The organism is Sulfurospirillum diekertiae, from assembly GCF_011769985.2.
Taxonomy (GTDB): Bacteria; Campylobacterota; Campylobacteria; order Campylobacterales; family Sulfurospirillaceae; genus Sulfurospirillum; species Sulfurospirillum diekertiae.
The window spans coordinates 1-113,884 of sequence record NZ_CP039734.2; the positions used below are offsets into that span (position 1 = coordinate 1).

The window sequence follows — 113,884 nt, forward strand, 5'->3', positions numbered from 1 at the left end:
TTGTTAGCAGATACCGTCATAGAACTTTTAAAAGGAGAAATCGCTTCTTTAGAATATGATCGCTATATTAAACAACTAAAATTCCATGAAAAGGCCTCTAATTCGGATCAAATGGTCTTTCTTGCCCCTAATATTTTGATTGCTAATTGGGTTAGAACCAAATATGCCGATAAAATTGCCCATCTCTTTGAACTCAAAACAGGTAAAAAGCCTGAAATCAAAATTGTTCTTAAAGAACATCTTAAAACAACGAAAGTAAAAACAACCCCTATCGAAATAATCGATGCCATTAAAAATACTAAAAACACCATTTTAAATCCATCCTACACCTTTGATAGCTTTGTGGTAGGAAGTTCAAACCAATATGCTTATACGGCTGCTAAATCCATTGCTGAAAAACCAGGTGTGATGTACAATCCTGTTTTTATTTATGGACCTACAGGACTTGGTAAAACACACCTTATTCATGCTATTGGTAATTATGCTCAAGCAAAAGGTAAAATTGTCATTTACGCTACGATTGAACAGTTCATGAATGACTTTACCTACAATCTTCGAAACCAATCCATGGACAGATTTCGTGAAAAATACCGTAATTGCGATGTTTTACTTATTGATGATACCCAATTTTTATCCAACAAAATTCAAACACAAGAAGAGTTTTTTCACACCTTTAATGAACTCCATTCTGCGGGTAAGCAGATTGTCTTAACGTCTGATAAACCACCTAAAATGATTAATGGCTTAGAAGATCGTTTAAAAAGCCGTTTTGAATGGGGTTTGATTGCCGATATTGGCTTACCAGAATTAGAAACCAAAATTGCCATTATCAAAAAGAAGTGTGAACTAGATGGTATTAATCTTAACAGTGATATTGTCAATTACATTGCAGCCAACATGGGCGATAATATTCGTGAAATTGAAAGTGCTATTATTAACCTCAATGCCTATGCATCACTGATGCGTCAAGAAATTACCCTTGATTTTGCAAAAAATGTTATGCGCGAACAGATTAAAGAACGTCGTGAAAATATTAGCCTTGAAGATATTATTCAAATTATTGCAAAAGATCTCAATATTAAGCCTAGCGAAATTAAATCAACCAAACGTAGTAAAAACATTGTAGAAGCTAGACGTATTGGTATCTATTTGGCACGGACACTCACACCAAACTCAATGCCATCTTTAGCAACCTATTTTGGAATGAAAGATCATACAGCGGTTTCACACAATATTAAAAAGATTAATGAACTGATTGAAACGAATGAGTCCTTCAAACTCAAAGTTGAAGATCTTAAAAATAAGATTTTAACAAAGCAGATATAAAAAGTTTTGATGGTAAACGTGACGAGATGTGAAAAACTCACACCAAATCTTTCACGCAAATAGTCCCTAGTTTGAGGTATAATGTGGATGTTTTCACAAATTCATCCCAATCTACTACTTCAGCTATTTTAAATTAAATAATAAAAGGAGAGTCTATGAAAGTTTCGATCAAAAAAAGTATTTTAGAAAACATGCTACTTAACATACAACCCTATTTAGAAAAAAAAGATTTAAGTCAAATCACATCACATGTTTTACTTATAGCTGAAGAAACTCAATTTACACTAAAAGCAACTGATTATGAAATCGGTCTTAGTTACCATACTCCTGAAATAAAAATTAGTGTTGCAGGTAATGCAACCGCTAATGGTAAAAAACTTTTGGATATCATCAAAGGTTTAAAAGATGACGAAGTTATTTTAGAAACAATCAATGATTACCTCTACATCAAACAGAATAGCTCCAAATTTAAACTTCCAATGCTAAGCCCTAGTGATTTTCCTCCTTTCCCTGAAATTGATTCTAAACCTAAATTTGACATCAATAGCAATACCCTTGTTCGCTCTATCAAAAAGATAGCTCCTGCTATTGATAGTAATAATCCTAAATTTGAGCTCAACGGATCATTAATTGATATTAAAGACAATAGCATCAGTTTAGTTGCAACCGATACGAAACGTCTTGCCATTATGAAAATCGAACAACCAACAGAACATGATTTTTCATTGATTATTCCTAAAAAAGCTATCGGTGAAATTCAAAAACTTTTTTTTGATAATATTGAAATTTTTTATGATGAAAATACACTCATTGCAAGTTCAGCCCATTTTACATTTTTTACAAAACTCATCAACGGAAAATTTCCTGATTATCAACGCATTATTCCAAAAAATAAAAACTATCGAATTTTACTTAACCGTGAATCTATGGTGGAATCTATTAAACAAATTTCTATTATTTCCCCTGAAATTAAAATCACTTTTAAACCTGATAAAATTGTCTTTGAAAGTTTAAATGATGATAACATTGAAGCAAAAACAGAAATTGATTTTAAAACAGGACTTGAGAGTGATATTTACCTTGCAGTTAACAGTCGTTATATTTTAGATTTTTTATCTAATATCGAAAATAGTAACTTTACCCTAGGTTTCAATGATAGTGGCCTTCCATTCACTTTAGAAAGTGATAATTTTACGACCATTGTTATGCCAATTATGATTTAAAAAATTAAGCACACAGTGCGTGAGCTTACGCTTTTGTAAACTCAGCGCTAGCGTAGCTTTTAGAGCTTTGCTTTAAAAGCGTATCAAAGAATTAAAAATAGGAAGTGGAGAAAATATGAGTACTTACGGTGCAGACAATATTAAAGTTTTAAAAGGCCTTGAAGCAGTACGAAAGCGTCCAGGTATGTATATTGGTGATACCAACATTAATGGTCTTCATCACCTTATTTATGAAGTGGTTGATAACTCTATTGATGAAGCAATGGCAGGCTATTGTGATCTGATTAAAGTGGAACTTACACGTGAAGGTTCATGTATCGTTATTGATAATGGTCGTGGTATTCCCGTTGGTTGGCATGAGGGTGAAAATATGTCAGCGGCGACGGTTGTTTTAACCGTACTTCATGCAGGTGGAAAGTTTGATAAAGATACCTATAAAGTGAGTGGAGGTTTGCACGGTGTTGGTGTTTCGGTTGTAAATGCTCTCTCATCTAAACTTATCGCTACGATTAAACGTGAAGGAAATGAGCATCGTCAAGAATTTGCATGTGGTATTCCTCAAACACCATTAGGTGTGGTTAAAACAACCAATCGTACGGGTACAATGATTGAGTTTTGGCCTGATGGTACTATTTTTGAAACAACAGAATTTCAATTTGAAATTTTGGCAACACGTTTCCGAGAGCTTGCTTATCTTAACCCAAAAATTCGAATTGAACTTAAAGATCAAAGAGATGGACGTGCTGAAGTGTACCACTTTGAAGGTGGTATTAAACAGTTTGTAATGGATCTCAATAAAAAAGAAAAAGTAGCAGAAGCTGTTCATTATACTGCTAGCATTGATGATGTTGAAGTTGATGTTGCGATGATGTATAACTCAACCTACAGTGAAATTTTCTACTCTTTTGTTAATAACATTAAAACCATTGATGGTGGAACCCATGAGAGCGGTTTTAGAGCAGGACTGACACGTGCTATTACCAACTATATCTCTTTAAATGCAGGAGCACGTGAAAAAGATGCCAAAATAACGGGTGATGATGTTCGCGAGGGTTTGATTGCTATTGTCAGTGTTAAAGTACCTGAACCTCAATTTGAGGGTCAAACCAAAGGAAAATTGGGTAGTTCTTACGTTAAACCTATTGTTCAAAAATTGGTCTATGAACAACTGGTTAAATATTTTGAAGAAAACCCTATTGAAGCCAAAGCGATTATGAACAAAGCGCTTGCAGCGGCACGTGGTCGTGAAGCGGCTAAAAACGCACGTGATCTAACACGAAGAAAAGATGCTATGAGCATTGGCACACTTCCTGGAAAATTGGCAGATTGTCAAAGTAAAGATCCAAGTATTTGTGAACTTTATCTTGTAGAGGGCGATAGTGCGGGTGGTTCAGCTAAACAAGGACGTGATAGAGTTTTTCAAGCCATTTTGCCACTTAAAGGTAAAATTCTTAACGTTGAAAAAAGCCGTTTAGACAAAATTTTAAAATCCGATGAAATTAAAAATATGATTACAGCCTTAGGATGCGGTATTGGCGATGAATTTAATGAAGAGAAACTTCGTTATCACAAGCTTATCATTATGACCGATGCGGATGTCGATGGTAGCCATATTCAAACCCTTCTTTTAACATTCCTTTTCCGCTTTTTGCGCCCTATTGTGGATAATGGTTATGTCTATTTAGCTCAACCACCACTTTACCGTTATAAAAAAGGTAAAAAAGAGATTTATCTCAAAGATGATCATGAAATGAATGCCTTTTTAATTGAATCAGGTATGGATAGTATTGCGATTGAAGGTGTTGGAACTCCTGATTTAGTGGATTACTTTAAAATTATCTCTGCATATCGAGGTATTTTAAAAGAGCTTGAAAAACGTTTTGCTATGATCGAAGTAATTCGTTATTTGATTGAAAATCCAGATTTGATTGTACTTCCTACGGAAGGATTATTTGTTGAAATTCAAAAATTTATTACAAACCTTGGTTACAATATTTTAAATCATTACATCAATGATGAAGGAATTCATCTCTTTATTCAAACCAAAGATGGTTTAGAAGAACTTCTTTTAGATGAAACGTTCTATACCAATCCTCTTTATGAAGAAGCACGTTACATTTACACAAAAATACAAGAACGTGACTTTGATGTGTTTGACGGTAAAGATCCTGTTGAAGTGTTAGATGAAATTGAAAAAAGTGCTAAAAAAGGTGCTTATATCCAACGCTACAAAGGTCTTGGTGAAATGAATCCTGAACAACTTTGGGAAACAACCATGAATCCTGAAAACAGACGCCTTTTACAAGTTAAGGTTGAAGATGCAGAAGCAGCCAGTGACACCTTTACCCTCTTTATGGGTGATGAAGTTGAACCTCGCCGACAGTACATTCAAGATCATGCCAAAGATGTAAAACACTTGGACGTTTAATGCTCTATTCTGAGATTAAGGAGAGAGAAAATCGATTTATTACAGCTCTTAAAATCGCTTTTCCTTTTCTTCTTCTCATCGGCATTTTTTTTCACGCATTTCAACTTTTTCCTTATACTTCAGTCAATTTTATTCTTCTTATTTTGCTAATTCCCATTTATGTTTATTATACGGTCTATTTGATTTATCATGGATTTCAAACAACGTTGATTGATCCTACGACTAAAACATTTACCAGAATGGAAATAATGACTAAAATCGAAAACATAAAAGATCGAGAGAATACGACAATCATCTTTTTACATGTAAATAATTTTAGTGATATTAATGAGCGTTATGGTATCCATAATGGAGATATTCTGCTCTTTCATTTTATACAAAAATTAGAGTTTTTTTTACGAGAACATCATTTTAAAAATGTTTCCATTGGGCGCTATAGCAATGATAGTTTTTTGTTTTACATTAAAAATCCAAGTAAAGAACTTCGTCATCTTTTAACTATTTTTACGAAGAGTGTTCAAAATGTAGGAATTTCGAATATCGAAATAAAAGTTGATTTTTCACTTTTAAGTGCTGCCTATGACAGTGATACAAAAAATATCATAGAACATCTTTTAATGCTCATAGAAGAACAAAAAAAGAGTGAAGAAATAATGCCAAATATCAAGCTCAATCAATTTCAAATGATTATAGATGAAGCAATTAAATACCATCAACTTTTTTTTAAATATCAACCCTCTTTAAGCCTTGAAACTGAAAAAATCGAAATAGTAGAAGTCTTAACTCGTATGGAATCTCAAACCTATGGATTGCTTTCCAAACAACAGATTCAGCGTATTGTTAACCACACAGGGTATGAAAAAATATTTGATGAAAAAGTTTTTGAACTTCTAGTGGAGGAAATTTTACCTTTACTGGAAAAAGAAGTTCTTTTGAGTGTTGAAATTTCACCTGTAACACTACGAAATCTCAGTTTTAAGCACTATCTTATAACACTTTTTGAAAAAAAGAATATTGCACCAAATCGCTTTATTCTTGAATTTACAGAAAAAAAGAGTTATGAAAATATGCACCGGTTTAGAGAAATTATAGAGAGTTATCAAGAAGTCGGGTTTAAAATAGCCCTAGGTAATTTTGGGGGTAATAACTGTAGTTTTGAGTATCTTAAACATTTACCCATTGATTTAGTGAAGTTTGACATTGAATTTACTAAAAAAATAGATGATTCCAAATACCAACAACTTCTTTTACATTATGTAGAACTCATCCAAACACTTCATATACAAAGTATGGTAAAATTTGTCGATAAAGAGGCATATTTTCAAAAGATGAAAGAGATAAAACCTGATTATATACAAGGGTTTTGTATTTCAAAGCCTAAAAATTTAGAACAAATAATAGGAGACATTTTATGAAATACGGTGAACAAATTATTAAAGAATTTGATGTTGAAAAAGACTTAGAAATTTGGCCTAATCAACATAAAAAAAATTATGTGATTAAGCTTACATTGCCAGAGTTTTGTTGTTTGTGCCCACGCAGTGGTTATCCCGATTTTGCAACCATTTACATTGACTATACTCCTGATGAACTTGTTGTTGAGCTCAAAGCAATCAAGCTTTACATTAACAGTTTTATGAACCGAAACATTAGCCATGAAAATAGTGCTAATGAAATTTATGATTTACTAGACCGTAAACTCAAGCCAAAATGGCTCAAAGTTGTTGCTGATTTTAATCCTAGAGGTAATGTTCATACGGTCATTGAAATCGATTCAAAACAAGTACGAAATGAGAGTTCATGTTAAGTCCAAAACTCATTGAGCAGTTTTTTGGGGCTGCATCGATTCAGCGTTGGAATGATTATCCACGCATGGTTGAACTCGTGGAACTTGATAAACAAGCGCATAAATTTATCATAGCTTATTTGATTGCAAAAATGGAACCCAAAGAGAGCATTAATATGCGCTCTTTAATTGAAGCGGGCATTTTTGAATTTTTGCGTCGCGTGGTTGTCACCGATATTCGCCCCGATGTTTTTCGCAAAGCACTTCAAAAAAAAGAGAAAGAGATCAATACTTGGGTTTTAGAACAGCTCTATGACTCACTCAGCGATATTGAAGAGGGTGCTTTTTACGAGCGTTTTAAAACCTATCTAAATGATAGTTCCATGTATAAAAAAGAGCGTTTTATCCTTAAAGCCGCTTCGTATATGGCAACGCGTTGGGAATTTTCCATTGTCTATCAAACCAGCCAATTTTTAAACAATATTGACCGTGTGAAAGAGGCAGTTGAAGAGGAAATCGAAGATTATTATGAACTTATAAGTGTTCGTAAAATGGCAATGAATAAAAAAATCTCTAAAATTGTTGATTTAAGCGGACGACTTCGTTTTCAAAAACGTTGGGCACAAACGCCTCGTATTCCTGAAACTTCTGTATTGGGGCATATGCTGATTGTTGCCATTTTGGGCTATTTTTACTCCCTCTCTGCCAAAGCGTGTGATGGGCGTCTGGTCAATAACTTCTTTTGTGCTCTTTTTCATGATTTTCCTGAAGCGCTCACCCGTGACATCATCTCTCCCGTTAAATATTCTGTCAGTGGATTGGATGATATTATCAGTGAGTTTGAAATTAAGATGATTGAAGAAGAGATATTGCCTTACCTTCCAGAGGGGCTCACTAAAGAGTTTAAATACCTTCTTGGACTTTACGGGGACAATCAAAAAGATGAATTTATGAACCGCATCAATGAGCATGAAATCAAAATGGTTGAAGATGTTTCAGCCTACAATGAGGAAAAATACAATGCCATTGATGGAAAAGCACTTAAAAATTGCGATAATTTAGCTGCATTTATTGAAGCGACACTTTCTATTTCGCATGGTGTTAGATCCAAAGAACTGATACAAGGCAAAGAGCATATTCGCGGTAAATTGAAAGAAAAAGGAAAAATAGGAAATGTTGATTTTTATGAATTAGCATTGGAAATTGAAACGTATTTGGGAGTTTAGAAAAAAGGTATAAAAAAACCCTCTCCCAGATGACTGCGGCACACACCTAAAAAAAGCGCTCTGCTGTGTTCCCACCCTGAAGCGTTACTCTTAAAAGACATTGCACAGGTCTAGAAGAAGGCGAAGCGTATTTTACCCAAAAATTCTTAAAATATACAGAGGATAGTCATGGTAGACCCAAAAATTGAAGAGAGTTGGAAAAATGTTTTACGTGAAGAGTTTCAAAAGCCCTATTTTGAAGCTTTAAAAAGCTTTTTAGTGGAAGAAAAAAAACACTATACTGTTTATCCTAGTGGTGCAAACATCTTTGCAGCATTTGATAACACACCCTTTGAAAGCGTTGAAGTGGTCATTTTAGGACAAGATCCTTATCATGGAGCGAGTCAGGCACACGGGCTCTCTTTCTCCGTACAAGACGGCATCCAGCATCCGCCATCCCTTCAAAATATTTTTAAAGAGCTTAAAGATGATTTGGGTTGTACCATTCCTAAAAATGGTAATTTAACTGCGTGGGCAAAGCAAGGTGTCTTTTTACTCAACACCGTTTTAACCGTACGTGCTAGCGAAGCTAATTCACACCGAGGACAGGGTTGGGAAAACTTTACAGATGCTGTGATTAAGACGTTAAGCACTGAAAAAGAACATTTGGTATTTATTCTTTGGGGAAGTCCAGCAGGTGCAAAAGCGAGCCTCATTGATGGTAATAAACACCTGATTTTACGTGCTCCTCACCCTTCTCCTCTTTCCTCATACCGTGGATTTTTTGGTTCGAAGCCCTTTTCAAAAAGCAATGAATATCTTACATGTAACGGCAAAAAGCCGATTAATTGGTGCTTAGCTTGAGTGTAAAAGAGGCAATTTACGCGTGGTATCAAAAAAATGGTCGTCATGATCTTCCCTGGCGCCAAACCACTGATGCCTACAAAATTTATCTCAGTGAAATTATGCTGCAACAGACCCAAGTCAAGACAGTATTGGAACGTTTTTATTTTCCTTTTTTGGAGCGATTTCCGACCCTTCAAAGTGTGGCAGAGGCTCCGCTTGATGATGTTTTAAAAATGTGGGAAGGACTTGGCTACTACACTCGTGCTCGAAATCTTCACCATACTGCGCTTACATGTAACGGTATTTTGCCTAAAAATCCTGAAGAACTTGGTGGGCTGAAAGGCATTGGCAAAAGTACGGCACATGCAATTTGCTCGTTTGCGTATCATCAAGCACTCCCAATCTTGGATGCCAATGTGAAGCGCGTTTTGTGTCGTTATTTTGCACTTAATGTCAAAGATGAAAAAGTGCTTTGGGAAAAGGCGTGGAAACTTTTACATGTAAAGCATCCCTATGAACATAACCAAGCAATGATGGACATTGGAGCACTCGTGTGTACGCCCAAAAATCCAAACTGTTTAGAGTGTCCACTAAACTTTACATGTAAAGGTAAAGATACGCCTGAAAACTATCCACAATCCCTTAAAAAAGCGAAAGTTCCTATCAAGCGACGTTTTGCCTTGGTTGCACTCAAAGAGGGCAAATTGGGGCTCATTCAACGCAAAGAAAGACTTCTTCATGGCCTTTGGGGATTTGTTCAAGTGGATGAGTGCCCAGAAAATGCAGAAATTTTAGGAAAAGTAACGCACACCTACAGCCATTTTAAGCTGGAGTTAGAAGTCGTGAAATGCGATTTACATGTAAAAGTTGATGATTATTTTACGCCAGAGCAAATTGCGACACTGGCTCTATCAACAGTTGATAAAAAGATTTTACAACTACCCGCCATGATGGGGAATGTAACCCCTGCTACCCCAAAGTAAAAGTGTCGCACCACACAAACTGACCACCATCATAACGCCCATGATAGGCAAGAGTGTACCATCGTGTAACGAGCTTGCAATAAAGCCCATGAGTGCTCCCACGCTGTACTGTAAAACACCAATAATGGCATTGGCTGAGGCACTAATACTAGGAAAAAATTCCAATGTTAATGAAACAGAATTTCCGAAAACAAACCCTAAAATACCAACATAGAGTCCTACTAAGGGAAAAATAACAAAGAGGCCTGCGTCACGTAATACGAATAACATAATACCGACAATGGCTTGTACGATAACTCCAAAACGTAAGAGTTGTAAGGGGTCTTTTCGCTTCACAACCCAAACATTAAGCCTTCCAAAGATCATCATCATTAAAACATTAATACCGAAAAAAAGTGAAAATCGGCTTGCGCTGACATGAAAATGCTCCATGTAAACGAATGAGGAAGAGGTAATAAAGGTATACATACCAGAGGTACAAAGTATTTGTGAAACAATGAAAACCATTGCAAGTTTGTGGCTTAAAACGGTTTTATAGTTTTGAATGGGGGTAATTTTAGTGCGTATTTGTTTTGTGGCAGGAAAGCGAAATAGATAAAAAATTAGGGCAAAAAGGGTGTAAAATCCAAGAATTAAAAAAATGGCTTCCCACTCAAAAAATTTAAGAACCAATGCGCCAAGCGTTGGTGCTAACAGTGGCGCCATGAGCATTACCATCGCAATTAATGAAAAAATACGTGCACTCTCTTTCCCATTAAACATGTCACGTACGGTGGCAGAGACATTGACAGTGGCAACACCTCCTCCAAAAGATTGAAGAGCTCGAAGAATCCAAAAAATTTCGATTTGATTGGTAATGGAGAGCAATAAACTGCTCATTCCAAAAACAATCAATCCTATCATAACCATAGGGCGTCTGCCATAAGCGTCGGAAATGGGCCCACCCAAAAGCTGTCCCATTGCCATACCAAAAAAGTAGAGGCTAAGGCTAAATTCAACATTGGGGATACTTGTGTGAAGGTCTGTTGCAATGGCTGGGAATGAAGGTAAATACATATCAATCGCCAAAGGAGTAATTGCCGATAAAGACGCAAGGACTAAGACGATTTGGCGCTCTGTAAGGGCTTTAGACATGCGTTTTTTTCTTTCGTGTAGATAGTTTTATAGAAATTATAGGGTAAAAGTTTAAATTTTATGTTAATAGATAAGAGAATATTTTGAAACGGTTAATATTATAATCCTTTTGATCACCATACATTAATAGTTTTTTAAGCGGACTCTATCTACAATCTTGTAATAAATGATATGTGATAAAGTATCACATATGTTGGAACAAACTTTTTTTGCTAACGGTAAGTGCCAGACATTGAACAATTAAGGTTGCCCACAATGATTTATTTTCTATTTTTAGATAATAAAGTCTTTGATTAATGTTAAAAATTTATCATATGGAGGTTTTGCAATGTCGAAACGGATCATTTCGATACTAGTTCCTGTCTTGGTTTTACTGATCGTTTGGTTTTCTCCTATTCCCTCAGGGCTTACTATTCAAGCGTGGCATTATATGGCAATCTTTTTAGCTGTGATTGTTGGACTTGTTATTGAGCCTGTTCCTGCCGCATTGGTAGGACTAATAGGTGTTTCACTAATGGCTTTAATAGGACTTGCGGGCAAAACACCCGCAGATAATGTCAAATGGGCACTTTCAGGGTTTTCCAATTCGACAATTTGGTTGATTTTCGCCGCATTTATGTTTGCAATGGGTTACCAAAAAACGGGTTTAGGAAAAAGAATATCGCTTATTATGATTCGCTACATGGGTAAAAGTTCACTCGGTCTTGGCTATGCGGTGGCGTTTGCCGACCTTGTGTTAGCACCCTTTATGCCTTCGAATACGGCGCGAGGAGGAGGAACCATTTTCCCTATTGCGATTAACATCCCCATTATTTTCAATTCAACACCTGAGCATGAACCTCGTAAAATGGGTGCATACATCACATGGATAGCGATGAGCGCAACCTGTGTGACAAGCTCCATGTTTCTAACGGCACTTGCCCCCAATCTTCTTGCCATTGATCTCATCGCAAAAGGTGCAAATATTTTCATAACATGGGGTGCGTGGGCAAAAATCATGGTACCTCTTATGTTTGCCACTTTTCCTTGTAACGCCACTTTTGGTTTATTGGATTTATCCACCTACTCAAAAACAGTCTCCTGAAGCGCCTGCATGGGCAAAAGATGAGTTAAAAAAGATGGGCGATATTTCGTTAAAAGAAATTTTGATGGGATCATTCGCATTTTTAGCGCTCATCCTTTGGATCTTTGGTAAAGAGCTCAATGTTGATGCAACAATAGCCGCGATTTCTATCACCGTGATGATGGTCTTAACGAATGTTGTCTCTTGGGATGATGTCATTGGTAATAAGCCTGCATGGAATATTTTAGTCTGGTTTGCAACACTCGTGGCATTGGCCTCAGGGGCTTAAAGATGTCGGTATTTTGGCATGGATGGGCAAAGGGACTGAAGTTTATCTCTCAGGACTAAGCCCCACAATGTTGATGATCTCAATGATAGTGCTCTTCTTTCTTTTGCACTACTTTTTTGCCAGTTTAACGGCGCACACGACAGCATTATTGCCTATTTTTATTGTGATTGCGTCAAAACTGATTGCTCCTGATCAGTTGATGACTTTTATGATTTTACTCACCAGTACGATTGGTTTGATGGGAATTATCACCCCTTATGGTACAGGACCTTCGCCTATTTGGTATGGCGCTGGTTATATTTCACAAGGAAAATGGTGGGCATTAGGCGCTATTTTTGCAACTATTTTCATGGCGGTACTTTTAGTCGGTGCTTTGATTTTTCTCTAAATATGATTTACATGTAAAGGATATAACGATGTTTGTACTCGATCAAAAAGAGATGATGACTCAAACGTTAGGAAAGTTTGTGGATTTAGTTTCCAAAGAGCTCCCTGATGATGTGATGGCAAAGCTTAAGGAACTCAGAGTTCAGGAAGAACAACCTTTGGCCAAAGCCATTTATGATGTGATGTTTGAAAATATGGATAAAGCGAAAAAGCTCAGTCGCCCGACCTGTCAAGATACGGGAGTCATTCAATATTTTGTCAGAACAGGTGCTAAATTTCCCTATTTGGGACAATTACGTGAGATCTTAAAAGAGGCTACGATTCTTGCGACTAAAAGTGCCCCGCTCAGACTCAATGCCGTTGAAGTTTTCGATGAAGTCAACACAGGAACCAATGTTGGTACGGATGTTCCTTACATTACGTGGGATATCGTTGATGACAGTACCAATGTTGAGATAGAAGTTTATCAAGCGGGTGGTGGATGTTCCCTCCCTGGTCGTTCCATTGTTTTACCTCCACTTGCGGGTTATGAAGGGGCGATGCAATTTGTTTTTGATACCGTTGTTAACTGGGGTATTAATGCGTGTCCTCCCCTCATTGTAGGCATCGGCATTGGAACCTGTTCTAATTCATCGGCACTACTTTCTAAAAAAGCGATGCTCCGCCCTGTCGGTACACATAATCCTCATCCTAAAGCGGCAGAAATGGAAAGGACGATTGAAAAAGGGCTCAATGACATAGGGCTAGGACCTCAAGGCATTTCGGGCAAAAACAGCGTCATGGCTGTTCATATTGAAGGTATGGCACATCATCCTTCCGTTCTTGGTGTTGGTGTAACCATAGGCTGTTGGGCAAATCGCCATGGCGTGATTCGTTTTGATGAACACATGAACTATGAAATTGTTTCGCACAAAGGAGCTACATTATGAAAAAAATTTTAACAACCCCCATTTCAGATGAAGCCATCAAATCACTCAAAGTCGGTGACATTGTTTATTTAAGTGGAACGCTTGTTACGTGTAGAGATGAAGGGCATAGACGCATTATTGCTGAGGGGATCATGCCCAAACTTCCGATGGATCGCATTGCTATTTTTCATGCAGGTCCGATTGTCAAAGATGTTGAAGGTGGCTGGGAGATGGTTTCCATTGGGCCAACCACCAGTATGCGCATGGAGCGTTACGAAAAAGAGTTTTTAGCCAAAACGGGTGTGAAACTTGTCATTGGAAAAGGCGGTATGGGAGCAAAAACGGCGGAAGGATGCAAAGAGAGCACAGCGGTTCATGCAGTATTCCCAGGAGGTTGTGGTGTGGTGGCTGCGGAACAAGTAGAAAAAATAGAAGGCAAAGAGTGGCCAGAATTTGGAATGCCTGAAGCGTTTTGGATCCTCAAAGTCAAAGAGTTTGGACCGTTGATTATTTCGATTGATGCGGAGGGAAATAACCTTTTTGAAGCCAATAAAGTAACATTTCATGAGCGAAAAGACGAAGCACTTGCGAAGACTTCAAAGCATATTGTTTCGATGATTGCAAAGAGTTAGAAAAAGTAAGGCGCGTATAGAGCGCCTTTTTGTTATTTAAAATTAGAAAGAGTGCTGTTCATGCTGTAGATGATATGTTGACGCATCGTTTCGCAAGCTCCAGCATAATCTTTTGCCGTTAGTTGCTCAACAATTTTGTTATGGTCTGCGAGTGAAATACCCGCATACTCTTGCGCCGTTACCAAGCGGTTCATGGAGAGACCATTCCAGAGTAGAGAGAGAAACGATTTGAGTTTTTCACTGTCAGCGGCTTCCCAGATGGTCATATGAAATGCCTGATTTGCGAGGTTGTAGGCTTCTGTATCGCCCGCTTGTTCGGCACGTTGACCTTGTTTGTTGACATTTTGGATCGCTTTGAGTGTTTCGTCATTCATGTGTTCACATGCTCTACGAAGTGCTTCTGTTTCAAGCAAGATGCGCATCTCGTAGTGGTCTTTAATAGCTTCTTCGGAGATGCCTTTTACGATGGCGCAACGGTTCTGACGAAGCTCTAAAAGTCCTTCATTCGCAAGGATTTGAAACGCTTCGCGCACGGGTGTACGAGACATTCCGACTTGTTCACCAACGCTATCCAGCGTGATAGACTGACCTTTGCTAATACCACCAGAAAGGATTGAAGAGCGTAGTATGGAGGCTACCTGTTCACGCGCGGGTAACATTTGTATTTTTTTAAGATTGATCATAGGATGCTCTTTAATAGACTGTTTTATTTAGTATAGCATGACAAGGCTATCTTTTCAAGAAAGTGGTTAATTTTACTGGTATCAAAGTGTTTGAAGATGTTACAAGTTTTCTTTACATGTAAAGGTTTGAAGAGTGATTAAAGTAAAGCGTTGCTTTTGTTTGGATGCAACAGTAAAATTGGAGAAAAAAGACGCGCTCACCTTTACATGTAAAGAAAAAAAGAAAGGATAAAGAATGCATGCGATTGAAAAGTTATTAGCCAAAAAAGCAGGCAAAGCGAGTGTTAAAACAGGTGAGATTATCAACTGTGAAGTTGATATGGCAGGTATCAACGATCTTTACCTGCAAACGCTTCGCTCTTTTTTTGAGATGGGTGGTACAAAGGTGTATGATCCCAGTCGGGTGATTATGTTTTTAGACCATTATGCCCCTGCTTCCACGATTACTCAGGCTGCAAATCAGAAGCAGTTTCGGGAGTTTTGTTGGGATCAAGGCATAGATCTTCTCATGGATATTGACCAAGGGGTGTGTCACCAAGTTTTAGCGGACAAAGGTTTGGCGTATCCGGGAGAAATTGTGGTTATTACGGACTCTCACACGACGACACATGGTGCGTTTGGAGCGTTTGGGACGGGCGTGGGAGCGACCGATTTGGCGATTATTTTAGCGACAGGAAAACTGTGGTTTAGGGTACCTGAAATTATTAAGATCAATTTTGAGGGGAAATTACCCAAAGGTGTCTATGCTAAAGATGCTATCTTGCACGCGATTGGCGCACTTGGAGCAGATTATGCCGTGTATAAAGCAGTTGAATTTGGTGGCTCTATGTTGGAGCATCTGAGCATCTCAGAGCGTATGGCACTGTGCAATATGAGTACGGAGATGGGCGCCAAAGCCAGCTACATACAGCCCGATGCGGTTACGATGGCATTTTTAAAAGAGAGAGTCACGCGCCCGTATGAGATTTACCATACCGACGCTGATTTTAAATATGCCGATGAAGTAAGCTTTGATGTACGTGAGCTCAAACCTCAACTTGCCGCACCTTCGAGTGTCGATAATGTCTATGATCTGAGCCAGTTTATCGGTCGCCACATCGATCAAGCCTATTTGGGCTCATGTACGGGTGGCAGGGCGGATGACATCGGCATTGCCGCGCATATTCTTCAAGGTAAAAAAGTGGCGCCGCGTACACGTTTTGTCATCGTTCCTGCCTCCAAAGGCGTGTTACTCGAAGCGATGGAAAAAGGGTATGTGAAAACATTGATTGAAGCGGGAGCGACCTTTGTCACACCTGGGTGTGCGGCATGTTTAGGAACGCATGAGGGGATGATCGCCTCAGGTGAGACCTGCATCACAACCACCAATCGCAATTTCCCAGGACGCATGGGCGATACGAAAGCGGAGATTTTTCTAGGTTCACCCGCAGCCGTTGCTGCAGCGGCTTTGATGGGCGAAATCGTCGATCCTACGCTTTACATGTAAAGGATAAAAGATGCAAAAATTATTGAGTGGCAATGCCTTCGTTTTTGGAAAAAATGTCGATACGGATCAGATTTATCCGGGACGTTTTGTGGAGTTCACCGATGTGGAAGATGTCGCTAAATACGCGATGTTTGGAGCTGACCCTGACTTTACCAAAAAAGTGAAAAAAGGCGATTTTATCGTTGCGGGTACCAATTTTGGCTGTGGCAGTAGTCGTGAACATGCCGCCATTACCCTTAAAGCGGTGGGTGTGGGTGCGATCATCGCAGAGTCTTTTGCGCGCATTTTTTACCGCAATGCGATTAATCTTGGTGTTCCTCTTTTGGTTTGTCCGAATATCTCAAAACTCATCCACATGAATGATGCTTTGAGTATTGATCTACAAAGTGGCACGATTCGCTCTGAAAAAGGCTTGATTGCAACCGCAGAACCTCTATCTGAATATGTGTTACACATCTTGGAAAGTGGTGGGATTAAGCCATTGATTAAAAACCAATTAGAGGCGCAAAAGCACGCTTGAAACGAAGGAGCAGGTTCTTCTGCTCCCTTTACATGTAAAGATTTGAAGATCTAACTTTTTTGGTTTTTAATGCTTTAAGTTAAGCCGTTATACAATGAAGAAAAGACGAGCTTAAAGGAGTCAGCTGATGCTAAAAGATATCATGACATGTTTAATCGTTTTATGCTTCCTTAGCGGATGCGGTGACACAAAAGAGAACGATAACAATCAAGTGATAGGTGAAAATAGCGTTGAAAAAATCTATCAAGATGCAATCAAAGAAACTATTTTAAAAACGACCAAAGATCCAAAGGCTTATCAAGCACTTTCATGGAAACTGTTGAAAAGCAGTGAGGCTGTGACGAAGCGCCTTGGTAAAAGAGCAGTTTTTATTGACCATGCGTATAAAGAGAAAAATATTTACGGTGGTGAGATTAAACGCGATAATATCTATTTTATCGGTGATTCTAAACCAAGCCTTATTATTGATTTTGATATGAAACTGGTGTTTGAGGAGTTTCTTGCCAGTCAAAGCATGCGCGATATTTTCTCCCAAACTGTTTGGAATTTAGAAACCCTACAATCAGAGTACCAAAAACGCTCAAACGACCTTGTTGCTAAAGAACATATCAAAGACTTTATGTATTCTATTCACCATTATAGCAAAGCCGATCAAGAATCCCTCATTCAAGCTATTACGAATGCCAATAACCCAATGTTTATTGCGAAAAATATGGCCATTTTTTTAACAATGCGATCGTTCCCTGAGCTGATGGAAGAGTTACTGTTTGATGAAATCACCTATAAAGGAAAATACAAATAAGGGGTTACCATGAAAAAATTTTTACACCTTTTATCTTTTTTAGCACTTTGTACATCTCTTTCGTATGCAGATGATCTCATGAATGGATTAAACGCATACGAGAAGAGCGACTACGATAGTGCAGTTACATTTTTTCAAAGTGGTTGTGATGCAGATAATGCCGAAGCGTGTTATAACCTTGGCAATATGTACGACTCAGGGCTTGGCGTTTACAAAGATGATGCAAAAGCTGTTTCACTCTTTACAAAGTCATGTGATGGCGGTTTTTCAGATGGTTGTTACAATCTTGGCATTATGTATGACACAGGAGAAGGTGTCGCCAAAGATGCCATCAAAGCGTTTACCCTTTTTTATAAATCGTGCGAAAGTGGTCATACGAGAGGCTGTTACAGCGTTGCACTGATGTACTACAAAGGGCAAGGTGTCCAAAAAGATTACAGTAAAGCTCTTTCATTGTTCCAAAAAACCTGTGATGAAGGCTACGAAAAGAGCTGTTATAATTTGGGTGTGATGTACCGCAATGGTGAAGGAGTAACCAAAAATTTGGATAAAGCACTCGAACTTTACAAACGTGCCTGTGAACAAAATCTCTCAATCGCATGCGATAAATATGGAAAACTTAGAAATGAGATGCAGTAAAAAGTAGGTAATGGCAGAGAGGAAGGGAAAATTTGCCATTCCTTACTATATCCACAAATCCCTATTTTTAGGGATTCTAAAAGCATTTTATTCCTTTTTTTCTTGAATTATAACATAAAAAAGTTGGACAAAAGTTGGACACTTTGGTTGATAGTATTGTATTAAATGTGAAGTTCTGGGTACTCATCTGAAATTTTTTTTAAAACTTCTTCTTGACTCATAGATTGTAATTTTTCATATTGGTCATTGGTTATTTTCATACAATCATTTAAGTATAATGGTTCATAGAATTTTGTATGTCCATTGAATCCTTCCAATGGATTTGTATTCTGTATCTCATAAATGCCTTTCCCTGCTACAACTGTTTTATCATATAAATTAAATTTATAAATACTCATTTTAGTCCTTTTGAATAATTAAATACTTTGTTATTTTTTGTTCTAAAACTATGATTTAAAAGAGAAAAATGTGTATTAAGAACTATTTGGGGTTATATTATACTAAAAGATAATTTTTGCCTAGGATAAAGTATACTTTCCTAGGCCTTTTGTACAAGTGAAGAGATTAACTCCACCTCCCCACTAATTTTGTTTTATATATAATTATTGTGTTTAGCGGGGAGTTAACCTTCTAAAAATATCAATATCAGTTTTATCAAGAGTAAGATGATATTTTGCCAAATTCAATTGATTGTTTGACACTTGTTGAAGTTTTTCTGCAATAGTTGCTTCAATACATGCCATATTATTATGCAATATATCTTTTAAACTCATGTTTTCTTGAGCTTTAATCAAAGCATCTCTATTGTCATCTTGAGAGAAGTTACTTAACCTTGCAGCTTCATCACTTCTTAGCTCTTCTAAAAATTCTTTGCTTATAAGAACATTAATCTTTTTTTCATTGCCATTTTCTTTGACAAGGATATTTACTGCTATACCAGCACTTATACAATCATTGACAGTCTCTATATCCAACTCTACTTCTATCATTTGTTAATTCTCCATTATCATGAATTTTTAGTGTAAATAAACATCATATCTTTTTGGCATGGTGTTGTACATCATCAAATTATTATTGAGTTGTTGCATTTGTAGATCATTATTCAAGTTTTGCATTGCTTGATTAAAATTTGCTTGTTCTGCTGCTTGGGCTTGTCTTTGAGCTGCTTGGGCTTGGGCTTCTTGCGCTTTAATAGCTCTTTCTTGTCCCATTTGTTTTCTTTTTACTTCTTTTGCTTGATTAATTTGAGCTAATTTTGCATCAATTTTGATTTTTAATTGAGCAATTTTTTCATCTTCATGGCATATTGCTTTATATTCATTATTATCCATAAAATCAACTTTTACACTATCTTTGCAGATTTTCTTTTTATATTTTTCTTTAATGATTAATGCTTTATTTTGAGCTTCTAAAGCAAGATTTGCTTCTTTCTTAATTTCTTCAAAGACAGCATCAGCTTTATTAAAATAGCTTTGTGGTAACTGTACTCTTCTTATTAATGCTCCATTTGACATTTCACCAGCATTAGTACCACCTTGTTTCATTGTAGCAAAGCCATATCCATTGAATTTGTTTGTTTTATTGTCTTTGAGATTAAATTCATACTTTCTATTATCAAATTCATTAGTTGTAAAATCCATTATCACATAACCAAAATTTGGATAAAGTTTCCCATAATAAGTTAAATCAGAAAATGGATAATTTCTAATTGATAATGCAGGTGTTTTCAATGTTTCTCTTACACCATATGTCAAACGAACTGCTAAACTGGTCAGTAGAAAATGTAATTTGAGAGTTGCATTTTGATTTAAAACCTTAAAGAACCAAGTTAAATTGGTTAAACTCCATTTTCAATTTTTTGGAAAGGAGTTGAATGTTAAAAAAAGGTGAAATTAAAATGATAAAGAAGTTTTTAGCTGAAGGGTTTAGTAAAAGTGCCATTGCTAGAAAGTTAGGTATTTCAAGAGAAACTGTAAGGCGCTATGCCAATCTTCCAGATGATTATATTCCCCATATCAATAGACCTCCTGTGATTAACAGTGTTGATCCTTATTTGCCACATATCGCCAAGATGTTAGAGACGGCAGAGCAGCAGAAAAGTGAAATACCCTTAACCGTCATTTATGAAGAGATTAAGAAGCTTGGATATGATGGAAGTCTAAGGTGGCTTCAACAAGTCATACTAAGATATGAGCTTAGAGCTCGAGCCAAATTAGATGAGCCTATTATACGCTTTGAAACCAAACCAGCCCAGCAGATGCAAGTTGACTGGGTAGAGTTTCCCAAGGATAATTTATCCGCCTTTGTAGCGACGATGGGTTACTCTAGAGCATCTTATGTGGAATACGTTAATAATGAGAAGATTGAGACCTTGATAGGGTGCCATATGAACGCTTTTGCCTACTTTGGTGGTGTTCCAAAAGAGTGTTTATATGACAATATGAAAACTGTCATATTGTCACGAAATGACTATGGTAAAGGTGATCATAGATTCAATCCCTTGTTTGCTGACTTTGCCAAACACTGTGGATTTAGTATCAAAGTATGCAAACCCTATCGCGCTAAAACCAAAGGAAAAGTTGAGAGATTTAACCATTATCTGCGGTATAACTTTCATAATGGATTACGAGTGAGACTCTCTATGAAACATTACACATTAACGCTTGATAATGCAAATGCGGAAGTTCTAAAATGGTTGGACAATACCGCCAATAAACGCATCCACCAAACGACATTACAGATGCCATTTGAGTTGTTAGCACAGGAGCAGTTACAGCTACTTCCTGTGCCTAAAGCCTATCAAGGAATCCACCCTAAAGCTTTGATTGAAAGTGTAGCTAAAAAATATTCCCCAATCAATTCTCACAAAGACTTGGAAAAATTATATATCCCCAATAGAGACATTCAATGTTACGATGAGTTTATACCCATGGTTGCAAACATCATCCTTCCTGTTGGATTTTATGGTGGTGCATTATGGAGTTAGATACCTCTATCGATGAGTTATGTAAAGAACTCAAGCTCTCTATCATAGGCGAAAAATATCATGATATTGCCAGTATGGCAGCTAAAGAGAATTGGCAATATACACAGTTCTTGGAGGAGGTATTACGAGTGGAAGTAGATAATAGACTAGGAAGGTCTAAAAATATGTTGACCAAACTCGCAGGATTCCCAGTTATTAAGACATTAGAGCAGTTTGATTACACTTTCTCCGTTGGCGTGAACCGTAAACAGATTGAAGAACTCTCAAGCCTAATATTTGTTAAAAAGTATGAGAACATCATCCTCTTAGGTGAAAGTGGTGTGGGTAAAACACATCTTGCTATTGCGCTAGCACTCAAAGCGGTGCAACATCGCATAAAGTAAGATTTACCACCATAAGTGAGCTTTTAAGTAATGCAAATAGAGCCAAAAAAGAGAAAAAATATGATAGCTTCTTGAAATCTATCGCCTCTCCATCGGTACTTGTCATTGATGAGATTGGATATTTCAATATGAGCAAAGAAGAAGCCAATCACTTTTTTCAAATTATTTCTAAACGCTATGAAAAAAGCTCTACCATTTTTACTTCAAATCTTGTATTTAGTAAATGGGTTCAAGTCTTTGCAGGAGATAAAATCGTTACAACCGCTATATTAGATCGAGTGTTACATCACTCACATATCATCAATATTCAAGGAGATAGCTACCGACTTAAAGAGAAGAAACAAACAGGAGTTTTACACTCAGAAATCTATAAGTTTGAAGCTAAATCTTCAAACATAGAAGGTCAAAATCAAGAGGTGGTTTAAGTTTCAATTCGCAACTTTTTTACACTATAAACTGACCAGTTCTGCGCTTCGCTTGACAGTTCATTTTTATCATTGATTTTATATAGTGTTTGTTTTGTGAGTTGTTTTTGTTTTAACAGGCTTGAGTATGAGCTATTTTTACCTAAAGCTTTTATACCTAACTCTAGAATTTTTTCTAATGTTTCCCCATCAAACTCTAAATTACTATTTAGCTCTGATTTGATAATGTTTTTTACATCTTCTTCTTGTTTTTTCATACTATTTATACTCTTTAGAATGTTATCTCTTAAGATTATACAATATTCTAAATTGTTACTTTTTAAAGAGATTTTGCAAGGAATGTTATTAATTCTTTTACTAAAATAATAAACATTGTGTCTTTTGTACAAGTATTTGTTTTGTTGTTGGACAGGTGTTGGACAAAAAGTTGGACACTTTAAATTATTAAAATCTAAAATCTCTTGAAAGTGGCTATTTGTAGGGGTTTGAGGACATACTGGCAGAGAGGAAGGGATTCGAACCCTCGGTGAGTTGCCCCACACACGCGTTCCAGGCGTGCTCCTTCAACCGCTCGGACACCTCTCTATGATCGGAAGAGTGGAAGTATAACGATTTTGTGCTTATTTGAGGATTAATGACATCAAGTGAGTTGATGCCATTAATCCTTCTTCTAGGCACATATTACGTTTTACTCTTTACGAATGCTTTTAAAAGCTTCAATCAATTTTTCAAAACCAATTTTACTTGATTTTTCGACAGAGCGAAATAGCTCAATTCCTTCTCGTGAGTCTGAATGTGTCGCAAATGCGTCAATCGCTTTTTTCAAGCCATCATGAACACCAATGTGGTGGTTACTAACCTCTTGTACAATGGCGTTATTAAGTTTAGCGCTAATATTGCCAAACCACTTACCAAAGCGACATGATGTATGTCCCAAGATATCAATTTTTTTCTGTGAGAGGGCTGCATTGTAGCCTTGGAGTTTGAGGAGAATATGATCAATTTTACCATTGCTGACAGAAATTTCATTGGTTACATTGTCACATTTATTGGTAATACTTTGTGAATTTGAAAGCATTGTTGTAATCTCGCCACTAAACGCTTCTAATATTTTCATAGAGGCGCGTGATTCCGTTTGGAATGTTTCACTAGTATCGGCCATAGAGTTAGTGTTCTGTTTGAGAATGCTAATGTTTGATTCGACTTCGAGGGTTGCTTTTTGGGTGCGTTCAGCAAGTTTACGCACCTCATCGGCGACAACAGCAAAACCACGCCCATGTTCTCCTGCACGTGCAGCTTCAATAGCGGCATTGAGTGCTAAAAGATTGGTTTGGTCTGAAATATCTTTAATAAGGTTGATAATGTCACTGATGGCAGAAACACTGCTTGAGAGGTTTTCAACATCATGTGTAAATTTTTGCGTGAGTTCTTGCACTTTTTCAAGAGATTGGGCAATATCTTTGGTTTGTATTCCGATACTTTCTCCCCCTTTAAGTGAAGCATTATTGAGTGTGTTAATCTCATTGAGCATCGTTAAGCTTTCTTCAATGGTATTTTGAAGGAAGTTCATACCATCTTCATAGCTTCCAAGTAGAATTGTTAAAAGCTCATCTTTAGTTTGATTGATAGGTGTTGCATTCTGAGTTTCTTCTAAAGATTTTTGTTGAGATTGTTCATGTCGTATGACTTCGCTCTTGAGTGTTTCAAGTTCGTTTTTAAGTGTCTGATTTTCAGTTTCTAATTCTGCTATACGTCGTCCGCCAAACATTATTTTCTCCTTTGGTTTAAGTACAAAGCATTATAACGAAGAAGCGTGACTTTTGTGTTGTAATCCAATAACGTTTTAGGTTAATAATACCCCACGCAGATCCCACTCGAAAGCGTGATTTTTTTTTCAAAAGGAGAAGGACCAAAATACTTACATTTTTCAATGTAGATATGGTAGTTGTAGTCTAATTTCAAATCATCGTAAAATTTTTGGAGATTGACCAATTTGATATCACATACATCAATAATCTCTAATGCTTTGTAGATGCAAGAGTTGTTGTGTTCTATGAGATGGGAAGGCGCAAGTCCTGTATATTTGCAAAAGGCTTGAGATTGTACCATTCCTGTAAGATTTGTGCACTGTTTAACAATCTCTTTGTATTTAGGAATGATGCTCTCTTTTCGCAGGAATACTACCCTTGCATCATCAAATTTCGCGGCTTCAACATCTTTCCAGTAACGATAGGCATTGGATGAAATTCCTGCAAGGAGGCTAAATTCTTTGTTTAAAACATAATTATTGAGCCAATGATTGTGCGTCAGGATGTCCATCTGCATGTTACATAATCTTCATACCCAGTTGCGCAAGGACAATAACCAGTACCAAACCAAGAGGATAAACCGCTGCATAAGCGATGGAAGGGTAGTCTGTTTTGGTCATGTTGTTTGCCATCGTTAATGAAGGGGTAGAGGTCATAGCGCCTGAGAGTAGACCTAAAATATCTAAGAAATTCATCTTGAAAATTTTTCGACATATAAACGTTATAAGACCCAAAGAGAGAATAAGCGCACCAAGGGCGAGTATGATGGGTAAAATGCCATTGTTTTCTAGTGACTCAACGAGGTATTTGCCTGCATTCGTGCCCAGTGTTGCGATAAAAATGAGTTGACCAAGCGTTTTTAAAAGTGTCGTTGAATGGGGTGAAAGATTCCATACGATTGGTCCAACACGTCCAAGACGCCCAAGGATTAAGGCGGTAATTAAGATACCACCAACAAAGCTGAGTTTGATGTCGCCTACACCTGGGATATAAAGAGGAATGCTTCCTAATAAAATACCAAACACAACTCCCAAAGAAATAGGTAAAAAATCTGCAGCGGGATATTTTAAAAGATCATTACCAATGAGTTTTGTCACTTTTTCACCATACGCATTAGGTGCAACAACGTAGAGTTTATCACCAAGACGCAAGGTAAGGCTTGGGTATGCAGGAATATCAATACCTGCACGTCTTACTTTTGTAATCACCGCACGAAGAGATTTCAGCTCTTTGATCATACCGATTTTTTTACCCACGATCTCTTTTGAAGTGGTGAGGAGTCTAAGAACGATCATATTGTCTTGGAATTCATGCTCTTCTCCAATCTCTTGACCCAAAACGATGCTGAGATTTGCCAGTTGTTCTTCCGTTCCTGCAACTCTAATAACATCTCCAAAACTCAAAGAAACGTCTTCCGTGGTATGGTCAATCGCGCCATCTGAGGTCATACGTTCAATGACCGTAGAGGTCATGCTCTCTATTTTGGATTTTTTGATTTCGATATTTCTGAAGTTTTCATTGGTAATGCGAAAGTTACGAGTCAAAATGTCAGGAAAGCGTACTTTTTGACTTGACTCGTACTCTTCAACCTCTTTTTGTAAATCAACACGAAAAAGCACTGGAAGTAGACGAATAAAAAGTACTGTTGCCACAATTCCAAAAGGATAAACTAGGCCGAAAATAACAGAAGTCGTTGGTGTATGCTTAATCTCAAGAGCTGCCGCAAGTGCTGGAACGCTGGTAAGGGCTCCTGTAAAAATACCATCGATGATGGTTTTAGGCATCTCAAAAAAGTAACCAAAACCAAAAATAATGACAAAGAGCAAGACTAAAAGTGCCGTAGCAATTAAATTGAGCTTGAGTCCTTCATGCTTGATGGTATCGAAGAAACCAGGACCAGATTGAAGCCCTACTGCATAGATAAAAATCGCCAATCCAAAGTATTGAAATGCATCAGAGATTACCATACCAAAATGCCCTGCGATGAGTGCTACGATAAGCATGGCGGTCACATCCAGAGAAAAGCCTCTGACTTTGATATTACCTAAGATATAACCGACAGAAATGATGGAAAAAAGATAGAAAATTTCATTATTAATCATAAAAAAGTGTGCCTTAAAAGAATTAGACGAATTATACCTTAATTAGCCGTTACTTTTAAGGCAAATGTGACTAAAAATCTTTCTCGATTTTAAACGCATCAAAGATGATGTCAACAGCAGTCATACGTGCACCATGATTGGTTGCGTCGAGTATTTCACCATCGGTATAACCAAGATCACGAAGTATTTGAACATCTTTGGCTTCAACGTCGTGTGGTGTTCGCACCGCTTTGAGAACAAAGAGAAGCATTGCTTTTTCTTTCTCCTCAAGTTTTGCACTTTTTGGGTCAGCACGCATTGCTTCCACTTCTTTAGGGGTCCAGCCCAGCATGTTGATGAGGATAGAAGCATTCATATCGACACAATAGCTACAGCTGTTTTTATCGGAAATAAGCATACGAATAGAGGCAAGCAAAGGCATCGAAAGGCTTTTTTGTTTAACCATGTAATATTCGATGAAACTCATTTGCTGTTTGATCAGCTCTGGACTTGCACTAAAGATTTGCGCTGAGTTACTCACTCGTCCGCGCATTGCAGTGATTTTTCCATAAAGCTCTGCGAGCTCACCTGTGGCATTTTCGGGTTTGACGGTATTGATTAATGGCATGATGTTTCCTTTTTAAGTAATGGTATCCATTCGTTAAGCGTTAAAACGCGACTAAATCCAAATGCTTGCGCGACTAAAAAAGCTTGGTGCAACTCTTGTGCACTCACCTCCCCTGCTTCATTGGAAAATGCCAGCGTGCCATTGGCATCGCTTAAAAACTCGACGTTAAAACCAAGTTGTGAGGCATCACGCGCCGTGGCGTCGCAACAGTTTTGCGTCATATAGCCTATGATGGCAACAGTGTCGACACCAAGAGTTCGCAATCTGTAGTTTAAGTCTGTTCCTGCAAAAGAGCTCGCATGGTTTTTCTCAATATAAAGGCCAGGCTTTAGTTTCTTGAGCTCATCGTGAAATTCCCATAGGTAGCTTCCTCGTACAAAGGCTCCTGCATCTTTTTGAAGGCTGGTATGTTGCACAAAAACGATCAAAATTTCCGCTTTTTGCGCTTCGGAAATGGCTGTTTTGATCCGCTCAAAACTATGGGGTGGATAGCTAATCGGTAAAGCACCGCCATCAAAATACTCATTTTGAACATCCACAACAATAAGAGCACGTTTCATAAAACCTCCTTGACTGTTTGGTCAAGTGAAGTTTAACAAAAATTGACCATTTAGTCAAGTAATGTAAAAATATGCTATAATCAACTCAATTACACAAGGAAAAAGAGATGGAAACGACACGAGATAAGCTTATTAATGCCACCTTTGACGAAGTTTTTTCGCATGGCTATCAAGGTGCATCACTCTGCGATATCTTAGCTAAAGCAGGCGTTCACAAAGGTTCTATGTACCACTTCTTCGCCAATAAAAAAGAGATGGCACTTGCTGCGATCGAAGAAGTGATACTCAAAAAAAATCTAGAAAAATACAGCTATGTCGAAACCTACACCAGCGGCTTTTTGGAAGAGTTTTACACACGCCTGCGCGACACATCAGTGCGTGACTTTCAACGTGGCTGCCCCATTGCCAATGTCGTGCAAGAGATGTCTAACATCGATGAAGATTTTAACACCTTGATGAAGTCCATCTACGGTGCATTTCGCACCAACGTCAAAGCCATTTTCGACAAAGCGGTGACCGTAGGAGAGATGAAACCCTGCGATACAACCAAACTGGCTCTTTTTACCACTTCAACCATTGAGGGCGCTATACTTTCGGCAAAAGCGACACAGAACGTTCAGGATTACGTCGATGTGATAGAGGAGTTGATTGAGCATATTGAGGGGAAGCGATGAAAATAGTGAGAATTACAAAAAATGATTTACCAAAACTATCAACGCTTTTTACGGAGTTTATAGGAACCAAAAGCAATCTTGGCAAAATGTCTTCCAGTTTGGACTCTATAATGGCAAATCCAAATTATAGTGTATTGGGCGCAAAAATAGAGGATGATTTAATCGGCTCAGCTATGGGAATTATTTGCTTTGACTTAGTGGGAGAATGCCAATCTTTCATGGTGATAGAAAATGTTGTCGTCGCAACACATGCGAGGAGTAAAGGTGTTGGAAGGGCACTTATGAGTGCTTTGGAAGCTGAAGCATTAAAAGCTAATTGCCGTTACATAATGCTCGTATCTTCAATAAGTAGAGTAGATGCTCATGAGTTTTATAAATCACTTGGATATGAAACTGATGGATTTAAGGGATTTAAAAAGTATATGGTGTAAAATTTAGCGATATTGGAGTAGTTTTGAATACGCAATTATTCTATATTTTTATCTATTAAGGAAAAAAATGAACATTATCACGATAGTTGCTATTGTCTCTTTGATAGGCATTGGAGTATTACATTTTTATTGGGCATTGGGTGGCAAGGTTTGGCTTAATAAGTCAATACCGACCATCAATGGAAAACCTTTGTTGCACCCTGGAAAAATTGCGACCATTGTTGTAGGTATAGTTTTAATTGGATTTGCTTGGATTGCATCTGCGCTTTCTTTTGGCGATTTATATTCAACTTTATACGGTAAGTATATAGTATATTTTGGATGGATTGTATCAGGGATATTTATTGTGCGTGCTATTGGGGATTTTAATACTGTTGGTTTTTTCAAAAAAATAAAAACTTCGGATTTTGCATTGTATGATACAAAATTTTATTCGCCCTATGCCCTATTTATCGGGATTGTATTTGCACTTTTATCTTATCAAGTGTAAAGAGCTATACGTTATACAGTCTTGAAAACTTAGCAATATCGGAGTAGTTTTATTTTTCCGCTTTTTCTACAATACTCCAAACGCAAAGCAAAAGAGGTGCGATGAAAGCAAGTACCAGGGAAGATTATGTTCGCTTGGTGTATAAGGTCGTTTTTTACATCGAGCAAAACGCAGACAAAGAGCTAAGCCTTGAAGAATTAGCCAAAGTGGCGGGCTTTTCAAAGTACCATTTTCATCGCATTTTCAAAGCCGTGACGGGAGAAAATATCGGCGATTTTATCGCTCGGGTGAGGTTGGTGTATTCGGCGTGGAAGCTAAAAACCGAACCTAAGATCACCGATGTAGCGCTCTCCTGCGGGTTTGAAACTAACGCCTCGTTTAGCAAAGCGTTCAAAAACCGCTTCGGCGTGAGTCCGCGCACCTACGCAACTCAGCTGAAAGCGAACAAAGGAGTTGTGATGCTAAAACCAACGATGGTCGAGTTTAAACCAATGAGTGTTTTTTACGTACGAAAAACGGGCGCGTACGAAACTTCTTCGTGCGAAGCGTGGAATGTCTTGATGGCGTTTGCCTATGAGCAAAAAATGAAGTTTCATAAAAATATTATGGGAAAAGCGACGATGCACTTTGGCGTTGGACACGATAATCCCAGTTTGGTCGAGCAAAATTTACTGCGTTATGATGCGTGCATTACCTGCGAGGATGAAAGCATTGAGGTCAAAGGTGAAGTCTTTAAAAAGGTGCTTGATGGTGGAAAATGTGCAGTGTTTTTGCACAAAGGGCCGTATGAAAACCTTAAAGCGACGTATGCTCAGATTATGGATTGGGTGGTGAGCGAGGGTGTTGGGCTTCGTGATGCACCTGTGTTTGAGAAGTACCTCAACCGAGACCCAAGACGCACGAAACCTGAGAACTTGCGAACGGAGATTTACGTGCCGATTGTTTAGAAAAACATTTTACATGTAAAGATTTTCGATGAAAAAATCCCTAGCGTTTGCGCCCTGTCAATAAAAAGATGGGGTAGTCTCCATACGGTTTTTTTGCCACACTGACGATTTCGATAGTGACATCTTCAAAGCCTGCTTTTTGCGCCCACGTGGCAAACTCTTCTTGGTCAAATCCAAAGTGAAACACGCCCATATCTTCGGTGTGAAACGTGCCATCTTCTTTGTCCAAATCCGCTAAAGCGATGGTTCCCCCGCTGTTAAGCAAACGGTAAAACGTGTGAAAAAGCGCTTGCACATCTTCGACGTGATGAATGGTCATGGAAGAGATGATGCCATCAAAGGTTGCATCAACCTCTGTATTGACCAAGTCGATTTCAAGCATCTCAAGTTCACACGGCAATTGCTCTTTTTTGGCACGAAGCGCTTCATTCATCGAAGGCGAGATGTCGATGGTTGTCATTTTGCGCACAAACGGTGCGATCTGTTCGGTCAAAAGCCCTGTGCCTGAGCCAAAGTCCATCACATGGGTTGTGGTTTTATCGTAGATAAGTCTCTCTAAAATAGCTTCGCCAATGTTTTTAACGTTGTTGGTTCGTGTAACTTCTTTTTCGTATGTTTTTGATTTTTCATGAAAATAGTCTTTGGAGGGTTGCATAGGTAGCCTTTTGAATAGATGAGAAAGTATAGCACACCCCTAACAGCAAAAAAATTAACCTAAGCAATTAGCGTCTACTTTTTAACCAATTACAAATGACGTGTATCCTACCACGCGACTTGCATCTTTACTGTGCGCATAACTGGTTCGGTAGTCTAAAAAATGGGCTTGAAAGTTGTGTGAAAGTGCGCTTTGAACCATCGCTTTGACACCCGTTATACCGCATGCTTCGCATCCATGAGAGAGCGCATGAAGGTCAAGATGCGAAATTGCTTCTATGCACGTATGATCGAGCTTATTGGCTTCCTCTTCCGTGTAAAAATGGCTGAGATCGGTGCTGATAACCACCAGTGTTTTTTCATCGCTTAGCACTTCGTCGATGAGTGTTGAGAGCTCGCTGTGAGAGATGTCTCCATAGACGATTTCAACGACTTTAGCGTGTTTGAAATACTGTCGAATAAAAGGCATTTGCACTTCGGTGGAGTGTTCCTCATGTGCCATAGGGTGAAAGTCTAAAAAGGCAAATTTTCGCTTAAGGGCATAACTGAATGCTAAGTCGATTTCTATTTCGCCACACGGTGTATGGTATGCCTCCAAAAGGGCAATGGAAGCCCCTGCTACGTAGATGCGGTGACTAGGACCAATGACAACCAAACGTTCAACATCGGAGCATTTGGATGCGGTATAGTGGTAAGCAAGATTGGCGGTATAGCCACTGTAAATGTAGCCCGCATGAGGAACAATGAGCGCGCGGGGTATAACATCGAGTGCTATGTTGGGCATCGCTTTATCAAAATGATCGAACATGTGTTTTATTTCACTGCAGACGTCAGGGTAAAACATCCCAGCTACAGCAGCTTTACGGTGTTTATTCATCAAAAACTCCTGTGAGTTTGGTATTGCATTTTGGACAGCATCCATCTACGAGATAGTTTTCCATCACTTCGAAGCGTTTTCGTGTGATCAAAATAGCATTACATGTAACGCATCTCGTAGGATTTTCAAGCCCGACATTCCCAATATAGATGTGTTTAAGTCCTACATTTTTGCCAAGCGTTTCGGCACGTTTAAGTGTTTCAATAGAAGTCGAAGGAAGCCCTTGCTCATGATAGTCAGGATGAAAAGCACTGATATGCCATGGTGTCTCAACGCCAAGCTCTTTGGCAATAAAGGAAGCGATAGAATTCAATTCTTCATCGGAGTCGTTTTTGGTGGGGACGATAAGTGTAGTAACCTCGATCCAAATGCCATTACGCTTGAAGTGCTTGAGGTTTTCCAAAATAGTTTCAAGCCCTCCTCCGAGCTCTTTTTTATAGTAGTCGTGGTTGAAAGATTTGAGATCAACATTCGCCGCATCAATAATGCCTACCATATCATCAATCACTTCACTGGATTCAAAGCCATTGGTGACGAAGATATTTTTCATTCCTTTTTCATGAGCCAAAATGGCGATATCTTTAGCATAGGGATAGAAAATGGTGGGTTCATTGTAGGTGTAGGCGATGGAAGCACATTCGTATTTGAGCGCCATTTCGATAATCTGTTGGGGGGCAAAATACTCTTTTACATGTAAAGATTTTTCTTGCGAAATACTCCAGTTTTGACAGAAAGGACATTTGAAATTACAACCAATCGTTCCGATCGAAAAGGCTCTGGTGTCAGGTAAAAAGTGGTAGAGCGGTTTTTTCTCCACAGGGTCAATGTGCATGGCTACGGGATGTCCATACACCAGATTTTTGATAGTTCCATCGACATTTTGATTGACACCGCAGATGCCTATTTGTCCCTCTTTAAGATGACAGCAGTGCGCACAGAGTAAGCAAACCAGACGGGAGCCTTCAGTCTTAAAATAGTGCATTATTTCACCTTTTCAACCCTGTAATACCAAATCTCAGGATGGCTTTCCAAGCAATCAGGTGCTAACCCCGCTTTTTGGCATAGATGTGAAAAAAAGAGTTCAAAGGTTGGCAGTTGTTCCCACACTTGGGGTAAAAAGGTTGCTTTTCGAGACTCTTTTTGAAGAATAATGCCATCCATTCCCACCGTAACTTTGCTTTTGAGGTCATTGGTATTTTCATATAAGATGGGTTGGGGTTCACTCAAAAGAGAGATTTCAATCTTTACATGTAAAAACTCTTCGGGGCTGAGCGGATAGAAACGTGGATCATCAAAAGCAGCTGCTTTGGCGTTATGTATAAGGTCATCTAGAAGAGGTCTATGGGCTATGAGTGAGCCGATACAGCCACGCAGTTGACCATCAAGGGTGAGTGTTACAAACGTAGCTTTAGGAGTTGAAAATTCAGGATGTGCTTGCACTAAAGCTTTTGGATTCAAAGTAGATGTATGGTTAAAGCTGTCACTGATCGCCTGCTTGGCAATTTCTAAGAGTACGTTTTGCACGGCGCCTCCTTTACGAAAGTGTATTATATGATAAAATGGCTGATAGGTTATACAAAAAGGAATCGTCATGGTACTGGCAATTTTAGCGCATACTCCCGTGTGGGTTTTTCTGCTCTTTGGTGTGTTACTCATATTAGGCTGGATGCAAAGTCGTGATCGTAAGGTTTCTTATGTGCGTGCGTTTATATTGCCTTGCATGATGATAATTTTCTCCATATACGGCGTTGCCTCCGCATTTGGCATGAGTATTGGGATTGTGGCGTGGAGTGTAGGAATGATGGCGATGATGGCACTGGGAATTCGCATAAGAGCTTTTTACAATGTGGTTTTTATGGCAGAATATAACGCTTTTGCGATCAAAGGAAGTTGGCTTTGGTTGACTCTGATGATGGTCATTTTTTGGCTTAAATTTGCAGTAGGTGTAGCACTTGCCAGAGAATTAGCCATTGTCACTGAGCTATGGTTTATTTTGAGTGTTAGTTTGTGCTATGGGTTACTCAGCGGTATTTTCTTAGTGCGCATGGTTATTTTGTGGAAGATTAAAAGCTTACATATAAAAACGATCTAATCTTTTTTTATGGTAAACTTTGTCTAATTTTTAAGGAGTGAACGATGAAACAATGGGTAGCAATGTTAATATGTTTAGGCTTTTTTTCAGGATGTTCTACCATCGGTTTGAACTTCAATTTTTGGAGTCAAAAAGCACCTGAAACACCTGCTCCTGTCACGTCAGAGGTTAAAATCACGCTACCTACACAAGTGCTTCTCTATGATCTTGACATTACTGATCGACCTTATGCAAGCCTTGGTGAAGTGAGTGTTACGCTAACAAAACTTAATCCATGGGGTGAAGAGCCAACCCAAGAGCAAGTCGAGGCAAAACTGAAAGAAGAAGCTGCCAAAAAAGGAGCTGACGCACTGATCTACGTACGTTACACGAAACTGGGTGCTTCATGGAATCGCGTGAGCGGCATCGAAGGCAAAGCGCAAGCGGTCAAATTTACACGCTACTAATCTTCTACCATCAAACTTTACTAAAAGGAGTAAGAATGTCTTTCAGATTTGTAGTGGGCAGTATGGTTGTGAGTTTTTTATTATCGGGATGTGCTACGTGGTCTCAAAGCCAAGTGACCAATCCCAATACAGCGATTAAAGAAATCAAACAGGTTTCTCCTGATCAGGTTCAATTAACAGAAGGAGATATGACAAATCGCCCGTACGTTTCACTGGGTGATCTTGCGGTCACTGTCAATAAAACAACGATTTTTCATCCAGAACCCACCAAAGAGATGATTGATGCGAAGCTCAAAGAGGAGGCAGCAAAACTTGGTGCAGATGCTGTCATTTATGTCCGTTACGGAACGGTTGGTATTTCAGTACTTAGTTGGGGAAGTTTGGATGGCAAAGGTCGAGCAATTCAATTTACAAGTAATTAGTCTTGTTTGTATAGGGTTGTTGTGTGTTGGGTGTGCACATTCTGCGAGGGATTTACCGCCTGATATGAGTCATTTGCCACCGTCCATGAGGTTGTTACCAAGCGATATGGAATCTGCGGAGTATCAACTAGATTGCAAAGATCTGACACTAGCGTTGACGCATACACGTGAACATCTTAAAGAGCTTGAGAAAGATGTGATGAGCATGCAAGCTGATAATCAATCCAAAGGATTGACGGGCATTACTGTTTTCTCACCGGCAATGTTTTTGATTAGCGATAATCCAGCTTTGAGCAAAGATTATCAAGAAAGTGATCAGGCAAGAGAGCGTTTACTTCGCATAGCGCAAGCGCGCCAATGTGAGTTGCCTTCATACTAAAAAAATATGCGCAATTTTGTTCTATTATGACGTGTAAAATTGCGTTATACTTTTGCCATGAAACCTTCTTTATTGAATGATACTGCGTTTGAAAATATCGCTCATTCGACCAATACCTTTTCATCTCATTTTCACGACACCTACGCGATTGGAATCACGCATGAGGGCATGTTTAAGTCACATCATGAGCGTCAAATAATTTCCGCATATGAACGCACTACTCGGATTATCAATCCGGGTGAAATTCATGGCGGCGATTCGTATGCATGGAAATACACCAATTTCTATCCCAGTGTGGAGCTTTTAAGTACGCTTTATGAGCAGATGTATGGCGAGAAGAAGATACCGATTTTTGAGCAACATATCATTGAAGATGCCGAACTCTATGCGAGGCTGGCTGCTTTTTTTCACACTATTTATGCTAATGAAGAGCCGATGCACTCAGAGTCGAAGCTCATTGATGCCCTCTCTTATCTTATAGCGCATTACGCGCAAAAAACCACGTCGTATCTGTTTACATGTAAAGATCCTAAAGCGATGTCTGTGGTCATAGATTACATTCATGACAACCTTGGATCGGACATCACTTTAGATACCCTCGCCTCAACGGCGCATGTGAGTAAGTACCATTTTTTAAGGCTTTTTAAAAATCATACAGGCTTGACACCGCATCAATACATCATCGCTGGGCGCGTATGCAAAGCCAAAACGCTTGTGATTAAAGGTGAGTCACTTTCTCAAGTTGCTTTGCAGGCAGGTTTTAGCGATCAGTCGCATTTTATCCGCTCCTTTCGTAAAATTTACGGTTACTCTCCCAAGACACTGCTTCAAAAAAGCAATTTTATTCTATATAAATAATCTGAAATTGTGTAAACTTCGCGACAAGGAGTTTTTATGGGAAACAAAAATATTTTCTTTTTTTTACTTTTTCTTGCAATGGTTGCATGGGGTGGCTCGTGGGTCAATGTGAAAATTTTAGGACATTATGTCAGCGCTTTTGAGATGATCTTTTTGCGCTTTGGCATTACAGCGATTACGATGGTTCCCATCATTGTGTGGCTGAAGCATTCGTTCAAAATCGACCTTAAGAGCTTTGGGTTAGTCGTATTGGCGGCGTTAGCGTTGATTTTTTACAACAAATACTACTATCTTGGCACTAAGTTTGGTACAGCCTCTTTAGGTGGCGCGATGGTAACGACGATGATTCCTATTTTAACGTTTATCTTTTTGGCGTTGATGGGGGCTAAAAAGGTCAGTACCAAAGACCTGTTTGCACTGGGTTTGGGTGCGGTGGGTGTTTTGACGATGTTGCATATTTGGACGTTTGATTTAGCGCATATTTTAGTGATTCACAATCTATACTTTTTATTAGCCGCCATTTTATGGGCAGTTTTGACGATTGTCAGCTCGAAGTCAACAAAGATCTCACCGATTGTTTTTACCTTTTACATGTACATTGTCACCGTTGTGTTAGATTGGGTTTTGTTTGTGGATGTGAGCACGATACCGTTTGGCTCATTTGATGGCATTTTTTGGCTCAACACGCTATTGATTTCCCTCGCAGCCTCCACCTTTGCCAATACGATCTTTTTCTTAGGTATTGAAAAATTAGGCGCTGCCGAGGTGAGCTCGTTCGTCTTTTTGGTACCGTTTTCGGCGATCATTTTAAGTGCCGTTTTCTTAGGTGAAAAAGTCGATCTCTTCATCATCATTGGAACGGTTTTAACACTTTATGCGGTCAAGTTACTCAATAATATTATAATTTTAAAGCGACACCGAAAAAGCGTTTAATGCTCTCCAAGTGGCGATCCAGTCCTTCAAAACTGTGATTGCCACCCTCTTCTACGACCATCTTCGCGCCCTCTAAAAAGTCACATGCTTCTTCGTAGTCCAACACCTCATCGCCTTTTTGAAGCAATACAAGCAGGTTTTCAAGATTAGGTTCTTCGATCTCATAACTTTCCAACATTTCAAGGTGCGACTCGTTCCATTCATACGTTGAGTTGTCATAATAATTCACCCCCTGTCCAATGGCGCGCTCTAATGTTTCGGGAGCATTAACCGCAGGATTGATGAGCACGGCTTTAAGGTTGTACTTGTCGCTGAGATAAAGCGCGTAATAGCCGCCCAAAGATGAACCCATCAGGTACACAGGCTCTTGATACGACTCGATCAATTCGCTGAGTGTTTTAATCGCAAGATCGGGAATGGTAGGCAGGGATGGTGCAATAAAACGGATACCTTCTTTTTGGCAATATGCACGAAGCAGTTTCGCTTTACTGGCTTCTCCGCTAGAGCCAAATCCGTGAATGTAAATAATCATGGTGAACCTTTATGTAACAAATAAATTGAGCACAAAAAGTGCGAGGGCTTTGTGCCGAACAAAACCAAGTGTTAACGTAGTTTTCGAAGCTTTGCTTTGAAAACGTGTGTAGAGTTCTACAAAGAACTCTCCTAAATGGAGTATAGCAAAAGTTTCGTTAGGCTATAATACGCGCAATTATTAAAAGAGGGTATGATGAAATTACAAGAATTAGAGGCTCGAAAAATCATTGTGATGGTCATGGGCGAGACGCGTACACTTACGAAAAGCGATGAGGAACTCGCACTGCTATTAAAAAAACGATTGACCAAAAAAGAGTGTGAAGTCTTAAATGCAGAAGTCCTAGGCAAAGACAAAGAAACTTTGATGAGCGAGCAAAAAATAGACACGGTACGTTACGATGCGCTCAAAGCAAGTGCCATTAAAAAAATCAAAAATGAATCCGTTCACGGAGACTTTTTCTATACCAAAGGTGAATAAAACATGGAGCAGATGGAAGTCATAGACAGCGTTTGTACCTATTGTGGAGTGGGATGTGATATCGCCGCCAATGTTAAAGACAATACGATTCAAAGCATTTTTGCTCATCCCGATGGTGTGGTGTCTGAGGGAAAATTGTGCATCAAAGGCAAATACGGTTTTGAGTTTGTGAATGCTCCCGATCGTCTTCGAATTCCACGTATTCGTAAAAGTTTTCTAGCGAAAAACCCTGCCATTTACGAAGCAATCGCTTTACATGTAAAAGAGTTGGATGAAGAATGGGTTGAAACCACACTGGATGCAGCAACGACTGCAGCAGCAATGAAACTTCACGAGATTCAAAAAAAATACGGTCAAAAAAGTGTCTGTTCCATCGGAGGGGCAAGGACGTCATGTGAAAGCTCTTACCTGCTTCAAAAATTTACTCGCCATACACTGAACTCTCCCCATGTCGATAACTGTGCGCGTATTTGCCACTCTCCAAGCCTCAAAGGGATGCGCACGACCATCGGTGAAGGTGCAGCGACCAATCCGTACAACGATATTTATCAAACAGAGTTTATGATTGTTATTGGCTCCAATACTACTGAAGCGCATCCGATTATCTCCAATCGTATCGTCGATATGGCAAGTAAACACGATAACCTTGCGGTATTTGATGTGCGTGAAATCACTTTGCACCGCTTTGCGAAATACAAAGGCATTATTCCCCATGAAGCTAATCTGCTTGTTTTAAATATGATGGCGTATGTGATTATCTCTGAAGAGCTCTATAACGAGGATTTTTTGAAAGATCGTGCGCTTGGATTTGAAGCATTTAAAGAGAAGATACTGAATGATCCTTTTGCCAATCCAAAGTATTTTGAAAATATCGTAGGTTATGAACATCTGAGTAAATTGATCCCCAAAGTGGCACGTGAATATGCTCTAAAAAAGTCGATGATTTTCTGGGGACTTGGCATTACCGAGCACATTGATGGCTCGTATGCGGTCATGGCAATCACCCATCTTTCATTAATGACAGGCAACATTGGAAAAGTGGGCGCAGGCTTGATGCCGCTTCGCGGACAAAACAATGTCCAAGGGGCGTGCGATATGGGTATGCTTCCTTACTACGACCCCGATTATCAAGAGCCTAAAGAGATCGGATTGATGACACCACAACTGGTGGAAGCAATGTTTGAAGGACGCATTAAAGCGGTGATCAACATGGGTGAAGACCTAACGCATGTACATCCTAATAGCAATAAAATTAATGCCGCACTCGATACTCTGGATTTTATTTTCGTCCAAGAGCTGTTTATGACAGAAATCGCCAAGCGTGCAGACATTGTCGTAGGAGTAAAATCAGCGTATGAAAAAACAGGTGTTTATGTCAATGCGATGCGTCGTCTGCATCTTTCGCAACCTCTTGTCAAATCAGACTTGCCCGATGATTGGGAAGTGATTCAGATGATCGACAATAAGCTAGGTGGAAGTTACAGGTATGAAGATTCTAAACAGATTTGGGATGAAGTGCGCGAAGTGGCGTACAGACGTTTTTCAGGGGCAAGCTACAACCGACTTGAACGTCACCGTGTTCGTGGACTCCAATGGCCTGTGCATACCGAGGATACCCCCGTATTGCATCAACTGGACTTTCGAACAGAAGATGGGTATGGCAGATTTCATTACCACCAATACGAACTCAGAGGAATGGTTCAAGAACTGAGTGAAAAGCGACTTTCAGGATACCATCTGACTACAGGAAGAACACTTGCCCAATACAATAATGCTTCTCAAACCAGTCGTTGTGAAAAACTTAACAAACGTTACGATGAAACCATTTTATGGGTCAATGAAAACGATGCGGCTGATTTTAGCAGTGAAAAAGTGATTTTAAAAACACCGTACGGGCAAAGTGCACCATTGGTGGTTAAATTGACAGACAAAATCCAACCCAAAACACTTTTTTGTACCTTTCATCATGCCAATTCACGTATCAACACTCTTTTTGGCGACAGATGTGATGAACTGATTTTAACGGCAGCATTTAAATCCATCAAAGTGGAAGTAGTAAACGTTTAGGGAGTCAGGCTTTTGTTTAAACTAATGTGTTAAAATAGTGTCATATTAATATAAAGGTATTATTTGATGAAAAAGATACTCTTTGGGGTGGTAGGAATATTGATGGTTATTCAATTTATGAGACCAAATTTTAACAACCCAAAAGTGGATGAAAAGATTGCACTTCAAGCGGATGAAAAGGTCATGGTCGTTCTCAAAAATGCATGTTTTGATTGTCATTCCAATGAGGTTCAGTACCCATGGTACCATAACGTCGCCCCTGTCTCTTGGGTAATGGCCGCACATATTAACAATGGACGAAGAGCACTCAATTTTTCCACATGGGCAGATACAAATGCTGATACAAGAATAACAAGAATCAAACGCGCAAAACAGCTGATTTCTAATGGTTTAATGCCAAAGGGAAGCTATGAGCTCATGCATCCAAAAGCACATTTAGATGCAAAAGATAAAAAAATACTCGAAGAGTTTTTTGATCAGCAACTAGAACAACTCAAAAAATCATAATTTACAAAGAATATTTTAATAGTATAGATGATAAAAACAGGAAGAAAACAACTTTTTTCTTCGATCCAAATTGAACCGTTGGACATAATCTGGTCACAGTAGAAAAAATTAGGCTTTGAGAATCTCATAATTTAGGAATTTTTAAAGAAGTGGCCGGGAGAGAGGGATTTGAACCCCCGGAGGTATTACCCTCAACGGTTTTCAAGACCGCCGCATTAAGCCGCTCTGCCATCTCCCGACAGAAAGTTTGTAGATGATATATAATATCAAGGTGGAGGCGACACCCGGATTTGAACCGGGGATCAAGGCTTTGCAGGCCCATGCCTTACCGCTTGGCTATATCGCCACCGTATTTCTCTATATAGAGGTGGTGCCCGGAGCCGGATTTGAACCGGCACACCCAAACGGGCGAGGGATTTTAAGTCCCTTGCGTCTACCAGTTTCGCCATCCGGGCAACGCGTTTCTTTTTAAGATTAAACTAAATGGAGCGGGAAACGAGGTTCGAACTCGCGACCCCGACCTTGGCAAGGTCGTGCTCTACCACTGAGCTATTCCCGCATCTAAAAAAGAGTTGAGAGTATAGCAGTTTTTTTTCGTAATGTAAAGTCATTTGCGTAAAATTATTTACATGTAAGCTTTTTTAGAGCGGTTTTGCTATAATTTAAAAAATTTTTTAAGGAATATTGATGCGAAGTGATCAAGTCAAAAAAGGGTATAACAGAGCGCCACATCGAAGTTTATTTCGAGCGACAGGTTTAAAGGACGAAGATTTTAATAAACCATTTATTGGAGTAGCAAACTCTTATATTGATATTATTCCAGGTCACTTCTTTTTGCATGAGTATGGTGTTATCATTAAAGATGAGATTCGTAAGAATGGTTGTGTACCGTTTGAATTTAATACGATTGGCGTAGATGACGGTATAGCAATGGGACATGATGGTATGCTCTACTCACTTCCAAGCCGTGAGCTGATCGCCAATTCGATTGAGACAATGATGAATGCGCACATGTTAGATGCGATGATTTGTATTCCTAACTGTGACAAAATCGTTCCGGGAATGATTATGGGCGCACTTCGTGTTAATGTTCCAACGGTGTTTGTGAGTGGTGGACCGATGAAAAAAGGTTATACGAAAGAGGGAGCACCTCTTGATTTGAACTCTGCCTTTGAAGCTGTTGGTAAGTTTGAAAAAGGGGATATTACCGAATCGGAACTGACGGATATTGAGTGCAATGCTTGTCCAAGTGGTGGTAGTTGTTCTGGTATGTTTACAGCCAATAGTATGAATACATTGATGGAAGCAATGGGTATTGCTCTTCCTGGGAATGGAACCATTCCAGCGTTGACCCCCGAACGGGAAGTTCTTTTACGTGCAGCTGCAAAGCGAATTTGTGAAATTGCCGTTGATGATCGTTTTAAACTTAGAAATATCTTGAATGAAAAAGCTGTACGTAATGCGTTTGCCATTGATATGGCAATGGGTGGAAGTTCCAATACAGTTTTGCACATGTTGGCTATTGCTAAAGAAGCTGGCGTTAATTTTGCGATTAAAGATATTAATGAGATCAGCAAAAATGTTTCTCACATCGCTAAAATCTCTCCGTCTCTCTCAACCGTTCATATGGAAGATATCAACCGTGCAGGTGGCATGAATGCAGTAATGAAAGAGGTTAGTCGACGCGATAATGGCATTTTATATTTAGATAATTTAACGGTGACGGGTGAAACTGTTGGTGAGCGCATTGCTAATGCAGAAATTAAAGATACTGCCATCATTCATACCCTTGAAAATCCTTACTCGAAAGTGGGAGGGCTTGCAATTTTGTTTGGTAATTTAGCACTAGAAGGTTGCGTTATTAAAACAGCGGGCATTATTGGTGCTCGCCAATTTATCGGTAAAGCCGTCTGTTTTGACTCTCAACAAGAAGCATTAGCAGGCATCGTGGGTGGAAAAGTTACAAAGGGTGATGTTGTCGTTATTCGCTATGAAGGACCTCGTGGCGGTCCTGGTATGCAAGAGATGCTCTCCCCTACGAGCTTAATCATGGGTATGGGGCTTGGCGCTGATGTTGCACTGATTACCGATGGACGTTTTTCAGGAGCTACCAGAGGGCTCAGCATTGGTCATGTAAGCCCAGAGGCAGCTGAGGGCGGTCTTATCGGTCTTCTGAAAGATGGTGATACTATACAGATCGATGTCGATGCCTATACGATTGAAGCACTGATTGATGAAGCAGAACTGGCACATCGTAAAGCGTCATTTAAACCCAAAGTAAAAGCCATTCAAGGAAGTTGGTTGAAGCAATACCGCCAACTTGTTACCAATGCAAGTAGTGGTGCTATTTTAAAGACTGATGCTTAATGAGTGAATTTTTAAATCTTTTATTACAACATACCATTACAATGATGGCAATTGTTGATCCTTTAGGAGTGAGTGCTATTATGCTTTCACTCCTACCTCAGAGTACAACCAAAGAGCATATTAATAAGATTGCTTGGAAAGCGACAATGACTATCATCGTGGCTTTTTTTGTGGTTTTACTTACGGGTAATTTTTTGCTCAATCTTTTTGGTATTGAAATTGATTCACTTAAAGTAATGGGTGGAATTATTTTGTTGCTTACCGCCATTAAAATGGTTCAAGGCTCGATAGAGTCCAAAAATCAAACCGAAGAAGAACGTGAAGAAGCAATCAAAAACGATGAATTTTCAGTAATTCCTTTAGGTATTCCTATTACTTTCGGTCCTGGTATTTTTGCAACGATCATCATTCTACGTGGGCATAGTGAAGGTATTATTTCTCTTGCAGCACTCATTATTGCTTATTTAATTGTAGCTTTAAGTGTGTATCTTGCTTTTAAAAATAGTATCTATATTCGCCATTATTTAGGGATAACTGGGCAAAAAATTGTCAGTCGTTTAATGGGACTCATCGTAGGAGCGATTGCGGTGCAATTTATTGTGGGTGGCGTGAGTGTCTTGGCAAAACATTATATGTAAGGATTTTTTATGAATCAAGGTGGTTGGACATGCCCTCATGATGTGGAAGGAATCTGTGATATCATCAAAAAAGAGTGTGATCCTGGAGATCGTGGATGTGTCTTATACGGTAAAGCAAAATTTTCATCTGAAAGTTCACCTTCAAGTGAAGCATTTGAAAAGCGAATGGAACGTAAAATGCGTGAAATAATGGGAGAAGATACATTATAGAGTATCTTCAGGTATCAGATAAAAGAAGTCAATTGGTACAATTTTTCAATCGACTTCTTTTATAAGAATTAACTTTCAGTATATTATAGTGATTGTGTTTGGGCTAAATAGACAAAGCCTGCAGCAAATAAAACAGCATTTAGAAGAGTCATAGCCAATCCAACTTTTACAATACTTAATTTTTTCATCTTGGTAGCTCCTTTTTTGTTTTCGGAATTATATATTAACAATACTTAAATAAAAATAAATCAAATAAAAATATTTTCTTTTTATAAAAAATTGGTAACGTTTCTACACTTTATTTTTAATTAAATTAATAATACTAAAAATATAAATTAAGTTAAATATAAGTTTATGGCAGATCTTTGTTTATACTCTAAATAATTCTTTTGGGTGACATACGGTGAAAACATGGGTTAACGCGGCGCTATGAAATATACATTTTAATGATAATAATATGAAAAAATAAAGCTCATGAAAGATTATTGTAATAGGTCTATAGTGACACCTCATAGGAAAAAGAGCAAAATTAAGATAAAATTGCACATTTAAAACCTCAGGAGCGATACAGTGTCAAGTATCTCAAAATATAGCAAAATTAATAGTTTAAAATCTGTAAAAAAGTGTCTTTTCCCTGCAGCGGGTTATGGTACAAGATTCTTACCGGCAACCAAAGCGATGCCAAAAGAGATGTTACCTGTTCTTACTAAACCATTGATTCAATATGGTGTTGAAGAAGCAGTCAGTGCTGGTATTGATACGATGGCGATTGTAACAGGTCGTGGCAAAAGAGCTATTGAAGATCATTTTGATGTCAGTTATGAATTGGAACACCAAATTAAAGGCACATCAAAAGAGAGTTACCTTACTGAAATTAGAAATTTAATTGATAATTGCACCTTCAGTTATACGAGACAAGTAGAGATGAAAGGTTTGGGTCACGCAATTCTAACGGGTAAAACATTGATTGGCGATGAGCCTTTTGCCGTTATTTTGGCGGATGATTTATGTGACAATAACGATGATGATCCTGTTCTTAAACAGATGGTTGAAGTGTATGAAAAATACCGTTGTTGTGTTGTTGCTATTGAAGAAGTGCCTAAAGAAGATACAAACAAATATGGTGTTATTGATGGCAAAATTGTTGATGGTAATGAGTCAGTTCTTCGTGTCTCAAACATGGTTGAAAAACCAGATCCAAAAGATGCTCCAACCAATTTAGCCATTATTGGTCGTTATATTTTAACACCTGAGATTTTTGAAGTGATTGAAAATACAAAACCGGGTAAAGGCGGTGAAATTCAGATCACCGATGCGCTTTTAGAACTCGCGCGTCAAGGCAAAGTTATCGCGTATAAATTTACCGGAAGACGTTTTGACTGTGGCTCTATTGAGGGTTTTGTTGAAGCAACCAATTACTTCCACGATAAAGCAAAATAACACTTTATAATTTTTACATGTAAGCCTCTTAACCCCTCAATAAGGGGCTTATCTCTTCTTTTGATATTTACATTATTACCTTAAGGATAAACCCTTTATTAGCTTATGTTAGCTATAATCTCGCCATTAAATAATAATGAGGCGGAAGAGTATGTCCAATCACGAAACGAAGTATATTTTTATTACCGGAGGTGTTTTAAGCTCTCTTGGTAAAGGCATAGCAGCGGCGAGTATCTCTACACTTTTAAAAAACGTTGGCTTTAAAGTCAGCATCCTAAAAGCAGATCCTTATATCAACGTTGATCCAGGTACCATGAGCCCGTTAGAGCATGGAGAGGTTTTTGTCACCGATGATGGCGCTGAAACCGATCTTGATCTTGGGCATTATGAGCGTTTTTTGGATGAAAATCTTACCCAAGCGAACAATTTTACAACAGGACGCGTTTACTCTGCAGTTATCGAAAAAGAGCGTCGTGGGGATTACCTTGGTAAAACGATTCAAGTGATTCCTCACATTGTTGACGAAATTGCTAACCGTATCAAAGAAGCGGGGCGTGGACAAGATATTCTCATTGTTGAAATTGGTGGAACGGTTGGAGATATAGAAGGATTACCCTTCTTGGAGGCAATTCGTTCATTGAAAAGTGAGCTTGGTAAACGTCGTGCAATGAACATTCATCTCACACTCGTTCCTTTCATCAAAGCGGCAGGTGAGCTTAAAACGAAACCAACACAGCATTCCGTTCAAGAACTTCGCCGTATTGGTATCACACCCGATATGTTAATTTGTCGTTCTGAATACCCTCTTCCTAAAGAGTTGAAAAACAAGCTTGCTTTCTCATGTGGTGTTGAGCGTAATTCCGTGATTGAGTGTTTAGATGCCACGACTATTTATCAAGTACCGCTTAGTTTTCTCAAAGAAAATATTTTAGTTCCTATCTCCGAGACATTAGATCTTGGAGATTTGACACCGCATATGGATGAATGGGATATTTTGGTTAAACGTGTCATTGCTCCTCGTGATGAGTTAATGATCGCTTTTGTTGGCAAATATCTTGACCTTAAAGAGTCGTACAAATCACTGACTGAATCGTTAATTCATGCTGGAGCGAACCTAAATGCGAAAGTAAAAATTCGTTGGGTTGATTCTGAAATGATTGAAGAGAAAGGGTGTGAAGAGATTCTTTCCGATGTTGATGGTATTTTGGTTGCAGGTGGTTTTGGTGAGCGTGGCGTTGTGGGTAAAATGGCGGCAATCCGCTTTGCAAGAGAACATAAAATCCCTTATCTTGGGATTTGTCTTGGAATGCAACTGGCAATGATTGAATTTGCACGTAATGTGCTTCATCTTGAAGATGCTAATTCGGCTGAATTTAATCCTACATGTAAAAATCCGATTATCTATTTGATTGACTCTTTTATGGATGCGAGTGGCCAAAAACAGCTTCGTACGTTCCAAAGTCCTTTAGGTGGTACAATGCGTTTGGGTGGCTATGAATGTGAAACCAAAGAGGGTTCACTGCTCAGGTCAGTTTATGATGGCGCTAAAGTGATTCGTGAGCGTCATCGTCACCGATATGAAGCAAACCCAGCGTATCGTGAAGCCTTTGAAAAAGAGGGGCTTATCGTCAGTGGTGAGAGCAATGGTTTAATTGAAGCGGTAGAGCTTCAAGGTCACCCATGGTTTTTAGGAGTTCAATTTCATCCTGAGTTTACCTCACGTTTAACAAACCCAAATAAAACCATTTTAGGTTTTGCAAAAGCGGCTTTGTTACAACGCCAAAATGGCTAGGTTGCTGAGTAAAGAGGAGATAAAACGGATTCTTCAAAGCAGATTTGAGAACGACGAGTGTACCCGTTTAAATGAGATTCCTAAGCCCTCCTCTTTAAAAGATATTGCTAAGGCATCTAAACGTATTGCTGATGCGATGCGTAACCATGAACGTATTGCCATTGTGGGTGATTATGATGTGGATGGTGTCATTTCTTCCGTTATTTTAAGCCAATTTTTTGATGATCTAGGGGTTGATTACTCCTTGATTATTCCCAACCGTTTTACCGATGGGTATGGCTTAAATCCAGATATCGTTGCAAAACTTGATGTCCATGTGATTATCACCGTTGATAATGGTATTTCTGCGATTGAAGCAGCTCAGATTTGTAAACATCAGGGTATTGACCTTATCATCACCGATCATCATAGTATTCCTTCTATTTTGCCTGATGCGTATGCTATTGTCAATCCCAAACAAGAAGATTGCGCTTTTCCTCATTGTGAAATTTGTGGTGCACAAGTAGCGTGGTATTTAGTTGCTGCGCTCAAAGAAGAACTGGGTGTGGACTATAACCTTTCTAGCTTCTTAGATCTCCTTTGTATTGCTATTATGGCGGATATGATGGAGCTTGTAGGGATGAACCGTGTCATGGTTAAAAAAGGTATTGTAGAACTTAATCACTCAAAACGTGCTGCGTTTGAGGCCATTAAACAGTATTTTGGTAAAAAAACTTTAGAAGGGGATGATATTTCATTTTTGATCGGTCCTTTGATTAATAGTTCAGGTCGGATGGAAGATGCCATTTTTTCCTATGAATTTTTAAAGTCTAAAAATGTAGACGATGCTTTACAAAAACTTGATTATATTGTTTCCCTAAATGAAGCCCGTAAAGAGGAAGAGCGTCTCTTATTTGAATCAACATTGCCTTATGTCAAAGAGAATGAAAATATCATTGTTGCATGGGGTGAAGAGTGGCATGAGGGTATCGTAGGGATTGTCGCCTCTAGGCTTTCTAAACGCTTTAAAAAGCCTGCTATTGTCTTTTCTATCAAAGATGAAAAGGCCAAAGGAAGTGCGAGAGGTATTGGCAATGTAGATATCTTAGAGCTTATTCGTTCACAAGAGCCTCTTTTACTTGGGTTCGGAGGGCATAAGGGTGCAGCAGGTGTTTCGATTGAAATTAAACATTTAGAACAATTTAGAATCAATTTGGTGGAAGCATCCAGTCAGTTTACACAAGAGGCAATGGAAGCTGATAATGATCTCTTAGGAGAAATTAGTGCGGATCAGATTGATTTTGAGTTATTAGAAATTTTAGAGAACCAAGAGCCTTATGGTCAAAAAAATCCTAAGCCAAGCTTTTTATTACGTAATATTGCCGTCAAAGTTGATCGTTTGATTGGTAAAGATGGACAGCATTTAAAGCTTATTTTACAAGAGGGGAGCAATGCCCTTGAAGCGCTCTTTTTTAACTATGATATTAAAGCTAAGCAAGGTGATCGTATCGATATTTTGTTTACGGTTTCCCGCAATGATTATCGTGGGCTCGTAACACCTCAGCTTTTAATCAAACAGATTGTAAAGAAGTATTAAAATTCACGACCATCTTTTACAGGGACAAAGAGGCAGTTATCTAATGCCTCTTTGCGAATGCCCTCTTCCGTTTTTATAAATCGGGTAATAATTTGCTTCTCTCCTTTTTCAATAGGAGCTACCAAAATCCCACCTACTTTTAGCTGCTCAAAAAGCTTTTGTGGCACTTCAGGTGTGGAAGCTGAAAAAAGGATACGATCATAGGGAGCAAATTCTCTCCAGCCATTTTGTCCATCGTCAAAGCGTGTGTGTATGTTAGTAATACCTAATGTTTTAAAGCGTTCACGTGCCTCTTTAAGCAATCTTTCAATGCGTTCAATGGTAAAGACACGGCGTATAACTTTACTTAAAATAAGCGCTTGGTAACCACTGCCGCAGCCAATTTCCAAAACACTATCAGCACCTTTACATGTAAGAGCTTCTGTCATTTTTGCTACGGTTAAAGGCGAGCTAATCCACTGGTTTGCAACAAGGGGTAGTGCATCGAGTTTGTAAGCGTGCATACTCATGCCTTGTGGGACAAAAAGTTCACGTTCGCTTTGGCAAAAAGCATCATAAACGTTCTGACTTATAGGACAAATTTTAGCAATTTCGTCTGCCATTTTTTTATGTTTTTGAAAACTAATTTTGGTGTTAAATTGAGCCGTTTGCGGCATTATGGGTTAATCCTATGTCAAGATATCGTCGTATTTTTTTGATTTCATGAAAATCAAAGGTATGCATTATTAGGTTATGGTTATCATCACTGGTGACATCACCCAATGGAGAGATGATAGCACTGCTTTTAGCCATGCTTTCATCGGCACTGTTAGCACAAAGCACATACGCTTGATTGGCAATTGCCAACGCTGTCGTTAACACTTCAAAATGCTTTTTACGAAGTTTGCCCCAGTAGGCAGGTATTAAAATAAGATCTGCCCCTTTGATCTTTTCCCAAAGACTTGGAAAGCGAAGTTCAAAGCAGATAAGTACAGCAATTTTTATTCCATTAATCTCAACGAAGTTGATTTCTTCGATATTCCCTGCGCTAAAATAGTGTTCTTCTTCGCCTAAGGTAAAAAGTTTTGCTTTTGACTGTGTATAAATAAGTTTCCCATGATGAAAAAGTTTGAAGTTATTGACATACTTTGTATCAATTTTTTCAATCAATGTAAGCCCATATGTTTTACCTACAGAGAGTTTAGCGAGTTTTGGAAGTATCGTAGTAGTAAATTCTGCCGCTTCTTCCATTTTATCGTAGCTGTAGGCACTTAAACAGAGCTCTGGTGCTAATGAGATACTATTTTGAGGTGTTTGTTCCAAGAGCGCTTGAAGGGTCTCAAAATTCTCTTCAAAGCTTTGACCTTCATAGGCAAATTGTAACGCACAGAGCATTGGATTAGAAATCATCAAATGAGAGACTTCCTTTGCTGTAATTAGAAACATTGCCTTCAAAGAAATTTGTTTTTTGGTCATTAAATTTCGAGAAGTCATCTACCCATTTAATAGGGTGTTTGGCATTGTAGAGTTTTTCAAAGCCTACTGCCGTTAAACGATCGTCAATCAGATAGTGAATGTAGGTTTCGATGATGTCATCCGTAAAGCCCATAATTTGATTTTTGGTGATGTATTTGCCCCACTCAATTTCAAGATCACCTGCTTTTTGGAACATCTCATAGACTTTGGCTTTAAGCTCAGTAGTAAAAAGTTCTGGATATTCTTTTTGAGCTGAATTAATCATATTTTGGAAGATAAGAAGATGGGTAATTTCATCACGTTGAATAAAGCGAATCATCTGTGCACTTCCTAGCATTCTTCCAGCACGTGCTAGTGCATAAATAGCCGTAAAGCCAGAATAAAAGTAGATGCCCTCTAGGATTTGATTGGCAAACATTGCAAGAATGAGTTTTTCATCCGTTACATCGCCCGCTAACTCTTCGTAAACACTTGAAATGTAGTCATTTTTGCGACGTAATACTTCATCGTGTTTTTCCATCTCATAAATAAGGTCCGTGTTGTCGCAAATGGCTTCTGCCATAACGGCATAGGATTTAGAGTGGTTTGCCTCTTCATACGATTGGCGAGAAAGACATGCATTTATCTCAGGTGCTGTGATGTAGGGGTTTATGTTGTCGGCTAAGTTGTTAGTTTGAAAGCTATCCATGCTAATGAGTTGAGACCAAACGAGATCATACATACGTTTTTCGGCATCTGTTAAGTTACGGTTATAGTCAATGACATCTTTTGTGGTATCGACTTCTCTAGGAAACCATGTATTGGCTTCCATCATATCCCAAAGTTTAAGTGCCCATGAGTATTTTGCTTTGGTGAAATTTAAAATTCCGTGTGGGTTTCCCCCAAAAATTTTACGATCTTGAAGACTTTCATCTGAGTTGGGGTTGTAGATTTTTTTGCGCTCCATTGACGTTCCTAATACAATAATATCTAAAAAGATTGTATCAAAAATTTCTTAATTCTATAGGTATGAGAGGGCTGAGCTGGCTCAAATCAAACTGATTTTGTTGCATTTTTGTTTCACCCAATGTGGGCTCTACATGTAAATAATTTTGAAGGTAATAGGTTCCACGATAACCTTTTACATGTAAATCTTTTATGATGGTGTTAATGTCTATGGGAGTGAGTAAATCACTATGTAGTGTTGTACGAACCTCAAAGGGAATATCACTTTGAATCAGTATTTTTAAACTCTCTTCAAAACGTTCACTATGGTGGTAATGTGTTAATGTTTCATACTGATCTAATGGAGCTTTATAATCAAGTGCAATGTAGTCTACAAGCTTTTTCATAATTAAATGTGCTAGTAACTCTGGATGAGAGCCATTGGTGTCGATTTTAATCTTATAATTTAATGCTTTAATCGCTTCGCAAAAGGGTTCAAGATTGGGATAAAGGGTACACTCTCCACCACTTAGTACAACACTATCCAGACGTCCTTGACGGCTTTGTAAAAATTCTATGGCAGTTTGGAGGCTAATGGTTCCACTGTCTCGTACGATTTGAGGATTGTAGCAATAGGGACAAGCCATATTGCATTTGGCAAACCAAAAGATAGACGCTAGATGATGGGGATAATCTAGCGTCGTAAATTTCGTAATACTATGAATTGCCTTATCGGCAAGGACATTTTTCAACAAATTGAACGCGCTCTCTATGCTCGCCAGTTTTTCCAACATTAAAACTCTCTACGGGTCTGTGATAACCCATAACACGGGTATAAACAATACATTTGGTGCGTTTTTCTTTCAACTTCTCTAAAATTTCGGTTTGACTCATGATGCTTCTCCTTTTCTGTAGTGTTCTACTAATTCTTCATCGCATTTAGGGCAAAATTCATGCTCGCCACTGATGTAGCCATGTTTCTCACACACCGAAAAGACCGGTGTGATTGTAAGGTAAGGCATACGGTAGTTGGTGATCACGTTTCTAACCAACTTTTTACACGCTTCACTGGAACTAATGCGCTCTTTCATGTAAAGATGCAGAACGGTTCCACCTGTGTAGGAGCATTGTAGGTCATCTTGCAGATCCAATGCTTCAAAAGGATCATCGGTAAAATTCGCAGGAAGTTGAGAGGAGTTGGTGTAGTACACATTTTTTCCCGATCCTGCTTGGATGATCTCAGGGTAGCGTTTTTTATCTTCTTTCGCAAAACGGTACGTTGTACCCTCTGCTGGTGTTGCTTCAAGGTTGTAGAGATTCCCCGTCTCTTCTTGATATGTGACCATTTTATTGCGCACAAATTCTAAGATTTCGTGAGCAAATTCCATTCCATATGCATCGGCAATATTGTGTTTATCATCCGTAAAATTGCGAATCATCTCGTTGATACCATTGACACCAATGGTTGAAAAATGACTGTTAAATCCTGGCAAATAACGTGCTGTATACGGATAAAGTCCACGGTTGTACATCTCTTGGACAAATACACGTTTTTTCTCTAGTGTTGATTTGGCGAGGTCCATCAGGTATTCAAAGCGCTCCATCAACTCTTTTTTATTGCCTTTATAGAGATAGCCAAGTCGTGCCATATTGAGCGTCACAACGCCAATACTTCCCGTCATTTCAGCACTTCCGAAAAGTCCACCGCCACGTTTTAAAAGCTCTCTAAGATCGAGTTGCAAACGACAGCACATGGAGCGTACATGGCCAGGTTTATAGGCTTTTGGGTTTTCTACAAGTTTGCCATCAGCATCTCTCACGTATTGGCTTCCAATAAAGTTTTGAAAGTATGATGAGCCAATTTTGGCGGTATTCTCAAACAGTAAGTCCGTGTTTTCACCATCCCAATCAAAATCTTCGGTGATATTCACCGTTGGAATTGGGAAGGTGAAAGGCTGACCTGTTTTATCGCCCTCGGTCATCACTTCGTAGTAAGCTTTATTGATGAGATTCATCTCTTTTTGAAAATGCTTGTAGGTCATGGCTTCAAGAGAATTGACACCACGTTTTTGTGCCTCTTCCATAAGCTCAGCATCGTTAATTTCTTTAAAAAGATGACGTTGGTTTGATGTTGGAATCTGATCGGCTAAGTCTTTAGGCACGGTCCAGTCAATCGTAATGTTGGTAAACGGACTTTGTCCCCAACGTGCAGGAACATTGAGGTTATAAATAAAGCTACGAATCGCTTTTTTGATCTCTTTATAGGAGATTTTATCCTTGAAAGCATATGGTGCTAAATAGGTATCAAATGAGCTAAACGCTTGAGCACCCGCCCATTCGCTTTGGAGAATGCCTAAAAAGTTTGCCATTTGTCCGAGTGCTTCGCGAAAGTGCATTGGAGGGCGGCTCTCAACACGACCACGAACACCGTTAAAGCCCTCATCTAAAAGCACGCGAAGGCTCCAACCAGCGCAATACGCTGTTAAACAGTCTAAATCATGGATATGATAGTCACCATTACGATGGGCTAATCCCTCTTCTTTGGAGTAAATTTTGTCAAGCCAGTAATTAGCAATCACTTTACCTGCAGTGTTATTGACTAACCCAGCGTTTGAGTAACCGGTGTTAGAGTTTGCTTTAATTCTCCAGTCACTTTTTCCAATATACTCTTCAATTGTTTGCGTGGAATTGACATAGGTCGTATCTTCATTGAGTCCGTAGATATGCTCACGCTGCATTTTATGGGTATGTCGGTAGAGAATAAAGGAGCGCATAACGTCAAAATAACGTGTTTTATAAAGCTCTTGTTCGATCATATTTTGGAAGTCTTCAACCGCTGCTACCCGTTTTTTTTCGATACGCTTGAGTATCTCTTGAAAGATGCTTGCATCGTAGGTTACACCTTCACTTTTAAAGGCTTTTTTAATGGCGTCTTCGATTTTATAAGGCTGAAATTCTTCTGTCGTTCCGTCACGTTTGAGTACTTTGGTTAGCATGGTTATCCTAGATGTAAAAGTAGAGAAGATTATAGTAAGTATAAAATTTAAAGAAACTTAATAATTAAGCTGAAACAATTATGTCACAGTTTAAAATTAAGAGTTTGATAGATTTTTTAATTATGGCTATTAATGGCTTGATTTAGGAATTTATTGCATATTTTTGCTTTTTATTATTAAAATATAAAATTAATTTATATTTTAAGATATTATTCGTTAAGTGCATGTGTTAGTGCTTCGTTTACATGTAGAATAGTTGTGTCAAAAAGCGGCAAATAAGTGCTTTGTTGATCCAATAAAAGGCCAATTTCCGTGCATCCTAAAATGACAGAATCAATTTGTTCATCATGGCATTTAAGATCGTTAATTATTTTTAAAAATATCTCTTTGGAAGTGCTTTTGATTTGACCAACGCAAAGTTCTTGAAAGATAATTTGGTTGATAATTTCGATTGCTTTTTCATCAGGGATAACCACATCAATGTGGTGGGATTTTAAAACTTCGGTGTAGAATGTTTCTTGCATTGTAAATTGGGTTCCAAGTAGAATGGCTTTATGGGCATCTTGTGCATTGAGCGCTTTAGCAGTCGCTTCTGCAATATGTAAAAAAGGTGTTCTCACATGAGGTGTAATGAGCGGAAGAATTTTGTGCATGGTATTGGTACATAAAAGGATGAAATCCACTCCTGCTCGTTCTAAGGAAAGTGCTGCTTCTTGGATAACAAGCGCAGCCTCTTCCCATTTCCCTTCGCTTTGGAAGTGCTCAATTGGTGCAAAATCAACTGAGTGAAGAATGATCTTAGCACTGTGAAGTCCACCCAGTTTGGCTTTGACGCCCTCATTTAAAAGAGTGTAATAGCTCTGTGTGGATTCCCAACTCATGCCACCGATCAATCCTATCGTTTTCATTCTTACCCTTTACATGTAAAGTATTTTATTCACACGATACGCTTATTGACATCCTTCACACTCAATGCTGCGATCGGCTACTTCAAGTTTATTCTCAGGCGATTGGGAACGGAGGTAATAGGTCGATTTGATACCGAGTTTCCATCCGAGCATGTAGATGTCATTGAGGTATTTTCCGCTTGCCTTATCCAATGTGATAAAAATATTAAGGCTCTGCCCTTGATCGATCCATTTTTGGCGAATAGCACCTGCTTTAATGAGCACACGTTGATCCAGTTCATATGCTGGGGTATAAAAATTCCAAGTATCAGGACTGAGGTTTGGCACCACAACAGGAATCATTCCTGAGAGGTTTTCCTCAAACCATTTACGTTTGTATACAGGCTCTATTGTTTGTGTGGTTCCCACAAGAATAGAAATGGAGCTTGTTGGTGCAACTGCCATCAGATAGCCATTGCGCATACCATTCTTTTTCACTTTTTCTCTTAAACTCTCCCAATCATACATGTACCCAAATAGCCCACCACGATCTACTAATTTCTTAGCTTCGTCATTGGCCGTGTCTATTGGGAAAATACCTCGACTCCATTTCGAACCTTGAAATTCAGGATAAATTCCTTTTTCAATCGCAAGATTAGACGAAGCCAAAATGGCATTGTAACTCACCGCTTCCATCACTTCATCAATTTTGCTAAAGTGCTCGTAACTTCCCCACGCGATGTGCTGTTCTGCCAGCATTTGCGCTTCACCCATCACACCTAAGCCAATGGCACGTGATTTGAGGTTAGTATGTTTTACTTTGGCATGTGGATAAAAGTTAAGATCAATCACATTGTCAAGCATTCGAATTGCGATAGGAATGGTTCGCTCGATCTCTTCTTTGGTGTGAATTTTAGAGAGGTTCACACTGGCAAGATTACACACAGCCGTTTTACCTTCAACCATCTCTTTTTCAACAATAAAAATATCTTTGCCATTGATACTATCGAGTGCAGTTACTTTCTTAGCTTCTTTTGTTACGCCACTATCAACTTTAACCAAATCACTCTCTTCATAGGTGTCAATCGTTTGATCGTTATAAACAATTTTTACTTTATAGTGATTAGGTGCGGTATTTTGAAAAATTTCGGTGCACAGGTTTGAGCTTCGAATAATGCCCGTATGATCATTAGGATTCGCACGATTGGCATTGTCTTTAAAACAGAGGAATGGGCTTCCGCTTTCAAAATAACTGGTTAAGATTTTCTTCCACAACTCTTTGGCAGGTACATACTCTTTTGAAATAGCATCGTTTTGCTCATAGGCAAGGTAACGACGCTCAAACTCTTCACCATAGACTTCCGCAAGATCACCCGCTTCAGCAGGATCAAATAGCGTCCACATTGCGTTTTCTTCAACACGTTTCATAAAGAGGTCATTGATCCAAAGTGCAGGGAAAAGATCGTGCGCACGACGTCTCTCTTCACCAGAGTTTTTCTTAAGGTCTAAAAAGTCGGAGATGTCCATATGCCATGGCTCTAAATACACGGCAATCGCACCTTTACGAGTCCCGAGTTGATCCACTGCAATGGCAATATCATTGGTGATTTTTAAAAAAGGTATAACGCCACCTGCGGCGTTTTTATGCCCATCGATCATACCACCCATCGAACGTACCAAATTCCAATCCCAGCCAATGCCTCCACCAAATTTGCTCAGCAGTGACATCTCTTTGTAGGAGTCAAAAATACCTTCGATATTATCAGGCGTACTGCCGATGTAGCATGAGCTGAGTTGATGACGCGTAGTTCTTGCATTCGAAAGTGTCGGCGTTGCGAGCATCACTTCAAATTTACTGATCACATCGTAAAATTTCTTTGCCCAATCTTGGGAATTGAGTTCATTTTGCGCTAAGAACATGGCAATCGCCATGAACATATGTTGTGGCAACTCAATAGGCTTGCCTTGTCTGTTCTTGATCAAATAACGATCGTGAAGGGTTTTAATTCCAAGATAGGTAAATTGAAGATCACGCTCAGGCTTGAGGTAGGCGTCAAGGTCTTTCAGGTCATATTTGGATTTCATCCCAAGGGCGATACGTCCCTCTTTTTCTCCACGGTCTAAGTACTCTGCAAAACTTCCGTACCCTGTAAAGCCATTGACTTTATGGTAAAGGTCATATAAAAACAGACGTGCGGCAACAAACGTCCAGTTTGGCCGATCAATATCGATCTTATCCACTGCTGTTTTGATTAATGTCTTTTGAATCTCTTCAGTCGTAATTTGATCACGAAACTGAATCTTCGCATCGACTTCAAGCTCACTTTGAGAGACATTGTCCAAACCTTTGATGGCAGAGCTAGTATATTTTTGAATTTTAGAGATATCGAGTGGCTCAATGCGACCATTACGCTTTTGGACAGTTAACATTATTTAAATACCCTTTGAAAAATTTTATCGACATTTTTGGTGTAATAAGCATAGTCAAAACATGCTCTGATTTCTGTTTCGCTGAGTTGCGCTCTTAAATCTTCATCGCTCAGAAGATTTTGAAGGTACAAACTCTCCCCTTCACTGTTGAGCGCTGGTTTGCCATGTTGAAGGTCTTCCCAGACTTTCATAGCGTTTCTTTGAACAATTTTATACGCATCTTCGCGTGATACATTTTTAAGTGGTAACTCAAGTAAGATGCGTTGTGAAAAGACAAGTCCACCTGTTAGGTTAAGATTGCGCATCATGTTTTCAGGGTAAACGACGAGTTTAGAGATAACGCTGTTGAGACGATTAAGCATGAAATCGGTGGTGATAAAACCATCTGGCAAGATAAAACGCTCAACGGAACTATGACTGATGTCGCGCTCATGCCATAAAGCGACGTTTTCCATCGCTGGGATCGCGTAGGATCTTATCATACGACACAGACCAGTAATATTCTCACTTAAGACGGGATTGCGCTTGTGAGGCATCGCAGAGCTTCCTTTTTGACCTTTTTCAAAGAACTCTTCACATTCATATACTTCGGTGCGTTGGTAATGACGAATTGCAACGGCTATCTTCTCACAACTGGATGCCAATAAGGCAAGTGCATTCATGAGTGCAGCATAACGATCCCGTTGAATGACTTGGTTAGAAACGGGAGCTGGTGTCAGACCAAGCTCTTCACAGACATACTCTTCAAGCTCAATCGGTGAGTGAGCCATATTGCCCATTGCTCCACTGATCTGTCCGACAGAAATGACGCCCATAACATTTTCAAGATTTTTAAGACTACGTTTGATCTCTTCGTACCAAATGGCAAGTACCAAACCAAACGTGATAGGCTCGCCATGAATACCATGGCTTCTTCCCACCATCAATGTCATTTTGTGTTCCATCGCTCTGGTTTTTAATGATTCCATTAATGTTTTGACATCTTCAATGATTACATGTAAAGAGTCGCGCATCTGAAGGGCAACAGCCGTGTCAATACAATCTGAACTGGTCATACCATAATGAACCCACCTGCTCTCTTCTCCAAGGCTGTCTGCCACGCTCGTTAAAAATGCAATGACATCGTGACGGGTGACTTTTTCAATTTCATCAATACGGTCAATATTGAACTTGGCATTCTTAACGATTTTTTCACAATCACTATTTGGAATGAGTCCTAATTTGTTCCATGCTTTGGTTGCGGCTTTCTCGACCCTAAGCCATGCGTCGTATTTTGCCTCAATGGTCCAATGCTTTTTCATCTCTTCTCGTGCGTAGCGCTCTACCATTCTCATTCCTTGTCTATTTGTGATTTTTATGTGATAAAATACGGTGAATTTATCTGTAAATTCGTGTTTGATATGATTTTTTATTTTAACAATTTCGGACTAAAAAAGGGTTGAATTTTGGCGTATACTTTGAAAAAGTTTGTTCTTGAAAAACCAACACTTGCCTTTCGCTTCTTAATGGACACCTTTGAAATCAGTATGGGCGAAGCGCAAAAAATAGTGGATAAACGAAGAGTTTTTGTGGAAGGTGAGCAGCTCCTCAAAAAATCATCTTTGATTGTTGGTACTATTAGCGTGGTTGTTTTTGAAGGAGAATCTAAAGGTCTTCAACCTGTTTTTGAGACAGAAGACTTTGCCGTTTTTGAAAAACCTAGTGGTGTGATGATTCATCCTCGAAAACGCAGTGACGGGTATACTTTAAACGATGAAATCAAATCGTTGTATGGGAAAGATGCGAATGCGGCTCACCGTATTGATAAAAGTACGAGTGGTTTAGTGTTGGTGGGCAAACATAAGCAGGCGGAAATCGAGCTCAAACGTATCTTTGCGACAAGGCACGTTCAAAAGAGTTATTTGGCTTTGGTGCATGGAAAAATTGACGATGTTCTGATGATTGATGAAAAACTGAAGCGCGATGTTGAAACAAGTCAAATTCGACTTAAAGTCCATGTGGATGAAAGAGGTAAGGCGTCACAAACAAAAATAACGCCCCTTGGCTATTTTGCAGACAAAGATGCAACATTGGTTGAAGCGATTCCCTATACCGGAAGGCAGCATCAGATTCGTGTTCATTTGTTCCACGTGAAACATCACATTGTTGGTGATCCAATATATGGAATAGATGAAGAAGATGCAGAGAGATACTTAGAGGGTTCTATGAGCGCAGAAGAACAACTTGAAATAACACAAAGTTCACGCCTTCTTTTGCATGCCCAAACGTTAGCATTTGAGTATAAGGGAATTCCTTATAAAATAGAATCACAGGTTGATGCAAAAACACTGTTTTACAATTTAATGAAAGGATAACAATGAAAACAATTATATTAGATGGTCTTAGAGCCGCCCCAAGTAAGGTGGTCTGTGTTGGGAGAAATTATGTTGCGCACATTAAAGAGTTAAATAACGAAGTTCCTACTTCAATGGTTTTGTTTATGAAGCCTAACGCTGCTTTAAGTAGTGAGCTGATAACTGGCAAACAAACACCACTTCATTATGAAGGTGAAATCTCTTTTTTAATCAAAAAAGGAGCCATTGCTGCTGTTGGGTTTGGGCTTGATTTGACTAACCGTGAACTCCAAAGTGAGCTTAAAGGAAAAGGGCTACCTTGGGAGCGTGCAAAGGCTTTTGACGGTGCTGCTGTTATGAGCCCGTTTGTCAGTATTGATGCGTTGGATGTTAATTTACTCTCGATGCAATTGTGGATTAATGATGTGTTAGTTCAAGAGGGAAACATTGACCTGATGATCTATAAACCACTCACAGTTATTGAAGAAATTAACTCCTTTTCGACACTGATTGATAACGATATCGTAATGAGTGGAACGCCTAAAGGTGTTGGTAGTTATGTTAAGGGTGATAAATTTGTTGGAAAGATTTTTATTGCTGATCGAGAGATTATCTCTCAGGAATGGATAGCTAAATAACCTCAAAGAGCTTTACATGTAAAGCTCTTACTTCTCTTTTAGAAAGAGGACTTTAATCAGTCCTCCTACTCCTACGATCACAACGATTATTAAAAAACCAACTTGAAATATGTCAAGCGTTGTCATTATTTTTTTCCTTATCTTTAAGCTGCCCACATGCGGCGCTGATATCTAAGCCTTTGGATTGACGAATGGTACACAGTACTCCATGATTGACAAGATACTGTTGAAACGCTATCATATCTTTTTCTAACGGGCGAGCAAATTCGCTTCCAACATGCGGATTGAAATAGATGAGATTAACTTTCGATTTTATGCCATGTAGGAGCTTCACTAGCTTGCGAGCACTCTTTTGGTCATCATTGACTCCTTTCATAACCAAGTATTCAAACATGACCCGTTTACGTGCGTCTATAGGGAATGCTTTAACAGCATTGATGATGGACTCAATATTATAGGCTTTATTGATCGGCATCAGCGTTTGTCTTAGTTCATCATCTACCGCATGCAATGAAATTGCTAACAAAACACCCAACTCCATTAACCCTAGTTTTTCGATTTGTGAACTAAGCCCGCTGGTTGAAATGGTTTGCCTGCGAGGTGAGATAGAAAGGCCATCAATATCCGTAAAAATACGCACAGCCTTGCTCACGTTAGCTAAATTATCCAGTGGCTCACCCATCCCCATATAAACGATATTGACACGTCTATTCTCGGCGATAGCATTGTCTCTTTTGATCATGAGAATTTGCGATGTTATCTCTCCAGCTGTTAGGTTGCGTTTAAAACCACTTTTCCCCGTGAGACAAAACGCACATCCAATTTTACAGCCCACTTGAGAGGAGATACAAATCGTATAGCGTGTATGGCGAATTAGCTTTCCATCTTCATCATTTTGTTCTTGCTTCATAGGCAAAAGAACCGATTCGATAGTGTTGCCATCTTTGAGTGCAAAAAGATATTTTTTACTACCATCCCTACTCTCTTCAACTTTAGCGATGATAAGAGGATCTAAATAGTACTGTGCTTCAAGCTGATCTTTGAGCTCTTTGGGAAGATTTTTCATCTCATCAAAGGAATTGACGTATTTTTGATATAACCATTGATAAATTTGTTTCGCTCTAAAAGAGGGTTTGATAATTTCCGATAACTCTTCTTTTGATAGATCGAATATATTCTGTTTTTCCATAATACCTCAAATTTTCATATTTTTTTCTACATGTAATGTAATGAGTTCTTTTGCTTGCGCATGATTGTGTATAAAATCACGATGGGCATTTTCATCGCAATAATTGGTCACAACAAAAAGACCAGAACAGGGAATATGGAAGTGATTAGCGACACTCACTACAGAAAAAAATTCCATATTTTCTAGGTCAATATTTTTTTCAATCATTTTATGTGCCAATGTGATATCTGTGGTAATGTAATTACTTGAATTGACAATAGGCGACGGATATATTGTTCCACGTGAAACATGAACCTTCTCAACATCGATGGAATTTTGTAAAGTTGTGTAACATTTGTTCTGCAAAAAACAGAGTTCAATATTCGCAGCACTATGACTATGCACAAGATCAAAAGGCTGATATTTACCATAGCTTCCAGCAGTTCCTACAAAAAATAAAAAAGCAGGTTTCTCTTCTAGAATAAGTTTGGTTAGCGTGATGGCACTTTCGATAAGTCCAACACCAATAGGTTTGGCAAAATCGAATGTTTCATTTCTCCCCGCACAAAGAATCATAACCGTACTGCAATTCCCTCATGCGCGAGGTAATGTTTAAGATCCATAATATCAATCTCTTTAAAGTGAAAAATGGAAGCGGCAAGAGCCGCATCGGCACCATTGACAAAGGCATCTTTAATATGCTCCATCGTCCCTGCCCCACCACTGGCAATCACAGGAATATCCAGCATAGTGCTCATTTGCGAAGTAAGTGGAATGTCATAGCCATTTTTAGCACCATCACAATCCATGGAGGTAAGAAGGATTTCTCCCGCACCTCTTTCTTGAACCTCTTTTGCCCATTCAAGAGCGTCTATTCCTGTATCGATTCTTCCACCATTAACAAAGACATGCCACGAATCCTCTGTGCGTTTAGCATCAATAGCGACGACAATGCACTGTGAACCAAAACGTTTGGATGATTCATCGATAAAAAGAGGATTGGCAATGGCTGGAGAGTTGATACTCACTTTATCGCATCCTACATGTAAAAGAGTGTAAATATCATCGAGGGTTCGGATACCTCCGCCAACAGTGAGTGGAATAAACACTTCACGTGCAACTTTCTCAACGATATCAACAATCGTTCCTCTACCTTCATGACTGGCTGTAATATCTAGAAATGTGAGCTCATCTGCGCCTTCTTCATTGTACCGTTTTGCAATTTCAACAGGATCCCCTGCATCTTTAAGTCCAACAAAATTAACACCCTTAACCACACGTCCATTTTTGACATCCAGACAAGGGATAATACGTTTAGCAAAATGCTCCATAAGGCTCTCTTTTTAGATAAATATTAAGTTAAAATGATAGCGCAAGAATTAAAAAAAACTTCTGAAAAGTAAGATTAAATCTGTATATAACTCTTTTATAAGTAAAGATTAGCTACAATCAGTGAAAGTTTAAAGAATAGGGTACAAATTGATAGAGGCAAAAAAGAAATTTGGCCAAAATTTTTTAAAAGATACAACGGTTGTAAACAAAATCATCCAATCGATGCCCCGAAATGAGCGAAAGCTTGTTGAAATTGGGCCTGGCTTAGGTGATTTGACGCAAGAGCTATTAAAGGTGAAAGCCTTAGTAGCATATGAAGTCGATGAAGACTTGTGCGTTTATTTGAGAAAAAAATATTCGACGAAAATCGATGAGGGTGAGTTTACATTGGTGCAAACTGATGTTTTGAAGCAATTTGAAAAAGGATCTCTTTGTGAAGAGCCTTATGATTTAGTTGCAAACTTGCCCTATTACATCGCTACGACTATTATTTTGGAAGCCTTGGAAGATCCAAATTGTAAATCAATGACGGTCATGATCCAAAAAGAGGTGGCAGAAAAATTTGCTGCGCTTCCAAAAACAAAAGAGTTTACCTCTTTAGCGATTTTGGCACAAAGTATTGGGACGGCTACAATACTTTTTGATGTATCTCCAGAATCGTTTGAACCACAACCTAAAGTGGTGTCGTCTATTCTCAAAATTGACAAACAAAAAGAGTTTGTTGAAGGAAAATTCTCTGGCATTTTTGAATCCAACGAACAGTTGCAAAAATTTAAAAAATATTTGCGATGTTCATTTCAAAGTCCAAGAAAAACTTGGTTGAAAAATATTTCATCTGAGTTTGATAAATCGTATGTAGAAAACGTTATGTACGACCAATCCCTTCCCATAACAATTCGTCCTCACGAAATTAGCGTCTTGTCTCATCATCTACTATTTAAAACATTAAGGTTGAATGATGCAAGAAAACGAAGTAACGCAACAACAGAACAGTAACGAAACCCCTAAAGAGAAGACACCAAATCCTACAGGGCATCCAAAACAATCGTCTCACGCTAACGCTAAAAAACAGGTGAGCCAAAATCCACAAAATGGTGAGGTTAAAGAGCCTACCGCTGAAGCAGGTGAGAAAAAACCACGAAATAATCGAAGACGAAAAGGCAATAAATCTCCAGCTGCCTCAATTGAGGGTAACGAGCTTTGGCAACGCGATATGAAAAAAGCGATTGAAGCCAATCAAAAAATGCACAAAGATAGGCTTAATCGTTCTAATTTGATTGATCAAACCTCTAAAGGTAAGATTAAAATTACACCGCTTGGTGGATTGGGCGAGATTGGTGGAAATATTTGTGTTTTTGAAACCGATACCTCTGCAATAGTCCTTGATGTCGGTATGAGTTTTCCTAGTGAAGATATGCATGGTGTCGATATTTTGGTTCCAGATTTCAGTTACTTGCGACAAATTAAGAAAAAAATAGCTGGAATTATTATTTCACATGCACATGAAGATCATATTGGTGCCGTTTCATATCTCTTTAAAGAGATGCAATTTCCACTTTATGCCACCCCTCTTCCTCTTGGAATGCTGGCTAATAAATTCGATGAGCATGGACTAAAGGCTTATAAAAAGTATTTTAGACCTGTTGAAAAACGTAAAATCTATAAAATTGGTGAATTTGAAATTGAATGGATTCATATTACCCACTCGATTATAGACGCCTCTTCCCTTGCAATTACAACAGAAGCAGGAACGATCATCCATACGGGAGATTTTAAAATAGATCACACCCCTATTGATGGCTTTGTTACCGATCTTAACCGTTTCGCCGCTTACGGTGAAAAAGGTGTTTTATGTTTGATGAGTGATAGTACTAACTCGTATAAAGAGGGAATTACACGTAGTGAAAGTACTGTTGGTAAGACCTTTGATTCTATTTTTGCAAAAGCAAAAGGTCGAGTTATTATGTCAACCTTCTCTTCTAATATCCACAGAGTGTATCAAGCCATTGATTATGGGTTAAAATATGGTAGAAAAGTTTCAGTTATTGGTCGTTCAATGGAGCGAAATCTTTTTACTGCAATTGAACTTGGTTATATACAACTCGATAAAAGTATTTTTATTGATCCGCATGAGGTTAATAAATATCCAGATAAAGATGTTCTTATTGTTACAACGGGAAGCCAAGGTGAAACTATGAGTGCACTTTATAGGATGGCAACCGATGAGCATCGCCATGTAAAAATTAAGTCAACTGATCAGATTATTATTTCAGCTAAAGCAATCCCTGGAAATGAAGGCAGTGTTTCTAAAGTTCTTAATTTTTTACTTAAAAGTGGTGCTAACGTAGCGTACCAAGACTTTAGTGAAATTCACGTGAGTGGGCATGCTGCACAAGAAGAGCAAAAGCTCATTTTACGCTTGGTCAAACCACGATTTTTCCTTCCCGTACATGGAGAATACAATCACATTACAAAGCATAAAGAGACAGCAATGCAGTGTGGAATTCCTGAGCGAAATATTGTATTAATGAGCGATGGCGATCAAATCGAAGTTTGCGCAAAATATATGAAAAAAATCAAAACAGTTAAAACAGGTAAAGTATTTATTGACAATCAGATCAATGAACAAATTGCGGATGACGTTGTCATCGATCGTCAGAAACTAGCTGATTCTGGTCTTGTAATGTTAGTGATTCAGTTAGATAAAGGTGAGCACAAACTCATCTGTAAACCAAAAATTATTAGTTATGGATTAGTTCCTGATAAAGATGATAAAGCCTTCTCCATTGAAATGGAAGGGGTCATTGATCAATTTGTACTTAATGCTAAAGCAGAACTTTTGGAAAATACAAGAGCTTTGGAAAATGAGATACGTCAAGTTGTGCGAAAGCATATATATAGACAAATGAAAAAATATCCAACGATCGTTCCAACGATCTTTATGATGTAGGAAATGGTATGGAAGATTTTAAAGCCATAGCCAAAGAAGTGTTAGAACTTGAAGCGAAAGAGCTACTTAATGCCGCTGGGATGATTGGTAATGAAATAGGAGTAGCAACAAACTTAATTGCTAACATAAAAGGCAAATTGATCGTAACAGGTGTGGGGAAAAGTGGACTGATTGGAGCAAAAATTGCTGCAACACTTGCCAGCACAGGTACCAGTAGTTTTTTCTTGCATCCCACTGAAGCTATGCATGGTGATCTTGGGATGGTTGGAAAAGACGATGCTGTGCTTGCCATTAGCTACAGTGGTGAGAGTGAAGAACTTATTAAAATATTACCACACATTAAGCGTTTTGATATCCCACTTATCGGAATGGCACGTTCTCGTGAGTCCTCTTTAGGACATTATAGCGACGTCTTTTTGCCATTATATATCGAAAAAGAAGCATGTCCATTGGATGCCGCACCAACTTGCTCTACGACACTCACACTTGCCCTTGGTGATGCGTTAGCTGTTTGCTTGATGAAGAAGAAAAACTTTCAAAAAGAGGATTTTGCTTCATTTCATCCAGGTGGAAGCCTAGGTAAGCGTTTGTTTATTAAAGTCAAAGATTTGATGCTCACTAAGGAGCTCCCTATCATTCATGAAACAACCAAACTTAAAGAGGCTATCCTTAAAATGAGCGAGGGAAGACTTGGAAATGTGCTTATTACCGATCAAAATAATCATTTGATCGCCATTTTGAGTGATGGCGACTTACGCCGCGCATTGATGCGAGATGATTTTAGTATGGATGCAACGGCATATGAATATGCAACAAAAAGTCCTAAAAAACTGGACGATGAGACGCTTTTAGCCAGTGATGCTTTGACGTTTATCGAAAAGTATAAAATACAACTGGTCGCCATCACTGATAAAGTCGGTGTGCTTAAAGGGGTGTTACATATCCACGATTTAGTGGAAGCAGGAATAAAATAAATGGAATTAATGAGACTGAATAAAATGATTTCGCATAACACGCACTATTCAAGGCGTGAGGCGGATGAACTCATCAAAGCAGGGCATGTAAAGGTGGATGGCGTTGTTGTCCAAGACCTTTCAACACAGGTGAGTTTTAAAAACAAAATCGAATTGGGTGGTAAAGCCCTTTTTGAAAAGCACGGGTATTCCGTGATTGTGTATCACAAACAAAAAGGTGAGTTAGTGAGCAAAAAAGATGACAGAGGTCGTAGAACCATCTACGATACATTACCTGCGCAATTTGGTCATTACCTCAGTGTAGGAAGACTCGATTTTGCCAGTGAAGGTTTATTGCTTCTGTGTGATTCTCCATCAGTCGTTTCTGCTTTAATGCACGGCGATTTAGAGCGTGTGTATTATGTTAAGATCAACGGTATGATTACTCCTGCCATGGAAAAAGCGATGCAAGAAGGTCTTTTCCTTGAAAATGCACGCAAAGGTGGACATTCACACAGTGAGATTCGTTCCATGGAGTTTGCACCATTCGTTTCGTACCGTATTATCAAAAATAATCCAACGTTTTCAACGATTAAAGTGACTATTAATGAAGGTAAAAACCGAGAGCTCAGACGTTTCTTTGGTTACTTTGACGTGGATGTTGTTGACCTCAAACGCGTGAGTTATGGCAAAGTTGATTTAGGCATGCTCCGACCCGGTAAACACCGTTATTTTGATGGTGGTGAATATAGTGCACTTAGAGATTATCTTGAATATATCAAAAAAGACAACGACAAAATTACAGTAGTGGATGAGGACAACGAGGACGATGATCAATAACTTTGCCCTCTTCTTTCGCCCTAAGGTGATTGAAGAGTTAGCGGGGCAAAAACATCTCAGTGGTGCAAGTAGTCCTTTTCGGAAGCTATTAAAATCAGGTTCGATGAGCCATGCTCTCTTCTTTGGACCAGCGGGTGTTGGTAAAACAACGTTAGCGCGTATTGTCGCTAACGAGTTACAGCTTCCTTTTTATGAGTTAGATGCAACCAGTGTGAAAGTAGATGAGATTCGCAAAATTCTCTCCCAACACCGAGGTTCACTTCAAAAACCGCTTATTTTCATTGATGAAATTCACCGTCTCTCTAAAACTCAACAAGAAGTCCTTTTATTACCGATGGAAAACCATGAAGCGATTATTATTGGCGCTTCCACTGAAAACCCTTACTTTGTTCTTAGTTCTGGCATACGTTCGCGTATGATGCTCTTTGAATTCTATCCGCTTGATGAAGACGATCTCAAAGCGATTATTAAACGGGTTCGTGAAACAATCACGTTTGAGATAGATGAAGAGGCTATAGCGTATTTGATCAGTTCCAGTGCAGGCGATAGCAGAGCTCTGTTAAATTTACTTGAATTTGCGCTCAAAGTCGATTTACATGTAACGATAGAAACGCTTAAAAATTTGCGCCCCAGTGCCTTAAAAGATGGTGTTAGTTCGGATAACACGCATTATAATTTGATTAGCGCAATGATCAAAAGTGTGAGAGGCTCAGACGTAGATGCGGCTCTTTATTATCTGGCGCGTCTCATTGATGGCGGAGAGAGCCCTGATTTCATCGCTAGACGACTTGTAATTCTTGCAAGTGAAGATATTGGCAATGCCAACCCTAACGCGCTTAATTTGGCTTCTAGCACGCTTTTAAGCGTGAGTAAAATTGGTTATCCAGAAGCACGTATCATTTTATCGCAATGTTTGATCTATCTTGCCTGTAGTCCCAAGTCTAACAGTGCTTATTTGGCAATTAATAATGCATTAGAGTATGTGAAAAACGAAAAAGGATTGAAAGTTCCAGCTCATCTCAAAAGCCCTTCACCCAAAGGGTATCTGTATCCGCATGACTTTGGTGGTTGGGTAGAACAAAAATATTTAGAGAAGCCTCTACATTTTTATGATAATTTGTCGATAGGGTATGAGAAAACACTTTCTGAGTGGCTGGTGAAAATTAAAACAAAAGATAACAAACAATCGTAAAAAGGTGCATACCATGATAGGGATATTGTAATGGATATTTCTACTACTTCTCTTCTTGCAAATCAACTGCAAACCCTTGATCCAAAAGCGATTGCCAAAGAAAATGCCACAAAAATTATTCAAGAGAGTGCGGATATCCCTCTTTCGATTACAGCCCAAAAAACTACGACAACGCCTAATAATGCCCAAGAAGTCATTGGCCAATTGCTTGGAAGTGCTGTGAGTGAAGCTAAATCTAAAAGTGCTATTTTTGAGATATTACAGAACAATCAGCTTTTCAAAAATATGGGGAATTTTGCAGAAGATATTAAAAATCTAAGTTCTCTTGTTAAGATGGACTCAACCATTGCAAAACCGTTAGCTCTTTTGCAGTTATTTTCAAAAAATATTGAACAGATAGATGTGAAAATGTTACAAGAACAAATTCAAAACTCTGGAATCTTTTTTGAATCAAAATTATCCAATAGTGTAACTCAAAAAGGAGTTCTAGATACGATTCAGACGTTGACTTCTGATCTTCAAGCGCACTTCAGTCAAACCAATACAAAGGCGGTCATTCCACTTTTAAAAGAGATCAATGTCATTATGGATCATTTAAATTCAACGCAAGATATCTCTTCTAAAGAGGGACAAACAAACCTTAAAGCACTTCTTGATCTTTTTCGCCAAAGTGTCAAACAGGAACTTTCCTCTGAGGGTACTTCTGTTTTTAAAGAAGTGTATCAAAATGTTCAAAAGCTTGATTATGCCATTAAACAGATGGATTTAATTGCTTCTAAAGTTGAGAATTATCCACTAGATATGAAGGTTGAAGAAAACTTTAGTACGCAGGTCAAAGTTATTTTAGAGATGCTCAAAGAAAATCTCAGTGCTCTTCAGCTTGATGATCTACAACCTCAGATTGACCAATTACTTACAAAAGAAAGTTTTTTAAAGGAAACTAACAGCGTTGCCCTCCCCTCAAGTGAATTGTTAGTAACACCGCTTAATGTTTCAAAGGATGAAGGAGCTTTAAAAATACCTCCTCAACCTAGTGTTATAAAAGCAGAAGATATGGGGCAACCTATAGAAAAACGGTTAATGGGAAATACTGTAGATGGGATAGATGACCCGACTTCATCAAAGGAAGTGTTACTTAAAACAGAGAGTACGTTACTCTCTTCTGCGGTAGCAACAGCAGTGATGAATAGTAGTGTTACTAAAGCTCCCGAGACGACAGAGGAAGCCTTAAAAATGGTTGTTAATCGTATTAAGCAACAAATCGAGATTCTTGATCCTAAAAGTATTCAACAGTCCGATTTTGTTGATAAGAGCACCGTTTTAGAACAAAAAATTCATGGGCTGATCAAACCAGAGCTTTTTGTTGGTAAAGCGATTGCACAAAAACTCTCACTTGATCCAACGGATGTAGAGTTGCTGAGTGATATGAAAGGTGTGTTGACCAAGCTTAGTGACAATCTTCAAACATCACCTCAAAATAAGGAAGCATTGGAAATTACCAATCGTCTCCTAACGCAAATAGAGTACCATCAGTTAGTTTCCTATGTGAGTAGTTCTACGCATTTATATGTGCCTTTTAGCTGGAATGGGCTTCAAGGCGGTTCTATGATGATGAAACAATCCAGCGACAATAATTTTCACTGCCAAATTGATCTTGATCTTGAAGCCTATGGCAAGCTCAATATGATGTTGGTACTCTCCGGAGAGAAATATATTGATATCTCCATTGCGGTACAAAAAAAAGAGTTAAGCGAAAAAATAACACAGCAATTAAATAATCTTAAGCAAGCATTTAATGAAGTTGGATTGATAACAGGTAATGTCAAAATGCTTGAATACAAAGATGTGAGTACAGTCAAAAATGATTATTTTAGTGGTGAAAAACTTCAATTCGGGATCAATATAACCATATGAATACGCCAACTCCAAAAACACAAAAAGCCGTTGCCCTTAAGTACGATCGTGAAAAAAGTGCTGCACCAAAAGTGGTTGCTTCCGGTAAAGGTGAAGTCGCCAATAATATTATCAAATTAGCCCAAGAACATGATATATTTATTAAAAAAGATGCTGATTTGGTTGAGCTTCTCTCAAAAATAGAGATTAATAAAGAGATTCCACCAATGTTGTATAAAGCAGTTGCCGAAGTTTTTAGTTTTATCTATAAAATCACGAATGATAAACGAAAATAATCTTTACATGTAAAGAAGAGGAGATACTCATGTTTGCTGTTATTTTTAGAGCAACGGTGAAAGAAACTGATAATGAATATAACACAATGGCAAACAAATTAAGAAAATTAGCTTTTGAAACCTATGGTTGTTTAGATTTTATAGCGGTTTGTGAAGGTAATCAAGAGGTCGCTATCTCATATTGGGAAAGTGAAATGGCAATTAAAATGTGGAAAGAAAATGCTGAGCATCTCATCGCTCAAGAACTCGGTCAAAAGCGATGGTATAGCTCTTATAGTGTTCAAATCGTCGAAGTTAAACACGAATATCGGTTTTAAATTCCTCTAAATCTTAAGCTAAATAGTCCCACGTATTCATGTAGTGCCACATAGCTTTTATAAAAAGCATGCGCATTTGGAAGATAGTCCCACTCATCTTTTATTTTGGCATTGATTTTAAAGTTGGTTGCAGCAGGGATAACTTTAAACCCAAAGTGCTCATAGAGACGAATAGAACGCCTCATATGATATGCAGAGGTGACAAGATAGATCGTTGGTTCTTTTAGCCCTGTTTTCTCAAATGCAGCTTTACTCAGCTCTGCATTTTGGTATGTATCAATGCTCTTATCTTCTACATGTAAAGAGAACTCTTTGGTATTAAGGCTTTTAGATGTAGGTGTTGGAATTTCTAAATAAAGTTTGAGCTCTTTGAGGCTATCTAAAAACGCATCACTCTCCAAATACTCTTTACTAGTTCCTCCACCACTAAATAAAAGAGGTAAATTATTTGATTTTGCAATCATTAATCCCCACATCATACGCTTGTAGGCATCGGTACTTAGGGGTAAATTTGCTACTCCTTTGGTATTGCCACCACCTAAGACAATAACGGCATCTACAGATGACTGTTTTTCAAGTGGTTTATTAAAAGGTGCTTCTAAGGGGGTAAGAAGCCAATCGGCAACATAGGTGGTACTCAAAAGATAGAAAATGATAGCATTGACAAGAAAAAAGAGACGAAAACGTTTGGCATAAAATGAGGCCAGTAAAAAGAAGACAATAAAAATACCTGGTGGTAAAACCAGGTATGTAAAGAGTTTTGAGAGAAAGTAAACGCTACTCATTAGAGCATAACGGCACTTTTAGGGCCAACTTTAAGCTCGCCAATCACATAGCCGTCACTGTTCGCAAGGACATCATTGACATTTTCAGGACTGACAACGAGGATCATTCCTACTCCCATGTTGAACGTACGGTGCATTTCACTCTCTTCAACGTATTGACTCATAAAGTCAAAGACAGGAAGTGTTTTGATCTTTGATTTGTAGACGTGTGCTTGGAGCCCTTCAGGAAGAACGCGAGGAAGGTTCTCAACGATGCCACCACCCGTGATGTGCGCTAAAGCGTTGATCTTGGATTTAAGCGCTTTAAAGAGTTTCACATAGATGCGTGTTGGTGTTAAAAGTGTTTCGATAAGCGGTTTACCATCAAATTCAGTATCGAAGGTGTAGCATAGTTTGTCAAAGAAGAGTTTACGTACCAATGAAAAACCGTTAGAGTGAACACCTGAGCTTGGAAGCGCAATTAAAATGTCTCCAGCTTTTACGTGTGGAAGACGATTCATCTCATCTTTTTCAGCAATGCCTACTGCAAAACCAGCAAGATCAAAATCTTTACTGTGGTACATTCCTGGCATTTCAGCTGTTTCCCCACCGATGAGTGAACATTCCGCTTGAATACAACCCTCTGCAATACCTTTAACAATGCTTACCGCAGCATCAATTTCTAGTTTACTCATGGCGTAGTAGTCGAGGAAGAAAAGTGGCGTACCAAAGTTACAGATAAGATCGTTTGCACACATTGCAACTAAATCAATGCCTACGGTATCATAAATACTAGAATCAATAGCAAGTTTGAGCTTAGTTCCAACGCCATCGGTTGCACCTAGAATGACAGGTTTTTGATACCCTGATGGCAACTCATATGCTCCGGCGAATGAACCAATACCTCCAATGACATTTTTATCAAAAGTGGATTTGACCAGTGGTTTTATATTTTCGACAAATTGGTTTCCCGCGTCTATATCGACACCAGCGTCTTTGTAGCTGACTGTGCTCATGGATATGCCTTTAGTGAGGTTATTGTTTAATAGATTTTAACAAAACTATGTTAAAATCGTTATAAAAATAGTTAAAGGTATTAGGATTAAATGGCGTATGAACATGCAATTGTTTTAACAGGTGGGATAGCCACAGGCAAAAGTACTGTTTCGTCGATGCTAAAGTCGCATGGATTTGAAGTGATCGATGCAGACGTAATCGCGAAAGAGGTTTTACCTTTACATGTAAAAGAGGTTGAAACCCTTTTTGGAGATCGTGTTATTCGTGATGGATCAATTGATCGCAAAGCACTTGGTGCACTGATTTTTAACGATAAGAAGGAGCGTGAAAAGCTCAATGCTTTTTTGCACCCGCTGATTCGACAAGAGATTTTCAAGCAATGCGACCAGTTAGAAGAGAAGAAAACACCTTATATCATCGACATTCCACTCTATTTTGAAAGTGATGGGTATGCTTGTAAATTGGTGACGGTCGTGTATGCTCCTGTTGAAGTGCAACGAAAACGATTAATGATTCGAGAAGATTTTAGTAAAGAAGAAGCACAAAAACGAATCGATGCTCAAATTAGCATTGAAGAGAAGAAAATCTTAGCCGATTTTCTCATCAATAACTCTTTTGATATGAAATTTCTAGAGAGTGAGATCGAAAAATTTATTAAATTTGTACGGGGTACGTATGCAAATTGCAAAATATAATGCCAATGGCAATGATTTTATTATTTTTCATACCTTTGTTGAGGTTGATCGAAGTGGATTGGCGCAACAGTTATGTGACAGACAAAAAGGTGTGGGTGCAGATGGCTTAATTGTGTTGCTACCCCATCCTGAATATGATTTTAAATGGCAATTTTACAATAATGATGGGAGTGTTGCTTCTATGTGCGGGAACGGCACACGCGCATGCGCTCACTATGCCTTTACTAACCAATTAGCAGGCGCTTCTATGCGCTTTCTAACAGGGGCTGGAGTCATAACTTCTCTGGTAGAAAATGATGTTGTTGAAACAGAACTCACAACACCTCAAGTGCTCAGTGAGTCATTTGATGAAAATGGTTTAACATGGCATTTTTGCGATACGGGAGTACCTCATCTGGTAACTTTTGTTGATGATACTGCATGCTTTGATAAAGTGATTGCACGTCAAATGCGCTATAAGTATAATGCCAATGTGAATTATGCAATGCTTAAGGAAAATACTTTACATGTAAGAACTTATGAGCGAGGGGTGGAAGATGAAACACTTGCTTGCGGTACTGGGATGGCAGCATGTTTCTACAGTGCTTATCGCCAGAAACTCATAGAAGCAAGTGCAAAAGTCTATCCTATTAGTGGAGAAGAGTTAAATTTACGGATTGAAAATCAAAGACTTTTTTTCAAAGGAAGGGTGCAAAAAGTCTTTGAAACGGTGTTGGAACTTTAAATTCGTGAAATTTTTCTCTACTCTTTTTATCGCCTCCTGCTTGCTTTTCAATGGAGCACTATACGCGGGAGGTTTATCTTCTGAATATTACCAAATTGAAGATGGCCCAAAGCAAAAAGAGGAATTTATCCGCCAGATGAAAGTGCTTGTGGATAAGGGTAATGATGAGATTATAAAAGATCGAGAATTCATTACCAATTTTTTTGCAAAAGCTGTTCCTGGTGCCTTTCGTGGACTCAATCAACAAAATGTAGGTTATCTCATCTCTTTGCGTAATAAATACGGCATCGAATCACTTTTTGATCGAGATGAGTATTTTAAACGTATTGATGTGATTCCTACCTCTTTAGCCCTATCACAAGCTGCATTGGAAAGTGGTTGGGGGAAAAGTCGATTTGCAAAAGAGGCCAATAATCTTTTTGGTCACTGGTCTTATTCAGGTGTTGGTTTGATGCCCCAAAACAGAGCAATAGGTAAAACACATATGATTCGTATTTTTGGTTCATTGCAAAAATCAGTGAATTCTTATATGCTAAATCTTAATACGAATGATGCTTATATCACATTTAGAGAAAAGAGACTGCAATCAAGAAATAATGGGAAAAACTTTGGAGGTATGGAAGCTTCTAAAACGATGAGTAATTATTCTGAGCTCAAAGAGGAATATATCAAAATGATTAAGGAGATGATTGATCAAAACAATCTTCTTATCTACGATAAATAGATTGTTTTTAAAGGTTTGCTTCTTTCATAAGCTCTGTTTGGTAATGTGTAATAATAGGGTCGATAATTTCATCATAAAAACCACCTTCCATAATAGCATCCAAACGATACAATGTAAGCCCTACTCTATGGTCAGTAATACGATTTTGTGGATAGTTGTAGGTACGAATACGAGCACTTCTATCGCCTGATCCAACTTGTGTTTTTCGTGCTTCACTCTCTTTAGCATTGCGTTCTTGCATCTGCATATCATAAAGTTTTGCTTTGAGCACTTTCATTGCAGCATCTTTGTTTTTATGCTGTGATTTACCATCTTGATTAACCACCACAAGACCTGTAGGTAAGTGGGTAATTCTTACGGCACTGTCGGTTGTATTGACTGATTGTCCACCGTTTCCAGAAGACCTCATAACATCAACTTTCAAATCTTTTTCGAGTATCTCGATCTCAACATCATCAACTTCAGGCATAACCGCAACTGTAACTGCTGAAGTGTGTACTCTGCCCTGTGACTCAGTAAGAGGAACACGTTGAACTCTGTGAACGCCACCTTCATATTTAAGACGTGAAAAAGCACCCTGCCCTTTAATAAGCGCGATAACCTCTTTATAGCCATTCAGTACACCTTCACTGAGTGAGACAATTTCAACTTTCCAACCACGATTTTCAGCGTAGCGAAGATAAGATTTAAAAAGGTCTGATACAAAAATAGCGGCTTCATCTCCACCGGTACCAGCGCGAATTTCTAAAAAGATATTGCGTTCATCATTGGGATCTGTAGGAAGCAAGAGAAGTTTAATCTCTTCTTCAATCTCTTCTTTGCGAGGTTCAAGAATCCGAAGTTCGTCTTTTGCAAGTTCACCGAGCTCTTCATCATCGAAGAGAAGTTTATTTTCTTCAATTTGATCAAGTGTTGAAAGATATTCAAGTGTTTTATCTTTGATTTTCTCTAATCCTGACTGTTCTTTGGAAAGCGCTGTCATTTTCTTAATATCTGTAGCGATATTAGGATCACTTAAAAGTGTAGAGAGCTCATTATAACGTTCGAGAAATGGGAGTAATTTATCTTTCAACATGGATGGGAACTAAAATAAAGAGGGAGTTGCCGCAAGTTATGCAGCAACACTACCTAGCGTATTAACGAGTTGTGACAATCTGCTTACACGGCGAGCAGCTGTATTTTTAGTTAAAATACCTTTGCCTGCATAAGAATGAAAGTTTTTATTCACATTTTTCAACGCAACTTCAGCTGCTGCTTGATCACCTGCTTCTACAGCTTCTCTTACAGCACGTGTTAGATTTTTGATTCTAGTTTTATAAAATCTATTTCTTTCAGTGCGTTTTTTTGTTTGTCTAATACGCTTTTCTGCTGACTTGTGGTTTGCCATAGATAAGCCTTTCGTTTTTAAATTTAGGCGTAGATTATATAAAAATAAATATTAAATACAACTTATTTTAAGGGCAATTTAAAATAAAAAAGGCATTGTTTTGCGTAGGTTGATCAATTTTTAATTAATAATATAACGATATATTCATTAGTTCTCTTTTAAAATAATTTTTTATTGTTATGTATAGGGTATGTCAATGATTGATTTTTGACACTAAGTAAATATAGATAACTGTAGAAAATGGGAGGCATACCCTTTTACATGTAAAGATTAGAAAAGTTTTGTTACAATTTCATAATCATAATTGATTGAATGTATAGATGACATTAGGAAAAACAATGAAACTTTTTGGAACCGATGGTGTTAGAGGTAAAGCAGGCAAAAAACTAAGTGCTTTTATGGCGATGCGTTTGGCAATGGCTGCAGGTATCTATTTTCGTAAAAATTCTATTACGAATAAAATTTTAGTAGGTAAAGATACGAGGCGCAGTGGTTATATGATTGAAAATGCGATTGTATCAGGCTTAACGGCCGTTGGTTACGATGTAAGACAAATTGGTCCTATGCCTACTCCTGCAATTGCTTTTTTAACGGAAGATATGCGTTGTGATGCAGGTATCATGATTAGCGCATCCCATAACCCTTATTTCGATAATGGAATTAAATTTTTCGACTCATTTGGTAATAAACTAGGCGAAACAGAAGAGGCAGCCATTGAAAAAATTTATTACGATGATGCATTAATTGAAGCAAATCAAAAAATGGAATTTGATATTGGCCGTTCTAAAAGAGTTGATGATGTGATTGGTCGTTACATTGTACAAATCAAGAATTCTTTTCCTAAAGCGTTAACGCTTAAAGGATTGCGCATTGTTCTTGACACGGCCAATGGCGCGGCTTACAAAGTTGCACCAACTATTTTTAATGAACTTGGTGCTGATGTTATTATGATCAATGATGAACCTAACGGTAGCAATATTAATCTTAACTGTGGAGCATTACATCCTGAGGAACTTGGAGAAGAAGTACGCCGTCTTCGTGCAGATTTAGGTTTTGCTTTTGATGGTGATGCTGATCGTTTAGTGGTTGTTGATGAAAACGGAAATCCTATTCATGGTGATAAGCTCATAGGAAAAATTGCCACTTTTTTACAAGGGCAAAATAGGCTTGCTAACAAAGGTGTCTGTGTTACTGTTATGAGTAATCAAGCGTTAGAAGATTATCTTAATAAATCAGGTATAAAAACCTATCGTTGTGATGTAGGGGATAAAAATGTTTTAGAAGCCTTATATAGGGAAAAAATAAACTTTGGAGGCGAGCAAAGTGGGCATATTATCTTGTCTGATTTTGCTAAAACAGGTGACGCGTTAGTAGCTGCTCTTGCTGTTATGCACTGTATGCTCACAGAAAAACAAAAAGTGAGTAAATTATTTAGTCCTTTTGAGCTTTATCCTCAACTTCAACAAAATATTAAAGTCGATAATAAAATTCCTCTTGCTGAACTCAAAGGCTATGACAAGTTAGTATCCGAACTAGAAAGCAAAAAAATCCGAGTTCTTATCCGTTATTCAGGAACAGAAAATTTATTACGTATTTTACTTGAAGGTCAAGATGAAAAGCTTCTTGAAGATCGTATGGAGAAAACAGTCAAATTTTTTAAAAGTGCCTTGAATGAATAGAAGATGGATTGTTCTTATTGCTTCATTATGTTGTGTTTTTTTTGTAGATCAATTGATTAAAACTTTTTTCTTAGAAGGATTTCGCTGGCAAGGGAGTTTCTTTTCATTGATTTTGACTTACAATAAAGGTGTAGCATTTTCAATGTTCGCTTTTTTAGAAGAGTATCTAAAGTATATTCAACTATTTTTAGTTGGTGGTTTAGGTATTTATCTGTTATTTTATAAAGACATACTTCGAAACTATAGTTTTCCTATAGGAATTATTTCAGGTGCAGCACTGAGTAATATTTACGATCGCTTTATCCATGGTGGTGTTGTAGATTATTTTTTCTGGCATTATGGTTTTGAATTTGCTGTTTTCAATTTTGCCGATGTAATGATTGATTTTGGAGTAATTCTGATTTTATATCACTCTTGGAAAAGCAAAAAAGAAAGTTAGATGCTCGATTTATCCACCTACTATGATGAAAATAGTTGCAATTTTATTTTTTTTTGGTATAATCTCAGCTCTTAAATTGTGTGGTCGCGTAGCTCAGTTGGTAGAGCACTACCTTGACATGGTAGTGGTCGGAGGTTCGAATCCTCTCGTGGCCACCATATTTTTTGTTCTCCCGTCTGTTTGGGAGTTCATACAAGTAAAAGGATCTTATTATGATGAATGATGTTATAGCCTATAAAGAAGGTGCTCTCGTCATTGACACCCAAACTGCTGCTGCCTCCTCAAAGACTTACGAAGACAAAATCTTATTTGATAATTCAAAAGATGCTCTTGAAGTAATCCGTCACTCATGTGCACATTTAATGGCTCAAGCGATTAAAGCATTATATAAAGATGCACAATTTTTTGTTGGACCTGTCATTGAAGACGGTTTTTATTATGATTTTCGTGTTAATGAAAAGATTGGTGATGCTGATCTTAAAGAGATTGAAAAAAAGATGGCAGAGCTTGCTACTGCTAAGTTGCCAATTGAGAAGATTTATACGACTAAAACGGCTGTTATTAAACGTTTTGAACATGACAATCTTAAACAAGAAGTTTTGCTAAGAATCCCTGATGGTGAAGTATCTATCTATAAACAAGGGGATTTTGAAGATTTATGCCGTGGACCTCACGTTCCCAATACTAAATATCTTAGATTTTTTAAACTGATTAAAGTTGCAGGTGCCTATCTTGGTGGTGATGAGAAACGTGAAATGCTAACACGTATTTACGGTATAGCTTTTGCAGATAAAGAGAGCCTCAAAGATTATATTACTATGATTGAAGAAGCAAAAAAGAGAGATCATCGCAAAATCGGTAATGAACTTAAGCTCTTTACCTTTGATGATGAAGTAGGTGCAGGTCTTCCAATTTGGTTACCCAATGGTGGCAAATTAAGAAGTAAGTTGGAGCAACTCCTTTTTAAAGCACATCGCAAGCGAGGTTATTTACCTGTAAGAGGGCCAGAACTTCTAAAATCTGATGCATGGAAAATTAGTGGTCACTACCAGAATTATGGTGAGAATATGTATTTCACTGTCATTGATGAGTCTGAATATGGCATTAAACCAATGAACTGTTTAGGGCATATTAAAGTATTTCAAAGTGAAGTGAGAAGTTACCGCGATTTACCACTTAAATTTTTTGAATACGGTGTTGTACATCGTCATGAAAAAAGCGGTGTACTCCATGGGCTATTCCGCGTGCGTGAATTTACTCAAGATGATGCTCACATTTTCTGTACACCGGATCAAATTAAAGAAAATGTTATAGAAATTTTAAGTTTTGTCGATTCTATTATGAAAACATTTGGATTTAAGTATGAGATGGAAATTTCGACTCGCCCTGAGAAATCAATTGGTGATGAAAAATACTGGGAGGCAGCAACGGAAGGCTTAAAGAATGCACTTGATGAAAACGGCATTCATTATGGCATTGATGAAGGTGGTGGAGCTTTTTATGGCCCTAAAATTGACATTAAGATTACCGATGCGCTTAAACGTAAATGGCAATGTGGAACCATTCAAGTTGATTTTAATTTGCCAGAGCGTTTTGATATTTCCTACATTGATGCAAACAATGAACATGCACGTCCAGTCATGCTACATCGTGCAATTTTGGGTTCATTTGAGCGTTTTATTGGTATTTTGATTGAACATACATCGGGAGAATTTCCATTTTTCCTTGCACCAACGCAAGCCGTGATTATTCCAATCTCAGATGCACATTTGGCTTATGCTAAAACATTAGCAAATGAACTTATGGTTGAAGAAATTGATGTAGAAGTCTCTTCCAAAAATGAGAGCCTCAATAAACGCATTCGCAATGCAGAAACGATGCGCGTGCCAATGATTTTGGTCATTGGTGATGCCGAAGTTGAAGGACAAAGTGTTGCCGTAAGAGATAGACGCGAAAGAACACAGTATAATTTGACTAAAGAAGCATTAATATCAAAAATGAAGGAGAAACTTAGTGAGGTACACTTTTGAGTAAAGACAAAGATGTCATACTGAACGACGAGATCAGGGCAGCTGAGGTAAGATGTGTTGGTGATGATGGTACACAATATGGCATTATTACCAGAAAAGAGGCTCTTGCAAAAGCGGATGAGCTAGGACTAGATCTCGTTTTAATCGCACCTGATGCAAAGCCCCCGGTTTGCAAAATTATGAATTATGGTAAGTTCAAATACCAACAAGAAAAAAAACTGAAAGAAGCACGTAAAAATCAGAAAATTATTGAGATCAAAGAGATCAAACTTTCTGTAAAAATTGCTGCAAATGATGTTAATTATAAAATCAAACATGCTAGAGAGTTTTTGGAAGAGGGCAAACACGTACGTTTCAGGGTATTCCTAAAAGGGCGAGAGATGTCTAATCCAGAGATTGGAGAGCAGGTTTTAGAAAGCCTTTGGCCAATGTTGGAAGATATCGCTGAGCGTGAAAAAACACCAAAGCTTGAAGGTCGTTATATTAATATGTTGGTTACTCCTAAAAAATAACCTATAACTCATCGTAACTTTTCTTTATTTTAATCCTCTCTAAGGAAAATTAAGCTATTATAGCCGTTTTCTAACGCTAGAGGGGATATTTCCTCATTTAGATTTTAGAATAAATATAAGGAGTATGCATGCCGAAAATGAAAACGGTACGCGGTGCCGCTAAACGTTTTAGAGTAGGTAAGAGCAAGATTAAAAGAGGCGCAGCCTTTAGAAGTCATATTCTTACTAAAAAACCAACGAAAAGAATGCGTGGTTTGAAAGAATCTAAAGTGGTAGATGCACGCGATGAGAAGTCCATTAAATTAATGCTTTGTAAAGCATAGTTTAAAAAGAGTTTTTGACAAGAGTCATTCACCCTACATGTAATGTTCCCCTCATAATGAGGGTAAGTTCCCAAGATGGGACACCGACATTGATTTATTTGGTCAAGGAGACACCATGGCAAGAGTAAAAACAGGTATCGTCAGAAGAAGACGTCACAAGAAAATTTTAAAGATGGCAAGAGGCTTCTTTAGTGGAAGAAGAAAACACTTTAGAAAAGCAAAAGAGCAAATAGAGAGAAGTTTAGTTTATGCATTTCGTGATAGAAGACAAAAGAAAAGAGATTTTAGAAGACTTTGGATCACACGTATTAACGCAGCATGCAGACTTAATGACATTAGCTACTCACGCTTCATCAATGCGCTAAACAAAGCAAATATTGATTTAGACAGAAAGATTCTTGCAGATATGGCGATGAATGACCCTGAAGCCTTTGCAACTGTTGTAAAACAGGCAAAATCAGCGCTTTAATACACTACACATATAAGACGAATGGTTAGCATGCCATCGTCTTATTTCTTCTTATACTTATTTTTTCTTACAGAATTTACTCCATTAATATAAAATCTAAGATTTGTTGAAAACTACTTTATAATTTCGAGATTGGAAAAAGGAGAGAGTGTATACAAGAGAAGATTTAAACTTCTTATCTTGCATACACAAATAGTATTTTAAGGCTAAACATCACTTCGTTTTGGATAGATAAAAATTGTATGTCGATTAACAATAATCTTTTCTTTTGCATCAACTGCATATGCTTTAATTGTAATTGGTAAATCTTCGCCTTCTTCTTTTAGCTCTTTTGGTGCAGCATTAAGAATAACAACTTTCTTCATTTTCTCACCTGCTTTCAATAAAAAAGGCTCGCTTGGTTTATCAATTTTGATATCTTTATTTGAAATTTCAAAATAGTATGTATGATCTTTAGTGTCAGTATTTTGAAATAAGAATGTATAAACATTTTCAACTGTTTTACCATCGTCTGCCATTTTGTAAAGTTGGCTAGTTCTGTTGATATTTAAAAGCATATATTCTTTTTGAGTTCCCATAGCAAAGAGTCCGATGAGTGCAATACTAAGGGCAACCATGTAAGCAATGGTTCTAAAACGAAAATACTGTGTTTTTACACCTTTTTCTGCTGCATTATAGCTCGTCCATGTAATGAGAGAAGGTTTACCTAGTTTTTCCATAATAGGTGTACATGCATCTGCACATTCCAAACAGTTAATACACTCTAGTTGCATTCCCTTGCGAATATCAATATGCGTTGGGCAAACTCTAACGCATGCTTCGCATCCTGTACAATCATCGGTTGCCAAAGGTGGTTTGCTACTAAGCTTCATCCCTTTTGCATCATAGATTTGACCACCGCGCTTTACATCATAAATCGTTTGAATGGTATTTTCATCAAAAAGTGCAGATTGGATACGTGCGTAAGGGCAAATATAAATACAAAAATTCTCTTTAAGTGCCACAATGTCATAGACTAGAAAAGCAGTAATGCCTATCAAAAAGCCATACATAATAGTATTGTCAAGAGGATGTTGAAGGTAAACAAAAAAGTCTTCCGGAGGTATAAAATACCATAAAAAATTTGATGCAGCGAGAAGAGCTAAACATGCCCAAATGATGATAGCTATAAAACGCTTTACGAGCTGATTTTCAGGTTCTTTTTGTTTGTTATGAATATTTTTGCGAATTCCTAACAGTTTTGTTTGTATAAGATCACGAAAAATAACCCTAAAAATCGTTTGTGGGCATGACCAACCACACCAAACTCTACCACCGAGAGTTGTAATAAAAAAGATACCTAAGAAAAAAAGCATAATGACAAAAGGCATTAAGTAAAGTTCTTGCATATCGAAAGCAGTAAAGAAGAGGTTTAACTGCTTTTTATCAAAACTAAGCAAAAAGAAGTGTTTACCCTCTATGGTGATAAATGGCAAAACAAGGGATATAAACGTAATAATGCCAAAACTCATATAGCGTTTCAACCTATAATAAGTAGGTTGAGTTGAACAATCGTTGCTACAATTCATGTGTGGTTCCTTCTGTGTAATCTACTGGTTGCTTAATAAGTGAACACTCTTTCGCAACAGAAGATTTTAGTGTGAGTGGTTGTTGTTTGGATGATTTAAGAAGTGAAAATTTTGCTTTTACAAGCTCTTTTAGACCTCTAGAATTTACATAGTCTTTTAATGACGTACGACTAACATTTAAAATTTTTGAAATTTCACTAATAGAAGTTTTTTTTTCAAGGAGTTCAATGACGTAAGGACGATGGATGTCAAATTTTGACTTAGACATTCTACCTTTTGGTCTTCCTTGCGTTTTTTCTTTATCAAGTTGTTTAATGAATTCTCTTTGTTTGACAAGAAGATCAAGTAAGATTAATGGTTTTGAGTCAACGTGAATACAGGTATTGACATCGGCAATATGTATAGAGATGGAGCGTGTGAGTAAACATTCAAAGATTTTGACTAATTCTTCAACATTGTTAGAGAAGGTTAAAAGATCAAAGATGATAATATGATCATGTTTAGAAAGAGATCGCAAGAATCCTTTGAACTCTTTACGTTCTTCAAGCTCTAATGCAGGATCCGAATTTTCGATCTCTGTAGTATTGATTTCAAGATCATGATGATGAGCATATTTCAAGATCTGTTTCTGTTGAACAACCATTGAAGAGTCATTACTCCTCGTCTTTAAAAGGACAATATTCATAAAAATGTCACCTTTTTATCATTGTTTTATTTGAAAGTATACATTTAATGACGTATAAAGTCAATATAAAATTAGTTTTTATCGTCAATTTTTATATTATAAGCATTAATACGAATAATCAGGGAAATGATTTAAGCTTACATGTAATTGTAGTTAGATAGAATGCATCCCTAAATTCATCAGAAAGGTGGTGGATAGAGTATGCCAGGAATTAAAGTACATCCTAACGATTCATTCGATGAAGCGTATAGAAAGTTTAAAAAACAAGTTGATCGTAACCTAGTTGTAACTGAAGTGCGTGCAAGACGTTTCTATGAAACAGCAACAGAAAAACGCAAAAAAGATAAAATTAGTGCTCGCAAAAAACAGTTGAAAAGACTTTATATGCTTCGCCGTTACGAGTCACGACTCTAACACACACAGCCAAGAAGTTATCTTCTTGGCTGTTTTTCTTATCCTTCAAAACAATTTCCTCAAACTAAACTAAACTAAGCTGTGATAACATAAGAACAAATATATTTCTCTTCGTTAGCAAAAGGGTCATCAAGATGGATAAAAAACTAACTGTTATTGAGGCAGCAAAGCTTTTAGGCGTGAGCAAAGAGGCTATCTACAATCGTTTGCGACGTGGTTCCCTACAAAGTATTATTGAAAATGGCGTCAAGTACATTTTACTAACAAAAAGTAGTCTAAAGGAAGGTTCATCGATTCGCAAAATAGAAAATGTGACAGAGAGTGCTTATGTTGAACTTCTCAAAGTACAACTTGAAGAGATGAAACTTAAAAATGAAAAACTCGAAGCGGATAAAGAGCGTCTCATTGCTGATAAAGAACGTTTATTGATTGAATCGAAAGAAAAAATTGAAATGATCTATAAAGAGAGAGATGAGCAACTTAAAGCGATTCTGACTTTAGCCAATCGGCAAATCACACATACAGGGAATGAAACAGTAACATCTACTAACACACCCACGACCATCGTTCCTTCTAGTAATGTTACAGCCTCACCAACACCTTTTTCATTTGAGGAGGCCGACGTTTTAGATGAAGATGAAGAAAATAGGGTTGTAGAAGATATGTTTGAGTCTTATAGTGACTGGAGAGATTTGAGAAGTTATCTTAAAGAAAAAGGATTTTCCAAAAAAGAAAAACAACATATCAGTGATAAAATTGGTAAAAAGATAGGTCAATTGAATGATGTTATGGATAAAAATGGCAAACTTTTTATTAAAAAAGGCAAAAAACTTAAAGAAATACTAGGAGAATAAAAATCGTGCAGTATATCCGTAAAATTTCAGATTATATGATTGCAGGAGGCATTGGTGTAATGGTTCTTGTAAGTATGCAAGGCTGTGATCAAAAAGATGAGAATAAAAATGCTCTTGCAGATGCAGCAAAAACACAAGGAGCACTTGTCATTGTTGATGAAAGCGCCACAGGAGAGTATAAAATAGCCGAAGAGTATCCAAGTTCAACCACGCGTGTTATTGTTCGAAAGCCTGATGGAAGCGAGCGTATTTTATCACAAACTGAAATAGATGCCTTAGTCAAAGAAGAAGCAAAAAAAATCGATAACAACACGTCCCCTTTAACTAATTCAAATATGAACTCAGGGCAAATGGGTTTGGGTGGTATTCTTCTCTCAAGTATTGCTGGAGGTATGATTGGTAGTTGGATAGGTGGAAAACTTTTTAATAATCCAACCTATCAAAATCAAAGGGCAACTAATTATTCAAGTCCGCAAGCTTATTCTCGCAGTACAACTAGTTTTAACAAACCAATGTCCACCTCTAGCACAAGTAGCACAACGAAAAGCAGTGGCTTTTTTGGTTCAAGTTCTGGCAGCGGCAGTTCATCCAGTAGCACTTCAAGCTCAAGTGTACCTTCAAGTTCAGGAAGTTAATGATGTTATATGTAGAAAAAATAAAACCGTTAAGTAAGGAATTTTTGGAGTCAATTGGTTTTTATTGGCATACAGACGCCGATCAAACATCGTATGTTGTCGATGAATTAGTATTGGTGAGTACTGCTGAAGTGGAAGCCTATTATGAAGCGGCAAACACCCTTTATGATATGTTTGTTGAAGCAGGACAATATGTGATTGATAACAACCTTTTTCATGAGCTGAATATTCCTTTTAATTTAGTAGAGCTCATTAAAAATTCATGGGCCAATGATGTGCATTGGCATCTCTATGGTCGTTTTGATTTTGCAGGGGGCATTGATGGCAAGCCGATTAAACTCATCGAATTTAACGCCGATACTCCCACATCATTGTATGAGACAGCCATTATTCAATGGGCAATGCTTAAGGCCAATGGTATGGATGAAGCCAAACAATTTAATACCGTTTTTGAAGCGCTCAAAGAGAATTTCAAACGCCTTGTGGTTCTAGGTGGTAATACGGAAGATTTTGCAGAATATTACGATGGTTGGAAGATTTTATTCTCTTCGATTCGAGGTAATATTGAAGATGAAAATACTACCAGACTTCTTCAAACAGCAGCGAATGAAGCAGGATTCCATACGGATTTTGCGTATATTGATGAGGTCGGGTTTAATGGAAGTGAAGGTATTTTCAAAGGAGATGAAAATTTTGAATTTTGGTTCAAACTGGTTCCTTGGGAAAACATCGCCATAGAAGAGGGTGATTTAGCGCTTTTACTGGATGAAATTGTACGTGAGCAAAAAGCGATTATTCTCAATCCTGCATATACACTGCTGTTTCAAAGCAAAGCATTTATGAAAATTTTGTGGGATCTTTTCCCCAACCATCCTCTTTTGTTAGAGACATCGTATGAGCCACTCAAAGGCAAAAAACAGGTTGAAAAAAGAGCGTTTGGACGCGAAGGTGCTAACACGATTATTTACGATACAGACATGTCTGTTATGGCAAAAGTTGAGGGCGATTACGGTAACTTTAAACCGATCTATCAAGCGTATGTGGAACTTCCAAAAGACGTTGAAGGGAAATCCTATCAAGCGGGGGTTTTCTTCGCTTATGAGGCTTGTGGGCTGGGCTTTCGAAGAGGAGGGCTCATTATGGAAAACTTCTCAAAATTTGTGGGACACCGCATAAAGGATTAAAAGATGAAAATCGTTTTTTTAGATGCTAGTACCATGGGAAATGATATTGATTTGAGCCTTTTTGAGCAGTTTGGGGTATTTGAAACATTTGCGATGACCGAGATGTTTGAGCGCGTTGAACATATTGGAGATGCTGAAATTATACTCACCAATAAAGTGATCATCGATTCCGTGGTGATGGACGCCTGCCCTGGGTTAAAGCTCATTTGCATTACCGCTACGGGGACGAACAACGTTGATTTAGATTATGCCAAGCAAAAAGGCATTGTCGTTAAAAATGTTGCGGGGTATTCCACGGCATCCGTAGCACAAACAACCATCATGTTAGTGCTCAATCTTTTGAGCCAGTGCGAGTATTATGATCAGTATGTCAAGTCAGGTGAGTGGACCAAAATCTCTATTTTTACCCATATTGATCGTCCTTTTTGGGAAATCAAAGGAAAACGTTGGGGTATTATTGGTTTAGGGACGATTGGAAAAGAGGTTGCTAAAATTGCAACTTCTTTTGGCGCGCAGGTGGTTTATTTCTCCGCTAGCGGAAGACATTACGAGACGTCTTATACGCAAATCAGTCTAGAAGAGATGATGCAAACATGTGATGTGATTTCCATCCATGCACCACTAAATGACAAAACAAAAAACTTGATTGCGAAAGAGCAATTCCATCAAATGAAAAAAGGTGCTATTCTTGTCAATGTTGGACGGGGAGGTATCGTTAATGAAGATGATTTACGTGAAGTTATTGATACCAAAGAGATTTATGTAGGGCTTGATGTATTGGCTATTGAGCCCATGATAGAGGATCATCCCCTTTTACATGTAAAGCATCCTGAACGCTTAATTATTACGCCCCATATTGCGTGGGGGAGCATTGAAGCTAGGCGAGAATTGATGCGTTTAGTAGGCGAAAATATCAAAGAATATCTAAGACACTAAGGAGAATATATGGCAGCAAAAGAGCATAGTTTTGACATTACCGCAGAGATTGATAAACAAAAATTTAAAGACGCTTACGAACAAGCTAAAAAAGTCATCACCAATCGATGGGATTTTAAAGGCATTACGTGCGAATTTGAGCACAATGAAAAAGCCAAGACGGTGACTTTGGTGACAACCACAGATTCTAAAGCTGATGCAATGGTTGAAGCACTCATTTCAGAGGCTATCAAACGTGAGATTTCTTCCAAAGCACTGAAAGAGACGAAACGAGAAGTTGCAGGTGGCAATAAAACCAAAGTAACGGTGAGCATTGTAGATGCGATCTCGAGTGATGATGCTAAAAAAATTGTCAAAGAGATTAAAGATCTTAAACTCAAAGTTCAAGCTTCGATTCGTGGCGATGTCGTCAGAGTTGAAGGTAAAGCGATTGATGATTTGCAAGAAGCTATTAAAGCGATTCGTGGGTGCGATTTTGATTTCCCTGTAAACTTTACAAACCTCAAGTAACCTATGGAGCAAGAAGTTCCTCCTATTATTGAGATCATTCCCAAAATAAAGGGGTTTTGGTGCCGCATAGCAATGTTTAGCCTTTATGGCCTATTAACATTTACGCCATTTCTTGTGGGTAGCTGGTTAGGCTATTCCTATAATATCGTAATAGGAATAGCTTTTTTCCTCTTTTTAACCTTGGTAAGTGGTGTCATAAGTTCAAAAATGCGTGTTTGTTCAATTCCTTTTGAGCAGCGAGAAATGAGTTATTCAACAATGGCAATCGTGAAATGGTATCTCGCAAAAAACATTTGTTTAAAAAACTAAACTATACTTTACATGTAAAACCAACTATCAAGAGAAAATGAATGAAATTTAAAATAACCCGTAATCAGCTTATCGTTGTTGTAGCACTTTTTTTAGTGCTTTTTGACAATATTTCTTTTTTTAAACATGTTACGCAAGTCTATGATGTCTCCATTGCCAATAGTGGCTTTTTACTCTCTTTAGGCGTTGTATTGGTTGCTATTATAACAGTGTTGCTGAGTTTATTCGCCTCACGTTATACTCTGAAACCAGTTGCAATAGCATTTTTATTAATTGCCTCGTTAACAAATTATTTTATGAATACTTACAACGTCATTCTTGATGATACAATGATCCAAAATGCCATGGAAACCAATGCTAATGAGTCATTGGACCTTATAAACTGGAATCTTTTAGGCTATTTCTTTTTCTTGGGTATTATCCCTTCATTTTTAATTTATCGTGTACCTATTCTTCATGGAAGTTTCAAACAAGAGGCTTGGAATAAGGCAAAAAGTATTGGTATTGCTCTTGTTTTGATTGCCGTGATGCTATTTGCCTTTAATCGTTTTTACACCTCATTTTTTAGAGAAAATAAACCTTTACGGTACTATACCAATCCAACTTATTGCCTATACTCTGTAGGAAGTTATATGTACAATAGCTTTTATAAGAAAGAAGCAACACTGAAACAGATTGGACTAGATGCAACAAAAGAAGAAGGTGCTACTCGTAAATTGACCATTGTCGTTGTTGGTGAAGCGGCCCGTGCTAATCGCTTTTCACTGAATGGTTATGAAAGACAGACCAATCCTTTACTGCAAAAAGAGGATATTATTAATTTCTCAAATGTCTATTCTTGTGGGACATCAACTGCTATCTCCGTACCCTGTATGTTTTCTAATTTAGGACGCCAAAACTACAGTGGTAAAGAAGCGAAGTCGACTGAAAATGTTATCGATGTACTTAAACACAGCGGTGTCAATGTATTGTGGCGCGATAATAATTCCGACTCCAAAGGCGTTGCTTTACGGGTAGAGTATCAAGATTATAAAATAAGTCAAAACAATACACTGTGTGAAGATGAATGTCGTGATGAGGGAATGTTAGTTGGATTACAAAAATATGTTGATGCGCAAAAAGGTGATATCGTTATTGTCCTTCATCAGATGGGTAATCATGGTCCAGCGTATTATAAACGCTACCCGAAAGCATTTGAAAAATTTACCCCCGTATGCCAAACCAATCAAGTCGAAAAATGCAGTGCTGAAGAGATCGGAAACGCATATGATAATGCTATTTTATATACGGATTATTTTCTCTCTAAAACCATTGCCTTTTTAAAACAGAATGATCAAAATTTCCAAACATCAATGATCTATATGGCAGACCATGGGGAGTCTTTGGGTGAAAAAGGGCTTTATTTGCATGGGATTCCTTATTTTATGGCTCCTGAAGAGCAGACACATATAGGGGCACTGATGTGGTTTGGCTCTCAAAGCAAGGAACGCATTGATATAGCATCTCTTGAGCAAAGATCATCACAAGAATACTCACATGACAATCTTTTTCATACAATTTTAGGTGTGATGGGGGTTAAAACAGCACTCTATGATCGTACAAAAGATATACTAACCTACAAACATCAATAAAGGCTTAGTGTGAGAAACCAACCTAAATATCATTTTTTTAAAAATACAACCTATGCGCTCAAAGGTTTAAAAGATATGATCGCTAATGAGACTTCATTTAAAATAGAGCTGGGGCTTGTAGTTATTTTACTTCCTGTTCTGTATCTGCTTCCTTTGGATCTTTTATCCAAACTCGTGATGTTTATAGCACTGATGGGCATTCCTATGGCAGAAGCGATTAACAGTGCAATAGAACGTGTGACAGACCTTGTAACGCTTGAGTACCACGAAATGGCAGGACGTGCAAAAGATGCAGGTAGCTCCGTTGTCTTTTTAAGTATCGTTATTTTTGTCGTTGTGTGGGGATTTTCACTTATTAATTTTTACATGTAAAGATGCAAGGCTAAATTTTAGCCTTGCAAACAGCGATAGATAGCCACCTAAAGCGTATTTTTAAAGACAACCACAAGTCCCCACGCGAGAAAAACCAATGCCCAAATAATCGTAATGCCAACCGTAGCATTTGCGAGTTTTGTCACGGTACCATCTGCCGTATAGAGTCCTTTGGTGCGTCCTGCTCTCCACGCTAAAGTCAGCATAAATCCAACGCCCGTAAATCCAACACAGACAAACGTTGAGAGGAACATAATGACCGTTGGCCAGTCGATGTTCATTGGATAATCGTAGATACTATAACCGTATTTGCTCATGATATTCATACGAATCACTTCTCGGAGTGTTGAAATCAAGAGTGCTGTAACCACTAAAACAAGGGTTGTGATGTAGCTATTGCTCTCTTTGATGACCATGAAAAGTAAAATAAGAACAAATAGTACAATGGCAAGCACCAATGGATTGAAGAGCATATTGAGTGTAAGTACCCACGCGGCAAAAAGAACAGCACTAATGAGCAATCCTACGATGGCTACTTTTTTACCAAGGTTTTTCACAAACGCAAGATACTCAGCGGTATACCCATCACATTTTGAGGTGTAATCCACGTAATTGAGCAAAAAGATACCTGTAACGGGGGCACTAAGACTAACCATGAACGCTAAGCGAAGAATATCAATGTGTAAAACCGTTCCTGATGTATCGACTACGCCATTAGGTGCGTACCAATTCATCCATTGTTCGGGTTGAATGGATTCATTTGCAAACGCGTGCATCAAAACACCTGCACCAATGAATGCAACAAAAGAGACGATGCCTATGATCCCTGCTATCGGTGAGTTGTTTCTATTGGCATAGTAAAACCAATACCAAAGAGAGTAGGCCAAAATTAGAATGTAGATGAATGCAACGACCCAAAGACCGGAGATGGTGTTTGTGACGTACCAGTTAGCATCGTAAATGACTTGCGTGAATAAAAGAGGCGCTACGCCTAAAACAATCAGTAAAGAGACACTAATTTTCGCAACTTGTGTCATATGAGTGCTCAATTTTTTCCAGTTTTCATCAACGGCTTTTTGAGCAGAACCTATCAATGCAAGAGGAATACTTCCTAATGCTAAAAGCACAAAGGCAATATGCAATGCCCATGTTAAAATATACAATGCTTGAAATACAATAGGGTAAAATGGTACGCCAGCAGGATCGCGTAGCGTGTTCAAAACAAGACCGATATCCATAGTTTTCCTCCTCTTAATTTTGCGTAGCAAGCCAAGCTGCTAGCGCTTTTGTTTCATCCGTTGGTAGTTTAATCGGTGGGATATAACTACGAACTCCAGCTGCTACAACATCCGTCAATATGGTCTCAATCGTAGCAGTATCCATTTGTGGGAATCTATCGGGTAATGGCCTAAACTTAGCCCCTTTTTCCAAAGAGTGGCAGTTTGAACAGGCAATCTTAGCGATGAGCTTTCCTGCTTCAAGTTGATTTTCAGGCGTGATGGTTCTAAGATGATCGGGAACGAATGGGTCTAGTTTTAATAAACCTTTTTCTGCCACAAGTGCCATTTCAGATTTAACATGTTTACCTGGAACATCGCGGGCAATCAGCTGGTTACTATAGATGTAACGACCTGCAACATAAGGCTTACGCATACTTTCACGCATTTTTTCACCAGGCCAAACACCAATCACACCAATCACAAGCATCATTACAACGGCTAAAACGGTATTGATGGAGCGAGGAAGTGCAAAGGCTAAAATTAAATAAAGTGCAATAATGCTGACCACAATAATACGCGTCATGCCATCACGTGCCCATAAAACATCGTGGAAAAGATCCCATGCACTTTGAGGCAATGTTTGGATATACCATAAGAAAGACATCATCACCGTAAATCCACCAATCATACCAATAACAGCCAGCTTACGTGTTAGTTCAATTCTGAGTTCTTTTTCTTTGAGACTGCTGCTAATGATGAAGCCAATGATGGCGGACATTACAATCATAAAGCCGATACGTAAGAACATATGAGGGAAGGTATTGATGCCAAAGAATGCATCACTGGCTGATCCTGTTTGATACCAGGCTTCTGTTCCTGGCCACATCATGAAGCTGATGATACCGATAATAAGGAAAAGTGTTGAAACGGAAGCCAGCGCAAACATATAGGTCAGTTTAAGATGTGTCTTGCGATCAATTTTTCCAATGGTGTAAATCAGTGTAAAGACGCCAATGACTTCCACAATAAAGAAAACCCATTCGGTTGCCCATACCCACACAAAGTTATGAATCAGCGCACTAATACCTCTTGGGCTTGCTGCTGTGGCAGTATACCAAATACCAGGTCCCGTAATAGAACCAATCACATAAGAGAAAATAACCAAGAACATACCATACTTTTTCATATAGTCATAAAGCTCTGGTCTATCTTCTTTGTACGCTTTGTGTGCTAAAAAAGCAAACAATAAAGCGGCACCCACAGACGTATGTGACGCCATAATGTGAATACTGCCCGTAATCCCCATCAGCCAAGCTGAACCAATTTGCGGAAAATAGAATAGAGGATATAATCCAATGTATTCCACCTAACACCTCCTTAAGATTTTTAAAATGGTTTGTAAAAGTAGAGCCTCTTCATACGTATTATTTTGTGACATAACGTTGCACCAAGAGGGGAGGTGTCTCTGCCTTTGCAAACCATTTTTATTATTACATGTAAGAATGTGCTTGTGGTTAACGCAGAAAAAGCTTAGTATTTAAGCCTTGTTTGAGTAGAATTTTCTTGCGTTGCAACAAGCACGTTGTGTTTATCCGATGTGGGTTTGGCGATCAACTCGGGTAAACAGCACTTCAAAACTAAAAGTTTCCTTGCATAAAACAATGACATATCAGTGTTAATTTAATGTTAAATTTAGAGATAGTAAGAAAATGGAAGAATGAAGAAGCTTATAATAGATTTTAGGCTTGAAATATAGCAGTATCAATAGAGGAGAGAAAATCTCTCCTCTATTGATTATTTGATTGAAGAGATATAGGTAGCGAGTGCTTTTACATCATCCGCACTAAGGTTTTTGACTTGAGCCGTCATTGTACCTTTTAGTACACCACCGTATGTACCTGCTTTGTAACCGTCAAGTGCTGCTGTAATTTTAGCCGCATCCCAACCCGCAATAATTTGCGATTTATTCAATGCTGCTTTTTCTGCTTTTGCTCCGTGACAGGTTGCACAGGTTTTAAAAAGAGTTTCCCCATCAGCTGCAAAAATAGAAGTAGCACATACAAGACCTGCTAAAAACAATATCTTTTTCATCGTAACTCCTTATGTAAATAATAGGATAATTATATAGATTAAAAGTGAATTTATTGTGAAATAAAAAAGTAATTATTTTAATTTATTAAAAACTTTGTATTGCTCCCAATACGTATCGAGTGCTTCTTGGAGTTCTGTGTCACTAAGTGTCGTTTTTTTCTTCACACCAAAGCGGTTAATCAGTCCATCAACTAAAATAGAGTTTTCTGCTTTTGGATTTTTAAGATACTTACTCATAGCATGTTTAACTTCCATCTCACTACTGTATTTGAGGAGATAGCGGTAGAAAAATTTATCAATTTTGATTGGCATATCTTCATGACAAGGAATGCAATTTTTCTCATAGACTCCTGTTTTCGCCCAGATAAAAGAGGTTATAATCATTAAAATAAGAATTTTTTTTACCATGCAATCCTCACTGTCGTTCCCTCGTGTAGTTTAGAGTCGATGCTTACATGTAAAGTATACTCTTTGGCAATAGCTGCTACGATACTAAGTCCTATACCAAACCCTCCGACCGTATGATCAAACCTCACGTAGCGTTCAAAGGCTTGATTGATTTTTTTGGTTTCGATGCCTCTTCCACTATCACTGATTTCAATGTATTCAGGTGTTAAAAGCACATGAATCGTTCCCCCAATTTTATTGTACTTGATAGCATTAGAGAGAATATTATCAATCAGTTTAGCAATTTTCTTACGATCTATCATCAAAAAAACATTTTCTTCAAGTGTAGACGTTAAAGTAAGTTTTTTTGATTCAATGAGAAGTGAAAAATACTCCAATCGCTCTTCAATGATAACTTTAAGATCGACCTCTTCATCATGAGAAATGATGTGATGTGAAAGCACTAAATAGGTAAGATCATCGTAAAGATTTGAGATGGTTTTAGATGCGATCGTAATGCGCTTTATCTTTTTTGCCAAACTTTCATCTAATGCCGTAAGCTCAATCATCTCAATATTAGAGAGAATTGTATTGACAGGCGTGTTCAGTTCATGGGTTGTGTCTTTAATGAAGCGATCTAAGAGCGTAATGGTGTCTCTCATCGGACGAAGAAGAAGAGCCAGCAAAAAATAACCAATAACAATCAAAATACCAAAAATAATGGCACCATACGTCAAAAGCTTACGGAAAACTTTTTTCTCCCATGAAAGTGGTGCATCGATTTCAATCACAATATACCGAGCACCCAAATAATAAGATTCTAGCTCTTTAACAAAGTAGATATGATTTCTTTTGAGGTAAATATCTTCGTAAAGATTGACTTTATTGGTACTCAATGTTGAAAAAATTTGTTTAAGACTACTGTCGTAAATAGCAGAATTAAATCGTTCATCTCTTGGATACGTTTGCTCTTTTCCAAGGTTTACATGTAAAGATTTGAGACGTGCAATGTGCTCATTTGTAAGATTAGAGAGAGCTTCTCTTTGATTCTGAAGCATTAAATCACGCTCTAAACCATAGTATAAAAAAGCTACAAATCCTAAAATTAGGAGTGCTAAAAAGGCGTAGAGAAATAGAAACGATCGAAGCGTTTTTTTCTCACGCGAGCGTAAATTTATATCCCAGTTTTTTAATACTAACAATACGATCCTTCCCCATAATTTTACGAAGATTTTTGATGTAAGTACGCAGTGTATCGTCACTACCTTGTTCGTCGTATTCCCACAAATGTGCCATAATCATCTCATGGCTGATGATTTCATTTTTCTTTTGTAAAAAGAGTTTGAGTAATTTTGCTTCTTTGTTTTGGAGTTGTACTACTTTGTGATTGACTAACAGTTGGTTATTAAGTGGGTCATACTCAATACCTTCATCAATGCAAATTTTAGGACTTTGAGTATGAAAGAACTCACGTTTTAAAATAGTTTCGATACGAAAGAGAAGCTCTTTAAGCACGAAGGGTTTGCGTAAGTAATCATCGCAACCACTTTCATAACCATGTTCTAAGTCTTCAATAGCATTTAGGGATGTCAAAAAAATGGCAGGGGTTGTATTATTTTCACGGCGTACGCGTTTAAGGAGTTGAAATCCATTTAAAGAGGGAACATTGACATCCAGTAAAAAGAGGTCATACTGATGTTCATATATCAGTTCTTCTGCGGCTTCACCATCGTAGACAGGCGTAACATGATAGCCTTTAGACTCCAAAAACTCACAGACTGTTTCGCTCAGATTGGTATCGTCTTCCAAAAGAAGAAGTCTAGTTTTGGGCATTGTCTCTTCTCTTTTTATCTTCATCATAGAGCGCTTTTTCTTCTTCACTCATGGTTGTTACACGTTTGTCAAGTTCTTGGTAAAAATGCTCTTCTGTCTTTTGGTCGACATAACCAATAAGCGCTATCAGCTCTTCTGTACTCATTTCACTAAAATCGGTCTTGGCAAATAAGAAACTCATAAGAATTAAACAGCCAAAGAGCACTTTTTTCATTGTTTATTTCCGAAGTTCATTGATCCAGATCGAGAGGCTTTTAATCACATCTTCAGTTGCTGTGTTAAATGCTTCTACGGCACCTTCTGCACCATGGGTATTGGTGACATCTCTTTTGGAAGAAAGTTTAGTGCTCCCTAGCACTTCACCTGTTTTGATTTCAACAAGACGAAAACGTATGCTTACATGCACATAAGATGTGCCATCTTCACGAAAAACTTCTTCAAAATTTTGAATAACGGGCTCTAAGACCAAGTTATTCGATGCCATAGAGGTTCCTGAAATAACAGATCCAAAATGATGTTGATCTTGCAACGCCTCCGTGATGAGGTATTGAAGTTTTAAAGGAGGCGTTTCGCTCCATACACCGTATTTATAAGGCAACATTGCACCCTCTTTTTTATACACAATGGCTCTTGAATTAAGACCACTGGGTGCATCAATATAGGCAACTTTGAGCACGTCCTGATTGGCAACGCTAAATCGCTCTAATTTCATCATAGGCTCTAGAGAATAGTTGTAGGGTCTTTGCGACGTTTCTTTGATGCTACAACCGCTAAGAAGCACAAGTGTGGTAAGCGTTAGAAGTACGTTTTTCATCTTATTTCCTTTATCGTTCATTAGGTGCTGGCTGGATGGTCTCTTCTTTAAAGAGAAGATCACTTGGACTGTCTTTGAGATTACTGACAAGATCTTTCGTTTCATTAACCAACACTTGTAAATCTTGAAGTGTTTTTTGAAGTGGCATTAAATTCTCTTTGAGCAAAATATCAACATCAAAGGAGCCTTTTTCTACTTTTTGGTTTAAACCGCCCATGACGACTTTAACGCTTTGTGCAGCATCTCGTACATTATTCATCATATCAATTCCTGTGTTATCAACCGCAGAAGTGAGGGAGTATGACATATTTTTAATGCCCGTAGCAGCATTTGTCGCTTCTTTGAGTAACAGATTGATCTCTTTATTTTGGGCTTCAATATTTGCCATAGTCTTACTGGTTGACTCAGCTATTTTGGCACTATTGGCAATAATGATTTCAAGATTTTTGACGTTTTTTTCACTCATGATACTCTCAGCTCGCTCAAAAATCATTTCCGCTTTTGTACTGAGTGAGGTAATCGTTTTATCAAGTCGTGAAAAAGTAGATGGGCGTGAATAGATGATGCCGTATTCTTCATCCTTATTACTTGTTTTGAGGCTTTTTGCATCATTGGTTCCCCCTTGCAATTGGATATAACTAAGTCCAGTAATTCCTTGTGCCTCAATAACAGCATAGGTGTCTTCTTTGATAGGAGCATTATCTTGAACACGAACCGTCACTAAAACTTCTTCAGCATTATACGGGTTGATGGTAATGCCTCGTACTTCACCGATCTGTACACCTTGAAGTTTGACAGGCGCTTTTTCATTTAAGCCAGAAACAGACTCTTTGGTGGCTATTTTGTAAAATTTGAAGTTTCCTTTATCGGAGTAATTGCCCAGCCAAAGAATGGAAAAAACACCTCCAATAAGCAATACAAAGATAAATGCGCCTACTAAAATATAACTTAACTTATTTTCCATCTCAGCCTCAACTTAAAAATTTTTTCAACTCTTCATCGGTCGTTTGCTTTAAAAGCTCCATAGTGCCTTCAAATTGTACTTTTTTATTGCCTAAAATAATAAAACGATCCAGTACATTTGCCATCGTATCTTTATCATGGGTAACCATCACAACGGTAACGCCAAGGGTATCGCGTAAGGTAACAATGAGTTCATCAAAGGCTCTCGCACTTTGAGGATCAAGTCCCGACGTTGGCTCATCTAAAAAAAGTAGTTTAGGGTCAAGCGCGAGGGAACGTGCTAGTCCCGCTCGTTTTTTCATACCGCCACTGAGCTCGGAAGGATACATGTTTGCAACTTTGGGAGGAAGCCCTACGACTGAGAGCTTCATCAATGAAGCTTCTTCAATGAGCCAATCAGGAATCTGCGTATACTCTTTCATGGCAATAGCAACATTTTCTAAAATCGTAAGAGAGGTAAAAAGAGCGCCAAATTGAAAAAGAACACCCCATCGTTGCCTCAATTTTTGAGCTGTTTTTTGAGAAGCAGTTAGCACATTCGTTCCTAGGACAATCATCTCTCCGGAATGTGCTTTTTGGAGCATAATCATCTCTCGAAGGAGCGTTGTTTTACCACTACCACTACCCCCCAAAAGTCCAAAAATCTCTCCTTTTTGGATTTTAAAATTAACACCATCATGAATAACATTGTCTCCAAAAGAGGTGACGATCTCTTTGGCTTCGATGATCACAGGAGTTTTCATAACCCAAGCTCCGTCAATAAGACTGAAATAATCGCATCCATCGCAATAACCCAAAAGATAGCATTGACAACGCTGATAGTGGTGTATTTACCCACGCTCTCGGTACTACTATCAATCTGAAAGCCACGGAAACAGCCAATTGTTGCAATGATACATCCAAAAATAGGTGCTTTAATAAGTCCAATGATCAGATGTTTTAGCGCAACCGTTGCTTTGATACGGTCAATAAATTCGACAAAACTGACATCCAGCTTTGTGGTTGCAATCACCATACCGCCAAAAACAGAGACAATATCTGCAAAGAAGACTAAAAGAGGTAAGGAGATAATCAGGGCAAAAAGACGAGGTAAAACTAAAAAATTCCACGGTGAAAATCCCATAGAGCTCATAGCATCCACTTCATCGGTGATTTTCATAACACCAATTTGTGCAGCATAAGCAGAGGCACTTCGCCCCGCTATGACAATGGCCGTTAAAAGGGGAGCAAGCTCACGTACGGCTGAAATAGTCACCATCTCGACAATAAAAATATTCGCACCAAATTTTTCCAGTTGCGTTGCCCCTTGATAGGCAATAACAATACCGATTAAAAAAGAGGTCAGTAAAATAATGGGGAGAGCCCCAGCGCCACTTTGTTCGACATGATAAAGCATTGCTTTAAGGCGAATCGTCTGTGGCTTAAGAAATGCGGCAAGTACAAAATGCGCAAGTTCACCTGTAAAAGAGAAGAAGGTAGCGAGGGTTTTATAACCTTCAAAGGCAAGTCTTCCAACATTCTCAAGGTAAGAGAGTATAAAAATTTCTTTCGGTTCTTGAATTTTTTCTTTGGGATAGTGCATCTCACAGACGCTTAAAAGCTTTTCCAAAGAAGTGCTTGCTCCAATTTTTTCGACGGTACAGTCATGTGCTTCAAGTTGTTTTGCATGATGCAAAATCAGCATAATTCCATACGTATCAAAATCTTTAATCCCTGCGAGATCAAAGGTGTAAGTTGCTTTTGGTTTACATGTAAGCGTGTTTAATGCAAGTTCCAGCTTTTGAATCGATTCTTTGACCCAAACACCCTGCAATGCAACACTAAAATGATCTTCATTTTGTGTTATTTGCAGTGAGGGTTCTCTTTTCATTACACCACCCTATTTTTTTGTTCCATTATAACATAATTATATTACTCGAAATGGCATAGAAAGGTTTTAGATCAGGATGTTATAATCATTGAAAAAAGGAGACTCAACATGAAAAAAGCATTTTTTTTAAGTATGGCTCTTTTAATATTTAATACGCATTTTTTCGCAAAGGAGAATTTGATGAAAACTGAAGTTGCAACACTTGGTGGTGGATGTTTTTGGTGCTTAGAGGCTGTTTTTGAAGAAACACGAGGTGTTGTGGATGTGGTGAATGGTTATGCAGGGGGAGATGTTAACGCCCCAAGTTATGAGCAAGTCAGTCGTGGTACAACAGGACATGCAGAAGTGGTACAAATTACGTTTGACCCAGCTATTATTTCCTATGAAGCATTACTCAAAATATTTTGGCTTATTCACGATCCAACTTCTCTTAATCGCCAAGGCAATGATGCAGGAACACAGTATCGCTCAGTTATTTTTTATCACGATGCAAATCAAAAAGAGAAAGCAGAAGCTTCAATCAAAGAATTTTCGAGTAAATTTACGAAACCCATTGTGACTGAAATAAAACCTTTAGAAACGTTTTACAAAGCGGAAGCCTATCATCAAGACTATTTCAAGAATAACCCAAATCAAGGGTACTGTATGTTTGTTGTCTCGCCTAAAGTAGCACATTTTAAGCATGAATATCAAGATTTGGTAAAGTAGCCAAATCCTTTACATGTAAAGATTTTTATCTCAAAATTTTTTCACAAAATGCTACAATTTTTTTATATTACATGTAAAGGTTTTCAATGCAAGCATTACAACAATTTTTTGAAGAAAACGATCGATTTGCAAAGCTTTTAGGTTTTCAAATTGAAGAATTTAATGTTGGTGTGGCAAAAGTCAGTGCTATCATCAAAGCGGAGCATCTTAATGCGGCTAATGTTGTGCATGGAGGGTTTTTGTTTTCGCTCGCTGATTATGCGTTTGCCCTGGCATCCAATTCTCATAATAAACTCTCTTTAGCCATCAGTGCTAACATTATGTTTCAACACGCAAAGCCAAATGGGAAGCTCTACGCGTATGCTAAAGAGCTTAGTATTGGAAATAGAGTCGCAACGTATGAAGTGCGAATAAGCGATGAAAAAGATAGTGTGATTGCAACGTACACGGGGACTGTTTACCGAAAAGATAGCAATGTTATCTAACTTTTACATGTAAAGCTAAAAGGTATGAATAAGCCCTCGTATACCGTCGATAAACATCTGTACCGACATCATTAAAAGGAGCATTCCCATCAAACGCTCTAAGGCCGAAAGTCCTTTTTCCCGCAGCAGTTTATACAATAGTGGCGAGAGGTACATAATCAGCGCAGAGATAAACCACGCAAGCAAAAGTGCACCAAACAGTTTTCCTGTAGCATCCGCATGAGATTTCCCCAGCACTAAAAGTGTTGCCAGTGTTGAAGGTCCTGCAATGAGAGGCATAGCAATGGGCACCATAAAAGGTTCTTTGGATGAGCCATAAAGTCCACTACTTCCTTCCTCTCCAGGAAAGATCATCTTAATACCAATCACAAAAAAAATCACTGCTCCTGCGATACGTACTGATTCTGTTTCCAGATGAAAGATGTTTAAAAAGAGCTCGCCTCCAAAGAGAAAAAGCGTTAAGATAGCGAGCCCAAAGATCATTTCACGGATAATGATCCTTCTTCTTCGTTTGATATCAACATCTTTCAAAATCGAAAGAATAATAGGGACTGCGCCAAAAGGGTCGATCACAAACATTAACAGTATAGCTGTTGAGACAATTGAAAATTCTGCGTTCATTTATTTCATCCAATCATGTTCTAAACTCAGAGAGTTTGAGGTTCAAGGTTTCCGTCATGCGGCTTAAGTGTTCTGCTGCACTAGCGATTTCTTCGACACTTCTAGCATTTTGAGAAGAGATGTCGTTGATTTGAGAAACATTATTAATCATCGACTCAATGTCCGAGCCTGTTTTGAGATAGTTTTCAGCCGTTTTGTCTGAAACTTTTGTTGCATTGCCCATGACATGGAACATATTGTTTATTTTTTCTTCAACCTCACTCGCCGTGGTTGCAAGTGATTCTACTTTTTTAGAATTCGATGTCATTTGATCACTACTATCAGCAATAGCTTGAACGATCACATTAATCGTTGCATTGATTTCTTGGAGACTCTTTTGGGTACGTTCCGCAAGTTTTCGTACCTCATCGGCAACAACGGCAAAGCCACGTCCTTGTTCACCTGCACGTGCAGCCTCAATAGCCGCATTCAGTGCAAGTAAATTGGTTTGGTCGGCAATATCCCCAATGACCACTAGTATCTCTTTCACTTGGCTTGCATCTGAGCTGAGCTGTTGGATGCGGTGTGCTAGTTCAATTTCGATAGTGGCACTCATTTGAATATCTTTGGTCAGTTCCAGTATCGCTCTGTTGGCTTCCGTAAGATAGCTATTGGCTTTAAGCAGTTCTTCTTTCCCCGCCTTGGCTTCGCCCATGCCTATATGCATCTCATCTTTCAAGGTATTGGCTTTGGTCGTTGTATTTCCCACTATGTTCATTGAAGTCTCAACAGCTTTTCCTACTTCTAAAGACGTAGAGGAGAGTTCATGAGAAATAGAGGAATTTTCGTTAGAGAGGTTCTTTGCATCACTGATTAAGAGACGCACTTTTTCGATAAACCGGTTGATACTATGACTCGCTTGTGCGATTTCATCATTTCCCGTTATCTCAAGTTTTTGTGTTAAATCGCCATCACCACTGGAGAGGTTGTCAGCTTTACTAATCAGATCATTGAGTGGATTTGAAATAGTTTTTTTAATAATAATAGCAGTAGCCACAATGCTAAGAATCACCAGCACTAAAGAAATAAGTAGAAAAGAGCGAATTTGAGAGGCAACATTATCACCAATTTGTGTTTTAAGTTTTCCTACCTCTGCTTCTACATTGTCAACATAAATGCCAGTACCAATTGTCCATTTATAAGGTTCAAAAGGTACGGAATACGCGAACTTCGCAAGCGCTTTGCCATCTTTGACTTTTGGGAAAAAGTATTTAACGAGACCACCGCCTTTTTGTGCTGTTTCTATGAGTTCCTTAACAAAAAAGACTCCGTTGGGATCTTTGAGCGTGCTTAGGTTTTTACCTTGGAGTGATTTATTGGTTGGAAGCATAACATTGGTTCCGTCGTGCTCATAGATAAAAAGATAACCACTCTTGTCATCAAAAAAGCGTAGTCCATCAAGTTGTTCTACAATAGTTTCTTTAATTTTTTCATCGGATGTCCCTTTGGCTTTTTCTGCTTTATAGATTGCATTAGCACTCTGTTGCATCATTTCCAGAATGGTTTTGAGTTCATTTTCATAAAAAGAGTAGGCACTCTTTTCGTAATCGTTTATAAACATGCCAGCATTGTTTTTAGTATTGGTGTAAGAGATACCAATTAAACAGGCACCTAAAATGAGGAGAGAGAGGATAAGAGAGATTAAAATTCGTGTCGAAATTTTCATAATAGTGCCTCCTTGATTTATAAGTGTAACACTTTATTCTATCATAAACAAAGTTTAAATATATCAACGAAAAGCGCTACAATGGCGGCTAAAAGAGTTTAGGAGAAGATATGAACCATTATGGTGAGTTGTTACGTAACAATGCAACACTCCGAAGATTGAGTGTAATTCAGCTCATCTGTTACTTTGGCGCATGGTTTAGCCATATGGCCATTTATACATTACTGATAAGTCTTGACGCACCTGTTTGGGCACTGAGTACCGCAGCAGCATTTACATTTTTGCCATCAATGCTTTTAGCTCCTTTTAGCGGAGCGATTATTGATAAAGTCAATACCAAAAAATTTATGCTTTTTTTAACAGCCATTGAGATTTTTACCGTTTTTTGGCTAATGTTTATTCACTCCTTAGATGCATTATGGTTACTGTTAGTGCTAATCCTTATACGAATGGGAACAGGGAGTATCTATTTTCAAACTGAGATGTCATTATTGCCAAAGTTATTGAGTGATGATGATTTGAAAACTGCCAACGAAATTCATTCTGTTATTTGGTCAACTTCTTATGCTTTAGGCATGGCCGTAGCAGGTTTTTATATTTACTATTTTGGAACAACTAGCGCTTTTATAGCTGATATGCTGTTGTATTGCATTGGTTTTTACATGCTTTTAGGACTCGATATCCCCTCTCTTGCAAGCAAACACGCTTTACATGTAAAGACAATGATTTGGAGTGGATTTACTTATTTACGGACGCATCCCAAGATTATACATATTATTTTTTTACATGCGAGTATTGGCTTTAGTGCGTATGATGCACTCATTGCCCTCTTGGCAGATCATACGTACAAACATATTTTATCCATTTCACTAGTTATGGGAGCTATCAATGCGGCACGGGCGCTTTCTCAAATTTTAGGACAGTTAGCGCTCAGCCGTTACATTAATCCTCAAACTCTTTTTTATCTTTTTATAGCACAAGGTGTTAGCATTATGGTTTGGGGTATGCTGCAATATGATTTTTATCTCAGCTTTATAGGCATTTCCTTGTGTGGACTTTTTACAACGACTTTGTGGTCATACACCTACACACTTTTGCAATATGAAACCGATGAGGCATTTTATGGCAGAGTCATCGCGTACAATGATATGGTTTTTATGGGTGCTTGTACATTTGTTTCATTCGCTATCGGGGCACTGTTTGATTTTGGTATCTCTTTATGGCAGATTACCTGTGGGCTAGGAGCAGTTTTTTTCCTTTTTGGTTTTTACTGGAAATGGATACAAAAACTGTGATAAAATAAGCTTTTTTTGAGAGTAAGGATGGTGTATGAATATTCGTAATAAGGTGAAACTGAGTTTTGCTTTGATTATAGTATTATTACTTTTTTTGGGAATGATCAGTGGTATTATCACGTTTCAAATTAAAGGAAATAGTAATTTTAGAGAAAGCATTTCAGCTATACTTATCATGCAAGAGGGTATGAATGAGATTATTCTTGAGAGTACCAAAACCACAGAAATTACCAAATTAGAACAACTACATGAAGAATTTTCAACGTATGAAAAGCGTTTTGAAGACTTGCGTGCGATGTTATCGGCATCACCCCATGGCTCTTTTATTCGTTACATTGGAATTCCTCATATTCAAAAAGATGAAGCAGTCAAAAGATACCTGAATGATCTTTATGCGAATGAGCACCGCCTTGAGCTTTTGTACGACGATATTTTTAAGCTTGAACGTGAAAAACTAGACTATGTTAATCTCTTCAATGCTCTTTATCCCGAAGAAAATAATGCGCGTGTGAAAATTAAAGAGCATATTTTAGACCATAATCACATCGAGCAGATTAAAGCACTGAGTGATCTTCGCTATTACAGTAAAGAGATGCTGTACCAGCATGGTAATGAAGAGACGCTACAAAAGTGGATGACACCCATCGACAAACTTATTCATATCACACAAAAAGATACTGATGAATTGCATACTATTATGTTGCATTATAAAGAGCTTGTACGCGTTATTGCCGAAAAAGCAATGAAAATAGAAGAGATAAAAGTGATTGAGAATACTGCAATTAATCAAGCGTCTGAAGTTTTGGATGATAATAAAAAAGTGAGCATTGCTTTAGAAGAGACGATTTCAGCTTTATCTAGTAATTTCATTGATCAGATGCGTTTGATTCAGCTTTTAGTGGGAGCTGTGACCATTCTTTTTATTGTTTTACTTGCCATTAGGGTTTCTCATAATGTATCGCTGACAATGGATGAGGTTGAGGCAAAAATAGACGAGGGACTTGAAGAGGTTAATGCACTTAATCGTGAGATCGAAGATACACAAAAAGAGGTTCTTTTTACGATGGGTTCCATTGGCGAAACAAGGTCTCAAGAGACAGGAAATCATGTCAAACGTGTGGCTGAATATACCAAAATACTTGCGCTCTATTATGGGCTTGATGAAGAAGAAGCTGAGATGCTAAAATTGGCTTCTCCTATGCACGACATAGGGAAAATCGGCATTCCTGATCGTGTTTTAAATAAGCCCGGACGATTTGATGAGGATGAGCGTGAGATTATGAATACACATGCAATGCTAGGTTATGAAATGCTCAAACATTCACAAAGACAGCTCCTTAAAATGGCAGCGATCGTTGCAAGAGAACACCACGAAAGATATGATGGTAAAGGTTATCCTGATCAAAAAAGTGGCGAAGATATTCATATTTATGGACGTATTACGGCGTTAGCAGATGTCTTTGATGCACTTGGAAGTGCAAGAATTTATAAACCTGCATGGGAAGATGAAAAAATCTTTGCACTATTTAAAGAAGAGAGAGGAAAACAGTTCGATCCAAGGCTTGTTGATATTTTCTTTGAGCATTTAGATGTTTTTTTAGAAACTCGTGAAAATTTAAAAGATTAAATTCACAAATACTTCACGATTTTGTGTTAGGATTTCACTATATAAAGAAAAGGAGTCCCAGATGAAAATCTTAAATACACTATTAATCTCAGCTGTGTTAGTCCTCAGTGGCATCACAAGCGCTCAGGCAATGGGCGATCGAGAACAGGGTGCTCTGATTGGTGCAGGTGCAGTTGTATTACTAGGTAGTTTAATTAATGCATCACAACAACCAACACGTTATGTTGAAAGTCCTGTATATTATGAAACCAGACCAACGGTTGTGTACAGAGAACCTATTTATGTACCAGAGAGGGTTATTTATGTTGACCCACCACGCCATCATCACTATTATGAAGGCGGTTATTACCGTTCTTATAGATAAGCATTAAAAGTTCAAAGTGGAGGTAGCGACACTCATCGCTACCTTTTTTGCAATATCGCTATTCGCTTACCATCCGTTTTCACAACTTCTAACCCACACTGTCGTGCCAAAATTTCAAGTGTTTTTGGAGTATAGAATATAATATGTGTTGGATCTCTTCGATACCACCATGTTAAAAAATGAGCTTTATCATTGCTGTGAAAAAGTGTCATTAATGCAATCATGCCATCAGGTTTAAGATGTTGAGCTAAAAGTTTTAATGTTTCATTGGGGTTAGCTAAGTGCTCAAAAACTTCCGTCGAGGTAATGAGATCATAGGTTTGATCTTCAAAGCATTTTATAGGCTGGTAAAACTTATCATAATAATCGCCGTGAATACCTCTATTGGTCATAATTTGGCTCAGAACGGGTGTTGGTCCAGAACCAAAATCAAGGGCTTTTCCTTTACATGTAAGATCATTCCAAAAGAAATCTAAAAAATCCTCGAACATCTTTACGTAACCTTCATTTTCTAACGAATTTCGATGATTGTTGTAGAGACTATGCTCTTTTTCCAGTGTAAGATAATAGGCTGAATCAAGGCAAATACCGTGACAGTTTGAACAGTAGAAATAACGCTTTTGAAGTTGGGTGTCCTCCCATAATTTTATAGGATAATTGCAAATTTTACATTTCATTTTTTAACTCTCTTTCCTATTTTTTCAAAAAAGCTATTTAAGTAAATAATTTTTTACTAATTAAGCATTATTATAAAGAATAGTTGATATTATATCTGTAAAATATTGTGAAAGCTAAAAACAAAGATGCGTAAACTCATCGGAATTCTTCTTTTTGTATCTCTTTTTATGTTGCCATACTTCTTTGCCAATACAAAATTTGAAGGCAATGTGATTCGTTTAGGGATGAGTGGACCTTTTAGTGGTGGGCTTACAAGTGTTGGCAATCAATTTTTACTAGGCGCGGAAATCTATCTTCAAAACTTAAATGATCACGGCGGTGTTTATGGAAGAAAGATAGAAATTATCGCTAAAGATGATCGTTATGAACCAAAAATTGCCATTGAAAATGTTGATGAGCTGATTAAAAAAGATAAAATTTTTGCTCTTTTTGGCATTATTGGTACACCCGTAGCTGAGGCTATTTTTCCCATTGCCATTGAAAAGCGGATACCTTTCGTAGGTGCGTATTCGGGAGCAGAATTTCTACGTAATCCTCCTAATCCCATTGTTCTGAATGCCAGAGCCAGTGATCTCGATGAAATTGAAAAGCTCGTACAATATTATGCGGATGATCTTAAATATAAACGTTTTGCACTCTTTTATCAAAATGATAGTTATGGAAGAACGGGTCTTAGTGGTGTCAAAAATGCTCTTGCAAAACGTAATCTTGTACTTGTAGGAGAGGGAAGTTATAAACGTAATACACTCTCTGTTGGAAATGCTTTGTACGAAATAGAGCTATGCAATCCTGAAGTTATTTTGATGATAGGCTCTACGACACCAACAGCTGAGTTTATTAAGCGGGCGCGCAAAAGTCAAAAAATCCGTCAAAATATTCAATTTGGTCTCTTCTCATTTATTGAACCTAAACCGCTGATTGATTTTTTGCATGGCAATGGTAAAGGGATCACTTTCGCACAAGTTGTACCTTCTCCGTGGACATCTGAAGTGGATGAGGTAGAAAATTATCGTATGTTGATGCATAAATATTACCCTAAAGAAGAACTGGGGCATGTCTCATTGGAAGGATATTTTGCAGCGCGTATGATTGCTGAAGTTTTTAAAAGTTTAGGAAAAGAGTTTACAAAAGAAGAGTTTATTAAGGCGTTAGGAACATTTTCAAAAACATTAGACGAAACGGCCATTTCTAAAAATAGAGATGAGCGTTGCAAGTGTTTACATCGAGTCCATTTAAGTGAATATGTCGATGATGATTTTTACTCGGTAGGGCAAAACGATGAACACTAATCCTTTGAGTGATTTTATGGGTAGCATCGATGAGATGACGATTGCGAAAAAGACAACACTTCTTTTTCTCATTATGGTTGTGGGTATGTTTTTTATTGGTAGTTTTGCGCATATGAGTATTAACCGCATTAAAAATAATTTCGATATTTTATACACGAAGCGAATGCTTCCAACCATTCGGCTTGAAAACCTCAAAGATATTTATACCGTTAATGTGTTAGATACGATTCGAGATATTGAAAAAGGCATGATTAGTGCGCAAGAAGGTAAAACAGTGATTGCCCTTGCACAAGAGCTCATTAAAATCGAACTTCAAGAGTATAAAAATAGTTTGAGTATTGACGAAAGTGACTGGCTTATCAAACTAGCGCGCTCATGGGGATTTATGGATGATCCTAGGCATAAACCATTTTTTAAAACTAAAGAGGATGATATTTTAATTTCAAAAATTGAACAAAAAATCCATACGATTGATGGAATTTTGCTCAAAATGTTTAATTATTTTGAAACAAAACAATCGCCAAAAGCAATTGACATATTACAAAATGAACTCTACCCCAGTGTCTATTCGATCAATATTGATCTGACAGGTTTGATCAATCTGAATTTAGACAGTGCGAAAGAGGGGTATGCGCGTACGGAAAAAGTTTATGATAATACATTTGAGTGGATTGTCGTAGCAACGATTGGTACGATTGCTTTTGCGGCACTTTTAGCCATTGTGTTGTTACAAAATATTCGTCTACTTCATGCAAGGCTTGCTAAGATGGTAGATGCTAAAACCTATGAGTTGCAACAGCTTAATCGCAACCTTGAGCTTAAAGTGCAGCATGAAGTGGATCAAAGTCGCCAAAAAGATCAGATCATGTTTCGTCAATCAAGGCTTGCTTCAATGGGTGAGATGATTGGCAATATTGCACATCAGTGGCGTCAACCGCTTAATGCAATTGTACTTATTATTCAAAGCTTTCAGATGAAACGTTTGGCTGGAATCGAATTAAGCGATGAATTTATCGATAGACAGGTCAAAGAAGGCATTGCATTAGCGTCATTGATGTCACATACCATTGATGATTTTCGTAATTTTTTTAAGCCAAATAAAAATGAAGAGCATTTTAGTGTTAAAGACACCGTGGAGTATAGCCTGAAGTTGGTAAAAGCATATTATGCAAAATCAGGTATTGATATTTTTTTAAATTGTACTCAAGATGTACAGATTAGTGGTTATCCCAATGAGTTTTCACAAGTGCTAATGAATCTTTTTTCTAATGCTAAAGATGTTTTAGAAGAGCGAAATATTGAAGAAAAATATATTGAAATCATCATTACAAAACAAGCAAATAACGCAGTAATTAGTGTAATAGATAATGGCGGTGGGATTAGTGAAGAGGTCCAAGATAGAATGTTCGAACCCTATTTTACGACCAAACATAAATCCTCAGGCACAGGTATAGGATTGTACATGTCAAAACAAATTATTGAAAAACAGATGAGAGGCAGTATTATCGGAACGAATATATCGTATGTTTTTAGTAATGGCAAGCGTTACGAAAAATGTGCGATTATAACCATTTTGGTACCACTTGATAAAAAGGAGGATAAATAATATGGATTTTAATGGATTAAAAGATTGTGTGGTGTTATATGTCGAAGATGAAAAATCAGTGCAAATACAAACGCAGATGATTTTAAAAGATTTTGTCAAAGAAGTATATATAGCATCCAATGGAGAAGAGGGGCTTAAAATTGCGCTTGAAAAAGATATTGATATTATTGTAACAGATATTTTAATGCCTGTGATGAATGGTATTGAGATGCTCAAAAAGCTTAAGAATGAGTACCATCGTGATATTCCAGCGATCATTACAACTGCGTTTACTGAAACAGAATATCTCATTGAGGCGATTACGCTTAAAGTTGATGGATTTATTATGAAACCGATTAATGTTAAAGATTTAATCAGTACTATTTATAGTGCGATGCTCCCTAAATTGCATAGTAAAGAGATTCAAGGGTGTTCTTTTATTATTGAAGGACTTGCCGCTCTTATAGGGGGTAAAAAAATTGAGATTTTAAAATATATCATCAGTCATTTGGATGATGATAAAATCTTTAATGGCTCATACCAAGATATTATTGATAATATCGGTGTAAGCAAGCCTACCGTTGTGCATATGTTTCAGCAACTTATCAAAGTGGGTATTTTGGAAAAAGTGAAAAATTAAATGTATCGTTTTAGAAATACCAAGCTTGTTGGAGATCAATAGATGAAAAAAGTAGTTTTAGTTTTATTCTTAGGGATGTGGAGTGCTCTTATAGCGAGTGAAGTTGTTTTCGAAACAACACAAGGCACGATTGTTTTTGCATTGAAGCCAGAGGTGGCACCAAAAGCATGTGAAAATTTTGAAGGTTTGGTGAAAAAAGGATACTACAATGGTATTACTTTTCATCGCATTATTAAAGGCTTCATGATTCAAGGTGGTGATCCTACGGGAACAGGACGTGGTGGTGAATCCATTTATGGAAAACCATTTGAAGACGAATTTAAACCCAATATTGTATTTAATAAACCAGGAATTTTAGCTATGGCTAATGCTGGTCGCAATACGAATGGAAGCCAATTTTTTATCACAACTGTTCCAACACCGCACCTCAATGGAAGGCACACTATTTTTGGCGAAGTGGTTGAGGGGATGGATGTTGTTCGTAAGCTTGAAAATATTGCAACTGATGGGAGAGACATGCCGATGCAACCACAAAAAATTCTCAAAGCGTATTTAAAATAATTTAAGGTAAAATAGTCTCAATTTTGAGACAATAGAGGAGATACCCTATGAAAAAGATCGAAGCAATTATAAAGCCGTTTAAACTTGAAGAAGTTAAAGACGCACTGGCAGGTATTGAAGTCACAGGCATGACTGTGAATGAAGTAAAAGGCTATGGAAGACAGCAAGGACACTCTGAACTGTATCGTGGAGCAGAGTATGTTGTAGATTTTTTGCCAAAGATTAAACTAGATATCGTTGTTGCTGATGAAAATGTAGACAAAGTCATTTCAACGATTTTAGAAGCCGCAAAGACCGGTAAAATAGGCGATGGTAAGATTTTTGTGAGCGATATTCAAAGAATTATTCGTATTAGGACAGCTGAAGAAAACGAAGATGCTATCTAAACTTTAAGCTTTGTGATTAAATTTTAATCACAAAGCTCTTCCTCTTTCTTGTACAATTATCCGTTACATTTTATTTCACACAAAGGTTATGTGTAATGGATCAATCTCATATGCACTATATTATTGACACCTTCTTCTTACTTTTCTCTTCTGTTCTAATTATCTTCATGGTACCAGGCTTTGCAATGCTTGAAGCGGGTCTTGTACGTAGCAAAAATGTCTCTGCGGTACTTACAGGCAATGTCATGCTTTATGCCATAACCTCTTTTATCTTTTTACTCTGGGGTTATAACATTATGTTTGGAGGAAGTGGTTTCTTTCTTGAAGGTGTGATTGCGGATGGGTATAGCCCTTATGCCTATTTTTTATTTCAAATGGCATTTGTGAGTAAAACGGTTTCCATTATGAGTGGAGGCGTTAGTGAGAGAATTCGTATTATTCCTTTTATGATTTTTGCAGTATTAATGAGTGGTTTTATCTATCCTATCGTTGGAAATGCTATTTGGGGTGGAGGATTTTTAAAAGAGGTCCATGATCTTGCAGGGTGTACTGTTATTCACTCCGTGGGAGGTTGGGCATTATTGGCGGGTATCTTGGTTTTAGGTGCTAGACGAGGTCGTTATAGCAAAGAAGGACAGATACGAGCAATTCCTGCTTCCAACATCCCACTGGTAACACTGGGAGGTATGCTTCTTTGGATTGGTTGGTTTGGTTTTAACGGAGGAAGCGCTTTTCATATCTCCAGTGTTGAACATGCTGACCTTGTGGGCTTAATTATCGTCAATACTAATACAGCAGGGCTCGCGGGTGCAATTATAGCTGCAATGATTGTGTATGTACAGTATCGAAAGCTTGATATTACGATGATCCTAAACGGTGCGTTGGGAGGACTTGTTGCCATTACTGCAAGCGCAGACGTAGTTGGCCTTTGGGAGCCAATTATCATTGGTGCTGTTGGCGGAACATTGGTCGTTTTTGCGATTCCTCTTTTTGATAAATTCAAAATTGATGACCCTGTAGGAGCTCTTTCTGTTCATTTGGTCAATGGTATTTGGGGAACGATTGCCGTAGCGCTTTTTGCTGATTTTTCACTGGTTACACAGCTCAAAGGGATTGCCTTAACAGGACTTTTTACCTTTCCTATCTCATACATTGCCTTTGTGATTATCAAAAAGGTTATCGGGCTTAGAAGTGATGAAGAACACGAATATGTAGGGCTTGATCTTGAAGAGTGTGGTCTGGAAGCGTATCCAGAATTTATTAAATCAAAAGTCTAAGAACAGTGCTGTACAGGGAGCTTTTGGCTCCCTAATTTCTTTACATGTAAAATTACCCCATTGGGTATAAAATCTCTTTTTGAACCTTTTCACATTCATTTAAGACCTCAGGACTGAGCTTAATCTCTAGGGCTTTAAAGCTCTCTTCAAGTTGTGTCGCATAACGTGCTCCAATGATGGTGGAAGCAACAAAATCAAAGTGCATGCTCCAAGCAATGGCAAGTGTTACTGGGCTCATACCGTATTTTTTTGCAATCTCAATATATTTGGCTGTTGCTGTTAAGGATTTATCATTGACAAAGCGTTTATACATCGCTTTTTGTCTAGGCTCCCCTGCTTGTAAATATTCTCCAAAACGGCTTTTAGGATCAATAAACGTTTGGTTATATTTTCCACTCAAAACGCCCCCTGCCATCGGCGAGTAGGGAAGAAGCGAAATGCTCTCTTTGCGGCAGACATTAGCAAGTTCGTCTAAGAAGCGAGGATTGAGCAGTGAAAAGTTGTTTTGAATGGATTCAAAACGTGCTAGCTTTTCATATTGAGAGATTGTATTTGATTTCGTTAGCCCATAGGCTGTGTCATTGGATGTGCCGATGTAGCGTACTTTGCCAGATTGAATGAGTTCATCAAAGGCTCGCATCGACTCCTCTTTTGGCACAATTTCATCAGGCCAGTGGACTTGATAAAGGTCGATGTAATCTGTTTTGAGACGTTTTAAACTTCCCTCAACCGCTTTTTGAATATGAAAACGATCGATTGCTGTGTAGCCATGACGAATGGGTGGCACAAACCAGCCGTTTGCTGCTCCAGCAATTTTAGTTGCTAAAATGATGCTTTCACGAGGCTTTGTTGCAAGCCATTCACTGATAATCTCTTCAGTGACTCCAGCATAGCTCTCTTTGGGAGGAACGGGATAAAGTTCAGCCGTATCGAAAAAATTAATGCCACGATCATACGCAGTATCGAGTATTTTGAACGATTCTGTCTTATTACTCCA

Annotated in this window: 124 protein-coding genes, 6 tRNA genes, 1 other RNA gene and 1 pseudogene (1 of these 132 cut by a window edge); 77 read left to right on the plus strand and 55 right to left on the minus strand. The window is 38.1% G+C overall.

Annotation, left to right across the window (positions count from 1 at the left end; genetic code table 11):
• The 6 genes from dnaA (at position 1) to FA584_RS00030 (ending at position 7,989) form a co-directional block, all read left to right on the plus strand.
• Entirely contained in the window at positions 1 to 1,326 is a 1,326-nt protein-coding gene (gene dnaA / locus FA584_RS00005) for a chromosomal replication initiator protein DnaA (protein WP_167749883.1), read from the plus strand.
• A gap of 155 nt (positions 1,327 to 1,481) precedes the next feature.
• Positions 1,482 to 2,549 (plus strand): DNA polymerase III subunit beta, encoded by a 1,068-nt coding sequence (gene dnaN / locus FA584_RS00010; protein ID WP_167749884.1) that lies wholly within the window; start codon positions 1,482 to 1,484, stop codon positions 2,547 to 2,549.
• Between the two features lie 115 nt (positions 2,550 to 2,664).
• The gene (gene gyrB / locus FA584_RS00015; RefSeq protein ID WP_096045405.1) at positions 2,665 to 4,977 is read left to right on the plus strand and encodes a DNA topoisomerase (ATP-hydrolyzing) subunit B; all 2,313 of its coding nucleotides are present in this window, start codon (positions 2,665 to 2,667) and stop codon (positions 4,975 to 4,977) included.
• Positions 4,977 to 6,392, plus strand: a complete 1,416-nt coding sequence (locus FA584_RS00020; protein ID WP_167749885.1) for a bifunctional diguanylate cyclase/phosphodiesterase — start codon at positions 4,977 to 4,979, stop codon at positions 6,390 to 6,392. Before gyrB ends, FA584_RS00020 begins: the two co-directional genes overlap by 1 nt.
• A complete protein-coding gene (gene queF, locus FA584_RS00025; protein WP_096045407.1) occupies positions 6,389 to 6,784 on the plus strand; it encodes a preQ(1) synthase in 396 nt (131 codons plus the stop codon). Before FA584_RS00020 ends, queF begins: the two co-directional genes overlap by 4 nt.
• Positions 6,778 to 7,989 carry an HD domain-containing protein gene (locus tag FA584_RS00030; protein ID WP_096045408.1) on the plus strand — a complete coding sequence of 404 codons (1,212 nt, stop codon included), beginning with the start codon at positions 6,778 to 6,780 and terminating at the stop codon, positions 7,987 to 7,989. The genes queF and FA584_RS00030 overlap by 7 nt, the downstream gene beginning before the upstream one ends.
• 19 nt (positions 7,990 to 8,008) lie before the next feature.
• Here FA584_RS00030 and ffs read toward each other — a convergent pair.
• Positions 8,009 to 8,106: signal recognition particle sRNA small type (gene ffs, locus FA584_RS00035), an RNA gene on the minus strand.
• Between the two features lie 51 nt (positions 8,107 to 8,157).
• Here ffs and FA584_RS00040 point away from each other — a divergent pair.
• Both FA584_RS00040 and mutY read left to right on the plus strand, forming a co-directional pair.
• The gene (locus FA584_RS00040; RefSeq protein WP_167749886.1) at positions 8,158 to 8,832 is read left to right on the plus strand and encodes a uracil-DNA glycosylase; all 675 of its coding nucleotides are present in this window, start codon (positions 8,158 to 8,160) and stop codon (positions 8,830 to 8,832) included.
• Positions 8,820 to 9,797 carry an A/G-specific adenine glycosylase gene (gene mutY / locus FA584_RS00045; protein WP_228448035.1) on the plus strand — a complete coding sequence of 326 codons (978 nt, stop codon included), beginning with the start codon at positions 8,820 to 8,822 and terminating at the stop codon, positions 9,795 to 9,797. The genes FA584_RS00040 and mutY overlap by 13 nt, the downstream gene beginning before the upstream one ends.
• On the opposite strand, the gene FA584_RS00050 is transcribed toward mutY, so the two are convergent.
• On the minus strand, positions 9,753 to 10,931 hold the full coding sequence (locus FA584_RS00050) for a multidrug effflux MFS transporter (protein ID WP_167749888.1): 1,179 nt from the start codon (positions 10,929 to 10,931) through the stop codon (positions 9,753 to 9,755). The genes mutY and FA584_RS00050 overlap by 45 nt on opposite strands.
• A 328-nt stretch (positions 10,932 to 11,259) precedes the next feature.
• On the opposite strand from FA584_RS00050, the gene FA584_RS14635 reads away from it, so the two are divergent.
• The 5 genes from FA584_RS14635 to ttdB are packed head-to-tail and all read left to right on the plus strand — an operon-like array spanning position 11,260 to position 14,210.
• Complete coding sequence (locus FA584_RS14635; RefSeq protein ID WP_256431204.1) at positions 11,260 to 12,015, plus strand: DASS family sodium-coupled anion symporter; 756 nt, start codon at positions 11,260 to 11,262, stop codon at positions 12,013 to 12,015.
• Positions 11,912 to 12,283: an anion permease gene (locus tag FA584_RS14640; RefSeq protein WP_256431205.1), complete on the plus strand. Its 372-nt coding sequence runs from the start codon at positions 11,912 to 11,914 to the stop codon at positions 12,281 to 12,283. Before FA584_RS14635 ends, FA584_RS14640 begins: the two co-directional genes overlap by 104 nt.
• Positions 12,249 to 12,671, plus strand: a complete 423-nt coding sequence (locus FA584_RS14645; RefSeq protein WP_256431206.1) for an anion permease — start codon at positions 12,249 to 12,251, stop codon at positions 12,669 to 12,671. The genes FA584_RS14640 and FA584_RS14645 overlap by 35 nt, the downstream gene beginning before the upstream one ends.
• 28 nt (positions 12,672 to 12,699) lie before the next feature.
• Entirely contained in the window at positions 12,700 to 13,599 is a 900-nt protein-coding gene (ttdA, locus tag FA584_RS00060; RefSeq protein ID WP_167749889.1) for a L(+)-tartrate dehydratase subunit alpha, read from the plus strand.
• The gene (gene ttdB, locus FA584_RS00065) at positions 13,593 to 14,210 is read left to right on the plus strand and encodes a L(+)-tartrate dehydratase subunit beta (protein ID WP_210394423.1); all 618 of its coding nucleotides are present in this window, start codon (positions 13,593 to 13,595) and stop codon (positions 14,208 to 14,210) included. The genes ttdA and ttdB overlap by 7 nt, the downstream gene beginning before the upstream one ends.
• 32 nt (positions 14,211 to 14,242) lie before the next feature.
• Here ttdB and FA584_RS00070 read toward each other — a convergent pair whose 3' ends face one another.
• The gene (locus FA584_RS00070; RefSeq protein ID WP_096045414.1) at positions 14,243 to 14,893 is read right to left on the minus strand and encodes a GntR family transcriptional regulator; all 651 of its coding nucleotides are present in this window, start codon (positions 14,891 to 14,893) and stop codon (positions 14,243 to 14,245) included.
• Positions 14,894 to 15,128: 235 nt separating this feature from the next.
• On the opposite strand from FA584_RS00070, the gene FA584_RS00075 reads away from it, so the two are divergent.
• The 4 genes from FA584_RS00075 to FA584_RS14955 all read left to right on the plus strand — a co-directional run bounded on the left by FA584_RS00075 (position 15,129) and on the right by FA584_RS14955 (position 18,340).
• Positions 15,129 to 16,379: a 3-isopropylmalate dehydratase large subunit gene (locus tag FA584_RS00075; RefSeq protein ID WP_167749890.1), complete on the plus strand. Its 1,251-nt coding sequence runs from the start codon at positions 15,129 to 15,131 to the stop codon at positions 16,377 to 16,379.
• A 10-nt stretch (positions 16,380 to 16,389) separates the two neighbouring features.
• A complete protein-coding gene (locus tag FA584_RS00080) occupies positions 16,390 to 16,899 on the plus strand; it encodes a 3-isopropylmalate dehydratase small subunit (RefSeq protein ID WP_167749891.1) in 510 nt (169 codons plus the stop codon).
• 127 nt (positions 16,900 to 17,026) lie between these two features.
• Positions 17,027 to 17,701 (plus strand): hypothetical protein, encoded by a 675-nt coding sequence (locus tag FA584_RS00085; protein ID WP_167749892.1) that lies wholly within the window; start codon positions 17,027 to 17,029, stop codon positions 17,699 to 17,701.
• Positions 17,702 to 17,710: 9 nt separating this feature from the next.
• Positions 17,711 to 18,340 carry a tetratricopeptide repeat protein gene (locus FA584_RS14955; RefSeq protein WP_167749893.1) on the plus strand — a complete coding sequence of 210 codons (630 nt, stop codon included), beginning with the start codon at positions 17,711 to 17,713 and terminating at the stop codon, positions 18,338 to 18,340.
• 161 nt (positions 18,341 to 18,501) lie between these two features.
• On the opposite strand, the gene FA584_RS00095 is transcribed toward FA584_RS14955, so the two are convergent.
• The 3 genes from FA584_RS00095 to FA584_RS00105 all read right to left on the minus strand — a co-directional run bounded on the left by FA584_RS00095 (position 18,502) and on the right by FA584_RS00105 (position 20,070).
• Complete coding sequence (locus FA584_RS00095) at positions 18,502 to 18,738, minus strand: hypothetical protein (RefSeq protein WP_167749894.1); 237 nt, start codon at positions 18,736 to 18,738, stop codon at positions 18,502 to 18,504.
• A gap of 213 nt (positions 18,739 to 18,951) precedes the next feature.
• Entirely contained in the window at positions 18,952 to 19,329 is a 378-nt protein-coding gene (locus FA584_RS00100) for a hypothetical protein (protein ID WP_167749895.1), read from the minus strand.
• A 27-nt stretch (positions 19,330 to 19,356) separates the two neighbouring features.
• Complete coding sequence (locus tag FA584_RS00105) at positions 19,357 to 20,070, minus strand: hypothetical protein (RefSeq protein WP_167749896.1); 714 nt, start codon at positions 20,068 to 20,070, stop codon at positions 19,357 to 19,359.
• A 143-nt stretch (positions 20,071 to 20,213) separates the two neighbouring features.
• On the opposite strand from FA584_RS00105, the gene istA reads away from it, so the two are divergent.
• Together istA and istB are read left to right on the plus strand one after the other, a co-directional pair.
• A complete protein-coding gene (istA, locus tag FA584_RS00110) occupies positions 20,214 to 21,326 on the plus strand; it encodes an IS21 family transposase (protein ID WP_167749319.1) in 1,113 nt (370 codons plus the stop codon).
• A pseudogene (gene istB, locus FA584_RS00115) lies at positions 21,317 to 22,134 on the plus strand (IS21-like element helper ATPase IstB). The gene istA and the pseudogene istB overlap by 10 nt, the downstream one beginning before the upstream one ends.
• On the opposite strand, the gene FA584_RS00120 reads toward istB, so the two are convergent.
• The 7 genes from FA584_RS00120 to FA584_RS00150 all read right to left on the minus strand — a co-directional run bounded on the left by FA584_RS00120 (position 22,131) and on the right by FA584_RS00150 (position 27,211).
• Complete coding sequence (locus FA584_RS00120) at positions 22,131 to 22,391, minus strand: hypothetical protein (RefSeq protein ID WP_167749897.1); 261 nt, start codon at positions 22,389 to 22,391, stop codon at positions 22,131 to 22,133. The pseudogene istB and the gene FA584_RS00120 overlap by 4 nt on opposite strands.
• A 240-nt stretch (positions 22,392 to 22,631) precedes the next feature.
• Positions 22,632 to 22,719, minus strand: a tRNA-Ser gene (locus tag FA584_RS00125).
• A 103-nt stretch (positions 22,720 to 22,822) separates the two neighbouring features.
• On the minus strand, positions 22,823 to 23,902 hold the full coding sequence (locus FA584_RS14750; protein ID WP_096045419.1) for a methyl-accepting chemotaxis protein: 1,080 nt from the start codon (positions 23,900 to 23,902) through the stop codon (positions 22,823 to 22,825).
• Between the two features lie 80 nt (positions 23,903 to 23,982).
• Positions 23,983 to 24,459 carry a cheVAW transcriptional regulator CheQ gene (gene cheQ, locus FA584_RS00135; protein WP_096045420.1) on the minus strand — a complete coding sequence of 159 codons (477 nt, stop codon included), beginning with the start codon at positions 24,457 to 24,459 and terminating at the stop codon, positions 23,983 to 23,985.
• A gap of 1 nt (position 24,460) precedes the next feature.
• Positions 24,461 to 26,044 (minus strand): aspartate:alanine exchanger family transporter, encoded by a 1,584-nt coding sequence (locus FA584_RS00140; protein ID WP_096045421.1) that lies wholly within the window; start codon positions 26,042 to 26,044, stop codon positions 24,461 to 24,463.
• 70 nt (positions 26,045 to 26,114) lie between these two features.
• The gene (locus tag FA584_RS00145; RefSeq protein WP_096045422.1) at positions 26,115 to 26,651 is read right to left on the minus strand and encodes a carboxymuconolactone decarboxylase family protein; all 537 of its coding nucleotides are present in this window, start codon (positions 26,649 to 26,651) and stop codon (positions 26,115 to 26,117) included.
• Positions 26,642 to 27,211 (minus strand): cysteine hydrolase family protein, encoded by a 570-nt coding sequence (locus FA584_RS00150; protein ID WP_096045423.1) that lies wholly within the window; start codon positions 27,209 to 27,211, stop codon positions 26,642 to 26,644. Before FA584_RS00150 ends, FA584_RS00145 begins: the two co-directional genes overlap by 10 nt.
• Before the next feature lie 107 nt (positions 27,212 to 27,318).
• On the opposite strand from FA584_RS00150, the gene FA584_RS00155 reads away from it, so the two are divergent.
• The 4 genes from FA584_RS00155 (at position 27,319) to FA584_RS00170 (ending at position 29,753) form a co-directional block, all read left to right on the plus strand.
• On the plus strand, positions 27,319 to 27,885 hold the full coding sequence (locus FA584_RS00155) for a TetR/AcrR family transcriptional regulator (RefSeq protein ID WP_096045424.1): 567 nt from the start codon (positions 27,319 to 27,321) through the stop codon (positions 27,883 to 27,885).
• Entirely contained in the window at positions 27,882 to 28,316 is a 435-nt protein-coding gene (locus FA584_RS00160) for a GNAT family N-acetyltransferase (protein ID WP_096045425.1), read from the plus strand. The genes FA584_RS00155 and FA584_RS00160 overlap by 4 nt, the downstream gene beginning before the upstream one ends.
• A 67-nt stretch (positions 28,317 to 28,383) precedes the next feature.
• Positions 28,384 to 28,806, plus strand: coding sequence for a DUF3995 domain-containing protein (locus tag FA584_RS00165; RefSeq protein WP_096045426.1), 423 nt, complete (start codon positions 28,384 to 28,386; stop codon positions 28,804 to 28,806).
• Positions 28,807 to 28,907: 101 nt separating this feature from the next.
• Positions 28,908 to 29,753: an AraC family transcriptional regulator gene (locus FA584_RS00170; RefSeq protein WP_167749898.1), complete on the plus strand. Its 846-nt coding sequence runs from the start codon at positions 28,908 to 28,910 to the stop codon at positions 29,751 to 29,753.
• A 40-nt stretch (positions 29,754 to 29,793) separates the two neighbouring features.
• Here the strand turns inward: FA584_RS00170 and FA584_RS00175 are convergent, their stop codons facing one another.
• The 4 genes from FA584_RS00175 to amrA form a co-directional block, all read right to left on the minus strand.
• Positions 29,794 to 30,408, minus strand: a complete 615-nt coding sequence (locus tag FA584_RS00175; RefSeq protein ID WP_167749899.1) for a class I SAM-dependent DNA methyltransferase — start codon at positions 30,406 to 30,408, stop codon at positions 29,794 to 29,796.
• A gap of 81 nt (positions 30,409 to 30,489) precedes the next feature.
• The gene (gene amrB, locus FA584_RS00180) at positions 30,490 to 31,284 is read right to left on the minus strand and encodes an AmmeMemoRadiSam system protein B (protein ID WP_167749900.1); all 795 of its coding nucleotides are present in this window, start codon (positions 31,282 to 31,284) and stop codon (positions 30,490 to 30,492) included.
• Positions 31,277 to 32,266 carry an AmmeMemoRadiSam system radical SAM enzyme gene (amrS, locus tag FA584_RS00185; protein ID WP_167749901.1) on the minus strand — a complete coding sequence of 330 codons (990 nt, stop codon included), beginning with the start codon at positions 32,264 to 32,266 and terminating at the stop codon, positions 31,277 to 31,279. Before amrS ends, amrB begins: the two co-directional genes overlap by 8 nt.
• Entirely contained in the window at positions 32,266 to 32,808 is a 543-nt protein-coding gene (amrA, locus tag FA584_RS00190; RefSeq protein ID WP_167749902.1) for an AmmeMemoRadiSam system protein A, read from the minus strand. Before amrA ends, amrS begins: the two co-directional genes overlap by 1 nt.
• Positions 32,809 to 32,875: 67 nt before the next feature.
• On the opposite strand from amrA, the gene FA584_RS00195 reads away from it, so the two are divergent.
• The 6 genes from FA584_RS00195 to FA584_RS00220 are packed head-to-tail and all read left to right on the plus strand — an operon-like array spanning position 32,876 to position 36,414.
• Positions 32,876 to 33,376 carry a DUF6622 family protein gene (locus FA584_RS00195; protein WP_167749903.1) on the plus strand — a complete coding sequence of 167 codons (501 nt, stop codon included), beginning with the start codon at positions 32,876 to 32,878 and terminating at the stop codon, positions 33,374 to 33,376.
• A gap of 44 nt (positions 33,377 to 33,420) precedes the next feature.
• On the plus strand, positions 33,421 to 33,822 hold the full coding sequence (locus FA584_RS00200) for a YbjQ family protein (protein ID WP_167749904.1): 402 nt from the start codon (positions 33,421 to 33,423) through the stop codon (positions 33,820 to 33,822).
• A 35-nt stretch (positions 33,823 to 33,857) separates the two neighbouring features.
• Positions 33,858 to 34,244 carry a YbjQ family protein gene (locus tag FA584_RS00205; RefSeq protein ID WP_167749905.1) on the plus strand — a complete coding sequence of 129 codons (387 nt, stop codon included), beginning with the start codon at positions 33,858 to 33,860 and terminating at the stop codon, positions 34,242 to 34,244.
• Entirely contained in the window at positions 34,207 to 34,623 is a 417-nt protein-coding gene (locus FA584_RS00210) for a hypothetical protein (RefSeq protein ID WP_167749906.1), read from the plus strand. The genes FA584_RS00205 and FA584_RS00210 overlap by 38 nt, the downstream gene beginning before the upstream one ends.
• A 57-nt stretch (positions 34,624 to 34,680) precedes the next feature.
• Positions 34,681 to 35,481: an AraC family transcriptional regulator gene (locus tag FA584_RS00215; RefSeq protein ID WP_167749907.1), complete on the plus strand. Its 801-nt coding sequence runs from the start codon at positions 34,681 to 34,683 to the stop codon at positions 35,479 to 35,481.
• A gap of 36 nt (positions 35,482 to 35,517) precedes the next feature.
• Positions 35,518 to 36,414 (plus strand): DMT family transporter, encoded by an 897-nt coding sequence (locus FA584_RS00220; protein ID WP_167749908.1) that lies wholly within the window; start codon positions 35,518 to 35,520, stop codon positions 36,412 to 36,414.
• Here FA584_RS00220 and FA584_RS00225 read toward each other — a convergent pair.
• Positions 36,380 to 36,946, minus strand: a complete 567-nt coding sequence (locus tag FA584_RS00225; protein ID WP_167749909.1) for a YqiA/YcfP family alpha/beta fold hydrolase — start codon at positions 36,944 to 36,946, stop codon at positions 36,380 to 36,382. The genes FA584_RS00220 and FA584_RS00225 overlap by 35 nt on opposite strands.
• A gap of 195 nt (positions 36,947 to 37,141) precedes the next feature.
• Between FA584_RS00225 and FA584_RS00230 the strand changes: the two genes are divergently transcribed.
• From FA584_RS00230 to FA584_RS00240, 3 genes are all read left to right on the plus strand, one after another.
• Positions 37,142 to 37,426, plus strand: a complete 285-nt coding sequence (locus tag FA584_RS00230; protein ID WP_096045438.1) for a hypothetical protein — start codon at positions 37,142 to 37,144, stop codon at positions 37,424 to 37,426.
• A 3-nt stretch (positions 37,427 to 37,429) separates the two neighbouring features.
• Complete coding sequence (locus FA584_RS00235; RefSeq protein ID WP_167749910.1) at positions 37,430 to 39,493, plus strand: molybdopterin oxidoreductase family protein; 2,064 nt, start codon at positions 37,430 to 37,432, stop codon at positions 39,491 to 39,493.
• 66 nt (positions 39,494 to 39,559) lie between these two features.
• Positions 39,560 to 40,000, plus strand: coding sequence for a heme-binding domain-containing protein (locus tag FA584_RS00240; RefSeq protein WP_167749911.1), 441 nt, complete (start codon positions 39,560 to 39,562; stop codon positions 39,998 to 40,000).
• Between the two features lie 150 nt (positions 40,001 to 40,150).
• On the opposite strand, the gene FA584_RS00245 is transcribed toward FA584_RS00240, so the two are convergent.
• The 4 genes from FA584_RS00245 to FA584_RS00260 form a co-directional block, all read right to left on the minus strand.
• Positions 40,151 to 40,238: transfer RNA gene (locus FA584_RS00245), tRNA-Ser, on the minus strand.
• Between the two features lie 34 nt (positions 40,239 to 40,272).
• Positions 40,273 to 40,346: transfer RNA gene (locus FA584_RS00250), tRNA-Cys, on the minus strand.
• A 22-nt stretch (positions 40,347 to 40,368) separates the two neighbouring features.
• Positions 40,369 to 40,455, minus strand: a tRNA-Leu gene (locus tag FA584_RS00255).
• Positions 40,456 to 40,484: 29 nt separating this feature from the next.
• Positions 40,485 to 40,559 (minus strand) — tRNA-Gly (locus tag FA584_RS00260).
• Positions 40,560 to 40,687: 128 nt separating this feature from the next.
• Here FA584_RS00260 and ilvD point away from each other — a divergent pair.
• The 6 genes from ilvD (at position 40,688) to recJ (ending at position 48,023) form a co-directional block, all read left to right on the plus strand.
• Complete coding sequence (gene ilvD / locus FA584_RS00265) at positions 40,688 to 42,367, plus strand: dihydroxy-acid dehydratase (protein WP_167749912.1); 1,680 nt, start codon at positions 40,688 to 40,690, stop codon at positions 42,365 to 42,367.
• On the plus strand, positions 42,367 to 43,005 hold the full coding sequence (locus FA584_RS00270) for a MarC family protein (RefSeq protein WP_096045468.1): 639 nt from the start codon (positions 42,367 to 42,369) through the stop codon (positions 43,003 to 43,005). The genes ilvD and FA584_RS00270 overlap by 1 nt, the downstream gene beginning before the upstream one ends.
• A 9-nt stretch (positions 43,006 to 43,014) precedes the next feature.
• Positions 43,015 to 43,215 (plus strand): hypothetical protein, encoded by a 201-nt coding sequence (locus FA584_RS00275; RefSeq protein WP_096045469.1) that lies wholly within the window; start codon positions 43,015 to 43,017, stop codon positions 43,213 to 43,215.
• 570 nt (positions 43,216 to 43,785) lie between these two features.
• On the plus strand, positions 43,786 to 44,655 hold the full coding sequence (gene galU, locus FA584_RS00280) for a UTP--glucose-1-phosphate uridylyltransferase GalU (protein WP_191342061.1): 870 nt from the start codon (positions 43,786 to 43,788) through the stop codon (positions 44,653 to 44,655).
• Between the two features lie 151 nt (positions 44,656 to 44,806).
• A complete protein-coding gene (gene pyrG, locus FA584_RS00285; protein WP_096045470.1) occupies positions 44,807 to 46,447 on the plus strand; it encodes a CTP synthase in 1,641 nt (546 codons plus the stop codon).
• Entirely contained in the window at positions 46,440 to 48,023 is a 1,584-nt protein-coding gene (recJ, locus tag FA584_RS00290; RefSeq protein ID WP_191342062.1) for a single-stranded-DNA-specific exonuclease RecJ, read from the plus strand. The genes pyrG and recJ overlap by 8 nt, the downstream gene beginning before the upstream one ends.
• Here recJ and FA584_RS00295 read toward each other — a convergent pair.
• The 9 genes from FA584_RS00295 to purB all read right to left on the minus strand — a co-directional run bounded on the left by FA584_RS00295 (position 48,020) and on the right by purB (position 58,043).
• A complete protein-coding gene (locus FA584_RS00295; protein ID WP_096045472.1) occupies positions 48,020 to 48,679 on the minus strand; it encodes a protein-L-isoaspartate(D-aspartate) O-methyltransferase in 660 nt (219 codons plus the stop codon). The genes recJ and FA584_RS00295 overlap by 4 nt on opposite strands.
• On the minus strand, positions 48,657 to 49,412 hold the full coding sequence (locus FA584_RS00300) for a nitrilase-related carbon-nitrogen hydrolase (RefSeq protein ID WP_228448183.1): 756 nt from the start codon (positions 49,410 to 49,412) through the stop codon (positions 48,657 to 48,659). The genes FA584_RS00295 and FA584_RS00300 overlap by 23 nt, the downstream gene beginning before the upstream one ends.
• On the minus strand, positions 49,402 to 50,424 hold the full coding sequence (locus FA584_RS00305) for a ribonucleotide-diphosphate reductase subunit beta (protein ID WP_087437388.1): 1,023 nt from the start codon (positions 50,422 to 50,424) through the stop codon (positions 49,402 to 49,404). Before FA584_RS00305 ends, FA584_RS00300 begins: the two co-directional genes overlap by 11 nt.
• A gap of 37 nt (positions 50,425 to 50,461) precedes the next feature.
• A complete protein-coding gene (locus FA584_RS00310; RefSeq protein ID WP_228448039.1) occupies positions 50,462 to 51,196 on the minus strand; it encodes an anaerobic ribonucleoside-triphosphate reductase activating protein in 735 nt (244 codons plus the stop codon).
• Entirely contained in the window at positions 51,132 to 51,296 is a 165-nt protein-coding gene (gene nrdD / locus FA584_RS14595; protein ID WP_121494809.1) for an anaerobic ribonucleoside-triphosphate reductase, read from the minus strand. Before nrdD ends, FA584_RS00310 begins: the two co-directional genes overlap by 65 nt.
• Positions 51,293 to 53,398: a ribonucleoside triphosphate reductase gene (locus FA584_RS00320; protein ID WP_167749914.1), complete on the minus strand. Its 2,106-nt coding sequence runs from the start codon at positions 53,396 to 53,398 to the stop codon at positions 51,293 to 51,295. Before FA584_RS00320 ends, nrdD begins: the two co-directional genes overlap by 4 nt.
• Before the next feature lie 209 nt (positions 53,399 to 53,607).
• Positions 53,608 to 54,306 carry an aspartate/glutamate racemase family protein gene (locus tag FA584_RS00325; RefSeq protein ID WP_167749915.1) on the minus strand — a complete coding sequence of 233 codons (699 nt, stop codon included), beginning with the start codon at positions 54,304 to 54,306 and terminating at the stop codon, positions 53,608 to 53,610.
• A 42-nt stretch (positions 54,307 to 54,348) separates the two neighbouring features.
• The gene (locus FA584_RS00330) at positions 54,349 to 56,715 is read right to left on the minus strand and encodes a ribonucleoside-diphosphate reductase subunit alpha (RefSeq protein WP_167749916.1); all 2,367 of its coding nucleotides are present in this window, start codon (positions 56,713 to 56,715) and stop codon (positions 54,349 to 54,351) included.
• Positions 56,715 to 58,043, minus strand: a complete 1,329-nt coding sequence (gene purB / locus FA584_RS00335) for an adenylosuccinate lyase (RefSeq protein ID WP_167749917.1) — start codon at positions 58,041 to 58,043, stop codon at positions 56,715 to 56,717. The genes FA584_RS00330 and purB overlap by 1 nt, the downstream gene beginning before the upstream one ends.
• 117 nt (positions 58,044 to 58,160) lie before the next feature.
• Here purB and FA584_RS00340 point away from each other — a divergent pair, with 117 nt between their 5' ends.
• A complete protein-coding gene (locus FA584_RS00340; RefSeq protein ID WP_167749918.1) occupies positions 58,161 to 59,069 on the plus strand; it encodes an RluA family pseudouridine synthase in 909 nt (302 codons plus the stop codon).
• 2 nt (positions 59,070 to 59,071) lie between these two features.
• Positions 59,072 to 59,686, plus strand: coding sequence for a fumarylacetoacetate hydrolase family protein (locus FA584_RS00345; protein WP_167749919.1), 615 nt, complete (start codon positions 59,072 to 59,074; stop codon positions 59,684 to 59,686).
• 112 nt (positions 59,687 to 59,798) lie between these two features.
• Here the strand turns inward: FA584_RS00345 and rlmN are convergent, their stop codons facing one another.
• From rlmN to hisF, 3 genes are read right to left on the minus strand one after another with little or no spacing between them, the layout of a single operon-like run.
• Positions 59,799 to 60,875 carry a dual-specificity RNA methyltransferase RlmN gene (gene rlmN / locus FA584_RS00350; RefSeq protein ID WP_167749920.1) on the minus strand — a complete coding sequence of 359 codons (1,077 nt, stop codon included), beginning with the start codon at positions 60,873 to 60,875 and terminating at the stop codon, positions 59,799 to 59,801.
• 6 nt (positions 60,876 to 60,881) lie between these two features.
• Entirely contained in the window at positions 60,882 to 61,430 is a 549-nt protein-coding gene (locus FA584_RS00355) for a nucleoside phosphorylase-I family protein (RefSeq protein ID WP_167749921.1), read from the minus strand.
• Complete coding sequence (hisF, locus tag FA584_RS00360) at positions 61,427 to 62,185, minus strand: imidazole glycerol phosphate synthase subunit HisF (protein WP_167749922.1); 759 nt, start codon at positions 62,183 to 62,185, stop codon at positions 61,427 to 61,429. Before hisF ends, FA584_RS00355 begins: the two co-directional genes overlap by 4 nt.
• Positions 62,186 to 62,333: 148 nt before the next feature.
• Between hisF and rsmA the strand changes: the two genes are divergently transcribed.
• The 8 genes from rsmA to FA584_RS00400 are packed head-to-tail and all read left to right on the plus strand — an operon-like array spanning position 62,334 to position 70,627.
• Positions 62,334 to 63,182 carry a 16S rRNA (adenine(1518)-N(6)/adenine(1519)-N(6))-dimethyltransferase RsmA gene (gene rsmA, locus FA584_RS00365; RefSeq protein WP_167749923.1) on the plus strand — a complete coding sequence of 283 codons (849 nt, stop codon included), beginning with the start codon at positions 62,334 to 62,336 and terminating at the stop codon, positions 63,180 to 63,182.
• Entirely contained in the window at positions 63,145 to 65,136 is a 1,992-nt protein-coding gene (locus FA584_RS00370) for a ribonuclease J (RefSeq protein WP_167749924.1), read from the plus strand. Before rsmA ends, FA584_RS00370 begins: the two co-directional genes overlap by 38 nt.
• Positions 65,137 to 65,144: 8 nt before the next feature.
• Positions 65,145 to 66,110 (plus strand): KpsF/GutQ family sugar-phosphate isomerase, encoded by a 966-nt coding sequence (locus FA584_RS00375; protein ID WP_167749925.1) that lies wholly within the window; start codon positions 65,145 to 65,147, stop codon positions 66,108 to 66,110.
• A 9-nt stretch (positions 66,111 to 66,119) separates the two neighbouring features.
• A complete protein-coding gene (locus FA584_RS00380) occupies positions 66,120 to 66,929 on the plus strand; it encodes a pseudouridine synthase (protein WP_228448185.1) in 810 nt (269 codons plus the stop codon).
• Entirely contained in the window at positions 66,919 to 68,121 is a 1,203-nt protein-coding gene (locus FA584_RS00385) for a replication-associated recombination protein A (RefSeq protein WP_191342063.1), read from the plus strand. The genes FA584_RS00380 and FA584_RS00385 overlap by 11 nt, the downstream gene beginning before the upstream one ends.
• Positions 68,122 to 68,151: 30 nt before the next feature.
• Positions 68,152 to 70,035 (plus strand): flagellar hook-length control protein FliK, encoded by a 1,884-nt coding sequence (gene fliK, locus FA584_RS00390; protein ID WP_096045488.1) that lies wholly within the window; start codon positions 68,152 to 68,154, stop codon positions 70,033 to 70,035.
• Positions 70,032 to 70,310 carry an EscU/YscU/HrcU family type III secretion system export apparatus switch protein gene (locus FA584_RS00395; RefSeq protein ID WP_087437405.1) on the plus strand — a complete coding sequence of 93 codons (279 nt, stop codon included), beginning with the start codon at positions 70,032 to 70,034 and terminating at the stop codon, positions 70,308 to 70,310. The genes fliK and FA584_RS00395 overlap by 4 nt, the downstream gene beginning before the upstream one ends.
• 29 nt (positions 70,311 to 70,339) lie before the next feature.
• Positions 70,340 to 70,627 (plus strand): antibiotic biosynthesis monooxygenase family protein, encoded by a 288-nt coding sequence (locus FA584_RS00400; protein ID WP_096045489.1) that lies wholly within the window; start codon positions 70,340 to 70,342, stop codon positions 70,625 to 70,627.
• Here the strand turns inward: FA584_RS00400 and FA584_RS00405 are convergent.
• Positions 70,624 to 71,412 (minus strand): YdcF family protein, encoded by a 789-nt coding sequence (locus FA584_RS00405; protein WP_096045490.1) that lies wholly within the window; start codon positions 71,410 to 71,412, stop codon positions 70,624 to 70,626. The genes FA584_RS00400 and FA584_RS00405 overlap by 4 nt on opposite strands.
• Complete coding sequence (gene purM, locus FA584_RS00410) at positions 71,412 to 72,407, minus strand: phosphoribosylformylglycinamidine cyclo-ligase (protein ID WP_096045491.1); 996 nt, start codon at positions 72,405 to 72,407, stop codon at positions 71,412 to 71,414. The genes FA584_RS00405 and purM overlap by 1 nt, the downstream gene beginning before the upstream one ends.
• A gap of 90 nt (positions 72,408 to 72,497) precedes the next feature.
• Here purM and coaE point away from each other — a divergent pair, with 90 nt between their 5' ends.
• Genes coaE through FA584_RS00425 form a run of 3 tightly spaced genes read left to right on the plus strand, consistent with a single transcriptional unit; the run spans position 72,498 to position 74,551 of the window.
• Positions 72,498 to 73,103, plus strand: coding sequence for a dephospho-CoA kinase (gene coaE / locus FA584_RS00415; RefSeq protein ID WP_096045492.1), 606 nt, complete (start codon positions 72,498 to 72,500; stop codon positions 73,101 to 73,103).
• On the plus strand, positions 73,084 to 73,827 hold the full coding sequence (dapF, locus tag FA584_RS00420; protein ID WP_096045493.1) for a diaminopimelate epimerase: 744 nt from the start codon (positions 73,084 to 73,086) through the stop codon (positions 73,825 to 73,827). Before coaE ends, dapF begins: the two co-directional genes overlap by 20 nt.
• 4 nt (positions 73,828 to 73,831) lie before the next feature.
• Entirely contained in the window at positions 73,832 to 74,551 is a 720-nt protein-coding gene (locus FA584_RS00425) for a glucosaminidase domain-containing protein (protein ID WP_096045494.1), read from the plus strand.
• Positions 74,552 to 74,558: 7 nt separating this feature from the next.
• Here FA584_RS00425 and prfA read toward each other — a convergent pair whose 3' ends face one another.
• Positions 74,559 to 75,626 (minus strand): peptide chain release factor 1, encoded by a 1,068-nt coding sequence (prfA, locus tag FA584_RS00430; protein ID WP_096045495.1) that lies wholly within the window; start codon positions 75,624 to 75,626, stop codon positions 74,559 to 74,561.
• 36 nt (positions 75,627 to 75,662) lie between these two features.
• Positions 75,663 to 75,938 carry a 30S ribosomal protein S20 gene (rpsT, locus tag FA584_RS00435; RefSeq protein ID WP_025343336.1) on the minus strand — a complete coding sequence of 92 codons (276 nt, stop codon included), beginning with the start codon at positions 75,936 to 75,938 and terminating at the stop codon, positions 75,663 to 75,665.
• A gap of 338 nt (positions 75,939 to 76,276) precedes the next feature.
• On the opposite strand from rpsT, the gene glmM reads away from it, so the two are divergent.
• From glmM to rplT, 7 genes are all read left to right on the plus strand, one after another.
• Positions 76,277 to 77,617: a phosphoglucosamine mutase gene (gene glmM / locus FA584_RS00440; protein WP_088437165.1), complete on the plus strand. Its 1,341-nt coding sequence runs from the start codon at positions 76,277 to 76,279 to the stop codon at positions 77,615 to 77,617.
• Complete coding sequence (lspA, locus tag FA584_RS00445; RefSeq protein WP_167749927.1) at positions 77,610 to 78,056, plus strand: signal peptidase II; 447 nt, start codon at positions 77,610 to 77,612, stop codon at positions 78,054 to 78,056. Before glmM ends, lspA begins: the two co-directional genes overlap by 8 nt.
• A gap of 82 nt (positions 78,057 to 78,138) precedes the next feature.
• Positions 78,139 to 78,214, plus strand: a tRNA-Val gene (locus tag FA584_RS00450).
• 54 nt (positions 78,215 to 78,268) lie between these two features.
• Positions 78,269 to 80,086, plus strand: a complete 1,818-nt coding sequence (gene thrS / locus FA584_RS00455) for a threonine--tRNA ligase (protein WP_191342064.1) — start codon at positions 78,269 to 78,271, stop codon at positions 80,084 to 80,086.
• A complete protein-coding gene (gene infC / locus FA584_RS00460) occupies positions 80,083 to 80,598 on the plus strand; it encodes a translation initiation factor IF-3 (protein ID WP_088437167.1) in 516 nt (171 codons plus the stop codon). The genes thrS and infC overlap by 4 nt, the downstream gene beginning before the upstream one ends.
• A gap of 128 nt (positions 80,599 to 80,726) precedes the next feature.
• Entirely contained in the window at positions 80,727 to 80,921 is a 195-nt protein-coding gene (gene rpmI / locus FA584_RS00465; protein WP_087437414.1) for a 50S ribosomal protein L35, read from the plus strand.
• Positions 80,922 to 81,036: 115 nt separating this feature from the next.
• Positions 81,037 to 81,390 carry a 50S ribosomal protein L20 gene (rplT, locus tag FA584_RS00470; protein WP_087437415.1) on the plus strand — a complete coding sequence of 118 codons (354 nt, stop codon included), beginning with the start codon at positions 81,037 to 81,039 and terminating at the stop codon, positions 81,388 to 81,390.
• 206 nt (positions 81,391 to 81,596) lie between these two features.
• Here rplT and ccoG read toward each other — a convergent pair whose 3' ends face one another.
• Positions 81,597 to 82,958 (minus strand): cytochrome c oxidase accessory protein CcoG, encoded by a 1,362-nt coding sequence (ccoG, locus tag FA584_RS00475; RefSeq protein WP_167749928.1) that lies wholly within the window; start codon positions 82,956 to 82,958, stop codon positions 81,597 to 81,599.
• Positions 82,948 to 83,643 (minus strand): recombinase family protein, encoded by a 696-nt coding sequence (locus FA584_RS00480; protein ID WP_167749929.1) that lies wholly within the window; start codon positions 83,641 to 83,643, stop codon positions 82,948 to 82,950. Before FA584_RS00480 ends, ccoG begins: the two co-directional genes overlap by 11 nt.
• 201 nt (positions 83,644 to 83,844) lie before the next feature.
• Here FA584_RS00480 and rpsU point away from each other — a divergent pair, with 201 nt between their 5' ends.
• The 8 genes from rpsU to FA584_RS00520 all read left to right on the plus strand — a co-directional run bounded on the left by rpsU (position 83,845) and on the right by FA584_RS00520 (position 90,488).
• The gene (rpsU, locus tag FA584_RS00485; protein ID WP_025343347.1) at positions 83,845 to 84,057 is read left to right on the plus strand and encodes a 30S ribosomal protein S21; all 213 of its coding nucleotides are present in this window, start codon (positions 83,845 to 83,847) and stop codon (positions 84,055 to 84,057) included.
• 134 nt (positions 84,058 to 84,191) lie between these two features.
• Positions 84,192 to 84,911 (plus strand): helix-turn-helix domain-containing protein, encoded by a 720-nt coding sequence (locus FA584_RS00490; RefSeq protein ID WP_167749930.1) that lies wholly within the window; start codon positions 84,192 to 84,194, stop codon positions 84,909 to 84,911.
• 5 nt (positions 84,912 to 84,916) lie between these two features.
• Entirely contained in the window at positions 84,917 to 85,546 is a 630-nt protein-coding gene (locus FA584_RS00495; RefSeq protein WP_167749931.1) for a UPF0323 family lipoprotein, read from the plus strand.
• Between the two features lie 2 nt (positions 85,547 to 85,548).
• Positions 85,549 to 86,730: a glutathionylspermidine synthase family protein gene (locus tag FA584_RS00500; protein ID WP_167750664.1), complete on the plus strand. Its 1,182-nt coding sequence runs from the start codon at positions 85,549 to 85,551 to the stop codon at positions 86,728 to 86,730.
• A gap of 3 nt (positions 86,731 to 86,733) precedes the next feature.
• Entirely contained in the window at positions 86,734 to 87,666 is a 933-nt protein-coding gene (locus tag FA584_RS00505) for a D-2-hydroxyacid dehydrogenase (protein ID WP_167749932.1), read from the plus strand.
• A gap of 9 nt (positions 87,667 to 87,675) precedes the next feature.
• On the plus strand, positions 87,676 to 88,176 hold the full coding sequence (locus FA584_RS00510; RefSeq protein ID WP_096045504.1) for a YajQ family cyclic di-GMP-binding protein: 501 nt from the start codon (positions 87,676 to 87,678) through the stop codon (positions 88,174 to 88,176).
• 350 nt (positions 88,177 to 88,526) lie between these two features.
• A complete protein-coding gene (locus FA584_RS00515) occupies positions 88,527 to 90,116 on the plus strand; it encodes a phosphoethanolamine transferase (RefSeq protein ID WP_167749933.1) in 1,590 nt (529 codons plus the stop codon).
• A 9-nt stretch (positions 90,117 to 90,125) separates the two neighbouring features.
• Positions 90,126 to 90,488 (plus strand): diacylglycerol kinase, encoded by a 363-nt coding sequence (locus FA584_RS00520; RefSeq protein ID WP_096045507.1) that lies wholly within the window; start codon positions 90,126 to 90,128, stop codon positions 90,486 to 90,488.
• A gap of 47 nt (positions 90,489 to 90,535) precedes the next feature.
• Here FA584_RS00520 and FA584_RS00525 read toward each other — a convergent pair whose 3' ends face one another.
• The 11 genes from FA584_RS00525 to FA584_RS00575 all read right to left on the minus strand — a co-directional run bounded on the left by FA584_RS00525 (position 90,536) and on the right by FA584_RS00575 (position 99,666).
• Positions 90,536 to 91,726, minus strand: coding sequence for a hypothetical protein (locus tag FA584_RS00525; RefSeq protein ID WP_167749934.1), 1,191 nt, complete (start codon positions 91,724 to 91,726; stop codon positions 90,536 to 90,538).
• Positions 91,727 to 91,739: 13 nt separating this feature from the next.
• On the minus strand, positions 91,740 to 93,074 hold the full coding sequence (locus FA584_RS00530) for a cytochrome c (RefSeq protein ID WP_167749935.1): 1,335 nt from the start codon (positions 93,072 to 93,074) through the stop codon (positions 91,740 to 91,742).
• Positions 93,075 to 93,502: 428 nt separating this feature from the next.
• A complete protein-coding gene (locus tag FA584_RS00535) occupies positions 93,503 to 93,799 on the minus strand; it encodes a c-type cytochrome (protein WP_167749936.1) in 297 nt (98 codons plus the stop codon).
• Positions 93,800 to 93,871: 72 nt separating this feature from the next.
• Entirely contained in the window at positions 93,872 to 94,207 is a 336-nt protein-coding gene (locus FA584_RS00540; protein ID WP_167749937.1) for a hypothetical protein, read from the minus strand.
• Positions 94,201 to 95,388, minus strand: a complete 1,188-nt coding sequence (locus tag FA584_RS00545) for a sensor histidine kinase (protein ID WP_167749938.1) — start codon at positions 95,386 to 95,388, stop codon at positions 94,201 to 94,203. Before FA584_RS00545 ends, FA584_RS00540 begins: the two co-directional genes overlap by 7 nt.
• Complete coding sequence (locus tag FA584_RS00550; RefSeq protein ID WP_096045513.1) at positions 95,345 to 96,019, minus strand: response regulator transcription factor; 675 nt, start codon at positions 96,017 to 96,019, stop codon at positions 95,345 to 95,347. Before FA584_RS00550 ends, FA584_RS00545 begins: the two co-directional genes overlap by 44 nt.
• Positions 96,006 to 96,233: a DUF1104 domain-containing protein gene (locus tag FA584_RS00555; RefSeq protein ID WP_167749939.1), complete on the minus strand. Its 228-nt coding sequence runs from the start codon at positions 96,231 to 96,233 to the stop codon at positions 96,006 to 96,008. The genes FA584_RS00550 and FA584_RS00555 overlap by 14 nt, the downstream gene beginning before the upstream one ends.
• A gap of 3 nt (positions 96,234 to 96,236) precedes the next feature.
• Complete coding sequence (locus FA584_RS00560) at positions 96,237 to 96,833, minus strand: ABC-type transport auxiliary lipoprotein family protein (RefSeq protein WP_096045515.1); 597 nt, start codon at positions 96,831 to 96,833, stop codon at positions 96,237 to 96,239.
• A gap of 10 nt (positions 96,834 to 96,843) precedes the next feature.
• Entirely contained in the window at positions 96,844 to 97,797 is a 954-nt protein-coding gene (locus tag FA584_RS00565; RefSeq protein WP_167749940.1) for an MlaD family protein, read from the minus strand.
• Positions 97,798 to 97,804: 7 nt separating this feature from the next.
• The gene (locus FA584_RS00570; RefSeq protein WP_228448189.1) at positions 97,805 to 98,527 is read right to left on the minus strand and encodes an ABC transporter ATP-binding protein; all 723 of its coding nucleotides are present in this window, start codon (positions 98,525 to 98,527) and stop codon (positions 97,805 to 97,807) included.
• Positions 98,528 to 98,535: 8 nt separating this feature from the next.
• Positions 98,536 to 99,666 carry an ABC transporter permease gene (locus FA584_RS00575; protein ID WP_167749942.1) on the minus strand — a complete coding sequence of 377 codons (1,131 nt, stop codon included), beginning with the start codon at positions 99,664 to 99,666 and terminating at the stop codon, positions 98,536 to 98,538.
• Positions 99,667 to 99,846: 180 nt separating this feature from the next.
• On the opposite strand from FA584_RS00575, the gene msrA reads away from it, so the two are divergent.
• Both msrA and FA584_RS00585 read left to right on the plus strand, forming a co-directional pair.
• A complete protein-coding gene (msrA, locus tag FA584_RS00580; protein WP_191342065.1) occupies positions 99,847 to 100,374 on the plus strand; it encodes a peptide-methionine (S)-S-oxide reductase MsrA in 528 nt (175 codons plus the stop codon).
• A gap of 86 nt (positions 100,375 to 100,460) precedes the next feature.
• Positions 100,461 to 100,859 carry a PaaI family thioesterase gene (locus FA584_RS00585; RefSeq protein ID WP_167749944.1) on the plus strand — a complete coding sequence of 133 codons (399 nt, stop codon included), beginning with the start codon at positions 100,461 to 100,463 and terminating at the stop codon, positions 100,857 to 100,859.
• Positions 100,860 to 100,874: 15 nt separating this feature from the next.
• On the opposite strand, the gene FA584_RS00590 is transcribed toward FA584_RS00585, so the two are convergent.
• Both FA584_RS00590 and FA584_RS00595 read right to left on the minus strand, forming a co-directional pair.
• Positions 100,875 to 101,480, minus strand: coding sequence for a YhgN family NAAT transporter (locus FA584_RS00590; protein WP_167749945.1), 606 nt, complete (start codon positions 101,478 to 101,480; stop codon positions 100,875 to 100,877).
• 13 nt (positions 101,481 to 101,493) lie between these two features.
• Complete coding sequence (locus tag FA584_RS00595) at positions 101,494 to 103,185, minus strand: methyl-accepting chemotaxis protein (RefSeq protein ID WP_167749946.1); 1,692 nt, start codon at positions 103,183 to 103,185, stop codon at positions 101,494 to 101,496.
• A gap of 110 nt (positions 103,186 to 103,295) precedes the next feature.
• Here FA584_RS00595 and FA584_RS00600 point away from each other — a divergent pair, with 110 nt between their 5' ends.
• From FA584_RS00600 to FA584_RS00610, 3 genes are all read left to right on the plus strand, one after another.
• Positions 103,296 to 104,480, plus strand: coding sequence for an MFS transporter (locus FA584_RS00600; protein WP_167749947.1), 1,185 nt, complete (start codon positions 103,296 to 103,298; stop codon positions 104,478 to 104,480).
• Between the two features lie 34 nt (positions 104,481 to 104,514).
• Positions 104,515 to 106,107, plus strand: a complete 1,593-nt coding sequence (locus tag FA584_RS14315; RefSeq protein ID WP_228448041.1) for an HD-GYP domain-containing protein — start codon at positions 104,515 to 104,517, stop codon at positions 106,105 to 106,107.
• Between the two features lie 61 nt (positions 106,108 to 106,168).
• Positions 106,169 to 106,471, plus strand: coding sequence for a hypothetical protein (locus FA584_RS00610; RefSeq protein WP_096045524.1), 303 nt, complete (start codon positions 106,169 to 106,171; stop codon positions 106,469 to 106,471).
• Positions 106,472 to 106,509: 38 nt separating this feature from the next.
• On the opposite strand, the gene FA584_RS00615 is transcribed toward FA584_RS00610, so the two are convergent.
• The gene (locus FA584_RS00615; RefSeq protein ID WP_167749948.1) at positions 106,510 to 107,148 is read right to left on the minus strand and encodes a class I SAM-dependent methyltransferase; all 639 of its coding nucleotides are present in this window, start codon (positions 107,146 to 107,148) and stop codon (positions 106,510 to 106,512) included.
• A gap of 126 nt (positions 107,149 to 107,274) precedes the next feature.
• Here FA584_RS00615 and FA584_RS00620 point away from each other — a divergent pair, with 126 nt between their 5' ends.
• The 6 genes from FA584_RS00620 (at position 107,275) to FA584_RS00645 (ending at position 112,887) form a co-directional block, all read left to right on the plus strand.
• Positions 107,275 to 108,438 (plus strand): ABC transporter substrate-binding protein, encoded by a 1,164-nt coding sequence (locus FA584_RS00620; RefSeq protein WP_167749949.1) that lies wholly within the window; start codon positions 107,275 to 107,277, stop codon positions 108,436 to 108,438.
• Positions 108,428 to 110,044 carry a sensor histidine kinase gene (locus FA584_RS00625; RefSeq protein ID WP_096045527.1) on the plus strand — a complete coding sequence of 539 codons (1,617 nt, stop codon included), beginning with the start codon at positions 108,428 to 108,430 and terminating at the stop codon, positions 110,042 to 110,044. The genes FA584_RS00620 and FA584_RS00625 overlap by 11 nt, the downstream gene beginning before the upstream one ends.
• Before the next feature lies 1 nt (position 110,045).
• On the plus strand, positions 110,046 to 110,663 hold the full coding sequence (locus tag FA584_RS00630) for a response regulator (RefSeq protein WP_167749950.1): 618 nt from the start codon (positions 110,046 to 110,048) through the stop codon (positions 110,661 to 110,663).
• A gap of 42 nt (positions 110,664 to 110,705) precedes the next feature.
• Positions 110,706 to 111,224, plus strand: coding sequence for a peptidylprolyl isomerase (locus FA584_RS00635; protein WP_167749951.1), 519 nt, complete (start codon positions 110,706 to 110,708; stop codon positions 111,222 to 111,224).
• Positions 111,225 to 111,271: 47 nt separating this feature from the next.
• Positions 111,272 to 111,610: a P-II family nitrogen regulator gene (locus tag FA584_RS00640; protein ID WP_167749952.1), complete on the plus strand. Its 339-nt coding sequence runs from the start codon at positions 111,272 to 111,274 to the stop codon at positions 111,608 to 111,610.
• Positions 111,611 to 111,705: 95 nt separating this feature from the next.
• Entirely contained in the window at positions 111,706 to 112,887 is a 1,182-nt protein-coding gene (locus tag FA584_RS00645; protein WP_167749953.1) for an ammonium transporter family protein, read from the plus strand.
• Positions 112,888 to 112,939: 52 nt separating this feature from the next.
• Here FA584_RS00645 and FA584_RS00650 read toward each other — a convergent pair whose 3' ends face one another.
• Positions 112,940 to 113,884, minus strand: partial view of an aldo/keto reductase gene (locus tag FA584_RS00650; protein WP_167749954.1) — the 3' portion only. The gene runs 75 nt beyond the window's last position; only the last 945 of its 1,020 coding nucleotides appear in the window; the start codon falls outside the window, past its right edge; its stop codon occupies positions 112,940 to 112,942.

Bases quoted from the DNA above. Each gene is read 5' to 3' on its own strand.
- dnaN (WP_167749884.1), top strand. From the start codon at position 1,482: ATGAAAGTTTCGATCAAAAAAAGTATTTTAGAAAACATGCTACTTAAC.
- gyrB (WP_096045405.1), top strand. From the start codon at position 2,665: ATGAGTACTTACGGTGCAGACAATATTAAAGTTTTAAAAGGCCTTGAA.
- FA584_RS00020 (WP_167749885.1), top strand. From the start codon at position 4,977: ATGCTCTATTCTGAGATTAAGGAGAGAGAAAATCGATTTATTACAGCT.
- queF (WP_096045407.1), top strand. From the start codon at position 6,389: ATGAAATACGGTGAACAAATTATTAAAGAATTTGATGTTGAAAAAGAC.
- FA584_RS00030 (WP_096045408.1), top strand. From the start codon at position 6,778: ATGTTAAGTCCAAAACTCATTGAGCAGTTTTTTGGGGCTGCATCGATT.
- FA584_RS00040 (WP_167749886.1), top strand. From the start codon at position 8,158: ATGGTAGACCCAAAAATTGAAGAGAGTTGGAAAAATGTTTTACGTGAA.
- FA584_RS00050 (WP_167749888.1), bottom strand. From the start codon at position 10,931: ATGTCTAAAGCCCTTACAGAGCGCCAAATCGTCTTAGTCCTTGCGTCT.
- FA584_RS14635 (WP_256431204.1), top strand. From the start codon at position 11,260: ATGTCGAAACGGATCATTTCGATACTAGTTCCTGTCTTGGTTTTACTG.
- ttdA (WP_167749889.1), top strand. From the start codon at position 12,700: ATGTTTGTACTCGATCAAAAAGAGATGATGACTCAAACGTTAGGAAAG.
- FA584_RS00070 (WP_096045414.1), bottom strand. From the start codon at position 14,893: ATGATCAATCTTAAAAAAATACAAATGTTACCCGCGCGTGAACAGGTA.
- FA584_RS00075 (WP_167749890.1), top strand. From the start codon at position 15,129: ATGCATGCGATTGAAAAGTTATTAGCCAAAAAAGCAGGCAAAGCGAGT.
- FA584_RS00080 (WP_167749891.1), top strand. From the start codon at position 16,390: ATGCAAAAATTATTGAGTGGCAATGCCTTCGTTTTTGGAAAAAATGTC.
- FA584_RS00085 (WP_167749892.1), top strand. From the start codon at position 17,027: ATGCTAAAAGATATCATGACATGTTTAATCGTTTTATGCTTCCTTAGC.
- FA584_RS14955 (WP_167749893.1), top strand. From the start codon at position 17,711: ATGAAAAAATTTTTACACCTTTTATCTTTTTTAGCACTTTGTACATCT.
- FA584_RS00095 (WP_167749894.1), bottom strand. From the start codon at position 18,738: ATGAGTATTTATAAATTTAATTTATATGATAAAACAGTTGTAGCAGGG.
- FA584_RS00100 (WP_167749895.1), bottom strand. From the start codon at position 19,329: ATGATAGAAGTAGAGTTGGATATAGAGACTGTCAATGATTGTATAAGT.
- istA (WP_167749319.1), top strand. From the start codon at position 20,214: ATGTTAAAAAAAGGTGAAATTAAAATGATAAAGAAGTTTTTAGCTGAA.
- FA584_RS00120 (WP_167749897.1), bottom strand. From the start codon at position 22,391: ATGAAAAAACAAGAAGAAGATGTAAAAAACATTATCAAATCAGAGCTA.
- FA584_RS14750 (WP_096045419.1), bottom strand. From the start codon at position 23,902: ATGTTTGGCGGACGACGTATAGCAGAATTAGAAACTGAAAATCAGACA.
- cheQ (WP_096045420.1), bottom strand. From the start codon at position 24,459: ATGCAGATGGACATCCTGACGCACAATCATTGGCTCAATAATTATGTT.
- FA584_RS00140 (WP_096045421.1), bottom strand. From the start codon at position 26,044: ATGATTAATAATGAAATTTTCTATCTTTTTTCCATCATTTCTGTCGGT.
- FA584_RS00145 (WP_096045422.1), bottom strand. From the start codon at position 26,651: ATGCCATTAATCAATACCGTCAAACCCGAAAATGCCACAGGTGAGCTC.
- FA584_RS00150 (WP_096045423.1), bottom strand. From the start codon at position 27,211: ATGAAACGTGCTCTTATTGTTGTGGATGTTCAAAATGAGTATTTTGAT.
- FA584_RS00155 (WP_096045424.1), top strand. From the start codon at position 27,319: ATGGAAACGACACGAGATAAGCTTATTAATGCCACCTTTGACGAAGTT.
- FA584_RS00160 (WP_096045425.1), top strand. From the start codon at position 27,882: ATGAAAATAGTGAGAATTACAAAAAATGATTTACCAAAACTATCAACG.
- FA584_RS00165 (WP_096045426.1), top strand. From the start codon at position 28,384: ATGAACATTATCACGATAGTTGCTATTGTCTCTTTGATAGGCATTGGA.
- FA584_RS00170 (WP_167749898.1), top strand. From the start codon at position 28,908: ATGAAAGCAAGTACCAGGGAAGATTATGTTCGCTTGGTGTATAAGGTC.
- FA584_RS00175 (WP_167749899.1), bottom strand. From the start codon at position 30,408: ATGCAACCCTCCAAAGACTATTTTCATGAAAAATCAAAAACATACGAA.
- amrB (WP_167749900.1), bottom strand. From the start codon at position 31,284: ATGAATAAACACCGTAAAGCTGCTGTAGCTGGGATGTTTTACCCTGAC.
- amrS (WP_167749901.1), bottom strand. From the start codon at position 32,266: ATGCACTATTTTAAGACTGAAGGCTCCCGTCTGGTTTGCTTACTCTGT.
- FA584_RS00195 (WP_167749903.1), top strand. From the start codon at position 32,876: ATGGTACTGGCAATTTTAGCGCATACTCCCGTGTGGGTTTTTCTGCTC.
- FA584_RS00200 (WP_167749904.1), top strand. From the start codon at position 33,421: ATGAAACAATGGGTAGCAATGTTAATATGTTTAGGCTTTTTTTCAGGA.
- FA584_RS00205 (WP_167749905.1), top strand. From the start codon at position 33,858: ATGTCTTTCAGATTTGTAGTGGGCAGTATGGTTGTGAGTTTTTTATTA.
- FA584_RS00210 (WP_167749906.1), top strand. From the start codon at position 34,207: ATGGCAAAGGTCGAGCAATTCAATTTACAAGTAATTAGTCTTGTTTGT.
- FA584_RS00215 (WP_167749907.1), top strand. From the start codon at position 34,681: ATGAAACCTTCTTTATTGAATGATACTGCGTTTGAAAATATCGCTCAT.
- FA584_RS00220 (WP_167749908.1), top strand. From the start codon at position 35,518: ATGGGAAACAAAAATATTTTCTTTTTTTTACTTTTTCTTGCAATGGTT.
- FA584_RS00225 (WP_167749909.1), bottom strand. From the start codon at position 36,946: ATGATTATTTACATTCACGGATTTGGCTCTAGCGGAGAAGCCAGTAAA.
- FA584_RS00230 (WP_096045438.1), top strand. From the start codon at position 37,142: ATGAAATTACAAGAATTAGAGGCTCGAAAAATCATTGTGATGGTCATG.
- FA584_RS00235 (WP_167749910.1), top strand. From the start codon at position 37,430: ATGGAGCAGATGGAAGTCATAGACAGCGTTTGTACCTATTGTGGAGTG.
- FA584_RS00240 (WP_167749911.1), top strand. From the start codon at position 39,560: ATGAAAAAGATACTCTTTGGGGTGGTAGGAATATTGATGGTTATTCAA.
- ilvD (WP_167749912.1), top strand. From the start codon at position 40,688: ATGCGAAGTGATCAAGTCAAAAAAGGGTATAACAGAGCGCCACATCGA.
- FA584_RS00270 (WP_096045468.1), top strand. From the start codon at position 42,367: ATGAGTGAATTTTTAAATCTTTTATTACAACATACCATTACAATGATG.
- FA584_RS00275 (WP_096045469.1), top strand. From the start codon at position 43,015: ATGAATCAAGGTGGTTGGACATGCCCTCATGATGTGGAAGGAATCTGT.
- pyrG (WP_096045470.1), top strand. From the start codon at position 44,807: ATGTCCAATCACGAAACGAAGTATATTTTTATTACCGGAGGTGTTTTA.
- recJ (WP_191342062.1), top strand. From the start codon at position 46,440: ATGGCTAGGTTGCTGAGTAAAGAGGAGATAAAACGGATTCTTCAAAGC.
- FA584_RS00295 (WP_096045472.1), bottom strand. From the start codon at position 48,679: ATGCCGCAAACGGCTCAATTTAACACCAAAATTAGTTTTCAAAAACAT.
- FA584_RS00300 (WP_228448183.1), bottom strand. From the start codon at position 49,412: ATGATTTCTAATCCAATGCTCTGTGCGTTACAATTTGCCTATGAAGGT.
- FA584_RS00305 (WP_087437388.1), bottom strand. From the start codon at position 50,424: ATGGAGCGCAAAAAAATCTACAACCCCAACTCAGATGAAAGTCTTCAA.
- FA584_RS00310 (WP_228448039.1), bottom strand. From the start codon at position 51,196: ATGTTGGAAAAACTGGCGAGCATAGAGAGCGCGTTCAATTTGTTGAAA.
- nrdD (WP_121494809.1), bottom strand. From the start codon at position 51,296: ATGAGTCAAACCGAAATTTTAGAGAAGTTGAAAGAAAAACGCACCAAA.
- FA584_RS00320 (WP_167749914.1), bottom strand. From the start codon at position 53,398: ATGCTAACCAAAGTACTCAAACGTGACGGAACGACAGAAGAATTTCAG.
- FA584_RS00325 (WP_167749915.1), bottom strand. From the start codon at position 54,306: ATGAAAACGATAGGATTGATCGGTGGCATGAGTTGGGAATCCACACAG.
- FA584_RS00330 (WP_167749916.1), bottom strand. From the start codon at position 56,715: ATGTTAACTGTCCAAAAGCGTAATGGTCGCATTGAGCCACTCGATATC.
- purB (WP_167749917.1), bottom strand. From the start codon at position 58,043: ATGGTAGAGCGCTACGCACGAGAAGAGATGAAAAAGCATTGGACCATT.
- FA584_RS00345 (WP_167749919.1), top strand. From the start codon at position 59,072: ATGAAAACAATTATATTAGATGGTCTTAGAGCCGCCCCAAGTAAGGTG.
- rlmN (WP_167749920.1), bottom strand. From the start codon at position 60,875: ATGGAAAAACAGAATATATTCGATCTATCAAAAGAAGAGTTATCGGAA.
- FA584_RS00355 (WP_167749921.1), bottom strand. From the start codon at position 61,430: ATGATTCTTTGTGCGGGGAGAAATGAAACATTCGATTTTGCCAAACCT.
- hisF (WP_167749922.1), bottom strand. From the start codon at position 62,185: ATGGAGCATTTTGCTAAACGTATTATCCCTTGTCTGGATGTCAAAAAT.
- FA584_RS00370 (WP_167749924.1), top strand. From the start codon at position 63,145: ATGCAAGAAAACGAAGTAACGCAACAACAGAACAGTAACGAAACCCCT.
- FA584_RS00375 (WP_167749925.1), top strand. From the start codon at position 65,145: ATGGAAGATTTTAAAGCCATAGCCAAAGAAGTGTTAGAACTTGAAGCG.
- FA584_RS00380 (WP_228448185.1), top strand. From the start codon at position 66,120: ATGAGACTGAATAAAATGATTTCGCATAACACGCACTATTCAAGGCGT.
- FA584_RS00385 (WP_191342063.1), top strand. From the start codon at position 66,919: ATGATCAATAACTTTGCCCTCTTCTTTCGCCCTAAGGTGATTGAAGAG.
- fliK (WP_096045488.1), top strand. From the start codon at position 68,152: ATGGATATTTCTACTACTTCTCTTCTTGCAAATCAACTGCAAACCCTT.
- FA584_RS00395 (WP_087437405.1), top strand. From the start codon at position 70,032: ATGAATACGCCAACTCCAAAAACACAAAAAGCCGTTGCCCTTAAGTAC.
- FA584_RS00400 (WP_096045489.1), top strand. From the start codon at position 70,340: ATGTTTGCTGTTATTTTTAGAGCAACGGTGAAAGAAACTGATAATGAA.
- FA584_RS00405 (WP_096045490.1), bottom strand. From the start codon at position 71,412: ATGAGTAGCGTTTACTTTCTCTCAAAACTCTTTACATACCTGGTTTTA.
- purM (WP_096045491.1), bottom strand. From the start codon at position 72,407: ATGAGCACAGTCAGCTACAAAGACGCTGGTGTCGATATAGACGCGGGA.
- coaE (WP_096045492.1), top strand. From the start codon at position 72,498: ATGGCGTATGAACATGCAATTGTTTTAACAGGTGGGATAGCCACAGGC.
- dapF (WP_096045493.1), top strand. From the start codon at position 73,084: ATGCAAATTGCAAAATATAATGCCAATGGCAATGATTTTATTATTTTT.
- prfA (WP_096045495.1), bottom strand. From the start codon at position 75,626: ATGTTGAAAGATAAATTACTCCCATTTCTCGAACGTTATAATGAGCTC.
- rpsT (WP_025343336.1), bottom strand. From the start codon at position 75,938: ATGGCAAACCACAAGTCAGCAGAAAAGCGTATTAGACAAACAAAAAAA.
- glmM (WP_088437165.1), top strand. From the start codon at position 76,277: ATGAAACTTTTTGGAACCGATGGTGTTAGAGGTAAAGCAGGCAAAAAA.
- lspA (WP_167749927.1), top strand. From the start codon at position 77,610: ATGAATAGAAGATGGATTGTTCTTATTGCTTCATTATGTTGTGTTTTT.
- thrS (WP_191342064.1), top strand. From the start codon at position 78,269: ATGATGAATGATGTTATAGCCTATAAAGAAGGTGCTCTCGTCATTGAC.
- rpmI (WP_087437414.1), top strand. From the start codon at position 80,727: ATGCCGAAAATGAAAACGGTACGCGGTGCCGCTAAACGTTTTAGAGTA.
- rplT (WP_087437415.1), top strand. From the start codon at position 81,037: ATGGCAAGAGTAAAAACAGGTATCGTCAGAAGAAGACGTCACAAGAAA.
- ccoG (WP_167749928.1), bottom strand. From the start codon at position 82,958: ATGAATTGTAGCAACGATTGTTCAACTCAACCTACTTATTATAGGTTG.
- FA584_RS00480 (WP_167749929.1), bottom strand. From the start codon at position 83,643: ATGAATATTGTCCTTTTAAAGACGAGGAGTAATGACTCTTCAATGGTT.
- rpsU (WP_025343347.1), top strand. From the start codon at position 83,845: ATGCCAGGAATTAAAGTACATCCTAACGATTCATTCGATGAAGCGTAT.
- FA584_RS00490 (WP_167749930.1), top strand. From the start codon at position 84,192: ATGGATAAAAAACTAACTGTTATTGAGGCAGCAAAGCTTTTAGGCGTG.
- FA584_RS00500 (WP_167750664.1), top strand. From the start codon at position 85,549: ATGTTATATGTAGAAAAAATAAAACCGTTAAGTAAGGAATTTTTGGAG.
- FA584_RS00505 (WP_167749932.1), top strand. From the start codon at position 86,734: ATGAAAATCGTTTTTTTAGATGCTAGTACCATGGGAAATGATATTGAT.
- FA584_RS00510 (WP_096045504.1), top strand. From the start codon at position 87,676: ATGGCAGCAAAAGAGCATAGTTTTGACATTACCGCAGAGATTGATAAA.
- FA584_RS00515 (WP_167749933.1), top strand. From the start codon at position 88,527: ATGAAATTTAAAATAACCCGTAATCAGCTTATCGTTGTTGTAGCACTT.
- FA584_RS00525 (WP_167749934.1), bottom strand. From the start codon at position 91,726: ATGGATATCGGTCTTGTTTTGAACACGCTACGCGATCCTGCTGGCGTA.
- FA584_RS00535 (WP_167749936.1), bottom strand. From the start codon at position 93,799: ATGAAAAAGATATTGTTTTTAGCAGGTCTTGTATGTGCTACTTCTATT.
- FA584_RS00540 (WP_167749937.1), bottom strand. From the start codon at position 94,207: ATGGTAAAAAAAATTCTTATTTTAATGATTATAACCTCTTTTATCTGG.
- FA584_RS00550 (WP_096045513.1), bottom strand. From the start codon at position 96,019: ATGCCCAAAACTAGACTTCTTCTTTTGGAAGACGATACCAATCTGAGC.
- FA584_RS00555 (WP_167749939.1), bottom strand. From the start codon at position 96,233: ATGAAAAAAGTGCTCTTTGGCTGTTTAATTCTTATGAGTTTCTTATTT.
- FA584_RS00560 (WP_096045515.1), bottom strand. From the start codon at position 96,833: ATGAAAAACGTACTTCTAACGCTTACCACACTTGTGCTTCTTAGCGGT.
- FA584_RS00565 (WP_167749940.1), bottom strand. From the start codon at position 97,797: ATGGAAAATAAGTTAAGTTATATTTTAGTAGGCGCATTTATCTTTGTA.
- FA584_RS00575 (WP_167749942.1), bottom strand. From the start codon at position 99,666: ATGAAAAGAGAACCCTCACTGCAAATAACACAAAATGAAGATCATTTT.
- msrA (WP_191342065.1), top strand. From the start codon at position 99,847: ATGAAAACTGAAGTTGCAACACTTGGTGGTGGATGTTTTTGGTGCTTA.
- FA584_RS00585 (WP_167749944.1), top strand. From the start codon at position 100,461: ATGCAAGCATTACAACAATTTTTTGAAGAAAACGATCGATTTGCAAAG.
- FA584_RS00590 (WP_167749945.1), bottom strand. From the start codon at position 101,480: ATGAACGCAGAATTTTCAATTGTCTCAACAGCTATACTGTTAATGTTT.
- FA584_RS00595 (WP_167749946.1), bottom strand. From the start codon at position 103,185: ATGAAAATTTCGACACGAATTTTAATCTCTCTTATCCTCTCTCTCCTC.
- FA584_RS00600 (WP_167749947.1), top strand. From the start codon at position 103,296: ATGAACCATTATGGTGAGTTGTTACGTAACAATGCAACACTCCGAAGA.
- FA584_RS14315 (WP_228448041.1), top strand. From the start codon at position 104,515: ATGAATATTCGTAATAAGGTGAAACTGAGTTTTGCTTTGATTATAGTA.
- FA584_RS00610 (WP_096045524.1), top strand. From the start codon at position 106,169: ATGAAAATCTTAAATACACTATTAATCTCAGCTGTGTTAGTCCTCAGT.
- FA584_RS00615 (WP_167749948.1), bottom strand. From the start codon at position 107,148: ATGAAATGTAAAATTTGCAATTATCCTATAAAATTATGGGAGGACACC.
- FA584_RS00620 (WP_167749949.1), top strand. From the start codon at position 107,275: ATGCGTAAACTCATCGGAATTCTTCTTTTTGTATCTCTTTTTATGTTG.
- FA584_RS00625 (WP_096045527.1), top strand. From the start codon at position 108,428: ATGAACACTAATCCTTTGAGTGATTTTATGGGTAGCATCGATGAGATG.
- FA584_RS00630 (WP_167749950.1), top strand. From the start codon at position 110,046: ATGGATTTTAATGGATTAAAAGATTGTGTGGTGTTATATGTCGAAGAT.
- FA584_RS00635 (WP_167749951.1), top strand. From the start codon at position 110,706: ATGAAAAAAGTAGTTTTAGTTTTATTCTTAGGGATGTGGAGTGCTCTT.
- FA584_RS00640 (WP_167749952.1), top strand. From the start codon at position 111,272: ATGAAAAAGATCGAAGCAATTATAAAGCCGTTTAAACTTGAAGAAGTT.
- FA584_RS00645 (WP_167749953.1), top strand. From the start codon at position 111,706: ATGGATCAATCTCATATGCACTATATTATTGACACCTTCTTCTTACTT.